Origin of the sequence: Hymenobacter sp. BT730 (genome assembly GCF_030542105.1) — a bacterium.
Taxonomy (GTDB): Bacteria; Bacteroidota; Bacteroidia; order Cytophagales; family Hymenobacteraceae; genus Hymenobacter.
In genome coordinates this window covers 1-115,343 of sequence record NZ_JAUOFB010000001.1, presented here as the reverse complement: position 1 = coordinate 115,343, position 115,343 = coordinate 1, and the positions used below count along the sequence as shown (strand labels likewise).

At 55.7% G+C, this 115,343-nt stretch carries 92 protein-coding genes; 56 read left to right on the top strand and 36 right to left on the bottom strand.

The window, feature by feature from the left end:
- Nucleotides 1-138: 138 nt before the first annotated feature.
- Entirely contained in the window at nt 139-2,244 is a 2,106-nt protein-coding gene (locus Q4G72_RS00460) for a sigma-54-dependent Fis family transcriptional regulator (RefSeq protein WP_303309471.1), read from the bottom strand.
- Between the two features lie 218 nt (nt 2,245-2,462).
- Between Q4G72_RS00460 and Q4G72_RS00455 the strand changes: the two genes are divergently transcribed.
- The 4 genes from Q4G72_RS00455 to Q4G72_RS00440 all read left to right on the top strand — a co-directional run bounded on the left by Q4G72_RS00455 (nt 2,463) and on the right by Q4G72_RS00440 (nt 7,121).
- A complete protein-coding gene (locus Q4G72_RS00455; protein ID WP_303309470.1) occupies nt 2,463-3,788 on the top strand; it encodes a TolC family protein in 1,326 nt (441 codons plus the stop codon).
- Between the two features lie 26 nt (nt 3,789-3,814).
- Complete coding sequence (locus Q4G72_RS00450) at nt 3,815-4,249, top strand: universal stress protein (protein ID WP_303309469.1); 435 nt, start codon at nt 3,815-3,817, stop codon at nt 4,247-4,249.
- 84 nt (nt 4,250-4,333) lie between these two features.
- Nucleotides 4,334-5,452, top strand: a complete 1,119-nt coding sequence (locus Q4G72_RS00445; RefSeq protein WP_303309468.1) for an HlyD family secretion protein — start codon at nt 4,334-4,336, stop codon at nt 5,450-5,452.
- 97 nt (nt 5,453-5,549) lie between these two features.
- On the top strand, nt 5,550-7,121 hold the full coding sequence (locus Q4G72_RS00440; RefSeq protein ID WP_303309467.1) for a DHA2 family efflux MFS transporter permease subunit: 1,572 nt from the start codon (nt 5,550-5,552) through the stop codon (nt 7,119-7,121).
- 89 nt (nt 7,122-7,210) lie between these two features.
- Here Q4G72_RS00440 and Q4G72_RS00435 read toward each other — a convergent pair whose 3' ends face one another.
- The 3 genes from Q4G72_RS00435 to Q4G72_RS00425 all read right to left on the bottom strand — a co-directional run bounded on the left by Q4G72_RS00435 (nt 7,211) and on the right by Q4G72_RS00425 (nt 10,271).
- Nucleotides 7,211-8,248, bottom strand: a complete 1,038-nt coding sequence (locus Q4G72_RS00435; RefSeq protein WP_303309466.1) for a hypothetical protein — start codon at nt 8,246-8,248, stop codon at nt 7,211-7,213.
- Nucleotides 8,249-8,473: 225 nt separating this feature from the next.
- On the bottom strand, nt 8,474-9,850 hold the full coding sequence (locus Q4G72_RS00430) for a TonB family protein (RefSeq protein WP_303309465.1): 1,377 nt from the start codon (nt 9,848-9,850) through the stop codon (nt 8,474-8,476).
- A complete protein-coding gene (locus Q4G72_RS00425; RefSeq protein ID WP_303309464.1) occupies nt 9,834-10,271 on the bottom strand; it encodes a BlaI/MecI/CopY family transcriptional regulator in 438 nt (145 codons plus the stop codon). Before Q4G72_RS00425 ends, Q4G72_RS00430 begins: the two co-directional genes overlap by 17 nt.
- A 192-nt stretch (nt 10,272-10,463) precedes the next feature.
- Between Q4G72_RS00425 and Q4G72_RS00420 the strand changes: the two genes are divergently transcribed.
- On the top strand, nt 10,464-11,687 hold the full coding sequence (locus Q4G72_RS00420; protein WP_303309463.1) for an alpha/beta hydrolase family protein: 1,224 nt from the start codon (nt 10,464-10,466) through the stop codon (nt 11,685-11,687).
- Between the two features lie 21 nt (nt 11,688-11,708).
- Here the strand turns inward: Q4G72_RS00420 and Q4G72_RS00415 are convergent, their stop codons facing one another.
- The 4 genes from Q4G72_RS00415 to Q4G72_RS00400 form a co-directional block, all read right to left on the bottom strand.
- Nucleotides 11,709-12,104: a hypothetical protein gene (locus tag Q4G72_RS00415; protein ID WP_303309462.1), complete on the bottom strand. Its 396-nt coding sequence runs from the start codon at nt 12,102-12,104 to the stop codon at nt 11,709-11,711.
- Nucleotides 12,105-12,114: 10 nt separating this feature from the next.
- Nucleotides 12,115-14,553 (bottom strand): penicillin acylase family protein, encoded by a 2,439-nt coding sequence (locus tag Q4G72_RS00410; RefSeq protein ID WP_303309461.1) that lies wholly within the window; start codon nt 14,551-14,553, stop codon nt 12,115-12,117.
- Nucleotides 14,554-14,687: 134 nt separating this feature from the next.
- A complete protein-coding gene (locus Q4G72_RS00405; protein WP_303309460.1) occupies nt 14,688-15,323 on the bottom strand; it encodes a hypothetical protein in 636 nt (211 codons plus the stop codon).
- 143 nt (nt 15,324-15,466) lie between these two features.
- Complete coding sequence (locus tag Q4G72_RS00400; RefSeq protein ID WP_303309459.1) at nt 15,467-16,279, bottom strand: septal ring lytic transglycosylase RlpA family protein; 813 nt, start codon at nt 16,277-16,279, stop codon at nt 15,467-15,469.
- Between the two features lie 352 nt (nt 16,280-16,631).
- On the opposite strand from Q4G72_RS00400, the gene Q4G72_RS00395 reads away from it, so the two are divergent.
- Both Q4G72_RS00395 and Q4G72_RS00390 read left to right on the top strand, forming a co-directional pair.
- The gene (locus Q4G72_RS00395) at nt 16,632-17,543 is read left to right on the top strand and encodes a DUF72 domain-containing protein (protein ID WP_303309458.1); all 912 of its coding nucleotides are present in this window, start codon (nt 16,632-16,634) and stop codon (nt 17,541-17,543) included.
- Nucleotides 17,544-17,630: 87 nt separating this feature from the next.
- Entirely contained in the window at nt 17,631-19,727 is a 2,097-nt protein-coding gene (locus Q4G72_RS00390) for a matrixin family metalloprotease (protein WP_303309457.1), read from the top strand.
- 8 nt (nt 19,728-19,735) lie between these two features.
- Here Q4G72_RS00390 and Q4G72_RS00385 read toward each other — a convergent pair whose 3' ends face one another.
- A complete protein-coding gene (locus tag Q4G72_RS00385) occupies nt 19,736-20,683 on the bottom strand; it encodes a 3-oxoacyl-ACP synthase III family protein (protein ID WP_303309456.1) in 948 nt (315 codons plus the stop codon).
- Nucleotides 20,684-20,847: 164 nt separating this feature from the next.
- Here Q4G72_RS00385 and Q4G72_RS00380 point away from each other — a divergent pair, with 164 nt between their 5' ends.
- A complete protein-coding gene (locus tag Q4G72_RS00380; RefSeq protein ID WP_303309455.1) occupies nt 20,848-21,426 on the top strand; it encodes a hypothetical protein in 579 nt (192 codons plus the stop codon).
- A gap of 8 nt (nt 21,427-21,434) precedes the next feature.
- Here Q4G72_RS00380 and Q4G72_RS00375 read toward each other — a convergent pair whose 3' ends face one another.
- The gene (locus Q4G72_RS00375; protein WP_303309454.1) at nt 21,435-22,466 is read right to left on the bottom strand and encodes a DUF3667 domain-containing protein; all 1,032 of its coding nucleotides are present in this window, start codon (nt 22,464-22,466) and stop codon (nt 21,435-21,437) included.
- Nucleotides 22,467-22,837: 371 nt separating this feature from the next.
- Between Q4G72_RS00375 and Q4G72_RS00370 the strand changes: the two genes are divergently transcribed.
- The gene (locus tag Q4G72_RS00370; RefSeq protein WP_303309453.1) at nt 22,838-25,711 is read left to right on the top strand and encodes a PA14 domain-containing protein; all 2,874 of its coding nucleotides are present in this window, start codon (nt 22,838-22,840) and stop codon (nt 25,709-25,711) included.
- 86 nt (nt 25,712-25,797) lie between these two features.
- On the opposite strand, the gene Q4G72_RS00365 is transcribed toward Q4G72_RS00370, so the two are convergent.
- A complete protein-coding gene (locus Q4G72_RS00365) occupies nt 25,798-26,544 on the bottom strand; it encodes a head GIN domain-containing protein (RefSeq protein WP_303309452.1) in 747 nt (248 codons plus the stop codon).
- 184 nt (nt 26,545-26,728) lie between these two features.
- Between Q4G72_RS00365 and Q4G72_RS00360 the strand changes: the two genes are divergently transcribed.
- A complete protein-coding gene (locus tag Q4G72_RS00360; RefSeq protein WP_303309451.1) occupies nt 26,729-27,199 on the top strand; it encodes a nuclear transport factor 2 family protein in 471 nt (156 codons plus the stop codon).
- A gap of 73 nt (nt 27,200-27,272) precedes the next feature.
- Here the strand turns inward: Q4G72_RS00360 and Q4G72_RS00355 are convergent, their stop codons facing one another.
- Nucleotides 27,273-29,333: a M13 family metallopeptidase gene (locus tag Q4G72_RS00355; protein WP_303309450.1), complete on the bottom strand. Its 2,061-nt coding sequence runs from the start codon at nt 29,331-29,333 to the stop codon at nt 27,273-27,275.
- 247 nt (nt 29,334-29,580) lie between these two features.
- On the opposite strand from Q4G72_RS00355, the gene arfB reads away from it, so the two are divergent.
- Complete coding sequence (gene arfB, locus Q4G72_RS00350) at nt 29,581-29,994, top strand: alternative ribosome rescue aminoacyl-tRNA hydrolase ArfB (protein WP_303309449.1); 414 nt, start codon at nt 29,581-29,583, stop codon at nt 29,992-29,994.
- Between the two features lie 15 nt (nt 29,995-30,009).
- On the opposite strand, the gene mgtE is transcribed toward arfB, so the two are convergent.
- On the bottom strand, nt 30,010-31,395 hold the full coding sequence (mgtE, locus tag Q4G72_RS00345; RefSeq protein WP_303309448.1) for a magnesium transporter: 1,386 nt from the start codon (nt 31,393-31,395) through the stop codon (nt 30,010-30,012).
- Between the two features lie 254 nt (nt 31,396-31,649).
- Between mgtE and Q4G72_RS00340 the strand changes: the two genes are divergently transcribed.
- The 4 genes from Q4G72_RS00340 (at nt 31,650) to Q4G72_RS00325 (ending at nt 35,917) form a co-directional block, all read left to right on the top strand.
- Nucleotides 31,650-32,468: a cyanophycinase gene (locus Q4G72_RS00340; RefSeq protein ID WP_303309447.1), complete on the top strand. Its 819-nt coding sequence runs from the start codon at nt 31,650-31,652 to the stop codon at nt 32,466-32,468.
- A 155-nt stretch (nt 32,469-32,623) separates the two neighbouring features.
- Complete coding sequence (locus Q4G72_RS00335) at nt 32,624-33,883, top strand: OmpP1/FadL family transporter (protein WP_303309446.1); 1,260 nt, start codon at nt 32,624-32,626, stop codon at nt 33,881-33,883.
- A 21-nt stretch (nt 33,884-33,904) separates the two neighbouring features.
- A complete protein-coding gene (locus Q4G72_RS00330; RefSeq protein ID WP_303309445.1) occupies nt 33,905-35,269 on the top strand; it encodes an SGNH/GDSL hydrolase family protein in 1,365 nt (454 codons plus the stop codon).
- A 159-nt stretch (nt 35,270-35,428) separates the two neighbouring features.
- Nucleotides 35,429-35,917 (top strand): hypothetical protein, encoded by a 489-nt coding sequence (locus Q4G72_RS00325; protein WP_303309444.1) that lies wholly within the window; start codon nt 35,429-35,431, stop codon nt 35,915-35,917.
- Nucleotides 35,918-35,998: 81 nt separating this feature from the next.
- Here the strand turns inward: Q4G72_RS00325 and Q4G72_RS00320 are convergent, their stop codons facing one another.
- The 6 genes from Q4G72_RS00320 to Q4G72_RS00295 all read right to left on the bottom strand — a co-directional run bounded on the left by Q4G72_RS00320 (nt 35,999) and on the right by Q4G72_RS00295 (nt 47,497).
- Nucleotides 35,999-36,985 carry a YpdA family putative bacillithiol disulfide reductase gene (locus tag Q4G72_RS00320; RefSeq protein WP_303309443.1) on the bottom strand — a complete coding sequence of 329 codons (987 nt, stop codon included), beginning with the start codon at nt 36,983-36,985 and terminating at the stop codon, nt 35,999-36,001.
- Between the two features lie 179 nt (nt 36,986-37,164).
- On the bottom strand, nt 37,165-40,035 hold the full coding sequence (gene polA / locus Q4G72_RS00315) for a DNA polymerase I (protein WP_303309442.1): 2,871 nt from the start codon (nt 40,033-40,035) through the stop codon (nt 37,165-37,167).
- A gap of 222 nt (nt 40,036-40,257) precedes the next feature.
- Nucleotides 40,258-42,675, bottom strand: a complete 2,418-nt coding sequence (locus tag Q4G72_RS00310; protein ID WP_303309441.1) for a hypothetical protein — start codon at nt 42,673-42,675, stop codon at nt 40,258-40,260.
- 45 nt (nt 42,676-42,720) lie between these two features.
- Nucleotides 42,721-43,878: a DUF4249 domain-containing protein gene (locus tag Q4G72_RS00305; RefSeq protein ID WP_303309440.1), complete on the bottom strand. Its 1,158-nt coding sequence runs from the start codon at nt 43,876-43,878 to the stop codon at nt 42,721-42,723.
- A 12-nt stretch (nt 43,879-43,890) separates the two neighbouring features.
- Nucleotides 43,891-46,674: a TonB-dependent receptor gene (locus tag Q4G72_RS00300; RefSeq protein WP_303309439.1), complete on the bottom strand. Its 2,784-nt coding sequence runs from the start codon at nt 46,672-46,674 to the stop codon at nt 43,891-43,893.
- Nucleotides 46,675-46,711: 37 nt separating this feature from the next.
- Entirely contained in the window at nt 46,712-47,497 is a 786-nt protein-coding gene (locus Q4G72_RS00295; protein ID WP_303309438.1) for a hypothetical protein, read from the bottom strand.
- A 182-nt stretch (nt 47,498-47,679) separates the two neighbouring features.
- Here Q4G72_RS00295 and Q4G72_RS00290 point away from each other — a divergent pair, with 182 nt between their 5' ends.
- Nucleotides 47,680-48,318, top strand: coding sequence for a DUF1684 domain-containing protein (locus tag Q4G72_RS00290; RefSeq protein WP_303309437.1), 639 nt, complete (start codon nt 47,680-47,682; stop codon nt 48,316-48,318).
- A gap of 86 nt (nt 48,319-48,404) precedes the next feature.
- Here the strand turns inward: Q4G72_RS00290 and Q4G72_RS00285 are convergent, their stop codons facing one another.
- From Q4G72_RS00285 to Q4G72_RS00275, 3 genes are all read right to left on the bottom strand, one after another.
- Nucleotides 48,405-49,223: a TPM domain-containing protein gene (locus Q4G72_RS00285; protein ID WP_303309436.1), complete on the bottom strand. Its 819-nt coding sequence runs from the start codon at nt 49,221-49,223 to the stop codon at nt 48,405-48,407.
- Nucleotides 49,220-49,675: a TPM domain-containing protein gene (locus Q4G72_RS00280; RefSeq protein ID WP_303309435.1), complete on the bottom strand. Its 456-nt coding sequence runs from the start codon at nt 49,673-49,675 to the stop codon at nt 49,220-49,222. Before Q4G72_RS00280 ends, Q4G72_RS00285 begins: the two co-directional genes overlap by 4 nt.
- A 98-nt stretch (nt 49,676-49,773) precedes the next feature.
- Nucleotides 49,774-50,352, bottom strand: coding sequence for a LemA family protein (locus Q4G72_RS00275; RefSeq protein WP_303309434.1), 579 nt, complete (start codon nt 50,350-50,352; stop codon nt 49,774-49,776).
- 224 nt (nt 50,353-50,576) lie between these two features.
- Between Q4G72_RS00275 and Q4G72_RS00270 the strand changes: the two genes are divergently transcribed.
- From Q4G72_RS00270 to Q4G72_RS00220, 11 genes are all read left to right on the top strand, one after another.
- Entirely contained in the window at nt 50,577-51,575 is a 999-nt protein-coding gene (locus tag Q4G72_RS00270) for a sugar phosphate nucleotidyltransferase (protein ID WP_121236527.1), read from the top strand.
- Nucleotides 51,576-51,809: 234 nt separating this feature from the next.
- On the top strand, nt 51,810-53,189 hold the full coding sequence (locus Q4G72_RS00265) for a hypothetical protein (protein WP_303309433.1): 1,380 nt from the start codon (nt 51,810-51,812) through the stop codon (nt 53,187-53,189).
- Nucleotides 53,190-53,280: 91 nt separating this feature from the next.
- Nucleotides 53,281-53,673: a hypothetical protein gene (locus tag Q4G72_RS00260; RefSeq protein ID WP_303309432.1), complete on the top strand. Its 393-nt coding sequence runs from the start codon at nt 53,281-53,283 to the stop codon at nt 53,671-53,673.
- Nucleotides 53,674-53,762: 89 nt separating this feature from the next.
- Nucleotides 53,763-55,211: a hypothetical protein gene (locus Q4G72_RS00255; RefSeq protein ID WP_303309431.1), complete on the top strand. Its 1,449-nt coding sequence runs from the start codon at nt 53,763-53,765 to the stop codon at nt 55,209-55,211.
- A 194-nt stretch (nt 55,212-55,405) separates the two neighbouring features.
- Nucleotides 55,406-58,882 (top strand): hypothetical protein, encoded by a 3,477-nt coding sequence (locus tag Q4G72_RS00250; RefSeq protein WP_303309430.1) that lies wholly within the window; start codon nt 55,406-55,408, stop codon nt 58,880-58,882.
- Between the two features lie 93 nt (nt 58,883-58,975).
- On the top strand, nt 58,976-60,469 hold the full coding sequence (locus Q4G72_RS00245; RefSeq protein ID WP_303309429.1) for a hypothetical protein: 1,494 nt from the start codon (nt 58,976-58,978) through the stop codon (nt 60,467-60,469).
- A 136-nt stretch (nt 60,470-60,605) separates the two neighbouring features.
- The gene (locus Q4G72_RS00240) at nt 60,606-62,066 is read left to right on the top strand and encodes a MotA/TolQ/ExbB proton channel family protein (protein ID WP_303309428.1); all 1,461 of its coding nucleotides are present in this window, start codon (nt 60,606-60,608) and stop codon (nt 62,064-62,066) included.
- 22 nt (nt 62,067-62,088) lie between these two features.
- Nucleotides 62,089-62,778, top strand: a complete 690-nt coding sequence (locus tag Q4G72_RS00235; protein WP_303309427.1) for a hypothetical protein — start codon at nt 62,089-62,091, stop codon at nt 62,776-62,778.
- A 101-nt stretch (nt 62,779-62,879) separates the two neighbouring features.
- The gene (locus Q4G72_RS00230; protein WP_303309426.1) at nt 62,880-65,105 is read left to right on the top strand and encodes a prolyl oligopeptidase family serine peptidase; all 2,226 of its coding nucleotides are present in this window, start codon (nt 62,880-62,882) and stop codon (nt 65,103-65,105) included.
- Between the two features lie 96 nt (nt 65,106-65,201).
- Nucleotides 65,202-65,438, top strand: coding sequence for a hypothetical protein (locus Q4G72_RS00225; RefSeq protein ID WP_303309425.1), 237 nt, complete (start codon nt 65,202-65,204; stop codon nt 65,436-65,438).
- A gap of 107 nt (nt 65,439-65,545) precedes the next feature.
- Complete coding sequence (locus Q4G72_RS00220; RefSeq protein WP_303309424.1) at nt 65,546-66,049, top strand: GNAT family N-acetyltransferase; 504 nt, start codon at nt 65,546-65,548, stop codon at nt 66,047-66,049.
- An 83-nt stretch (nt 66,050-66,132) separates the two neighbouring features.
- Here the strand turns inward: Q4G72_RS00220 and Q4G72_RS00215 are convergent, their stop codons facing one another.
- The 6 genes from Q4G72_RS00215 to Q4G72_RS00190 all read right to left on the bottom strand — a co-directional run bounded on the left by Q4G72_RS00215 (nt 66,133) and on the right by Q4G72_RS00190 (nt 72,369).
- Nucleotides 66,133-66,435, bottom strand: coding sequence for a DUF4286 family protein (locus Q4G72_RS00215; protein ID WP_303309423.1), 303 nt, complete (start codon nt 66,433-66,435; stop codon nt 66,133-66,135).
- A 62-nt stretch (nt 66,436-66,497) separates the two neighbouring features.
- On the bottom strand, nt 66,498-66,947 hold the full coding sequence (locus Q4G72_RS00210) for a DUF6526 family protein (RefSeq protein WP_303309422.1): 450 nt from the start codon (nt 66,945-66,947) through the stop codon (nt 66,498-66,500).
- 100 nt (nt 66,948-67,047) lie between these two features.
- Nucleotides 67,048-68,292, bottom strand: coding sequence for an MFS transporter (locus tag Q4G72_RS00205; RefSeq protein WP_303309421.1), 1,245 nt, complete (start codon nt 68,290-68,292; stop codon nt 67,048-67,050).
- A 146-nt stretch (nt 68,293-68,438) separates the two neighbouring features.
- Nucleotides 68,439-69,380, bottom strand: coding sequence for a cation diffusion facilitator family transporter (locus Q4G72_RS00200; protein WP_303309420.1), 942 nt, complete (start codon nt 69,378-69,380; stop codon nt 68,439-68,441).
- A 99-nt stretch (nt 69,381-69,479) separates the two neighbouring features.
- Nucleotides 69,480-71,903 carry a TonB-dependent receptor gene (locus Q4G72_RS00195; protein ID WP_303309419.1) on the bottom strand — a complete coding sequence of 808 codons (2,424 nt, stop codon included), beginning with the start codon at nt 71,901-71,903 and terminating at the stop codon, nt 69,480-69,482.
- 151 nt (nt 71,904-72,054) lie between these two features.
- Nucleotides 72,055-72,369 (bottom strand): hypothetical protein, encoded by a 315-nt coding sequence (locus tag Q4G72_RS00190; protein ID WP_303309418.1) that lies wholly within the window; start codon nt 72,367-72,369, stop codon nt 72,055-72,057.
- 472 nt (nt 72,370-72,841) lie between these two features.
- Here Q4G72_RS00190 and Q4G72_RS00185 point away from each other — a divergent pair, with 472 nt between their 5' ends.
- Nucleotides 72,842-73,303: a hypothetical protein gene (locus Q4G72_RS00185; RefSeq protein WP_303309417.1), complete on the top strand. Its 462-nt coding sequence runs from the start codon at nt 72,842-72,844 to the stop codon at nt 73,301-73,303.
- Nucleotides 73,304-73,465: 162 nt separating this feature from the next.
- On the opposite strand, the gene Q4G72_RS00180 is transcribed toward Q4G72_RS00185, so the two are convergent.
- Nucleotides 73,466-73,753 carry a YidH family protein gene (locus Q4G72_RS00180; protein WP_303309416.1) on the bottom strand — a complete coding sequence of 96 codons (288 nt, stop codon included), beginning with the start codon at nt 73,751-73,753 and terminating at the stop codon, nt 73,466-73,468.
- Between the two features lie 199 nt (nt 73,754-73,952).
- Here Q4G72_RS00180 and htpG point away from each other — a divergent pair, with 199 nt between their 5' ends.
- On the top strand, nt 73,953-75,785 hold the full coding sequence (htpG, locus tag Q4G72_RS00175) for a molecular chaperone HtpG (RefSeq protein WP_303309415.1): 1,833 nt from the start codon (nt 73,953-73,955) through the stop codon (nt 75,783-75,785).
- A gap of 132 nt (nt 75,786-75,917) precedes the next feature.
- Nucleotides 75,918-76,859, top strand: a complete 942-nt coding sequence (locus tag Q4G72_RS00170; protein WP_303309414.1) for a toxin-antitoxin system YwqK family antitoxin — start codon at nt 75,918-75,920, stop codon at nt 76,857-76,859.
- A gap of 3 nt (nt 76,860-76,862) precedes the next feature.
- On the opposite strand, the gene Q4G72_RS00165 is transcribed toward Q4G72_RS00170, so the two are convergent.
- Nucleotides 76,863-77,222 (bottom strand): YraN family protein, encoded by a 360-nt coding sequence (locus Q4G72_RS00165; protein ID WP_303309413.1) that lies wholly within the window; start codon nt 77,220-77,222, stop codon nt 76,863-76,865.
- A gap of 130 nt (nt 77,223-77,352) precedes the next feature.
- Here Q4G72_RS00165 and Q4G72_RS00160 point away from each other — a divergent pair, with 130 nt between their 5' ends.
- The 11 genes from Q4G72_RS00160 (at nt 77,353) to porN (ending at nt 88,709) form a co-directional block, all read left to right on the top strand.
- Nucleotides 77,353-78,354 carry a bifunctional phosphoglucose/phosphomannose isomerase gene (locus tag Q4G72_RS00160; protein ID WP_303309412.1) on the top strand — a complete coding sequence of 334 codons (1,002 nt, stop codon included), beginning with the start codon at nt 77,353-77,355 and terminating at the stop codon, nt 78,352-78,354.
- A gap of 53 nt (nt 78,355-78,407) precedes the next feature.
- Complete coding sequence (lipB, locus tag Q4G72_RS00155; protein WP_303309411.1) at nt 78,408-79,205, top strand: lipoyl(octanoyl) transferase LipB; 798 nt, start codon at nt 78,408-78,410, stop codon at nt 79,203-79,205.
- 7 nt (nt 79,206-79,212) lie between these two features.
- Entirely contained in the window at nt 79,213-79,629 is a 417-nt protein-coding gene (locus Q4G72_RS00150; RefSeq protein WP_303309410.1) for a hypothetical protein, read from the top strand.
- 69 nt (nt 79,630-79,698) lie between these two features.
- Nucleotides 79,699-80,754 (top strand): MraY family glycosyltransferase, encoded by a 1,056-nt coding sequence (locus tag Q4G72_RS00145; RefSeq protein ID WP_303309409.1) that lies wholly within the window; start codon nt 79,699-79,701, stop codon nt 80,752-80,754.
- Between the two features lie 12 nt (nt 80,755-80,766).
- A complete protein-coding gene (locus Q4G72_RS00140; RefSeq protein ID WP_303309408.1) occupies nt 80,767-81,936 on the top strand; it encodes a DUF4271 domain-containing protein in 1,170 nt (389 codons plus the stop codon).
- A 93-nt stretch (nt 81,937-82,029) separates the two neighbouring features.
- Complete coding sequence (locus tag Q4G72_RS00135; protein ID WP_303309407.1) at nt 82,030-82,863, top strand: uroporphyrinogen-III synthase; 834 nt, start codon at nt 82,030-82,032, stop codon at nt 82,861-82,863.
- A 124-nt stretch (nt 82,864-82,987) separates the two neighbouring features.
- The gene (locus Q4G72_RS00130) at nt 82,988-83,977 is read left to right on the top strand and encodes a PorP/SprF family type IX secretion system membrane protein (protein ID WP_303309406.1); all 990 of its coding nucleotides are present in this window, start codon (nt 82,988-82,990) and stop codon (nt 83,975-83,977) included.
- Nucleotides 83,978-84,217: 240 nt separating this feature from the next.
- A complete protein-coding gene (gene porK / locus Q4G72_RS00125; protein ID WP_303309405.1) occupies nt 84,218-85,237 on the top strand; it encodes a T9SS ring complex lipoprotein PorK/GldK in 1,020 nt (339 codons plus the stop codon).
- Between the two features lie 108 nt (nt 85,238-85,345).
- The gene (gene porL / locus Q4G72_RS00120; protein ID WP_303309404.1) at nt 85,346-86,110 is read left to right on the top strand and encodes a type IX secretion system motor protein PorL/GldL; all 765 of its coding nucleotides are present in this window, start codon (nt 85,346-85,348) and stop codon (nt 86,108-86,110) included.
- A gap of 66 nt (nt 86,111-86,176) precedes the next feature.
- Nucleotides 86,177-87,757, top strand: coding sequence for a type IX secretion system motor protein PorM/GldM (porM, locus tag Q4G72_RS00115; protein ID WP_303309403.1), 1,581 nt, complete (start codon nt 86,177-86,179; stop codon nt 87,755-87,757).
- 46 nt (nt 87,758-87,803) lie between these two features.
- Nucleotides 87,804-88,709, top strand: coding sequence for a type IX secretion system ring subunit PorN/GldN (gene porN / locus Q4G72_RS00110; protein WP_303309402.1), 906 nt, complete (start codon nt 87,804-87,806; stop codon nt 88,707-88,709).
- A gap of 75 nt (nt 88,710-88,784) precedes the next feature.
- Here the strand turns inward: porN and uvrC are convergent, their stop codons facing one another.
- The 3 genes from uvrC to porW form a co-directional block, all read right to left on the bottom strand.
- Nucleotides 88,785-90,602: an excinuclease ABC subunit UvrC gene (gene uvrC, locus Q4G72_RS00105; RefSeq protein WP_303309401.1), complete on the bottom strand. Its 1,818-nt coding sequence runs from the start codon at nt 90,600-90,602 to the stop codon at nt 88,785-88,787.
- Between the two features lie 145 nt (nt 90,603-90,747).
- On the bottom strand, nt 90,748-93,084 hold the full coding sequence (locus tag Q4G72_RS00100) for a penicillin-binding protein 1A (protein WP_303309400.1): 2,337 nt from the start codon (nt 93,082-93,084) through the stop codon (nt 90,748-90,750).
- 67 nt (nt 93,085-93,151) lie between these two features.
- Nucleotides 93,152-96,103 carry a type IX secretion system periplasmic lipoprotein PorW/SprE gene (gene porW, locus Q4G72_RS00095; protein WP_303309399.1) on the bottom strand — a complete coding sequence of 984 codons (2,952 nt, stop codon included), beginning with the start codon at nt 96,101-96,103 and terminating at the stop codon, nt 93,152-93,154.
- Nucleotides 96,104-96,323: 220 nt separating this feature from the next.
- Between porW and Q4G72_RS00090 the strand changes: the two genes are divergently transcribed.
- The 9 genes from Q4G72_RS00090 (at nt 96,324) to atpG (ending at nt 103,662) form a co-directional block, all read left to right on the top strand.
- Nucleotides 96,324-96,557, top strand: coding sequence for an AtpZ/AtpI family protein (locus Q4G72_RS00090; protein WP_303309398.1), 234 nt, complete (start codon nt 96,324-96,326; stop codon nt 96,555-96,557).
- 88 nt (nt 96,558-96,645) lie between these two features.
- Nucleotides 96,646-97,053: a hypothetical protein gene (locus Q4G72_RS00085; RefSeq protein WP_303309397.1), complete on the top strand. Its 408-nt coding sequence runs from the start codon at nt 96,646-96,648 to the stop codon at nt 97,051-97,053.
- 33 nt (nt 97,054-97,086) lie between these two features.
- The gene (gene atpB, locus Q4G72_RS00080; RefSeq protein WP_121236560.1) at nt 97,087-98,160 is read left to right on the top strand and encodes a F0F1 ATP synthase subunit A; all 1,074 of its coding nucleotides are present in this window, start codon (nt 97,087-97,089) and stop codon (nt 98,158-98,160) included.
- A 62-nt stretch (nt 98,161-98,222) separates the two neighbouring features.
- A complete protein-coding gene (atpE, locus tag Q4G72_RS00075; RefSeq protein ID WP_044511419.1) occupies nt 98,223-98,483 on the top strand; it encodes an ATP synthase F0 subunit C in 261 nt (86 codons plus the stop codon).
- A 153-nt stretch (nt 98,484-98,636) separates the two neighbouring features.
- On the top strand, nt 98,637-99,128 hold the full coding sequence (locus tag Q4G72_RS00070) for a F0F1 ATP synthase subunit B (protein WP_121236561.1): 492 nt from the start codon (nt 98,637-98,639) through the stop codon (nt 99,126-99,128).
- Between the two features lie 91 nt (nt 99,129-99,219).
- A complete protein-coding gene (gene atpH, locus Q4G72_RS00065) occupies nt 99,220-99,780 on the top strand; it encodes an ATP synthase F1 subunit delta (RefSeq protein WP_303309396.1) in 561 nt (186 codons plus the stop codon).
- 6 nt (nt 99,781-99,786) lie between these two features.
- The gene (atpA, locus tag Q4G72_RS00060; RefSeq protein WP_303309395.1) at nt 99,787-101,370 is read left to right on the top strand and encodes a F0F1 ATP synthase subunit alpha; all 1,584 of its coding nucleotides are present in this window, start codon (nt 99,787-99,789) and stop codon (nt 101,368-101,370) included.
- A gap of 157 nt (nt 101,371-101,527) precedes the next feature.
- Nucleotides 101,528-102,715 carry a glycosyltransferase gene (locus Q4G72_RS00055; RefSeq protein WP_303309394.1) on the top strand — a complete coding sequence of 396 codons (1,188 nt, stop codon included), beginning with the start codon at nt 101,528-101,530 and terminating at the stop codon, nt 102,713-102,715.
- Between the two features lie 56 nt (nt 102,716-102,771).
- Nucleotides 102,772-103,662: an ATP synthase F1 subunit gamma gene (gene atpG / locus Q4G72_RS00050; protein ID WP_303309393.1), complete on the top strand. Its 891-nt coding sequence runs from the start codon at nt 102,772-102,774 to the stop codon at nt 103,660-103,662.
- A gap of 81 nt (nt 103,663-103,743) precedes the next feature.
- On the opposite strand, the gene Q4G72_RS00045 is transcribed toward atpG, so the two are convergent.
- Nucleotides 103,744-104,469, bottom strand: coding sequence for an HAD family hydrolase (locus tag Q4G72_RS00045; RefSeq protein WP_303309392.1), 726 nt, complete (start codon nt 104,467-104,469; stop codon nt 103,744-103,746).
- A gap of 159 nt (nt 104,470-104,628) precedes the next feature.
- Here Q4G72_RS00045 and pafA point away from each other — a divergent pair, with 159 nt between their 5' ends.
- The 4 genes from pafA to Q4G72_RS00025 all read left to right on the top strand — a co-directional run bounded on the left by pafA (nt 104,629) and on the right by Q4G72_RS00025 (nt 108,826).
- Nucleotides 104,629-106,347, top strand: a complete 1,719-nt coding sequence (gene pafA, locus Q4G72_RS00040) for an alkaline phosphatase PafA (protein ID WP_303309391.1) — start codon at nt 104,629-104,631, stop codon at nt 106,345-106,347.
- Between the two features lie 117 nt (nt 106,348-106,464).
- Complete coding sequence (locus Q4G72_RS00035) at nt 106,465-107,037, top strand: inorganic diphosphatase (protein WP_303309390.1); 573 nt, start codon at nt 106,465-106,467, stop codon at nt 107,035-107,037.
- Nucleotides 107,038-107,166: 129 nt separating this feature from the next.
- A complete protein-coding gene (locus Q4G72_RS00030) occupies nt 107,167-107,850 on the top strand; it encodes a DUF6766 family protein (protein WP_303309389.1) in 684 nt (227 codons plus the stop codon).
- A gap of 76 nt (nt 107,851-107,926) precedes the next feature.
- Complete coding sequence (locus tag Q4G72_RS00025) at nt 107,927-108,826, top strand: UbiA prenyltransferase family protein (RefSeq protein ID WP_303309388.1); 900 nt, start codon at nt 107,927-107,929, stop codon at nt 108,824-108,826.
- Nucleotides 108,827-108,829: 3 nt separating this feature from the next.
- On the opposite strand, the gene Q4G72_RS00020 is transcribed toward Q4G72_RS00025, so the two are convergent.
- Nucleotides 108,830-110,347, bottom strand: coding sequence for an NAD(P)H-hydrate dehydratase (locus Q4G72_RS00020; protein ID WP_303309387.1), 1,518 nt, complete (start codon nt 110,345-110,347; stop codon nt 108,830-108,832).
- A 111-nt stretch (nt 110,348-110,458) separates the two neighbouring features.
- On the opposite strand from Q4G72_RS00020, the gene msrB reads away from it, so the two are divergent.
- Together msrB and sdaAA are read left to right on the top strand one after the other, a co-directional pair.
- A complete protein-coding gene (gene msrB, locus Q4G72_RS00015) occupies nt 110,459-110,920 on the top strand; it encodes a peptide-methionine (R)-S-oxide reductase MsrB (RefSeq protein WP_303309386.1) in 462 nt (153 codons plus the stop codon).
- A gap of 154 nt (nt 110,921-111,074) precedes the next feature.
- Nucleotides 111,075-111,980, top strand: a complete 906-nt coding sequence (gene sdaAA, locus Q4G72_RS00010; RefSeq protein WP_303309385.1) for an L-serine ammonia-lyase, iron-sulfur-dependent, subunit alpha — start codon at nt 111,075-111,077, stop codon at nt 111,978-111,980.
- Nucleotides 111,981-112,043: 63 nt separating this feature from the next.
- Here sdaAA and Q4G72_RS00005 read toward each other — a convergent pair.
- Nucleotides 112,044-115,343: T9SS type A sorting domain-containing protein (locus Q4G72_RS00005; protein WP_303309384.1), on the bottom strand; the 3,300-nt coding region annotated here is incomplete at its 5' end.

Below are 115,343 nucleotides of genomic sequence, written 5' to 3'. Positions count from 1 at the left end.
ACCAATCGTCGAACAAGAAACTAGTTCTAATCATTTAGCTCTAGTCTTTCAACCAACCCGGCGGCAATAAACTGCCGCGTCCCCTCCTTAGCTGAGGAGGGGAACTAGCTTTCTGACTTCTGGTCGCATATGTATATTTCATTCTGCCGCCACCACCGTGCGCCGGATACCCAGCTTTTTCATGCGGGCTTCTAGGGTTTTGGGGTTGATATCGAGCAGCACAGCAGCCCCGTTGGGGCCACTGACGCGGCCACCGGTAAGCTGCAGCGCCGCCAGAATGTGCTGCCGCTCTTGTTCCTTCAAAGTAAGCAGAGGAGAAGAAAAATCGGGTAGGGCGGGGCTGGCCTGGGCGGCGGTGGCAGAGAAGCCGGCAAACTCCAGAAATGGCCCTTGGCTCACAATCACAGCCTGCTCCAGTACGTGTTCCAGTTCCCGGATATTGCCGGGCCAGGAGTACGCCCGCAGGGCCTGCAAATCCCGTTCGCGCAGGCCGCGTACCGGGCGGCCCATCTGCTTGGTGAAGCGCTCCAGAAAGTAGCGGGCAAGGGGCTCAATGTCCTCGGGTCGCTCACGCAGAGCGGGCAGGCGCACCGGAAACACGTTCAGGCGGTAGTACAAATCGGCGCGGAAGCGGCCGGCGGCTACCTCGTCTTCCAGCACGCGGTTGGTGGCGGCAATAACGCGGGCATTGCTACGTATCACGCGCTGCCCGCCAATGCGCTCAAACTCCTTTTCCTGCAGCACCCGCAGCAGCTTGGCCTGCAAATCAAGGGGTAACTCGCCTACCTCATCCAGGAAAATAGTGCCGCCATCAGCCAGTTCAAACTTGCCCATGCGCCGGTCGGTAGCACCGGTAAAGGAGCCTTTTTCGTGCCCGAAAAGCTCACTCTCAATAAGCTGGGCCGGTAGGGCGGCGCAGTTCAGCTTAATCAGGGCCCGCTCGTGGCGGGGGGAAAGGTGGTGCAGCGCCCGCGCAATGAGCTCTTTGCCGGTGCCCGTCTCGCCGGTGATGAGTACAGTAGTATCGGTGGGGGCTACCTGGGCAACGCGCTTGAGCACGGCCTGCATCACCGGGCTGTTGCCGATAACTTCCTCAAAGTTGGTGGTAGTGTTGATTTCGTCAATCAGGTAGGTGCGCTCCTGCTCCACCTGGGCGCGCAGGGCCTCTATCTGCTCAAAGGCAAACAGATTTTCCAGAGCCAGCGCAATCTGAGGCACGAGGCTCAGCACCACGTCCAGGTCCTCCTGCCGAAAGGCATCGGGGCGGGTGTCGGCCAGGGTGAGCACGGCCGCGCCGTCGGGGCGGTTCCAGATGGGGGCTATCAGCAGGGCGCGGGTGTTGTGCTGTTCCCGTACCTGCCGCATCAGCGGATAGCGGCGGGCCAGCACATCAAACTCCTGATGGGTATAAATGGCAGGGTGCAGCAGTAAGTGAGCTACCTGCTGGTGCATTCGCTCCCGCTCCTCCGGGTCGGGGCCCCGGTCCGGATCCAGCGCGCGAAATGGCTCAAATTCCGTCGGACGGGAAAACTCGGCAAAGGCTTTCAGGGGCTCGCCGTTGCGCTGCACCCGGATACCAAAATATCGGAAGGGCACTACCTGACTCAGCTCCTGCACGACGGCTTTAAACAACGGTTCCCGCTCCTTGATGCTGAGCAGCACGTTATTCACGGCCAGCTGCAGGGACTTTTCCCGCTCGCGCTGAGCTACTTCTTCAAACGCCAGCGTATTGGAAATAGCGCTGGCCACCAGGCTGCCAATTTTCTCCATCAGGTCCCGGTCAGCGGGCGGCAAATCCGGGTGGCGGCGAGCCGCCAGGGCCATAAAGCCTATTAGCGTGCCCGCGGTGCGCAGGGGTACCACCGTAAGGTAGTGCATGCCATTGGTGAGCATGCGCTGAAAAGCAGTGGAGTCAGGATAGGTTGCGCTGGCCTTGGCTATATCCATTATCTGCACCACGGGGTTTTGGAGCATGAGCTCTACCGGCGAGCCCGCTACGGGGGTGCGCTGGGGCCGCTCGCGGGGCAGCAGGTCAGTTCTGTTCTCGGATGATTCGTTGAAATACTGCCGCAGGAAAATCCGCTTGTGCTGCAGGCCCGGATCCAGCGTGACCACGGCAATCATATCGAAAGGGAAAATAAGGCGCAGCTTCTCGGTTACAATCTGAAAAAGCGAGTCCTTATCCCGGGTGGTAGCAATGGCTTCGTTGAGATAAAGCAGCAGTGATTCGTCTTCGGCAATCATGAGCTTGGGTGTTCAATCCTTAAATATCAGGAGCATTATTTTGGGAAATCCTGATATATGAGAAAAACGCATATAAGGTAATTATGTTCCGAGTTAGCTGTATAAAAAATAAAAGACCATTTCCAGGCTGTTGACCCTATTTTTAGAGCTAAAAATCAGTTTGAGTCACCTCTGGCACATAGTTAGGTAAGAGGGCTGCACACACAAGCTGATTAACCATGCTTTCCCGACCTTCACTCACTGTTCCGCTATTAGCTCTTGGGCTGATGCTGGCCGGCAGTGCGCAAGCCCAACAAGGATCTGTTCTGTCCGATTCTTTAACTCTGGACGGTACCATTCGGTCCGTGCTGGATGCTAACCCCGCTATTACCTCGCTGGAGGAAGAAGTAAACGCCGCTACCAGCCGCGTGCAGCAAACCCGCGGCGGCTTCCTGCCCCAAGTAACCGGTACGGCCACGTACACCCGCATCGACCCGGTAGTAAAGCTGCAACTGGCGCCCGATGCCCCGGCCTTTCAGCTGGCACCCAATAATAACTACGATGCCCACATCACCCTGCAATACGGGCTGCTGGACTTCGGAAAAAAGGAAGCCTCCTATAATCTGGCCGAAAGCCGCCGGCTAACTGCCCAGGACCAGATTGCCGTGACACGCCGCGACCTGGCCTATGCTGCGGCTCAGGCCTACTATAATATTCTGTTCGTGCGCGAAAGTATTAAGGTGCAGGATCAGCAAATTGCCTCCCTGCGCCAGCATGAGCGCGAGATGGAAAAGCGCGTGGAGGGTGGCGTCAGCACCAAGTTTGATGTGACCACCACCCAGGTGCGCATCACGCAGGCCGAAAACGTGAAGATTGACCTCCAGAACCAGCTGCGCAACCAGCAGGTACAGCTGGCCCGCCTGCTGCACAAGCCGGAGTACTTGGAGGTGCCCGTGCGCGGCACGCTGGCCTACCAGCCGCAGGCCGTAGACGTGGAAGCAGCCCTGGCCAGAGCCACTGAGACCCGTCCCGAAATTAAAATGGCCCGCGACGCCGAAAACACCGCGGCCATGAACCTAAAGTTTATTGAGCGCAGCAATAAGCCCGTGCTGGGCGTGGGCGCGCAGCTGGGCGGTAAAAACGGCTACCTGCCCAACCTCGAGCAGTTCCGCCCTAACTCTGTGGGCGTAGTGCAACTCTCGGTGCCCATTTATGATGGCAACAAAAACAAAAACCAGCGGGTAGAGGCACAGGCCAACATTCGGGGCGCCCAGGCCCGCACGCAGGATGCCCAGGAGCAGGTGCGCGCCGATGTACGTCAGGCGGCCAACAACCTACAGTCCAGCACTGCGCGCTACAACAATGCCGTGGTGCAGATTAACCAAGCCAGTGATGCCCTGACCCGCGCCAAAGCCCGCTACCGCTACGATGTAGGTACCAACCTGGACGTGCTGGACGCGGAAACCTCGCTGGCGCAGGCCCGCCTGGCCCGCCTGCAGGCTATTTACAACTACACCCAAGGCCAGTACCAACTGAAGCGCGCTACTGGCGAGCAAATCTGGTAACTCCACCCCGGCTACACCCCACGCTCATGAACCTGTCGCTGATTCTTTGCCCGCTTGATTTCTCGGCTGTGTCTACCTCGCTGGTCGCTTATGCGGCAGCGCTGGCGGCCGGTACCGGGGCGGAGCTGTACCTGCTGCATGTGCTGGAGTCCCAGCCTACGCTCACGGTGCCGGCCACCGGCACCGACGAAGCGAACGGGCAACTGGCCCTCTACCGCACCCAGGCCGAAGAGGCCGGCGCGCGGGTGAGCATCGGCCTGCTGCAGGGCGAGGCGGCCGTAGAAATTGTGGCCGAAGCTCAAACCCGCCACGCCGACCTGATTGTTATCGGAACGCACGGGCAGACCGGGCTTACCCGATTTCTGGTGGGTAGCACGGCCGAGGCTGTGGTCCGTAAGGCCACCTGTGCCACCTTGCTGGTGAAGGCCTGCCCCGCCAAGGAATACCGCCAGTCGGCGTAGCTTTTTGAGGAAAGCGTAGGGGATTAAGTCCCGCGCTTCTCGAATCTTCTTTTTGTCAACACAACCTCTCCAATATTTTTTGCCATGGCAACCCCCGTTCATCAAGAGCCAGCTGTAGCAGCCGCTTCGCAACCCGTTGGCGCGCCGCCGTATGATGCTGCCGTAGAAGAGCAGCCGGCCGGCCGCTCCAAGCGTCCTTTTATTATGGCCATTATGGCCCTGGTGCTGCTGGTTGGCGCCTATTATGGCTGGCAGCGCTACCAGTTTGGTCAGCATCATGAAGATACTGACGATGCCCAGGTAGAAGGCGACGTGTACCCCATTCTGCCCCGCGTGGGTGGCCCCGTGCTGGAAGTGAAAGTGCAGGATAACCAAGTGGTAAAAGCCGGCGACGTGCTCATCACCCTGGACCCCGCCGATTATCAGCAGCGCGTAAACTCTGCCCAGGCAGCTTTGGCAGCAGCGCAGGCAAACGTAACGGCTGCCCGGGCCGCCGTAGGTACGGCGCAGGCCAATGTCAGCTCCGCGCAGTCGGCTATTGGCGTGAGTGATGCCACCCGCGCCAAGCTACAAAAAGACCTCAAGCGCAGCCAGTTCCTTCGGAAGGAAGACATCATTCCGCAGAGCGAGCTGGATGCCGTGCAGGCCAACCTGAAATCAAGCAGCGCCCAGCGGGCCACTGCCACCAACCAGGTGAGTGTAGCGCGTCAGCAGGTAGAAGCCGCCCAGCAGCAGGTAGCCGTGGCCCAGGCCATTGTAAAGCAGCGTCAGGCCGACCTCGACAATGCTTTGTTGCAGCTGAGCTACACTGCTATTAAGGCGCCCGGCAATGGCATTGTAAGCAAAAAAAGCGTGCAGCCCGGCCAGGTGGTACAGCCCGGTCAGCAGCTGATGGGCTTGGTTGCCAGCGAGAAAACCTGGGTAGTCGCCAACTTCAAAGAGACCCAACTGACCCACATGAAAGTAGGCCAGCCCGTGGAAGTAGAAGTAGATGCTTATCCCGATCAGGAGTTCAAAGGCCACATCGAGTCGCTGTCGGCCGCTACCGGGGCGCGTTTTGCCCTGCTGCCTCCCGATAACGCTTCCGGCAACTTTGTGAAAGTAACCCAGCGCGTGCCCGTGAAAATCGTGCTGGATAAAGCAGACCCCGAGCACCCGCTGCGCGCCGGCATGAGCGTGACGGCTACGGTGGAGGTCAAATAGCCCATCAGCGGCCTGGCGCCGGTACCCTGGGGTTGGTTCTTGGCAGAACCGGCTTTTTGCGGGTCATAGGCGCCAGGCCGCTGGCAATTGAAATTACATGGAAACTGGATTTACCAAGTGGATCATCGTTATTACGGTGGTCATGTGCTGCTTGCTGGAGTTGATTGATACCAGCATTGTGAACGTGGCGCTTACCCAGATGATGGGTAACCTCTCGGCCACGCAGCAGGAGGTAAGCTGGGTGGTGGCCTCCTACGCCATTGCCAACGTTATTGTAATTCCAATGACGGGCTTTCTGGCTGAGCAGTTCGGCCGCAAGAATTACTATCTGTTCTCGGTGATACTCTTCACCCTGGCCTCAATAGCGTGCGGGCAAAGCACCAACATCTGGGAGCTGGTGGCTTTCCGCTTTGTGCAGGGTATTGGCGGCGGCGCCCTTATGGCTACCTCGCAGGCTATTCTGATTGATACTTTCCCGCCTAATCAGCTGGCGCTGGGGCAGGCGCTGTTTGGCATGGGCGTCATCATTGGTCCCACCATCGGCCCCACGCTGGGCGGCTGGATTGTGGATAACTACGACTGGCCCTGGATTTTCTACGTGAACGTGCCGGTCGGCATTATGGCCTCCATTTTCACCATTCTATTCATCCGGGACCCGGAACGCATCAGGAATGCCATACCCAGGCCCCTGCGCGAAATTGACTGGGCGGGGGTTTTCCTGCTGATCATGGGCGTAGGCTCGTTGCAGTACGTGCTGGAACAGGGCGAGAGCAAAGACTGGTTCGAGGATTCCTACATCGTAATCTTCACCCTGCTCACGGTTATTGGGATGGTAGGGTTTATCTGGCGCGAGCTCACAGCCCGGCAGCCTATTGTGGACCTGCGGGTGCTGGGCAAAAGCCGAAACCTGGCCGTAGGCGCTTTTCTGTCCTTTATTCTGGGCTTTGGGCTGTTTGCTTCGGTGTTCGTATTTCCCATCTTCTGCCAGCGCATCCTGGGTTTTACGGCGGCGCAAACGGGGGAACTGCTGCTGCCGGGGGCCTTGCTCACAGGTTTCATGATGCCAATTATTGGGAAGTCGATTCAGCGGGGAGTATCGCAGAAATTCCTCCTGCCGGTGGGCTTTGTGGTGTTCTTTATCTTCTCTTACTGGATGAGCACGCAGATTTCGCCCACCGCCGGCGAGCATGACTTCTTCTGGCCCCTCATGCTGCGGGGCTTCGGTTTGGCGCTGCTCTTCCTGCCTATCACTACCATGTCGTTGGCCGGCCTCAGCGGCAAGGATGCCGGCCAGGCTGCCGGCCTGACGGGCATGATCCGGCAGCTAGGCGGATCTTTTGGCGTAGCGCTGGTAGGAACCTATCTGGAGCGCACCACCATGCAGAACCGCGTGGGCCTGCTGCCGAACATCTCGCTTTACGACCCCGAAACCCAGCAGCGCCTACAAGGCCTTGTAGCCAGCTTTATGGCCAAAGGTGCCAGCCTGATGCAGGCCCAGCAACAAGCCTACGCAGCTCTGGAGGGTATGCTGATGAAGCAAACGGCCCTCATTACCTACTCGCAAGCCTTCCTGATGATTGGGACTTTCTTCTTGATCTGTATCCCGCTCATCTTCTTGGTGAAGCGCCCTAAGCCTGGGCAGAAGGTAGACCTGAACGCGGCGCACTAAGGCTCGCATTAGGCCCCAGATAAAACAACAAAAAAGGCTTCCCGGTACCGGGAAGCCTTTTTTGTTGAACAGGTTATTCGCTTATCTGCTTACTGATACTGAATGTACAGTGGCTTCGGCGTCAGTTCAGACAGCACTTCTTTGGGCGTCATGATGTGGTGAGGTTTAGGCCGGGCATCATACTCGTAGAAGAGTTTGAAGCCTGTATACTGCACCGGCTCGGTCTGAATGTAGTCGTGGTAAGAGTCCTTCTTCAGCGTCGGCTCACCGTGGCCATCCATGTGCATCACAATCTGCACCCGTGGGTCGAGCTTGATGTTTTTGTAGTTGGTAATCATCTTCCGGGTGAAGCGGTGCACGGTCAGCACCTTAGGCGGCAGGTGGTTTTCACTCACGATACGGGCCAGGAAGTTCACCGTGAAGTTCACATCCTTGGCGTCGAGGGTCCCTATTTTCTGGTTAGGGCGCACGCCGGGCATGGTGGAAAGCGAAAACTCGGGGTCGATGCCGAGGTGCACAATTGGGTCCTTCAGGTATTCCTCCAGCTTGGGCAGCTCGGCCTGCAGCGTGCTGTGGCCCGGCTGCACATCCAGAAACAGAATGCAGTTGTGCTCCTTGGCCCACTTCAATACTTCCGCAATGGTGGCTTTGGAGTTCATCAGGCGCCATTTGCCGTCCTTGCCGGGCGTGCCCTGGGCCGTGATGGTTACGTTGTGCAGCGCCGCCTGTACCGGAATGGAAGGGTCAGCAGCCTGCCACTCAGCCAGTACTTTCTCAAACTTGCGGAACATCTGGTCCTTCGGCTCGCGACCCAAAATGCCCATGCCCTTCGAGCGGATGTTGCCATAGAAGGCAATGATACGCTTGCCCGGCAGAATGGCGCCCGGCAGCTGGCCGTTGGCCTTTACAATAGAATCCGCCTTCACGGAGTCGCGGAGCATAGCTTGCTTTTTCAGGGCCAGCGTATCAACCACCACCGGCTTGGCAGCCTCCAGCGTTGCTTTGGTATCTGGGGTTTCACCATCGGTGCGGGTGCCGCAGCCAGAAAGCGAAGAGAGGGTAAAAGTCAGGCCCAGCAAGGGCAGCAACGAGGCCTTGAAGCGGCCGCCAGCACGAAATTGAAACACTGAAGAAGAGTAAGCGGAGTAAAACGTAATTGCTCTCGCAAGTTACGGCTTTACACTCAACTACCAGAAACCCAGCGAAAGGGAATTCTTATAATTCCGGGTAAAAATCAAATAGCTTGCTATTGTTCAACTTCATACCCCACCCCCCAGCTTAAAAAGACTACGCCAGCGGCTGCAAACCGCTGGCGTAGAAAATTAGGGCATTTAGCTCCAGAGAGTTGAATGCTAGAGGGCAAAGGAGATGGGAACCGCAAACTGCACCGCTACCCGCTTGCCTTTGTTAAGGCCCGGCGTCCATTTGCCCGGCAGCTCGCGCACCACCCGCAAAGCTTCTTCATTCAGGGCGGTGGCTGCTGCCTGCTGCCCCGCTGCGGCCGTTACGCCTCGTTCCAGTTTCACGGCGCTGATACTGCCATCGGTATCTACAATAAAACTTACCAGGGCCTTGCCTTGTAGCTTTTGTTGCAGCGCTACGGCTGGGTACCGCGTATTTTTTAGAAGTGTAGAGAAAAGCGCCGTTTGCCCACCGGGGTATTCCGGCATCACCTCAACATTTAGAAGAGCTGGGGGTGGAGGCGGTGGGGGAGTATCAGCGGCATTAGTGGTGTAGGGTGGCGGTGGCGGCGGTGGGGGTGTTCCGTATTGAGAATCTTTACTGGTAGCCGTGGTGGCCGGCTTATCCAGGTCTGGGGCGTTTTCGCAGGCAACAGCCACAAATAAGAATGCACCAATGGGGAGCAGCAACCACTGCTTCCAGCGCCGCGCGGGCGTTTGGGAAGTAAGCATACGAATACGGGTTAAGGTGAAGGATTGGGTAAAGGAATGGGTAAGCGGTAAGTCGGGGTGGAGCTGGCGCAGCGCCAGGCGGGCCAACAGGGCCGTGTAGGATTCAGGCACGGGAGCAGCCTGGGAAGGAGCCGTAGCGCGCAGAGCATCTTTATCGGCCAGAAACTCATGCACCAGCGCCAAAGCCGGTGGATAGAAATGAATAAAAGGGCAGAACCATAGCAGGGCCTGGGCTACCGCCAGACTCAGCCGCTCCCAGGAGTGCCCCTGCTGCACGTGGACCAACTCATGGGCCAGCACCACCCGGGCCTCATCAGAAGAAAGAGCAGTAGAATCATCCCAGAAAACCCAGCGGCCAAAGGAACTGATGGGGCGCCGCCCACCGGTGTGCACCAGCACATAACCGGGCCGGGCCTCCTGGGGAAAGCGGCGTGCGGCCAGCCACAGATGCAGAAGGTGCATGCCTAGCCGCCCAAGCAGAACAAGTACCCCGGCTAGATAAAGAAGCAGCAGCGAGGAGGGCAGCCACCCCGGCAGCTGAGTTGAAAGGTTGGCTCCCGCCGCGCCTGATGATATAGTCAGTTCGGGCAGCAGACCGCCATTTAACAGTCCGGTGGCGGGATTCTGAATAGCCGGGAGCCACGGCTTTACCAGCGCCAGTAAGCCCGGTAGCCCCAGGGCCAGCCAGGGGGTAAAGAGCAGGAAGCGGCGGTTATAAGTGAAAAAGCGTTCCTGCCGCAGCACATAGCGGTATAGCAGCCAGCCGGCTCCCAGCAACAGGGTGCTTTGCAGCGTCCAGCTAAGCAGAGGGAGCATTGTCGTCGGCGCGAGGGGCAGAACCTGGTTCATCGGCGGGCGGGGTTGTAGGTGGAGAAGACTGGGCATGGCGCAGCAGCTCGTCCAGCTGGGCGGCATCGAGGTTTTCTTCCTGGGCGAAAAAGGAAACCAGCCGGGAGAAGGAGCCCCCGAAGTAGCCGCCCAGCAGCTTGCCCAGGGAAAACCGCCGATAGGCATCCTGCGCCACAATAGGGAAGTAGCGGTGCGTGCGGCCAAAGGCTTCGTGGTCGACAAAGCCTTTCTGCTCTAGGATGCGGATAATGGTGGACACCGTGTTATAGGCCGGAGTAGGAGCAGGTAGTTCAGGCACCACATCCTTCACGTAGGAAGGGCCACGGCGCCAGAGTACCTGCATCACCTGCTCCTCGGCACGGGTCAGCTCAGGAAAGGAAGGTTGCATAGCAGAGGTTGATGAGAAGTTATATGAATTTATAACTAATATCTTAGTTATACAACTAAGTTTTTAATTAAAGTTTTCGTACTCACATTTATTCAGTCTCTGAAAGCAGGAGGAAGGGGATGAGTAGCCGGTGAATTATTTGCCCCTGCCGGTGTTATAGCCAAAGTATATTCATCTTCGACGCTTTCCGCCGTGACAGTTTTCAACCCGCGCCACCGTTCTATGCGCCCCTTTGCCACCGGGCTGCTTTGGCTTTCTCTGTTGTTCTCGGTTGGGGCCGGCTGCAAGAGTGAGGCGGCACAGCCCGCGCCCGTTGCCACGCCTGCCACTCCGGTGGCTACTCACCTCATCAGCAGCACGCTCATTGGAGAATACAGCCCGGCGGTGTTGGCCCAGCGGGTAAGTAGCGTACCGCTGGCGGGTGCGCTGGCCCAATACCCTATCCGGGTGTATAAGCTCACTTACTCTACCCAAACTCCTGCCGGGCAAACCATTACGGCCTCCGGCGCTTTGCTGGTACCTATAGTAAGTCAGCCGCTTTCTTTGCTGAGCTACCAGCACGGCACTATTCAGCCCGATGAGGAGCGGCGTGCGCCTTCGTATTACAGCTCCAGCAGTGAGGTATGGTCGGCGGTATCGTTGCTGGCCTCCACGGGCTATGTGGTGTCGGCCCCTGATTATATTGGCTACGGCGCTTCCAAAGCGCAGCCGCACCCTTATGAGCATGGCCCTTCGCTGGCTTCGGCTTCTTTGGATATGATGCGCGCGGCCCGGGAGTTTTGTAAGCGGGAAAAGCTGCCCCTCAACCAGAAAAACTTCTTGCTGGGCTACTCCGAAGGCGGCTATGCCACCATGTCGCTGCACAAGCTGATGGAGGAAAAGTATGCCCAGGAGTTTACGGTAACGGCCAGCGCCCCGGGTGCCGGCGCTTACCACAAAACGGCCTTTGCCAATTATATTCTAAGCTCCAATAAGCCGCTGAATTTTCTGAGCTCCTACGTCTGGGTGCTGGATACTTATAATAAGGTGTATGGCATCAACCGGCCGTTCCCTTATTATTTCAATCAGCCTTGGGCCAGCCAGCTTCAGCTGAACCCCTTCAGTGATGTGCCTTCCCAAGCCGACGAGCTGTTTACTGCTACCTTCCGCCAAGGTATCCTCAATAATACCGACCAGCCCATGACCACCGCCTTCCACGATAACGACGTTTACGACTGGAAGCCCACGGCCCCACTGGGGCTATTCCACGGCACGGCTGATGACTATGTGCCCTACTTTAACTCCGAAGATGCTTATAAGGCTATGCGCAGTCGTGGCGCCACACAGGTAGAGCTGCATCCTATTGAAGGGGGGAACCATTTCACCTCGGCGGCCCGGTATACCCTGGAAGCCTTTGCTTTTATTTCCCGCTATTAGCGCTTGCCTGGACTGTACCTGCTAAAGGGTCAGTTTTCTGGCAGCAGGCTCTTGTTCTTCTATAGATTCTTTGCGCTGGCTTACAACTGCCTGCCGGACCCATGCGCCCGCCAGCGCGGCAAAGCCGCCTACCAGCCCGCCTAACACGGCCGTTACCAGCACCAGGAGCCAGCCGTTACCGCCCAGCGGCAGCAGCTGTGCTACCCGGTGACTTAGAATGCCTTCGGTGCGTACGTGCAGCCAGCCGGCTACTAACACCCATCCAAGACCTATGCCGCCAAACCCGGCCAGCCATGCCCGCCCGCCGGTGTGGCCGCGCCAGGCAGCCAGCACAAAACAGAGGGGTGTAATAATCCACCACGGCAGGAAAAGCTGCGCAAGGGCCGCCAGCACCAGAATCAAGAGAAAAAGCACCATGGCAGGAAGGTTATTTGGAAGTAAGTGACCAAGCCGCAGACACCCGTGGATTAGCTTCGGTGGCGGAGCGCAGGAAAATCAGCTCATTCAGCTGGCCCAGGCGCCAGGTTTCAATCAGGTCGTCGTAGTGGGCAGAGCCGGGGTTACCGCTCTGTCCCCCTGGAAATACGCCGAAGGCGTGTACCTGCGGCCCCAAGGCTACTACCATGCGCCAGGATGGCCCGTTGCGTTCCGAAGTAGCGTTGACAATACCGGCCCCACCGCCACACACAATATCCATCCGGCCAAAGCCCGGCAGTTGCGCCAGGTGCAGAATATCGGTGCTCTTTTGATGGGTCCATGCCCACTTCGGGCTCATTGGCCCGAACTTGCGGGTAAGCGAATCAGCAGCAAAGCGGAGCGACTCTAAGGCCAACTGGGGTAGCGTTTCTACCGCTGGAGTGCGGCGGTCATCAATCCAGGGGCTATGGTCTTCTTGTAAAAGCAAGGTATTGGTTCGGTCGCGGGAGGGGTAGCGCATTTCCGCGCCGACCTGGGCACCAAAATCATCATCCCAGAGTTGCTTGACCATCGTTTTATACCATAGCTCAAACACTGTAGGTCCCACGGCATCGGCATTGTAGAAGTAGTTCCAGCGGCTAAGCGCCTGTACTATCTGCTGCTGGGCGGGGCTAAGTGGCTGGCCGCGCAGAAGCGCCAGCATGCGGGGTAGCACCAGCTGCGCATTAATGCCCAGGTTATCGTTCTGTAACAGCCGCAGGCTGTCTACGGTGGCATTGGTCATGCGAGCCAAGCGCTGGTTGATGCGGTGGCCCCGGTCCCAGGATCCAAATTCCCAACCCAGGTAATAAGGGTAGTCGGGCCCGGCGGAAAACTGGTTGGCGGAGGATACGAAGCCGCGCGCCGGGTTTTTCACGTGCGGGTTCTGTTGCTGCGGAATCCAGCCCTGCCAGTCGTGGGCGGGGTTGGTGCCATCCAGAATAAACTTGCCCTGGTCGCGCCATTTCAGTGGAAAGCGGCCGTTGGGCCAGATGGCAATATCATTCCCGGCATCGGCAAAAATGAAGTTCTGGGCCGGGGAGCCGTAGGTACTCAGCGCGGCCGTATAGTCGGGGTAGCTATGGGCGCGGTTGAGGCGGTAGAAGGCCAGCACCTCGTTGGCGCCGTCGTGGGCCGTCCAGCGCATGGCGTGCCGGATGGGCGTTTGCGAGAGGAAAGGCTTTTCGTCGTGGTCGTACACAATGGGGCCGTGGTGGGTGTACAGCACCGTATCGAGGCGGTCGGCCTGGCCGCGCACTTTAATGCGCTCTACCACGCGCCGGATAGGTTTCCAACGGCCATCGTGCCAGTACTCGCGTTGCGTGGCATCCTTAAATTTCAGCTGATACCAGTCCAGCACATCGGCCCCCACGTTGGTCACGCCCCAGGCTACATCGGTATTAAAGCCAATGATAACGGTGGGCGCGCCCGGAATGGTCACGCCATACACATTCACGCCCGGAGCCGAAAGCTGAATCTGGTACCAGATGCTAGGCAGGTTCAGCTGCAAGTGCGGGTCGTTGGCCAGCAGGGGAAAGCCCGTGGCCGACTTGCTGCCGCTGACGGCAAAGTTGTTGGAGCCCAGCTCCGCATCCGGTTCGTTGCGCTGGGTGTTATTCGATAACTCAGCCGAAAACTCTTTCGGCGTGGGTGGCACCGGCAGGGGTTTAAAATCCAGCGGCGCGCCTACGGGCACAATGGGGTCTTCGCGTAGTGGGTAGTCCGGAAACAGGTCTTTCACCACGCCCGGGCCATATTTGTTCAGGATGTTGGAGAGGCGCAGATCATCGGTGCGGCCGCTCAGGTCCCAGGCCATAAACTTCAGCAGTAGGGCGCATTTCAGCGGTTGCCAGGGCTCGGGAGCGTAATTCAGCAGCTTGTACTCAAAGGGCAGCGTGGCCGGCGTCAGGGAATGGATGTAGGCATTCACGCCCGATGAGTACGATTCCAGCACGGTCCGGGTGGTGGGGTTGGCCATCATCACGGCCAGGGAGCGTTGGGCGCCGTAGGGCAGGCCCATGCGCCGGAAAAACCGGTCGGTTTCCAGCCGTTTCTCGCCTACTATTTCTGAGAGGCGCCCGGCGGCTACGTGGGTCTGGAATTCCATCTGCCAGAGCCGGTCGCGGGCAGTGAGGTAGCCCTGGGCGAAGTACAGGTCGTGGTCGTTCTGGGCAAACACGTGGGGCACGCGCTTATCATCAAAGCGCACCTGTACAGGCTGCTGCAGACCCGGTAGCGTGAGGGTTTGCTGCGCAGCAAAGTCCTGTTCCCGCTCCGCGTTCTGCCAGAATCCGCGGAAGGGGCTCAGAAACTTGCCCATGGGCGGCACGTCGCCCTGCTTGGCGTTGAGCACCCACGTCAGCAGCAGGCTGATGAGCACGGCGGTAAAGGCTTTCATCCACTGAAACATAGCGGGCAGTTGGTTGGGGCGCTTAAGGTAGAAGCCTTGCCGCAAAATGCAACGGCTGAACAGCAGAAAACGACACGCATGAAAAAAGGACAGCCGCACGCGGCTGTCCTTTTAGAAAGGAGTTATAACAATGGTTATGGCTGCGGTGCTGGCTGGCGCTTTTGCAGGAAGATGCTGAGGCCAAGCTGGCCACGCAGATTGCCGCCGGAATAAGCCTGTCCCAAATTCGTGCGATGGTACCCAACAGATGCCTCCAAGGCTAGATTCGGCGCGAAAAAATAATTGTAACCTACTGATCCATGAAAGCCCAGGCTATTTTCTTTGTTGTTATTTCGAGCCTCGTTCGGGTCCTGTTGCGAGTCGCGGATTACTTGTCGGCTTCGGGAGTGCATAAGATCTGCCCCTAGCTCAGCAAAGAAACGGTGTTTACTCGTGCTGGGAAGATAGTAGCGGCCAAATGCGCCGAGGCCATAATTAAAACTCGTCGTCTTGTTGCTTCGAAAGTAAGGAGAGTAGGATGTCTCTTGGGAGTACCTATTATAGCCCAAATTCAAACGGCTGCCCAAAAGGAAATTATCGGCCAGAAATATTCCCGCAGTTGGATACAGAGATACTGACCAGTTTGTATACTTTGAATGCGTGTCATTATCATGGGCATAGAATAAGTTGCCACCCGAAAGGCCCAGCATAACGGTGCCTTTTTCCGTTTGCGCCGAGGCAAAGAAGGTGAGCAGCATGGCGCTACCCAGCAGCATAATCAGCTTTTTCATAAGATGAAGTAGGGGAGAAGGGATAGGGAAACAGAATGATTACCCCTCCATGAGCCCAGACACCCCGGCGGCGTTGCACCGCACACAAAAAAGCCCGCCAGACGCTGGAGTCTGACGGGCTTTCGTCTAACAGTGCTATTACGCTAGATATTCTCTTTCTGCCGTACCAAACCACTAATGCCCCATTCCTGGAGCTTGCGGCGGGTAGCTTCGGCATCAGCCGGTGAGGCAAACTGGCCGACAATCACGCGGTTCAGGGAGCGGCCATCTACGGTGGTAGCGGCAATGCTCACGGGCAGGGTTTTATCGAGGGCCTGAATCTTGGCCTGCACGGCCTGGGCGTTGCGCGCATCGCCATACGTGCCGGCCTGAATCACAAAGGTGGGGGCCGCCTCGGGTACTACTACCGCGTCTGCGGCTTCGGTAGCGCCGGGCTCAATAACGGTGGCCAGCGTGGTAGAAGCGGTATCAGTAGTCAGTTCGGCCAAGTTGGCGGGGGCATCTGTGGGGCCGAGGGGGGTATCAGCAGGGACTATTTCAGCTACAACGGATACGGCACCCATACGCACGATGTCCAGCGGGCGGGCCGCAATTTCAGACAGGTCCAGAATGCGCTGGTGACGGAAGGGGCCACGGTCGGATACGCGCACTACAACCGACTTACCGTTTTTGGGGTTGGTGACGCGCAACCGAGTGCCAAAAGGCAGGGTTTTGTGGGCGCAGGTGTATTTAAACCGGTCAAACCGCTCGCCATTACTGGTGTGGTGGCCCTGGTGTTCACGACCGTACCAGGAAGCACGGCCCCGGAGTACGGTTTTCTTAGCGGCTGTTTTGCCGGCCGGAGTTTCTTCTATAGTTTCTGTGCGGGCCCAGGCAGCGCTGAGCGGGGCAGATAGCAACAAGCAAAGTAGTGCCATCATCAAGCCCGATACATCCATGCGGTAGAGTAACTTCATAGTGTTCGTTGCGTTGGTGAAGGGTGGCAAAACTATTAGCACAATCCTAAATCGGTGGGGAACTTCCAAAGGAGGTCTTCGTGCGCAAGCTTTGTTATTGTCTTTTTCCGATAAAACTTGTACAAAATATATGCAATAAAATTTCATAAAAAATTGCGCTGACTCTTGGTTGATGCACTTTTTTGAATTATTACAGGACGATTGACTGGAATCCAAGAAAATTAGATAATAAGGGAGATAAAAAATTTTGGCCATTAGCTCGTCGAGTAGTCAAAACCCTGGTTGCATAGGTGCCGAATTTTTCTTATGAACATAGACGTCCGCCGGGGTATACTGCCTCGTATCTTGCCATATGGATTTTGGTCGCCTTTCTGATCTACGCTACGTTGATTTTCGTCTGCCCCCAGACCACTCCGCTACGGCGGCCGTGCTGGCCCGGAAGGCAGTACCTGCTACTCCCCCACAAATACATGTGGGCTGCCCCATCTGGACCAATAAGGCCTGGCTGGGGTCTTACTTTCCGGCCGGTGCCAAAGAGGCTGATTTTCTGAGTTATTATGCGCGGCAATTCAACAGCATAGAGCTAAACACTACCCACTACCGCATTCCGGATGCGCCCACCGTGCGCAAATGGCGGGCAGCCGTACCCGAGGGCTTCCGCTTTTGCCCCAAGATTCCGCAAAGCATCAGCCACGAGCGGGAGCTATATAATGCCGATGACCTGACCCTTACCTTCTGCCGGGCCATTCAGGAATTGGGCCCAGCGCTGGGCATGGCCTTTCTACAGCTGCCGCCGCACTTCGGCCCCGAGCGGCTACCGCGCCTGGAGCGCTACCTGCTCGATTTTCCGACCGAGGTACCCTTGGCGGTAGAGATGCGCCACCCGGCCTGGTTTGCCGACAATGGCCTGCGCGAATCAGTGTTTGAGATGCTGGAAGCGCTGGGAAAAACCCTGGTGATTACCGATGTGGCCGGCCGCCGCGACGTGCTGCACCAACGTCTCACCACCACCACTGCCTTTGTGCGCTTCAATGGGCACGGCCTGGTACCCTCTGACTACCAGCGTGCCGATGCCTGGGCTGAGCGGCTGGCGGCCTGGTTGGCTGCCGGGCTGCAAACCGTTTACTTCTTCATTCATCAGAAAGACATCATGCATGCCCCCGTGTGGACGCAGCATTTTCTGCAGCGCCTGCATACCTTAACGGGCCTGGAGGTAGCGCCGCCCCGCATCATTCCCCAACCCGTGCAGGGCAGCCTGTTTTAAGCGGGTAACGCTAAAGGCCATTTCTGCTAAGCCCCAAACTGCCTAAAACCCGTACTTCTGCAAAACGACTTCACGCTCGGCTGTTTCATGAAACTATTTACTCTTTTGCGGCAGCTGTTGCTGGTCGGAATATTTTTAGCGGGTATTCAGGGCACGTGGGCCCAGAGCCCGGAACAGGCCACGCGCTGTTTGCTGCAGATGATGCCGGAGACCGAGCGAGTGCAACATGCTTCGCTCATTGTAGAAGGCGAAGTCTTGACCTCGAAGAGCTTTTGGGACGCCGGCCACCAGCGCATTTATACCGCGCACCGTCTACGTATATATAAGGTATTTCAGGGGCAGCCAGCCGGCAATGAGTTAATGCTGCTAACTGAAGGCGGCACCGTGGGCCTGCACCAGCAGCGCCTCACGAATACCCTCACTTTAACTACCGGCGAGCAGGGAATTTTCTATCTGGCTCCCGCCACGTTTGCCGGCACGGGCCCGGCTGCTGGCTGGATGGCTTATGGCAGCCAGCAGGGTTTTATTCGTTATGATCTGGCTACGGGCACTGCCGCCGAGCCTTTCCGGCAGTACGTATCCATTGAGCAGGCACTTTATACCCGCCTGGCAACAACTACCGGCCGCGCTTTGCGCCAGGTGCAGCCCAACCCGCAGCTGCAGGAAGCGGCTGCCCGGCGCCAGATGACAGCCAGTCGGCCCTTAGCTGTGCTTATCAGCTCCCTCAGCCCCCTACGCATCACGGCTGGTACCGGCGCTGTCCTTACCATTCGCGGTACCGGCTTTGGCGCCACGCGGGGCAATGGATTTGTGGAGTTTCGCAACGCCGATGATGGCGGGGAAACGTTGGTGAAGCCACAGGCCACAGACTATATCAGCTGGACAAATTCCGAGATTAAAGTGCAGGTGCCTACGTTTGGTGAGAATGGGAAAGCGGCCGGCAGCGGTACCGTGCGCGTCACTACAAACAGCCAGGATGCCGGGACCAGTGTAGCTGTGCTCACAGTAGTATTTGCCGTCAGCAATGTGCAGGAAGAAAATAGCAAGGATATTGTGCGCCCCAACCACGCTAACCGCAATGGCCGCGGTGGCTACACCATTCAGCCCAACCCCGGCTTTGTAAGCCGCGGCGCCCTGCCGGCTTATACGCGCGCCCTTTCCACCTGGCGCTGCAACACGGGCGTCAATTGGGAGATAGGCGACACGCGCACCGGCACCGTGGATACCGAGGACAACATCAATGGTTTGGGCTTTGATGAAAGTGGCAGTCAGCTGCCTGCGCGCGTCTTGGGTCGCACCACCAGCTACTACAGCGGCTGTCGCCGGTCTGATGGCCAGATTGTATTTTCCGTGAAGGAGTTTGATATGGTGTTTGATGATGCCCAAACCTGGCAGTTTGGCCCGGGTCTGCCATCCGCCACCCAATATGATTTTGAATCCGTAGCCCTGCACGAGCTGGGGCATGCTCAGCAACTTTCCCACCTGATTTTGCCCGGCGCCGTGATGCACTATGCCTATGGCCGACAGCAATCAAGCCGGGAGTTGAACCCGGAGAGCGACATTGCCGGGGGGCGCTTTGTGCTCACCACGCGCAGCTTCCGCACCCTGGGCTGCGGGCCGGCAGCCATGCTGCCGGCACCACTGGTGCGCGTAGATCCACAAACCGTACTGGCTGGCCAGAACCAGGTCTTCTGGACTACTGCTGCTGAGTGCTTTGTCACAGAATTTGTGGTAGAACGTAGCCTGGACACCCTCACCTGGGAGTCCATTGGCCGGGTAGCTGCCTCCAATGCCGGTTCTTATAGCGTTACCGATAACTCGCCACCGGCCGGGCGGCCCTATTACCGCGTAGGCGTAGTGCGGCCTGGGGGCATAATAGATTATGCTGCCCCCAGCCGGGTGCGGGACAGCGCCCTGGAGGCCAATAAGCTGGAGCTTTATCCTAACCCGGTTCTGGATGAGACGCCCAGTATTCAGTATCTGGTGGATACGGAAGGCCAGCTGTTGCTGCGGGTATATGATGCCGTGGGCCGCCTGCTGCAAACCCAGGTGGTTACGCTGCAGCCCGGCCTGAATATTCTGCCGCTGCGGCTGCCTCCACTACGTGCCGGCTGGCACATACTGCGCTGGTCCGACTACAAAGGCCACGAAGGGCAGATTCCGTTTATCCGCGGCATGAACTAGCTCGTCGCCTAGCGCTCCAGCAGCATGGCGCCATAGGAGTAGCCACCGCCAAACACGGTGAGCACGACGCGGTGGCCGGGCTGCAGCTTACCCATCGTATCGGCCAGGCCGATGGCGGCCCCGGCGCAGCCCGTGTTACCTAAGTACTCAATGTTGGACACTGCGCGCTCCTCCGGCAGGGCCAGCGTTTGCAGCACGTTGTTGGTAATGCGCCGGTTGGCCTGGTGCGGAATCAGGTAGGTAATATCGTTTAAATGCAGGCCGTTGCGCTCCATTATCTGGCTGGTCACGCGGGCCATATACTGGCAGGCCCATATAAACACGTCCTTGCCGTGAGGCATGATGATACCGCGCTCCACGGGTTTCAGGGTTACACTGATGGTAGCTTTGCCCACGGTGGCGGCACCGCCGGTCATCAGGTCTACCATGCGCAGGTCAGTAGGAGCCAGGCGCTCCTTAGTTACCAGCAGGGTAGCAGCGCCGTCGCCCCAGAGGTGGCCGGCTACGGTATCATCCTCGTTATAATATGCCGTGTTATGTTCTGAAACCACCACCAAAGCACGGGAGGCCTTGTTCATTGCAAAGTAGCCTTCTACCACTTCCAGTGCATTCAACAGGGAAGAGCAGGCGGAGGAAACGCTGACCACCGGAATATCGGGCACGTTGATGGCGTGCTGCACTACGTGGGCCAGCGTTACAATGGTATCGTGTGGGGTATAAGTGGCGCCTACAATAAGGTCTACCTTTTCTGCTTCGAAAGCCGGAGCAGCAGCTAGAGCCCGCTGCGTCGCCTCAATTGCCATGGTATTGGTATTCTCCCCTGGCCCGGCTTTGCGCCGCTCCTGAATGCCAGTGCGCTCAATAATCCATTTGCTAGAGAGGCCGTTCAGACGGGAGAAATGTTCATTCGTGACTACCTGCTCAGGCAGATAGTAGGCAACATGGTGAATATACACTGGCAAAAACCGAAAATGCGGGTAGAAATCAGGCGGCAAGGTACGGGACGCGGGCCAAAACTGGCAAACCTGTGAAAGCGGCGCGTACTTTGCACCGCCGTTGTGCGTTCAACGGACATTGCCCGTGGTCGGGTTCATTTTCTAATATTCGTTTCTCTTTATTTATGGGGTTTGCGTGTTTTTCCAGCAAGGTGTTTCTGGTGTTGCTGATGGTCGGCTTGTCGTTTTCCGGCGCGCAGGCGCAGAAATACCGGACTGCGGCCGGCTTCCGGTATAGCCAAAGCGGCTATGGCTTAACGGTGCAGCAAAAAGTGTGGGAGAAGACTACGCTGGAGGGCCTGGCACTGGCCGATACCCGGGAGATTAGCGGAACGGTGCTGGCCGAGCGGCACTTTCCCATTCTGGGGCCTAGCCTTAACTATTATTTTGGTGCCGGCGGCCACCTGGGCAATAACAAGGATACCGGCACCTTTGGCGGCTTCGATGCCATTGCCGGCATTGAGTATAAAATTGCCTTTACGCCCCTGGTTATTTCCGCTGATTTTAAGCCCTCCGTGGAATTCAACTCAGCCGACTGGGCCCGCTTCCCTACGGGCTTATCAATGCGCTATATTATTGTGAAGGAGAAGAAGCGCGGACTGTTTGAAGGAATTTTGGGCGGAGGAGATAACGACAAGAAGAAGTCGAAACCGAAAAAAGAACAGAACAAAGGCTTCCTGAAGGGCATTTTTGACCAGCAGTAAAGCGCCACTTACACCATCATCAGGCTGGCTACCAGCGCCCCCATCAGCACCAGTGCAATAACCAGCCCGTAGCTAATCATCATCAGCAGCACCTTGGCCAGCGTTTTGCGCCTTGACTGCTGGTAGATATACCGTAGCCCCTTGTAGAGGTACCAGGCTGGCAGTAGCAGCATCACCAGCACTACCCAGTCGCTGTTGTATACATAACCTAGCAATAGCTTGGCGGTAAACAGCAGAAAGACAAAGCAGTGAAAGTGGATGGAAAGAATCAGATGGCTTAAATAGTAGCGGTGATGCCGTATGTAGAGTGCCTTCAAAAGCAAGGCAAACAGCGGCATGAGCAGAAACATAGCAATGGAAATGCTCTTCTGCAGCTTGTAGCCGATTTCAGCTTTGGTGGCATTCTGAATGCGTGGGAACCGGTTGAGCAGGAGCCGGCGGTACCAGGTGGGCTCCTTCCCGTTGGCCCGAATCATGGAATCGGTGCGGGCGGCGGTGGCATGTTCGGAGAACCACTGCAGGTCTCGCCGGCTGATTTTCAGATCAAAGATATTGGTGCTGTCGGTCGGTTGAGTGAATGCCAGGGTCGCCTTAAAGGGCTTATCCTCAACCATACCCTGCACCAGCGAATCGGCACTGGCTAGTTCCCGTTTTTCCGCGTCCGTAGCTGCCGATACATCGACATCGAATAAGATATTTTCCTTCTTTCCTGAATCATTGCGCTGCAGCGAGAGCAGCAGGAAGAAGACAAAGCTGATGAACACATACAGCCGGATGGGCGGCACAAAGTCTACCCGGTGCCCGTCGTTAAACAGCTGGGTGAGGCGGCCGGGCTTAAACAACAGCAGCCGCAGGGTGCGGAAAACTTTGGAGTCGAAGTGAAATACGCCTTCCAAAGTTTCCTCTAGTACGTGGCCAAAAGAGAGGTTTATCTCATGGTTCTGCTGTCCGCACCGCGGGCAGAACTCATTGGGCTGCTCTTCCGGAAAGGGGTAGGCACAGTTGGCGCAGGCGGGCAGCTTAACTCGGGCGTGAGACATGAAAGGGAAGAAAGACCGCGCTAATCAATGCGGCGGGGCTGCAAATAAGCAATTCGGTAGCAGGTTAGAAAATAGGCGCCGCTTAGTTGTTCTGATAGTCGTATCAAGCTGGCTTTTTAATTAAGAAACTATACAACGTATAAAATTTGGGGATTTCGCCTGAACATAGTTATTGATGGATATTCCGTTTCTGCTAATTAGTACAGAATTTTAGCTTGGTTAAGTCCTATAAAGAGGTGAAATGCTTATAATATTCATATAATAATTCTAATAAAGTATTTTTTTATTCCATGAATAAAAGATATTTTTAATGTACTGCCAAGGTGGTTCAATTAAAAATATAAGTCATGAAGCATCTTTTTTCACAGGTTTTGAGGCGTTGGATCTATCTGTTTAGTATAGGTGCCGTTTGCCTGCCGGGCCTGGCAGTTCAGGCGCAGGGCCCCGCTATAGCCTGCACCGGGCAGGATGCCAGTGGACAGCCCGCCACCAATGGCTTGTACGGGGAGTACTATGCCGACTATTTTAATGACAATCAGGGCTTCTTTGCCGCCAATACGCCGGCGCTGACCCGGACAGATGCGCAATTGAATTTTTTAAACACCGCTAGCTGGGGTAGTATTTCGCCACCCGCTACCGGTACCAATGGAGCGAAGGATAACTTCAGCGTGCGGTTGCGGGGCAGTTTAATGGTACAGAAAGCGGGTACCTATACTATTTATCTTACTTCTGACGACGCTTCCTATCTGTGGCTGGATAATGCCGCTCTAGCCACTCCTGCCAGCGCAACAGCTACAATTCAGAACGGCGGTGGCCATAGCGCCACTGAAAAAACGGCCACCGTATACTTCACCAAAGGCCTGCACAACATTCTGGTGCATTATGGTGAGGCAGCTGCTACCAACGTGCTAAAGCTGGAATGGGCCAGCACCGATGCCGGTATCAGTCGGGAGGTGATTCCTGCAGCGTCTCTCTGCACCAGCATCCAACCGATGCGTTCCTACCCGCAAAGCCTGGTATACACCCCTAACTACACCGCCACAGCCACTGGGACCAAAGTCACTTCCCTGGCACCTGTGGTCACCAGCGACACCCGCATAAACGAATACGTCCTGATTAATGCGGCAAGTCTACCAGCCGGCATTACCATTAATCAGTCTACCGGAGTACTCACGGCGGATAAGAACGTGCCGGCCGGCACCTACGTGGCCGATGTAGCCGCCGCCAATACCGATGGTTCCACTACTTTCTCGCAGGTCTTTACCTTCATTATCACGCCGCCGCCCCCTGCCGGCGTAACCGGCACCGACCCTGGCGGCCACCCGGCGGCACAGGGGGTATACATTGAGTACTACGCCGGCAACTTCAACGCCACCACCGATTTTAATGCGTTTTTTGCGCAGACGCCGAGCCGTTCCTGGGTTCTTCCTCAGGTAGATCTGGTCAGCAACTGGGGCAACATCAACCCGCCTGCCACCGGCTCCATTAGAAACCCCAATAACTTCAGCGCCCGCATCCGGGGCACCCTCAGCATTCCGGTTACCGGCAACTATGTCTTTTACCTGACGTCAGATGACGGGGCTATTCTCTGGCTGGATAATGATGCCCTCAGCTCCCCGCTGCTGCTGAGCAAAGCCGCTATTAATGACGGCGGCAGCCACGCAGCAGTAACAAAACAAGTGCGGCGCTTTTTAACGGCGGGCCTCCACAACGTGCTGCTATTGTATGGCGAAGGCGAGGCCGCCAACGTGCTGCAGCTGGAGTGGTCCAGCGTAGCCGCCGGTATTCCGCGTCAGATAATTCCCAGCACAGCTTTTGGTACACCGCTGCAACGGTTTTGGCAGGTTCCCCAGGCGCTGGCTTATTCACCCGTGTCTACGGCGGTGGGAGTGAGCAGCAGCGGCTCGTCTCCGCTGCCAGCGGTAACCAGCCCGAGCCCGGTTTCCGGTTTTGCCCTGACCAATGCCGAAGACTTGCCCGCCGGAATTACCATTGAAGCCTCCACGGGCCGCCTGCTTGCCAACGGCACGGTGCCGGAAGGCCGCTATCAGGCCGATGTAGCCGCTATAAACGCCGAGGGCTCTACCACCTTTGCGCGCTCCTTTGCCTTTGTCATCACGCCGCCCCCACCAGCCGGCTGCACCGGCACCGACCCTGGCAATAAGCCCGTTACGGCCGGCCTCTATGGCGAGTACTATGTCGGCTACTTTGATGATTTAGACGATAATCAAAGCTTCTTCACAGCCCAGACACCCAGTATGCTCCGCACAGAGCTGGGGCTGAATTTTGATCAGGATGACTGGGGTACGTTGGTGGGGCCTGAGCCCGACTCCAAAGGCTTGCCCAATATGTTCAGCGCCCGTTTTCGGGGCCGGCTGTCCGTGCCCGTAACCGGCGAGTATACGTTTGCGCTAACCTCCGACGATGCCTCGTATCTGTGGATTGATGGCGCTGCGCTGGCCACGCCGCCTACTACAGAAAGCGCCCTGATTAACAATGGCACGGGGCACCCACCGCGCACTATCACCGGCACGGTCACGCTCACGGCCGGGCTGCATCCCATTCTGGTGCATTATGGGGAATTCACGGCCAACAACCGGCTTATATTAAGCTGGATGAGTGCGGCCGCAGGTATCCCGGATATGGTGCCTATTCCAGCTACGTTCCTTTGCACGGGCATAGGGGCCACCCCACTACCGGTAGAGCTGGTTCGTTTCCAGGCCCGGGCAGCCAGCGGCGGCACCGTGCAGCTGGATTGGGAAACAGCTCAGGAAAAAAATAGCGCCTACTTTGCAGTAGAGCGCTCCACCAATGGGAAGCAATTCACGGAAATCGGGCGCCAGGCCGGAGCCGGCAACAGCTCCCACCAGCAGCGTTATCAGTTTGTGGATCGTCGCCCTGCGGCCGGCCTCAACTACTACCGCCTACGCCAGACGGATTTAGATGGGGCAGTGCAGTACTCGCCTATTCAAACCGTACAGCTCACCAGCCGGCAAGGCCTGTTGCTGAACATCTTCCCTAATCCTTCTTCCGGCAAGTTTGTAGTGCGCGTCACGCAGCCGGAAGCCGCGGCGGGTACCCTGGAAATTCTGGACCTGCAGGGCCGGCGGCTCCACACCCAGTCGCTGCCCGCGCAAAGCACCGGTGAGTATCGGATTACAGCGCCGGGCCTTTCCCGGGGTGCCTATCTGGTGCGGCTTATCACGCAGAGTGGCAGCACCACTCAAAAGCTGCTGATTGAATAAAGGCTTATGTCAAAAACGAGAATGCCCCGCGCTAACTACAGCACGGGGCATTCTCGTTTACCAGCTAGAGGATGGCGCAATGCTGCTTAGGCTTTCCGGACCGCCCCTGAGCCCATAATGTGGGAGGTAACCTGCGGGCTGCCCTGGTACTGCACATTGCCGGAGCCGGAAATGGAGGCATTCAGCGTCTGGCTGGCATGTACCTGGCAGTTTCCGGAGCCACTGATGCTGATTTGCGTGGTGTTGGTGCGCAGGTTAGGTGCTACCAAGTTGCCCGAGCCACTGATGGAAAGCTTATGAGTACCAGTGCTGCCAGACAGGCCAATGCGGCCCGAGCCAGCCAGAGACGTCGAAAGCTGTTCAGTAACCAGATTCAGCTGTAGCCGGCCAGAGCCAGACATGCTTACTTTCAAAGCTGCCGCTTTTATGGGCGTTTCGCTGCTCATAGCGCCCGAGCCACTCACTCCCAGCATTTTAATGGCAGGCATGGTAACATAAATCTTGATGGGCTGCTTGAAGCTGTTGCCTTTAAACCAATCAGCCTTCCGGTCTTTTTCGGGCAGCCGAATCCGCAGCCGGCTGTCTTTTACTACGGTTTCAATTCTGCTTAAATCTTCTGCGTCGCCCACTATCTCCACCCGCTGCGGGCTACCCTGGCGCAGAATCACCTCGGCGGAGAGGTTCAGCGAAAGCTCATCAAAAGCGGCCACCTCCCGCACCTCGCGGTGCTCCTCAGCCGGAGCCATAGTGGCCGAATGAAAAGAGGCCGGGCGGAAAGCCGAGAGCGAGCTTATGGCCAGCAAAGGAAGCAGGAGAAGAGTAGTAGATTTCATAGAAAAGAAGATGGAAGTGAGGTGCTTGGTGGAAAGATGGCTGCGGCGCTTCAACCGTTGCCTGAGAAGGTAAGATTCCTGTTGTGCGCGGGCATGTGCCTGAAATAGAAAGTACTAAATCCGAAAGCCGGCAACAAGAAAATAACAACTTTCTCTACCTTGTCCGGGCCTCTATTCTCCTGCCATGCACCCACACGAAGAACTGCTCCACCGCTTCTATCAAGCCTTCCAGCGCCGCGACTGGCATGCCATGACTATGTGCTACCATCCTCAGGCCTTTTTTCAGGATGCCGCCTTTTCCCTGGAAGGGTCGGCCGAAATAGGCGCTATGTGGCGGATGCTCTGTGAGCGGGGCCACGATTTAGAGCTTACCTACTCCAATGTGCACGCCGACGACCACTACGGGCAGGCAGAATGGGAGGCTCGCTACACATTTTCCCAGACGAAGCGCCCGGTGCACAACCGCATCAGCGCCAGCTTCACCTTCGAGGAGGGCCTCATTCGCACCCACCACGATGAATTCAGCTTCTGGCGCTGGTCGCGGCAGGCTCTGGGACCTATTGGATGGCTGCTGGGTTGGTCATCGTTTCTCCAACGAAAAGTGCAGACGCAGGCCGCCAAAAACCTGCAGCTGTTCAGAGCGCGGCATATCTGATGGTTAAAGCGGTAAGCATAAAAAAGCCTCTCCATTAGGTATGGAGAGGCTTTTTTATGACAGGCTATCTAAATTACCAGATAGTTACCCGGGTGCTGTCGGGGCGCCAGAGCTTATGACCTTCTTTTACATTGAAGGCTTCATAAAAGGCTGGTACGTCGGCGAAGGGACCATTGACGCGGTACTGCGCGGGGGAGTGCACATCGGTGAGGATGCGCTGGGCCAGCACTTCGTCGCGCTGGTGGTGCTGCCAGCCCAGGGCATAGCCCAGGAAGTAGCGCTGCGTGGGCGTAAGGCCACCAATCTTCTCACCTTTCTTGAATTGTTCAGTTTTCTTGAAGGCATCGAAGGCAATAACAATACCGCCCAGATCAGCAATGTTCTCGCCGGCCGTTGCCTTACCATTGATGTGCAGGGAATCGAGGACGGTATAGCCGTTGAACTGGCGCACAATGCTGTTCACGCGTTGCTGGAAGGCGGCGCGGTCCTTTTTGCTCCACCAGTTGCGAAGGTTTCCTTTCTCGTCATACTGGCTGCCTTCATCATCGAAGCCGTGCGTCAGCTCGTGCCCGATGGTAGAAGCACCGGCGTAGCCGTAGATAATGGCATCATCGGCATCGGCATCCTTCAGCCCGGGAACGGCGAAAATAGCGGCGGGCAGTACAATTTCGTTGTTGCTAGGGTTATAGTAGGCATTGTACGTCTGGGGTGTCATGTCCCACTCGGTACGGTCTACGGGTTTGCCCAGCTTGTTAATCTGGTAGCGGTACTTCCATTCGTTGGCCCGCATCACGTTGCCCAGGTATGAATCCCGGCTGATTTTCAGAGACGAGTAGTCCCGCCACTTATCGGGGTAGCCCACTTTGGGAGTGATTTTGGCCAGCTTTACCAGGGCTTTCTGCTTGGTGGAGTCGCTCATCCAGTCCAGCGCCTGAATATGGTCCCGGAAGGCATCTACTACATTTTCGGTCAGCTTGGCGTAACGGGCTTTGGTTTCAGGGGAGAAGTACTCTTTTACGAATAGCTGGCCCAGGATTTCGCCCATGCCATCTTCCTCCTCATCCAGCACCCGCTTCCAGCGGGCGCGCTGCTCTTTCTGGCCCTGCAGAATGGTGCCATAGAAGCGGAAATGCTCGTTATCCACGGGGCGGCTGAGCTGGCTGGCGTAGGAGTTTACCAGATGCCACTGCAGATAAGCCTGCCATTGCTCCAGCGGAGTGGTTTTCAGCAGTTGGCCGGCGCGCTGATAAAACTCGGGTTGGCCTACAATAACGGTATCTACCTTGCCCAACTCCATCTGCGCCAGCCACGGTTTCCAGTCGATGCCGGGCGTGAGCTGGCTCAGGGCCGTTACGGCGCGCTTGTTATAGTTGGCATAAGGGTCGCGCAGGGCTTCCAGCTTGCGCGAGGAGCCAGCCAGCGCCGTTTCCAGCTGCATAATCTGCTGGCTGTGCCGCTGTGCCGTTACGGAGTCCTGCCCCAGCAGCTGCAGCATACGCGCCACGTGCCGCACGTACTCTTTGCGGATGTTGCTGGTGCGGGCGTCTTTGTTGAAATAATAGTCGCGGTTAGGCAGGCCCAGCCCGGCCTGGTAGAGGTGCAGGGCCATTTTGTCGCTGTTTTTGGCGTCCTGTGCTACATACAGGCCAATCAGCGAATTTACCCCCAGCACTTGGTGGCGGGCAATAACGGCCTGCACATCGGCCAGAGATTTAATAGCCGCAATGCGGTCCAGCTCTGGCTTCAGGGGCGTGATACCCTGCTTATCAATGGCCACAGAATCCAGACCAGCCGCCCAGAAGTCACCGATTTTTTGCTGGTTGGTGCCCACCTTGGCGTTGGCTTTAGCCGCTTCCTGATTGAGGGCGCGCAGACGAGCATACACTTCGTCCTGCACTTCTTTACCAATACCCCAGGAGCTTTCAGAGGCAGGAATGGGGTGCTTTTTCAGCCAGCCGCCATTGGCGTAGGTGAAAAAGTCGTCGCCGGGGCGAATGGTAGTGTCCAGGTTAGCCTGGAGCAAATCAGGCTGGCCGGCAGTGTCCTTGGTGCCGGAGGAGTGGCAGCCCGCCAGCAGCAAAGCCAGGGCAGGGCCAAGCACCAGGCAGCGCCGGGTAGCAAAAGAAAGTTTCATGGAATAGATTAGGGGAAGTTGAGGAAGACGAAGATAGCGCCTGCGCCATTATATAAGACAACTACCTCAGGCGCAGGTTGCAATAAACCGCCAGCTTGCTACTGCAGCCCAATGGATACCACCGGTGGCCCAGTTGCCCTCTAACCCGGCAGTAAGCAGGAAATAAGCCAACCCAAACCCGATAGCGCCGGTATGAGCAATTTGAGGCTACTTGCCGCTGCTATTTCCCGCTCTACTCTGCTTATCCATGCTGCCGTCTGCTGAAGCTTTCCTGTCCGAAGTTCAATTTCAAACCAGCCGCAGCAGTGGACCAGGCGGGCAGAATGTAAATAAGGTAGAGTCCAGGGTAGAATTGCGCTTCCACGTAGCCGATTCGCAGCTGCTCAGTGAGGCGCAGAAAGAGCTCCTGCTCACCAAGCTGACCAAACAGCTAACGGCCGAAGGGTTTTTGCTGGTAGTAGCACAGGAAGACCGCAGCCAACTGCGCAACAAGGAAATTGCGCTGCAGAAGTTTCATCAGCTTCTGCTGAAAGCCCTGCACAAACCCAAAGCCCGCAAAGCCACCAAGCCCAGCAAAGGTGCTGTGCGGCAGCGCCTGGAGTCTAAGAAAAAGCACAGTGCCAAAAAGGCCAGCCGCGGAAAAGGAAGTATGGACTTTTAGTGCCTGGCCCGGATTTTACAGCAGCGTGCCGCGCAGTACCATGGTCGCTACCGAGAAGTAGATAATAAGCCCCGTTACGTCTACCAGTGTGGCCACAAAGGGAGCAGAGGAAGTTGCGGGGTCCAGACCAAGGCGCTTGAGCAGCATGGGCAGCATAGCCCCCGACAAGGCCCCCCACAGGACAATACCCAGCAGCGAGAAGCCTACCGTTACGGCAATCAGTAGCCAGTACGGCCCGAAGTAGCCGGGGTCTATATAGTTAGCCCACAGGATAATGCGCAGCGAGCCCACCACACCCAGAATACCGCCCAGCAACATCCCCGAAATCAATTCGCGCCGCATTACCAGCCACCAATCGGAGAGGGTAAATTCGCCCAAGCTCATAGCCCGGATAATGAGGGAAGTAGCCTGAGAGCCGGCATTACCGCCGGCGGAAATAATGAGCGGAATAAACAGGCCCAGCACGGCAGCCTTCTGCAAATCATCTTCAAAATGGTGCATGGCGGAAGTCGTTAGCATTTCCCCAATCAGCAGAATCACCAGCCAGCCGGCCCGCTTTTTCACCATGCTCCAGATAGAAGTAGCCAGATACGGCTCATCCAGGGCTTCGGAGCCCCCCAGCTTCTGGATATCCTCGGTATCTTCTTCCTCCCGGATATCCAGAATGTCATCGATGGTGACGATGCCAAATAGTACGCCTTCGTCATTGACGACGGGCAGGGCCACCCGGTCGTTTTTGCGGAACACATCAATCGCCGCCTCCTGGTCCTGCATGGCGTTGAGGCTCACATAGCGGCGGTCCATCAGGTCACTCACACGCCGCTCAGGGTCGGCCAGCAGAAACTCCCGGATGCGGATGTCATCAATGAGTATGCCCCGAGGATCGGTGACATACAGCATGCTTAGCGTCTCCGACTGTCCGCCATGGCGGCGAATGTAGTCGAGCACCTGCTGCACGGTCCAGTTTTCCCGTATGGCAATGTAGTCGGGCGTCATCAGGCGTCCCACGCTGTACTCGGGGTAGCCCAGCAGCTCCAGCGTAACCTTGCGCTCCGCCTCCGAAAGCGTCTGAATCAGCTCCTTTACGAAGTCATCGGGCAGAAACTCCAGCAGGGCCGTCCGGTCATCCGGCGACATCTCATTGAGGATGTCGGCAATTTTCTCCTGCGAGAGGTTGGCCAGAAAATGTTTTTGAATATCCAGGTCAAGGTATTCAAATACCTCGGTGGCCAGCTTCAGGGGTAGCAGCCGAAAAATAATCAGCTGCTCGCGCTCCTCCTCATTCTCTAGCAGCTCAACAAGCTCGGCCGGTTCAAACTGTTTAAGAACCTCCTTCAGCTTAAAAAACTCGCCCTCCTGAATCAGGGACGTGATGGTTTCCGCGGTGGGGTGCTGAATCATCGGACTGAAGGCGCTTATGCTTCGCTAGGCAAGCAGGTTGAGGTGAAAATCGGCCTGCAAAATTAGGATAAACTGGCGGCTAACCCGCATTGCCGCCCGAAATTTCGGCTAAGAAAATGGGGTATTTCCCGTAAGCGTGATGTGGCGGTGGGAGGTAGGTTGGCTTCTGATGGAGGTTTTGCGTACAGGCCTACTACTTTCGGGGCAGCAGCCGGGCAACGGAGACCCGCGGTTGCTGTTGCTCCCTGTGATTTATGAATCAGTTACCCGTTTCTGCGCTTGGTACGCTCATCGCCCTTGGCGGGGGCGATGATGATGTGCTGCTGTCTCTGCTTTGCGACCTGCTGCCCTCGCGCGAGGCGCCTATTGAGATTATTACCACGGCTTCCAGCGAGCCGCACGATACCGCCAAGGCCTACGAGCAGGCCCTGCGCGACCTGGGCTGCGCCACCTCGCACCACTTGCATATTGATGCGCACCACCCGGCCGATGCGCCTGCCACGCTCCGGCGACTGGCGCGCACCAAGGTGGTGTTCTTTACCGGCGGCGACCAGGAACGAATTGTAGAGTTTTTGCGGGGCACCGAGTTTCTGCGCCAACTGCAGCACCGCTTCCGGACAGAGCCAGACTTTTTGATAGCCGGCACCAGTGCCGGTGCCGCCGTGCTCTCCGATTTTATGCTGGTGGACGGCTATGGCTGGCGGGCCCTGCGCAAAGGCGGGATTAAGACCACCGCCGGGCTGGAACTGCTGCCCAAGCTGCTCATTGACCAGCATTTTGTGGAACGGGGCCGCTTTGGACGGCTGGCGCATGCCGTACTGGCTCACCCTATGTGCCTGGGCCTGGGCCTTTCGGAGGAAACCGGCCTGATTATCCGTGGTGGAACGGAGGCAGAAGTATTTGGCGACGGTGTGGTGATGGTGGTAGACGGCTCCCGGCAGCGCGGCAATAATCTGGGCCGCATTGGGCGGGGCGAGCCGGTAAGCGGACTGGACCTGCGCGTGCACCTGCTGGTAGCCGGGCAGCGCCTGCACCTGCCTAGCCGCCAGGTGCGGGAAACCCAGCCGGAATAACGCCGATTTGCGGATAGACCACATTTTTTTGCATACTAGCAGCCAAATTGGCGGCCAGCTATGCTATAGGGCTTAAAATGGTCGGCACGCCGAGTATTTGAACGTTTTTTCTGCCTACATTTAGTCCGAATAACCCCAACCCACATTTTTCTTGTATGAATGTAAAATCTCTACTTCTCGTAGGTAGTGCACTGCTGGCAGCAACTGCTGCAACGGCAGGCGGCTTTCAGGTGTCGCTGGCCGGCATCAAAAACAACGGTATGGGCGGCGTTGGTGCCGGCCTTGCTTTGGATCAGGCTTCTATGTTCTACAACCCTGGTGCCTTAGCCATGGTACGGGAGCGGGGCGTGCAAATGGGGGCCAACGCCACTTTCGCCCGGCAGGCATTCCGCGCCGAGTTTGGGGGCGATGAGCGCAACCTGCGCAACTCTGTAGTGAATCCTTTTAGCTTATTCGCAGGGTTTGGCCCGGCAGAAGGCAAGTGGAAGGCCGGTATTGCCGTGTATACGCCCTTTGGCAGCAATCTGCGGTATGCCGATGGCTGGGAAGGTCGTTTCTCCCTGACGGATATTGACCTGAAGTCTGTATTTGTACAGCCCACCGTAAGCTTTGCCGTTACGGATCAGCTGAGCGTAGGCCTTGGAGTAGCAGTACTGGCTTATGGGTCGGTAAACCTGCAGCGCGATATTCCGGTAACCAACTCCCAGGGCCAGTATGGTCACGTAGAGTTGGATGGCCAGGCCGAACACAAAGTAGGCCTCAACGCCGGTGTTTTCTTTAAGCCCTCCGAGAAGTTGAGCGTTGGGGTTTCCTACCGTTCTAAGATTGACGCCACTGTGGAAGGGGGCGACGTTACATTCTCTAACCTGCCGGCATCTGCCAAGGCTAGCTTCCAGGGAACGGAGTTTGGTGTCACCATTCCGCTGCCCGCTACTACTACTATCGGCATTGGCGTAATGCCTACTGAAAAGCTGACGGTGGCTCTGGACGTGAACCACGTGCAGTGGAGCAAATACCGCAGCCTCGATTTTACTTTCAATGGCCCCGTGGGCGGCGCTACCAGCAGCACGTCTAAGCGCTTCTATCAGGATGCACTTACCCTCCGTTTGGGTGGCCAGTACAAGCTCACGGATGCCTTCACGGTGCGGGCGGGCGGCTCTTATGATATGTCGCCGGTGAAAGATGGCTATGTGTCGCCGGAAACTCCCGATGCTGACCGGATTGGTGTAACTGCCGGTGCTTCCTATAAAGCAGGCGAGCATTTCTCAGTAGATATTTCTACGCAGTTTATCAGCCTGCAGAAGCGCACCCAAACCCAGCAGGATCTGCTGAATAATAAGACGACTGACCGGGTTGCAGGAACTTACAAAACGCAGATTGTGATTCCCGGTATTGGCCTCAACTACACTTTCTAAGCGTCTACTTCTCCGACTTCGATGATTACTTTGTTTAAGAAAACGATGCCCGGCCTGGCTCTGCTAGGTCTGGTGCTGGGCGGTTGCCAGCCAGAGCTGGACGCTCCCAAAGCCGACAAAGGCTCCGCTGATTTCAGCAAATATGTATCAGTAGGCAACTCACTCACAGCCGGCTACTCCAATGGCGGTGTTTCAAATGCCTCACAAGCGCAGTCCTATCCGGCCATTCTGGCGCAGCAGTTCAAAAAAGTAGGCGGCGGCGAGTTTGTGCAGCCTGTTTTTGCAGCGGGCCAGGAAAACGGCAGCGGCTTCCTCCGCTTCACGGGCTTCAATGCCAATGGTTCGCCTAAACTGGAAACGGTAACGGACAAAACGGCTTATACCGGTGCTACGCTCCCTAGTGGACAAGCGCAACTGGCGGCTTATACCGGCCCGCAGCCCAACAACCTGGCTGTACCCGGTATTTCGGTTATTTCCAGCGTTTCGGCGCTGACGGGTGGTCTGGCTCCTTATGGCGTTATCAACCCTTATTTTAACCGCCTGTTACCGGCTGCTGAAGCTCCTACTAAGGATTATCTGACGTATATCGGCCAAGCCAGCCCTACCTTTTTCACCATGTGGCTGGGCAATAACGATGTGCTGACGTATGCTACCAATGGTGGTGTGGCCAGTGCTTCCAACCCATTCAGTGGCTTGTCGGATACTACCCGCTTCGGCATAGGTTATCGGGCGCTGCTGGCTACCATTTCCAAGAATGGAACGGTTAAAGGTGCAGTAGCTAACATTCCCGGCGTTTCGGCACTGCCTTACTTTACGACGGTTCGTGTGAATGCTATTAACGCATCCATCAAAGCCAACCCCAACATCCCGAACGCCTCTACAGCCAGCCTGTTTATTACCACGGGTAAAGGTGAAGTACGGGCTGCTCTTCCTACCGATTTGCTGGTGCTGACTTCCAGCGCCGTAATTGGTACGCCTTCTACAAACCCGGCCAATCCATTCCCAGTTGGGGTAGGTTACACGGCTACGCAAAGCAATCCGCTGCCCAGCCAGTACGTACTGGATGCGGATGAGCTAAGCGCCATTACTTCCCGCACGGCCCAGCTGAACTCCATTATTGCGAAGTCGGCCCGTCAGTACAAGCAGCCGGTGGTAGATATGAACTCCTTCTTCTCCACCATCGTGAACAATGGCTTTGCTATCAACGCCGTAAACAACACTACGGCCTACATTTCCGGCAACCTGTTCTCGCTGGATGGCGTGCACCCCACGTCCCGCGGCTATGCAGTAGTGGCCAATGAGTTTATTCGCGTAATCAACCAGACCTATGGTGCTTCAGTACCCATGGTAAATCCGAATGACTACAGTGGCGTAACGTTCCCGTAAGCATTTCTGCGTACGCTTTCATAAAAAAGACTCCCTGCCAACAGGGAGTCTTTTTTTATGACTTTCAGGCCAGAAGATACCGGGAAGCGCTATACTTGTAAAATCCTTTGAGCCAATTGTACGGACTGACTTCTTAGGCGGCTATTTACTCTTCAATTTATGATTCAAATGAAACACACGCTGCGCCTGTTTATTGCCCTGCTATTGGTGGGCTCCTTCTCCGCTTGTAAGAAGGATAATGATGACGACAAGCCTAAGTCGAAAACCGAGCTGCTGACGGCCAAAAACTGGCGTATGTCGGCAGAAACATATTCCTATGTAGATGGTGGTCGTACCGTTACGGAGGACGCTTATGTAGATTATGAGCCTTGCGCAAAGGACGATTTTGAGAAGTATAATACCGATAAAACACTGGTCTATGATCAGGGCCCAACCAAGTGCGACGATACTGCTTCCGATCCACAAACGCAGCAGGTCAATTGGGATTTTAACTCTGATCAATCCAAATTGATATTGTCGGATCCAGGCAGCGCCCTTTCCCTGTCGTTTGATATCGTAGAACTGACCGCCAGTACTCTTAAGCTGCAGTTCAAAGGCAGTAGCAATGGTATTAATTTCACATATGCTGCTACTTACAACGCCTTTTAGAAAGCGGTAAGCTTCTTACACATAACAGCAACGCCCACTCTTCCTGAAAGAGTGGGCGTTGCTGTTATGTGTAAGGATTATCTAACCCGCAGTGCATAACGGATTAATATGTGCCGCAATAATAGCCGCGTGGTGCCGACCATTTTCAATAAACCAGCGGCTGGTATTTAACCCGCCACACACGGTACCCGCCAGATATACGCCCGGTCGATTGGTTTCAAAGGTGTCGGGGTTGTACCAGGGGGTGCAGGCGTCATCGTCGCGGGTGGTGATGCCTAGCGCGGCAAGCAGTGGGTAGTTGGGGCGGTAGCCGGTGAGGGCATACACATGGCTGGCTGGCAGCGTGAGCGGGCCTTCAGGCGTCAGCATTTCTATGGCTTCGGGTGTAATACGCTGCACGCTGGTGCTGAAATATGCCTTAATACGCCCTTCGGCAATGCGGTTCACCAGATCAGGCCGTATCCAGTACTTCACGGATTCGCTTACCTCGGCTCCGCGTACCACCATGGTCACATCGGTTCCGGCGCGCAGCAACTGCAGCGCGGCTTTGGCTGAGGAATTTTTGGCCCCGATGACCACTACCGACTGTCCCACGTGGGCGTAGGGCTCTTTGTAATAATGGCTCACGTGCGGCAACTCTTCGCCGGGCACATTCAGGTAGTTAGGTATATCATAAAAGCCGGTGGCAATGACCACGGCAGCGCAGGCAATGCGGCCTTTTTCCGTCACCACCTCATAGCGGCCGGGCTCACCTTCGAGCCCCATCACTTTTTCATAGAGGCGCAGAGGTAGTTTTTCGGCCACCGCCACGCGGTGGTAATAGTCCAGCGCATCTTCGCGCAGGGGTTTGTAGTGAGAGGTAGGGAAGGGGTATCCGCCAATTTCCAGCAGCTCCGGCGTGGAGAAAAACTCCATGTTGGTGGGGTAGCCCACCAGAGAATTTACCAACGCGCCCTTATCCACCACGCACACTGTAAAGCCGCGCCGCTTGGCCTCAATAGCGCAGGCCAGCCCCACGGGCCCGGCCCCGATGATAACCACGTCAAAAGAATCAGCAATAGAAAGCATGGGTGTAATACCGGCCAGAGGTAAGAAGGGTTTAAAATGTGCCAAGGCAACTGAAAACATGTTATCCTGACGCAGGAAGGATCTTCTCCCGCCAGTAAAAGTCGTTGTGACGACAAATATTCTGGCGGGAGAAGATCCTTCCTGCGTCAGGATGACAGCCTTTGTGTGATTCCGGTTCCTTAATGGGCCTGCAACCAATTGCTGCCGGTGCCTACTTCTACCTCCATGGGCACGCCGTGGGGCAACAGCAGCGCCGTAGTCATGAGCTCCTTGATTTTGGGGGTGATGTATTCCACTTCCTCTTTCACAGCATCGAACACCAATTCGTCGTGTACCTGCAGGATCATCTTGGTGCCCAGCTTTTCTTCCAGCAGCCAGTGATGAATGTTAATCATAGCCTTCTTAATGATGTCGGCCGCGGTGCCCTGGATGGGGGCGTTAATGGCGTTGCGTTCCGTGTAGCCGCGTAGAGTGGCGTTGCGGGAGTTGATGTCGCGCAGGTAGCGGCGGCGGCCCAGTAGGGTTTCGGCATACTCCAGCTCCCGGGCGCGGTTGATGCTGTCATCCATGAACTGCTTCACGGAGGAAAACTCCGTGAAATAGGCTTCAATAATATCAGTGGCTTCCTTGCGGGAAATGCCTAGGCGCTGCGCCAGCCCGAAAGCCGAAATACCGTAGATAATGCCAAAATTGACCATCTTGGCCCGGCGGCGCATCTCGCCATCTACCTGGTCCAGCGGCACTTTAAACACCTTGCTGGCCGTGCTGGCATGAATATCTAGTCCTTGGCGGAACGACTCAATCATGGTTTTGTCGCCCGAAAAATCGGCCATGATGCGCAGCTCAATCTGGGAGTAGTCGGCGGCCAGCAGCACGTGGTTTTCGTCGCGTGGCACAAAGGCTTTGCGGATTTCGCGGCCCTTTTCCGTGCGAATGGGAATGTTCTGCAGGTTGGGGTTGGTGCTGCTCAGGCGGCCGGTGGCGGTTACAGCCTGATTGAAGGACGTATGCACGCGGCCATCCAGCTCACACACCAGCTGGGGTAGGGCTTCTACGTACGTGCTGCGCAGCTTGGTAAGCTGGCGGTGCTCCAGAATTAGGGCGGCAATGGGCGCATCGGCGGCCAGCACGCTCAGAATTTCCTCGCCGGTGGCGTACTGCCCGGTTTTGGTTTTCTTGATTTTGCCGCCACCCAGGCCCATTTTATCAAACAGCACCTCGCCCAGTTGCTTGGGCGAGCCAATGTTAAACGACTGGCCGGCTTCGGCAAAAATCTGCCCTTCCAGCTCGGTAATGTAGCCCTGCAGCTGCGCCGAGTACTCGCCCATGGCGGCGCTGTCAATCTTTACGCCTTCGTACTCAATGGCGGCCAGCACGGGCACCAGCGGATTTTCTACCTCATTCAGTAGCTTCAGCAAGCCCACTGCCTCCAATTTGGGCTGTAGATAGTGCTTGAGCTGCAGGGTCACGTCGGCGTCTTCGCAGGCGTAGTCCTTCACCTCGGCCGGCGGAATATCGGCCATGGTTTTCTGATTCTTGCCTTTAGAGCCGATGAGGGCCGTAATGGGGACGGGTGTGTAGTGCAGGTAGGTTTCGGCCAGCACGTCCATGCTATGGCGCATGTCGGGCTCCAGCAGGTAGTGGGCCAGCATGGTATCAAATAACTGGCCTTTCATCTCCACCCCGTAATGCTTCAGAATGGTAAGGTCGTACTTGATGTTCTGGCCGATTTTCACAATCTGCTCAGCATCAAAGAAGGGGCGGAACTCGTCCACCAGCTTTTGCGCTGCGGCGTGGTCGTCGTGCGGAACGGGCACATAATACGCCTCGCCGGGCAGCCAGCAGAAAGAAAGGCCTACCAGGCGCGCAGTCATGGTGTCCAGCCCGGTGGTTTCGGTATCGAAGCTGACTTCCTTTTGCAGCAGCAGGAACTTGAGCAGCTCGCGGCGCAGCTCGGGGGTATCGATGAGGTGGTACTGATGGGGCACATCGGCCAGCTGGCGGCGCGGACCGGCGGGGGCACCCAGGCTGCCGGTTTCGCCTTCTTCCGCTGCCACGGCCACCGCCGCGTCAAACAAGGAGCCTTGCCCGGCGGGTACGCTGGGGCGACGGGCACCGCGTGGGGGCGGCGTGCTGGTAGCCGGGCCATTGCCTCCACCCAGCACGCGGGCGGCCAGCTGCCGGAATTCCAGCTCATCAAACAGTTTGCTCAGCTCCTCCGCGTTGGGCTGTTCCAGGCGAAGGTTTTCCTCGTGGAACTCAATGGGCACATCCAGGTGAATGGTGGCCAGTTCCTTGCTCATAAGGCCCTGCTCGGCGAAGTTGCGCACGTTTTCCTGCAGCTTGCCCTTGAGCTTATCCACATTAGCAATCAGGTTTTCCACCGAACCGAACTCCTGAATCAGCTTTTTGGCGGTTTTGTCGCCGATGCCGGGAATGCCGGGGATGTTGTCGGAGGCGTCACCCTGCAGGCCCAGAATGTCAATAACCTGCTCCACACGTTCAATCTCGAAGCGCTGCAACACGTGCTGCACGTCCAGGACCTCAGCGGAGTTGCCCATAAAGGCCGGACGGTAAATCTTCACGCAGTCGGTCACCAGCTGGCAATAGTCCTTGTCGGGCGTCATCATGAACACCTCGCCAAAGCCCTGCTGCTCGGCGCGCAGGGCAAGCGTGCCTATCACATCATCAGCTTCAAACCCATCCACCATCAGAATGGGAATGTTGAAGGCCTTGATGATTTTTTTGATGTATGGAATAGCCAGCCCAATGTCCTCTGGCATGGCCTGGCGCTGGGCTTTATACTCGGCAAACTGTTCGTGGCGGAAAGTCTTTTTCTGGGCATCGAAAGCCACCCCAATGTGCGTGGGTTTCTCCTTTTGCAGTACCTCCACCAGAGTATTGGTGAAGCCCAGAATGGCCCCGGTATTCAGGCCCTTGGAGTTCACGCGCGGGTTTTTGCTGAAGGCAAAGTGGGCGCGGTAAATCAGGGCAAAAGCGTCGAGCAGGAAAAGCTTATGGTGCTGAGGGGTGGCAGAGGCGTCGGACATAGGGCAGCGAAGGTACGGAAGTGAGCGGGCCGGAAAAACGGAAGCTAACCGGCCAGCCAGATAGACGAAGATAGAGGGGCCCGCGCAGTTCTGGTCTTGCGGCGGTCGGTAGATTTGACAAGATATGCTGCTCCTATTACGTGCAGATTGGGGCACTGGCTAGCCAAGCATCACTCTTGGTATAACCGGTTTTCGGGCAGAGAGGTTGGGGAGAAAGGCCGTTTATAAGGCCGGATTCACCTCAAAGGTACAGCTGCCCGTGCCCGCCATTCCGGCTTCCGTGAGCCCCTGCACTACCACCAGGTAGCGTCCGCGCTGGTCTGAGGTGTAGAAGGAAAGCGTCTCGCCCTGCAAATTGGTCGTGTTGACGTTAGGGTTCCAGTACAGCAGGTTGCGCAAATCGGGCAGGCGGCTTTGCTTTTCCTGGGGCGTATCGTAGCGTGGGGCGTAGAATTCGCGGGGTTGCTGCAGGGCTTCGTACTCCTGCACCAGGGCCTGCGGGTCCAGCTGAAAGCCTTCCAGGTTGCCTTTGTAGGTGGTGAAGCTTACAATTCCATTGTACATCAGCCTGCCCTGCATGTAGCGGCTGTCTACTACTTCCAGCTTCTGAATGCGGAGCGGGTCCATGGCCATCAGCCTGTTGGTGTTGAAGACGGGCACCCCATCCAGCAGCACCAGTGGTGGACCGGTGAAAATGGTGCGGTTCACCTTGTCGGAAACGGTGAAATGGAAGCCGTCTTTCCGAATACGGACTTTCACACCCACCACGTACTCCCGCAGAACCTCTTCCAGCACCTTGAAGCGTGTGAAATCGTCCAGGCGGTAGCGCTCATCGGGCTGGCCATAGAATGCCAGGGTATCGGTAGGCGTGAGCAGGCGGTATTGGTTGGGGTGGTGGCGGGAGTAAGCGTTCTGAAGCTGCACCTGCTGATGCCGCCGGGCTATATCGGCCCGAAAATAGGAGCTGAAAATGGGTAACCGGCCAGATGGGGGCGTCATAAAACGCTGCGAAAACGGATTCAGAATCTCGCAGCGGTACATGCTGTCCTGCTGCGTATTGGCTTGCAGTACCAGGTCACGGAGGCCATACAGACCATTTACCTCAAACTGAATCCGACCATCAGCCCCACTCACGGAGTTAAACACCCGGGTAGTGCGGCTGGGCGAAGCCAGATAAGTGGTGAGACCAGACACAGGCTGCCCGGTGCCGCTGTGCTGCACCCGGGCTTGCACCAGGTGGCCGCGCAGCTCCGGCGGAAACTCAAACCGCAGCGGGGTCGAGGCCAGTACCTTGTCCCAGCTAAACCGGCTCCAGCCGTGCGTCAGCATCAGATTATCGGCGGCGGCAGCCACTTCCGGGCCGGTAGCAGTAAGGTAATAGGCCGGCTGCTCAACGGCACCTTTTAAATCGGAAGTTAGCCACAGGTAGCTGTTAAAGCTGGGTACGGCGGCCGCAGAAAGCGAATCGAGGCGGTATACGGCCACCGAGAGATTTGCCGGGACTGCCTGCCCGGTGGAGAGCACCGTTTTTAGCTGTAAGGCTACTTTCTCCCGGCTGGCATACTGCGGCTTATCCGTTTGGGCGCTGATAACCAATTGTTGCTGGGGCTGGCGGAAATACAGCCGCTCACACAAGGGTTGGTGGCGCGTATTAAAAACGGTGAAATGGGAGATGCCTTCTGCCAACTTTTCCCGGTTTACTGTGAATACCGCCCGCCCTGCAACCAGCGGGGCCTGCGCTGTAAGCAGCAATTGATGCCGGGCCTGGCCCAGTAGCAGAATAGTTTCTGGCCCAACTGCTGAAGAAGCCTGCACGGTGAGGGTCAGTTGCTGGCTGCTGGTTTCTTCCAGGTGCAGCACATAGCCCGCTTCCTGCACGGCTGGCAGGCGGCGGGTCAGGCGCTGACCATTGCTGAGGGTCAGTACTGCCGTATAAGCCTGGCCAGAACCGGTGGGCGTGAAGGAAAAGCTGCCCATTCCAAACCGGAGGGTTTGGAAGGCGGCCACCGCCTTGTCCTGCGCATCCAACACGGAGCCCGTGGCCGCGAGGCTGCGGCCGCTTTTGTCCAGCACCTTAAAAGCTACTTTGCCGGGTAGATTTTTCACCAAATGGCCACCTTCGGGAAAGAACTGCACATCGTATCCCGCCGTGTCGGAGGCCGCTACTGTACCCGATGGCCGCAAGGTGTTGAGGATGGCAACCGGCTGCTGGAAGTAAAACTCCGGCCCGAAATTTTTCATCCAGCTGGTGTAGGCCCGCACCGTATACTGCCCCGAAAGCAGCGTGGCCGGCAGCAGAAAAGAGCCCTGCCCGGTGGCTTTTTGCAGCGGTACTTTTCCCTGTAAAACCGGCTGCTGGGCCTTATCCAGTACTTCTACATAGGCCACGCTGCTCAGCGGCAGTGGCCGGGCGTAGGTTCCATCCACCACATACACCTTAAACCACATCATCTCCCCACTCAGATAAGTTGGCCGGTCAAGGTGCAGAAACAACTTCTCCTGCACTGCCTGCTGCTGGTAGCGCATAAACTGCTGGCGCAAGGTATCCGCCGGCGACTGTGCCCGCACCAGCCCTACGGCACTCAGGCAGAGCCCGATGACCCCAAAGCATACGGTGCGAATAAAAGCTTGAACAGACATAGGGTTTACCAAAGGGTAAAGCAGCAACAAGGCTACTCTTACTGATTAGGGCCAGAAGCTGGGTTTGCTGTTGGTGCCGCGCAAACGGCAATCCACACAGGCGGTGGTTTGATAGGTGTAGCCCAGCAGGTTGCCTGCTCTGTCGGTGACCGGCCCTACCGGAAGCCGTAGATTCGGATCAGAGAAAAATAAAGCAAGGTTGAAGGAGGCATCTTTTTTGAAAATGGTATCCAAAAGCATGCACCCTTCATAGCCCTCGTTGCGGAGAGACCAGGTAGGGGGCAGGCTGTTGTTATCAATGAAAATCCGCTTCTCCGCCACCGTGCCGGCTCCTACGTAGCCCAGCACCGGCTCCGTAGTATTGGTTTCGCTGTGCACATTGCCGGTCAGCTGGCTGGGTAAGGGGTCGAAGAGCCCGCCAATATTCTGAGAGTTCTTTTTGAGGGCTTCCCAGTACTGAAACTCGGCTTCGGTAAGAGCAAACTGCCGCACCAATAGGCTGTACTTAAACCGCAGCCGGCTGGAGGTAGGCGGAATCAGCAGCAGCCTATAATCCAGCACGGCATCCCGGCTCAGCGGAACGGTGGTGGCTGTGTACACGGCGGTAGAGTTTTCTGTGCGCCAGCAATGGTAAATATCATCGGTGCGCGGGAGTAGCGTATCCCCAATCTGTTTTTCCAGTCGGCTCCAGGCGCCGGAAGTAAACTCCCAGGTTTCGGCGTACTCCCAGCGGTAGTACTGCGTGCGGCCGACATCGTCGTGGGCGCTCAGGTAGAACTGCAGCCCATCGGCCTCTATGCGCCCGGACAACGAATCGATGGGTGGTGCGGGCTTGAGGGGCACAAACTCAGAAGCGTAGCGCCGGCCACTCTGCGTCTGAATGCGGAGGTGGTATTGCTGGCCCGCTGGCAGCTGCAGGCTTTCCGACACATAGGTGCCCGGAGCGCCTTCTTGCAGCGGCCAGCGCGTGCCCGCGTCATCCTCAATAGCCAGCGAGGCCTGGGTTTCGGGCTGGTAGGGCTCCTGCACGGCCAGGTTGCGCGTGCGGGACAGCGTGATAGTGGTAACGCCGCCGCTGTTGATATAGCCGTTCACCACCAGAATCGTGACGGGCTCATTCAGTACCTCCGGCTCAAATGGCGTAACGCAACTGGCCAGTAGCGGCAGCAGTACCCAACAGAAAAGCTTCTTCCAAACACACATATCAGCTAGCTGCTAAAACCGGAAGTTGTAAGTGATAGACGGAATCGGGTGGGCGAAAACGGCCAGCTTATAGCCTTTAATCTGTCCGTTTACGGTTTTGAAATACACCGAAAACGGGTTGTCGCGCCCGGTCAGGTTATACACGCCCAGCGTCCAGGAGCTATGGGCCAGCTTGCGCACTTTATGGTTGCCTTCCAGGTTCAGGGCAAAGTCGGCGCGGTAGTAGTCGGGCACGCGGTAGGCGTTGCGCTCGGAGTAGTACACCCGCTCGGCCCCGCCGGAATAGTACGTGGCCAGGGGCAGCGTAATGGGCCGCCCGGTGCTGTACGTGAGGTTGAGCGAGGTGCTCACGCGCCTACTGAAGCGGTAGTTGCCAATCAGGGTCAGGTCGTGGGGCTTGTCGAAGTTGCTGGGGTAGTAGCTGCCCCCATTCACCCGGTCGGCCACGGGGCCTTCATCTACCTTCACCAGGGCGCGGGAATAGGTATAGCTCACCCACCCATTCAGCTTGCCCGTGAGCTTACGCACCAGCACTTCCACCCCATACGCTTTGCCCACGGCATTTACCACATCGGTTTCCAGATGGCGGTTGAGCAGGAGCGTGGCGCCGCCCTTGTAATCCACAAAGTCGCGGGTGGCTTTGTAATACACCTCTACTGAGGTTTCAATGGTGTTGGCTTTGAGGTTATGATAGTACCCTGCCGATACCTGGTTGCCCACCTGCGGGCGGATGTGGTAGTCGCTCAGCTTCCAGATATCCGTCGGCGACACTGATACCGTGTTCGACAGCAGATGAATATACTGGCGGGTGCGGTTGTAGCTGAGTTTTACGGAAGAGTGGTCGGTGAGCGTGTAGCGGGTAGAAAACCGGTATTCCGGCCCATGATAGGTGGCCAGCACCTGGCCCGACGTGTACCGCACGGTGTCGGTAATGGTGGTAGTAGATTTGGAGCTACCCGGCCGGTAGTGGTACACGTCGTGCGGGCCCAGCGCATTGTACAGGGAGTAGCGCAAACCCATTGAAACCGACAGGCGCGGCGTGATATCAAACCGGTCAGAAGCGTAGATGGCACTTTCCAGGGCCTGTTCCTGCGGCAGCACATTGGGCTTCACCAATGACTCCGCCCCAAAGGGTTTAAGGCTGCCCGGCGCAATGTTATAAAGCAGGGAGCTGATGCCGAAATCCACCGTGTGCTGCGCGTTGGGGAAGTAGCTGAAATCGGCCAGCACATTGTACTGTCCAATATCATAGGTCAGCCGGGAAGCAGTGGCCGGGTCCCGCTCGCTGGTAATGTTGTAGGCGTATTGCGAAAGGGTGCCGGTAAATACGCCGTAGAGCTTGTTGCTGAAAGAATGCCGCCACTTCAGGCTGGCGCTTTGGTTGTGGTAGCGGTAGGCAGTATCACTGGCCAGCTGAAACTTATCGGCACTGCGGTAGCCGGTTACGTAGAGCGTGTTTTTGTCGGAAAACGAGTGGCTGATGTGCGCGGCCAGATCATAAAACGAAGCTGAGCTTTCCTGGAAAGTTTTACCAGGCAGCAGGTGCAGCAACCAGTCGGAATAGCTGCTGCGCCCGCTCAGGATAAACGCGCTTTTGTCTTTCACCAGCGGGCCTTCCAGGGTCAGGCGACTGGTAAGCGGGCCAATACCACCCGACCCCGCGAACTTCTTCTTGTTGCCGTCCCGGGTGGTAATATCCAGCACCGACGACAAACGCCCGCCATATTTGGCCGGAATAGCGCTTTTATACAGCTCCACGCCCTGCAGAATATCCGGATTAAAGGCCGAAAAGAAGCCAAACAGGTGGGAAGGATTGTAGATAACCGCGTCGTTGAACAGAATCAGGTTCTGGTCGGCCGTGCCGCCGCGCACGTTCAGCCCCGTGTTGCCTTCGCCTACCGATTTCACCCCCGGCAGCGTGAGCACCACCCGCAGAATATCGGTTTCCCCGAAAGCCGTGGGCACCTGCCGCATGGTCTTGATATCGAGCTTCTCCAGGCCCATCTGCATGCCCGACACGTTTTTGTCCTTCTCGGCCTCAATCACCACTTCCTTCAGCGGAATAATATCTTCCTCGGTTTCAATATCCAGCTTGCCGTTTCCCCGCAAAACCAGCTGGCGGCGGGTGTTTTTGATGCCGATGCCGCGCACCCGCAGCTCATGGCGGCCTACGGGCAGGGTGAGGGAGTAGTAGCCATACTGGTCGGTGCTGGTGCCTGTGTTCAGGGCTTCCACGTACACCGTGGCGCCAATGACCGGCTCGCCGGAAGCTTGCTCCCGTACGTGGCCGGCCACCGTGGCCTTGCCGCTGGCCAGCGCGCCCCCTGCTGGTCCTATTTCGTAGAGTTTAAGCTCTGAGGTACTCACGCTGGCAACCCGACCGGTGCTTCTTTCGGCCGGATTGGCCGTGGGTTCCTTGGCGGTTTGTTCGGCCGTGGGGGGCTGGAAAAAGCTGTCGGGCAGGGTAGCCAGCACGGCGGGGCTGCCCACAATAAATACGCGCTTTTCTGCCGCATCCAGCACAAACTGCAGATGGGTGCCTTGTAGGGCCTGCTCCAACGCCTGTGCCAGGGGCTGCGCGGGCAGGGTGGCCGTTATCGTCAGGCTGTCTGTCTCGGCGGGGTCATAGTAGAAATGGTAGCTCGTCTGGGTTTCCAGCTGCCGGATAAACTCCGCAAACGGCACGCGCGTGTAGGTGCCGCTCACCACGCCTCCCGTTGGCTGCTGCCCGTAGCAGGGCCACAACAACCCGCTGCAGAAAATGAACAGGATTACTATCCGATAGAACTGGGGCATGGAAAGCGCATTCGGGGAATAAGGCGAGTAGTCGTCACTAAGGGGATGTGGGAGATGCTGCCGCCGGAATCAGACTGTTGTAGTAGCCAATCAACTGCACCAGATGGGCCTCGCGGGTAGCTTTTTTAAAACCAAGCTTATGACTGCGGCTGAACTTCTGCAGCTCTTTCCGCTGCGCCGGCAGGGCGTTGAAAACGGAGGATAGCTTGTTTACCGGGTAATAAGCGTTGCCGACCTGCAGAAAAAGCTGGTCGATGGAGCGGAAGACGGGGTAATAAATTTTCTGGTCCGACAGCTCCTTCATTTCTTTTTGGCGCTTGGCCAGCACCCGCACCGGCCCATCCAGCAGCAGCTCGTAGAACCCCGTGCTGATGGGGTGGGGCGAAGCAGGTTGATTTTCCAGCCGCAGAAACCGATGCGCGCCCAGCATAAAGGCGGCCACATTTTCCTCCACCAGATGCAGATAAAAGGAAGTAGCCGGCTGCTGGAGGATCACCTGATCCAGCCGGATATCATAGAGCAGCGGAATGTTCGGGTAGGTGTGGCCCTGGTACTGCACGCTGCCCGGCTGCAGCTTGTTCGATTCAAAAAACTGGTGCCCTTCGGCCTTGCGGTAGTAGCGAGTGTAGTCTACGTACTCCTTCCCATTGTAAAGCTGCGACTGATCCTGCACCAGTGCCTCATACCGCTGGTTTAGCTGCCGGGCAGTAGTGGCCAGAAAAGCTGAATCCGGGGGCTGAGTTTGGCCCCAGGCCGGCGGGGAAACCCCCCAGGCCAGCAGAGCCAGAAATAGGAAGCATTTAGCGAATACAGCGTAACGCATCAACAGCTATAAAAGGAAAAAATAGATAGGGAGGCGCTTGCAGCACCGTTCATTGTCCAGGCCAACCCTTTTGCACCTTCTCGAAAGTTAACAATTGGCAAACTACATGGAAATAACTTTCTGATGCGCCGATATTGCTTTTACCTATCCAAGGAAATAGGCAGGAGACGTATCTTGCGGTGATGAGAACATGGTTCCTTTTTCTGTGGCTGTTGAATGGCCTGACTACCTGGGCGCAGACCCCGCCTCCCTATGGCAGCCACCGGCCAACAGCTACCGAGCATTCCAAAGCCGTGACCACTTTCCAGCAGGAGCTGAATGCGGAATACCGCAACCCCGAGGAGTCACCGCTGACGCCGGAAGACCGGGCGGCCTTCACGGGCTTGCCCTTTTTCCCGGTTAACTATGCTGTTTGTGTAGAAGGCCGGTTTGTGCGGGATTCCCTATCAGCACCATTTGCCATGCAAACCAGCACCAGCCGGCGCCCTATGTACCGGCGCTATGGCGAAGTATACTTCACACTGAATGGCAAGGCGCTCAAGCTCAATGTTTACCAAAACCAGGAGCTGATGAAGAAGCCAGGCTTCGAGGACTATCTGTTCGTGCCCTTCACTGACCTCACCAATGGCAACGCCAGCTATGGGGGCGGGCGCTACATGGATGTGCGCATCGGTCAGATTCAGGAAGGACGCCTGGTGTTGGATTTCAACCGGGCTTACAATCCCTTCTGCGCCTATAGTGGCCGCTACTCCTGCCCCGTACCACCGGCCGAAAATCGTCTGCCCGTGGCAATTGAGGCCGGTGTGATGAGCCCGCATTAAGCCCCTAGGCGGTCAGATAACTACACAAAGAAAGAGCGGGAAGCATGCTTCCCGCTCTTTCTTTGTGTAGTGGTAGCTAGTAGGGCTTACCAGCTACCACTGGCGCCGCCACCGCCGGAGCTGCCGCCGCCAAAGCCGCCGAAGCCACCTCCGCCGCCACCGCCAAAGCCGCCCCCGCCACCAAAGCCACCGCCGCCGAAGCCGCCGCTACCAAAGATGATGGGCGGAATCATGCCGCCGCCAAAGCCGCGGTTGCGCCGCCCGCCTCCTTTGCCCCCGCCCATCCGGGAGATAAACAGAAAAATAAGCAGGGCCAGTACTACCCAGAACAGCCACCCGGAGCCGCCACCATTGTCGTAGTCGCCCGTAGGGCGGGGTTCGGCCTGGTATTCGCCAGCGGCCAGCGCAAACAGGCGGTCCGTGGCGGCATCTAGGCCTTTGTAGTATTGGTCGGCGCGGAAATTGGGCACCAGCACATTGGTGATGATGCGCTTGGCCAAGGCATCGGGAATGGCGCCTTCCAAGCCGTAGCCGGTATGGATGTTGATTTTGTGCTCTTCCTTGGAAACCAGAATCAGCAGGCCATTATTCTTGCCTTTGCGGCCAATGCCCCATTTTTCAAACAGTTGCTGGGCATAGTCGGCTACCTCGGCACCCTGCAGGTTGGGTACCGTGACAATGGCCATCTGCGAGGAGGTGGAATCGTCATAGGCCACCAGCTTGCGCTCCAGCGCTTCTACTTCCTCAGGGCGCATCAGCCCAGCCAGGTCATTCACCAGGCGGGGAGGGGTAGGGCGTTCCGGAAGGGTCTGGGCGGAAAGCTGCGGAGCCAGTAGTAGCAGAAACAGCCACAGCAGATAGATGGGCCGCAATGCGGCACCGGGCCGGAAGAGAGGTAGAATCATATACGCGGCGGCGTAGCGTCGCCAAACGAAATGGAGTCGTCGAGTTCGTTCTGGTCGGTATGCGCGTTGTAGGGGAAATACCGTTGTAGCTGCTCGCCTACCATCTGAATACCCCGCTCCAGGCCCAGCACAAATTTGTGGGTTCGGAAATTTTCAAGCACTATTTCCTTCGTGGTTTCCCAGAAATCATCGGGCACGGCGGAGTTGATGCCGGCATCTCCAATGATGGCGAACTGACGGGTTTCCCAGGCTACATAAAATAAGACGCCATTGCGCTCAGCTGTGGCCTGCATATTTAGCTGGGCAAAGATCTGCGCCGCCCGGTCCAGGGGTTCCGGAGTGGGGCAGGTGTCTTCAAAGTGCACCCGGATTTCGCCGGAGGTTGTTACTTCAGCCTGCCGGATGGCTGCTATCAGAGCAGCCTCCTGCTGGGGCGTAAGGGGGTTAATCATAGGTCTGGTGGCAGTTGCCAGTTATGCAATGGGAGTTGCCAGCAAAAAAGCAGACGAGTGCCTGCCCGCTAGCGGGCAACTCCCAACGCACAACTCAATTAAAACTGTACAGTGGGCGCTTTCTGCGCGCTGGCATCGGCCTCAAAGTAGGGCTTTTCAGCGAAGCCAAACATGCCCGCGAAGATGTTATTCGGGAAAGACTTAATGTAGCCGTTATAGTCGTTGGTTACGGTGTTAAATTTTTGCCGCTCTACGTTAATGCGGTTTTCGGTGCCCTCAATCTGAGCTTGCAGCTCCTGAAAGTTGGCGTTGGCTTTTAGGTCCGGATAGTTTTCCGATACGGCCAGCAAACGACCCAGGCCGGCACTCACCTGGCTTTGGGCTTCCTGGAATTTCTTCAGGTTTTCGGGCGTGAGCTGGTCGGCGGACAGCTGCACGCTGGTGGCCTTGGCCCGTGCATTAATCACGTCGGTTAAGGTCGATTTCTCGAAGTTAGCGGCGCCTTTAACGGTGTTTACCAGGTTCGGAATCAGGTCGGAGCGGCGCTGGTAGCTGTTCTGCACGTTGGCCCACTGGGCTTTCACGGCCTGGTCCTTAGACACCATAGAGTTGTACCCGCATGAGGACTGACTCAGCATAATAACCAAACCGGCCAGATAAAGAAGGAAACGTTTCATGAGGTAAGATTGGGAAAGAAAGTGAGGGAGAGAAAATCAGGAAAAGGGGAAGGCCGACGCGGAGAAGCCGTTGCTGACGAGCTTCCTGGCCCGGTAATACTATGCATGAAATACTATATACACGTGCTGCCAGTACGAAATCAGCGCGCAGCGGTTGTATAAGCTGCTGCTAACCGCGCCGAATCCTTATTTTGCGAGTCTATCTGACCACCATTGCACAGCACATGAAAGCAGTCATTCCCGTTGCGGGCATTGGGTCGCGCCTGCGGCCACACACTCATACCCAGCCTAAGTCGCTGGTACCCGTGGCCGGCAATACCATTCTGGGGCACATCATCGACCGTTTGCGCGATGCCGGCTTCGAGGAGTTTGTGTTCATTATTGGCTACCTGGGCGAGAAAATTGAGCGCTACGTGCGCCGCGAATACCCCGATCTGAAAGCCACCTTTGTAGTGCAGGAGCCGCGCGAGGGAATAGGCCACGCCCTGTGGCTGGCCCGCGACACCTTCCGTCACGACCCCGACGGCGTACTGATTCTGCTGGGCGACACCATTGTGGATGTAGACCTGCCCAAACTGCTGGCTATGCCCGGCACCGTGCTGGCCGTGAAAGAGGTGAAAACCCCCGGCATGTTTGGCCTGGTAGAAACCAGCAGCAGCGGCCGCGTGACTAAAGTGGTAGAAAAGCCCAAAATCCCCAAGTCGAACTACGCCATGGTGGGCCTCTACAAGATTGCCAACCCCGAACGGCTGGCCGAAGCCCTGGAATACATCATAAACGAGGACCAGCGCACCCACGGCGAGTTTCAGCTGACCGACGCGCTAATGCGCCTGATTCAGCAGGGCGAGGAAATAACCACTACGCCGGTAGACAATTGGTTTGACTGCGGCCGCAAGGAAACCCTGCTGGAAGCCAACGCCCGCCTGCTCAACCGCCCCGAGTTCCTGGCCCGCCTCTACCCCGAGTTTCCCGATACCATTATTATTCCGCCGGTCAGCATTGGCAAGGACTGCCAGATTTCGCACTCCATCATCGGCCCCAACGTGGCCATCGGCGACCGGACCATCGTCAAAAACACCATCTTGAGCGACTCCATTATCGGTTCCTACTCCGAGTTGCGCTCCGCCGTCATGCACGACTGTATAGTAGGCTCTGATGCGCTGTTCCGCGGCCTAAACCACAGCATTAATATTGGTGATAACACGGAAATCGATTACAGCTAAGTCAGTTTCGTTCAGTTGTCATCCTGAGCCCAGCGAAGGACCTTATCACGCTAGAACGAGTCGTTGTTTTGATAGACGTTCTAAGGTGAAAAGGTCCTTCGCTGGGCTCAGGATGACAGTGAGGCTAACCGAAAACAAAATTTTCTGCGCAGCATTGCGTTTCGGCACAACCCGCGGGCCGGCTTGGCAGTACGCGGGGTTGCGGCTTCGGCCGTGAAACGTTACTTTGGCTCGATGCGAAACCCTGTTTTTTCTCGCCTGCTGCCGGCTATGGCAGCTGCCCTGCTGCTGGCGGGCTGTTATTCGCGGGAGGATATGAAGTCCGAAGACACCGCTACGGTATCTAAAACCACCCCGTCGGCGGAAGAAAAGCCCGCGGCCCCGGCGCCAGCGGCTTCGGAACCTACGGTGCCCGAAGGGGAACAACCCGAAGCGCCGCTGGCCCGCGCCGCTATTTTTCTGGAAGTATCCGGCTCCATGGAAGGCTTTATGCCAAAACCCGGTGCCAGTGCCGAAAATACCCGCTTTCAGCAGCACGTAGCCCAGTTTCTTTCCGATGTGAATCGGAGCACGGCGGTGCAGCAAAAGCAGTTCTTCCGCATCAAGGAAAAGCCTTACCGCGACTCCTACCAGCAGCTTTCCAGCACCGTGCGCGGGGGCATCCGGGAGCCCGCCAAAAGCACCGATATTCCCTCCGTGCTGGATACGCTGGCGAGCCATTATTATGAGCCTAACACCGTCAGCGTGCTGATTTCGGACTTTATCTACTCGCCGAAAAACGCTGGCGCTATTCCCTATATCAAAACCGATATTACGGATGCTCTGAACCGCGCCGGCCGGTCTGATCTGGCCGTATCGGTGTACGGTTATACCTCTGACTTTCACGGTACCTACTACCCGGCGCTGAAATCCGGCGGGGCCAAGCGCGCCAACTGCTGTGATACCGATATTCCGTACTATTTCTGGGTAATCGGCCCGGCCGATGCCGTGCGCCGCTTTGATGCTGCGCTGCTCAGTAAGCAACCTGCCCAGCAGGCTCATTTCGGCGTGAAATACCCCAAGCCCGCTTCCTCGCTGCTCAGCAAATTCCAGAACCAGGGTAGCTGGTACTACGGCGACGCCGGCGCCAGCAAACGGGCCGCAGGTGCTTCCTACCACACGGTGGCCGTGAGTGAAGTATCCGCCCAGCAGCCGGTTGAGTTTGTGTTGGGCTTGAACCTGGCCCCCTTGCCCGCACTGTATAATGACCTGGCGTATCTTAAAGCCAACCTACAGTTGGTAGGCGTGGATACTGACGCGAAAATCACCCAGGTATTTGCCGCCAACGACCAGACCCGCGCCAGCAGCGGCCCTGAGTCCGGCTTCACGCACTTTGTGAAAGTGCGCCTTACCCGCATGGCCAAGGCCGAGCGCCCGCTTCAGCTAGTGCTCAATAATAAGCGCCCTGCCTGGATAAATGAGTGGACCACCAAAAACGACAGCAACATCAATCAGGCGGGTGCCAAAACCTTCGCCTTCAGTAGTTTGCTGGATGGGGTGGAAGCCGTAACCACCAGTGAGCAGGACTCCCAGCCCGTTTTCAACATCCCGCTGATCCTGCAACCGGCCCGGTAATTGCCCGGCGCAACCTCCCTACGTACTAATAACTGTTCGTTTACCGTTCCTTTACCCACGCGCCATCCCGGCGCGCCTCTCTCCCCGTTCCATGAAAGCATTCTTCCGGTTCCTCTACGAAATCATTGGTTCCCCTCAACCGCCTGCGGATACTCCCGTGTACCGCGACGTTATTTTCCCCAACATTGGCCTGCTGAACCTCGGTCTTTCCCTGGCGCTGGTGGTGGTGTTCTACTATGTAATTAACCGCGCCATGGGCGTGGCTACGTTCAACAAAGGCCGCCACTGGGGTATTTTCTTCTTCCTGAATGCCGTGCTGGCCTTCATCATTGCCATTTGGCAGGCCAATGCCCAGCAGGCTACCGAGCACAGCTATATCTACTGGCTGGCCACCTGGAACGCCGTTTTGGGTATGCTGTGGTTTTTCCTTTTTTCCCTGTTACTGCGCCGCGGTTCTACCAACGCCAGTACCACCCCTTTTTAGGAGTTGGGTTTTGTTGGGTATGGATTCTTTGATAATCCGCCCCCAGCACCCCTGCTTCTAATTCCTAAGTTCTTAAGCCCTTTACTGCAATGGCTAAACTGTTTTTATTCGGCATCGGCGGCACGGGCTCGCGCGTCATTCGCTCGCTCACTATGCTGCTGGCCTCGGGCGTAGAGTTGCCCAACTGCGACCGGGTAGTGCCCATCATCATCGACCCCGATGCCCACAACGGCGACATGAACCGCACGGTGGCCTTGCTGCAAAGCTACCAGCAGGTACACCGCCGTCTGGGCCAGCAGGAAGAAGGCTTCTTTAAAACCGACATCAGCACGCTGAGCAATATCTCAGCCGATGCCAATGGCGGCGTGAAGGATACCTTCATCTTCGATTTCGGCGGCATCAACCAGAGCTTCCGCCAATACCTGCACTACGACCAGCTTTCCGTGGATTCCAAGGCCATGGTGGAGCTGCTGTTCACCCAGGACAACCTGGAAAGCCCGCTCACCATTGGTTTCCGCGGCTCGCCGAACGTGGGCTCTGTAGTGCTGAATAAGGTGGTAGAGAGTCCGGAAATGCGGTTTTTCGCCGATAACTTCCAGGAAGGTGACCGGGTATTCTTTGTGTCCAGCATTTTTGGGGGTACCGGCGCAGCTGGTTTCCCGCTGCTGCTCAAAAATCTGAAAGACCCCAACACCCGCCTCAGCAACGCCCGTTACCTGCGCGACGCGCTGACCGGCGCCGTAACCGTGATGCCGTATTTCGCGCTGCAGAGCGAGGAAAACCAAGTTATCGATTCCAACAACTTCCTGACCAAGACCAAGGCGGCGCTCAGCTACTACGAGCACAACCTACAGGGCCTGGACGCGCTGTACTACCTGGCCGACACGCCCGACACGCCCTACGACAACCAGCCCGGCGGCACCCAGCAGAAAAACAAAGCCCACCTCATTGAGCTGCTGGCCGCCCTGAGCATCGTGGACTTCATGCAGTACTCCGATGCCGAGCTGCGCAGCGGTGCGCCCCACTTCCACGAGTATGGCTTAGGTTCTGATTCGATGGAGGTGCAGTTTGGCCACCTGCCCGACGAAACCCGCGAGCTGATTGCCAAGCACCTTACCCAGTTGCTGTACTTCTCGCGCTACCACAAGCAGCACCTGCCCGATGATAAGGCGCCCTACCACGACAACCTGAAGCTGGACTACGCCCTGCGTAACGAGCCCATCTTCCGGGAGCTGAACAACCTGTTGCACAGCCCCGAATTTGGGGTAGACCAGTGGCTGAATGAACTCTCCCAGAACCGCCGCGCCTTCCGTCCCTTCGACCTGACTACCGAGGATTTCAACGCCATGATTGCCGGCAAGCCCGTGGAAAAGAAGTGGAACGACTTCTTCAACAAAGGCCTCAGTCACAACTATATCCTCGATAACCTCAACAAAGCCGATAAGTCCATCAACGAGCCCGATAACTTCAAAAAGCTGCTTGCTCTGTTCTACGATGTGACCGACAAGGCTTTTGAGGAAAAGGTAAAAGTGGTGTAATAGAACAAAAGCTCCCCTCCTCAGATGAGGAGGGGATGTGGCAGTTTACTGCCGCTGGGGTGGTTGACCTCGTTGCTGATGTTGTTTGGTTGAGCCAGCAGCACCAGAAGAAAAAACGCCTGAACCATCCCGCCCTTCGGGCACCCCTTCTTAAAAAAAGAAGGGGACTCTGTTCAAATCAAAGCAAACTTAGAATGGCTAAAGTCCTTCGCCTGCATAATAACGGGTCCCAGCAAGTTCAAGGCTGGCAGAAAACTGCCCCCGTCACCAGTACCGAAATCAATACCGTAACGGACCCCACGGGCGGCAAAGCCCGCAACCTGGCCATCAGCATCCCAACGCCGTTTGCGCGGATGCACCTGTTTGAAACAGCGTTTGATTTTCTGGCCCGCGAAGGGCAGCGCAACCCCAACTCGGTGTACCATGAGCTGGTAACGCACTATTGGGACTTGCTGGAGCTGCTTTACAACTTCCACCTCTACTCCCAGGCCGGGCGCAAACTCACGCTGCGCCGCTGGAACACGGAGGCCGAAATCCGGAAGATGCGCAGCGAAGAAGGCACCCGCCTGCTGGGCGAAACCCTGCAGCTGTTCTTCCAGGACCAGCGCTTCCAGGGCTTCTCCGACATGTACCTCATTTTCTATGAGTCGCCGGAGCTGGCGGGCGGTCCGCGCCTGCTGGGGGGCACCTCGCCACTCACGCTCCTGTTCACCGGTCCGGCCGTGAAGCCCCTGGATCTGGAGCGCCCGCAGGCCCGGGGTCATTATTTCGATGGCCAGACGGTATTGCTGGAGCAGCGCGACCCGCAGTTTCAGGAGTTTGTATACGAGCTGTTCCTGGCTTATCCGCAGCTGCGCAGCCGCGAGTTTGCCGGTAGCGTGTACGCCGCCCTCGACCGCACCCGCATCAACCAGATGCAGATGCAGGGCGACCGGACAGCCCAGCAGTTCCAGAGCCGTTTCCCGGCCCTGCCCGATGCCCAGGGCAACCTGGTATCGGTTAAAGGGGTGCCGCTGCCCGGCCGCGCCGACCAATCGGCCGTGACCAGCTCTGACCTATTTATTCAACCTACACGCGAAGCTGGTACCGGCCGTCCGCGCCCACTGGTGCTGCGTCCCAACCTCACCATGGCTGGGGCCAACTACCTCAACGGCCAGCCCTGGGACGACCGCACGCCCGTGCCTTACCACGACGAGCTGGCACTGGAAAGCCGTGTGCTGCCCGGCAAAGGCTTCAAATACCCGTATCTCACGGTTGGTGACTTCCTGGAAGACTCCCTGGTGGAGCTACCCTACGAGCTGAACACCCAGCGCTACCACACCGGCAAAGTGACGTTCCAGTACGGCGCTGATGGCCAGGGACGCGCCCGCTTCCCGTATCTGTTGCCGCTGCGTCAGGCCTTCTTCGAATATTTCACGGAGCACGAGCTGGCCGAGCTGCTCACTTTTACCATCGACCTGAACCACGTGCGCGTGCAGTTGCGGGTACCGGTGCAGGGTGGCCGCTTCATCACCTTCGAGCGCAGCTACTACACCAATCCGCAGAACCCGAAAGACGCGCAGGGTCGCGAGATTCTGGAAAAAGGCCGTATTGTGCGGGCCAACGTGGGCGTGGGCATCTTCCCCTTTTACGTGTTCCGCCAGCAGCCCGAGTACAACGACTTGTACAAGGTAATGCTGGTGGATGCCGATAACTCGCCCACCATGCTGCAACGCCGCTACGAGCTGGCCTTCTTTGCCGGCGGGGAGCGGATAACCGACCAGGGCGCCGCCCGCCGCGCCACCCGCCAGGAGCGCACGACCAAAAGCGTGGCCAGCGCTGGCAGTACCTACTACGAAATTACCGGTACACACTTCGATATTGCCGAGCTAACCTGCCCACCCGCCGTGCTGGGCGCTGCACCGGCCCGGGGCTTAGTGGTACCCCGCTGGCGTGAGCTGGAGCGCGGAACCCGCCGCTTCACTTTTGCCGTCGATTTTGGTACTACTAACACCCACATTGCCTACGCCGACAGCCCACGGGCGCATCCCCGTCCCTTCACTATTGGAGAGGCGGATGTGCAGGTGGAGTGGCTGCACGCCCCGCTGCCTGATGCCGGGCAATCGGCTACGCAGCGGTTCCGCTTTGGCGCGGGCCAGTTGCAGAACGACGTAGCCACGTTGCAAAACCGTGAGTTTGTGCCCTCCTTCGTGGGGGAAGGCGGCTCAGTGTATGAGTTTCCGATTCGGACGGCGGTGTGCGAAACCACCAGCTTCGCCAATGAGCCGGCCAAGGTGCTCAGCAACATCAACGTGGGCTTTAGCATCAACACCGAAACCCTCTCGGAACTGCCCCAGAACCGCTTTGTGACAAATCTGAAATGGTCGGCCGAGCTGGACCCGCAGGGTGTATCGCGCATTGAGGCGTTCTTCAAGGAAATGCTGCTGCTGATGCGCCACAAGGCGGCTCTGCATGGCGGTATTCTGGAAGATACCCGCGTGGTGTGGTTTGCCCCGCTGAGCTTTGATGGCTTCCTGCGCAACCAGTTCCAGCAGGTTTGGGACGAGAAGTTCCAGGAGGTATTCAAAGTGCGCCGCTCCACGGTGTGCCTCACCGAATCGGTGGCGCCGTACTACTACCTCACGGCCACCAACCAGGTGGTACCCAACCGCGACGAAAACGTCATCAACATCGACATTGGCGGTGGTACCACTGACTTGCTGGTGTTTGCTGAGCAGCATCCGGCCTTCAGCACCTCGTTCCGCTTTGCCGGCGACGACCTGTGGGGTGACGGCTACGCCCGCGTGCAGGGCGCGCCCAAGCAAAACGGCCTGCTGCGCCTGGGTGTAGCGCACGCCGAAAGCCTGCCCGACTCGGAGCAAAACCAGGAGTACAAAGGCTACCTCAACGCCGCCCTGCGCAACGCTGACTTTGGCTCCGCGGATGTTACCTCGCTGCTGTTTAAGTACGATGATGCGCTGCGCTTCTCGCAGGCGCTGGGTCTGGGCAAAGGCCGCCAGCTGCGGGTGTTGTTCTACCTGCACTACACAGCCATTATCTACCACACCGCCCAGCTGGTGCAGCACCTCGGCCTGAAAACGCCGCGCTACCTGTGCTTCTCCGGTAAAGGAAGTTTGTACCTGCGCCTGTTGGCCGGTGGGAGCAACCTGGTGGCTATTGAGAAGATTACAAAAGCCATTTTCCAGGCCGTAACCGGCACTGAAGCGCCGCATAACTTCCGCGTAATTCTGGCCGACAACCCCAAGGAGGCCACCACCAACGGCGGCGTGCTCTACGAGGACGGCGCTTCCACCGCCGACTACGACCGGATTAAACCCGTGAAGTTCACTGGCGCTCCGGATTCGGGGGAAATTGGTCAGCGCCGCCTCAAGCTGGCGCAGGTAGATGCCGACCTGAAAGCTCAGGTGCTCGAAAACGTGCGCAACTTCCTCACCCTAGTACTGGAAGGCGACGAAGTAGCGCCCTATATGCGCGAAGTAGGCGTAGACGTGGACCGGCAGCGGGTCAAGGACATTCTGCTCCGCGAAATCGAGGACAGCCTGAGCCTGGGTCTTCACCAGTTTCAGCGCCTGCTCTCCGCCGACGAAACCCTGCCGGAAACGCTGTTCTTCCTCCCGCTGAAACAGGCTTTGTATAACCTAAGCCGGGATTTGCAGAACCCAATGAACTAATGGCTGCTGCTGACTTCGCTTCTTCTGGAAGAAGCGAAGTCAGCAGTTCGCTTTTGTGCTGTATCCTCCCGAAAGACCTTTTTGCCAAACCTCATGCTTCTTTCCCACCGCGCTGCTTCTCTGCTCTTTGGCCTGTTGCTACTAACAACAGCCATCCACGCCCAAACGCCCCTCGGTCAGCCTACGCTTGATGAGCAAAAGGTGCAGATCTGGTGTGCCACGGTGAAGTTTGTGTACGAGGACACTGGCCGGCCCAACCTCAAGAATAGTCTGCAGTGCGGCAGCTCGATGAAAGCCTTCGAAAACAGCATCAAAGCCGATAGTCAGCGGGTGTACAGTGCCTTGTACCAGCCACTGGAAGGGCGCGGGGCAATGTATAAAGGCTTGAGCTCGGATAAGTCGCGCATTCAGAAGCTGGCTACTGAAATTATTAACCGGCTGAAAGCCTCGCCGGCCCGGCGCAAAGACCCGGCTCGGATGCAGGCCCTGGATGCGCTGGCTGCCAACTTGAACAGCTACGTAGAGAACGGTACCCCGCCCGGTGAGGTAGCCGCTGCCGAAGCCGCCCCCGACACAACCTCGCTTACGGACGAAACCAACACGGCTTCGCTGGATGAAGTGGGCGTGAATGAAGGAGAAACCAGTGTTCCGGCGACGCGTGCAGGCAGTGAGAATTTGATGAGTAAGTTCTTTGCTCCTCTGGCGCTGATAGTGTCCCTACTCAGCTTGTTCCTGTATGTGCTGATGCGCCGGAGCCTGAATGATTTTCAGAAGGAGCTAAGTGCCCGCATTGATAAACGCCGTGAGGAAATTATGGCTTTGCAGGTGGCCCCAGGCGGTGGCGGCGCCGCGCCGTTAATCCGCTTAACGCCGGAGATGCAGCGCCAGGTAGAACAGCTGGTGCAGCAACGGGTAGCTGATGAGCTAAGCAAGCGTCCGGCGGTTGGCGCTTCCATTACTCCGACTGGAAACGACGGCCAACAAAGACAAAATCGGAACCAGAACCAAAACCGTACCTCGGTAGAAAAGCAACGGCCTGCGCCAGCACCGGCCGCGCCAGTGAAAGAAGCAGCAACTCCTGCCCCTACACCTTTTGCTAACATCAGCCAGGCGCCCTCTGCCTACGAACCACCCATTGCTATGACCGAGACGCCCGCGCCGCCCGTAGTAACGCCGGCTGGTCCGCCGGCAGCGGCTTCGCGGGATGAGTTTGATAGCCTGGTGCCGCCCGTGACGTTGCCAGAGCCGCCGCGCCCGGTTACCCCCGGCCCGGAGCTGCGCTACGTGAAGGTGCCCGTGAATGGCGGTTTCAGTGAGTACGACCTCTCTGACCAGCCCCAGCACGATAGCATCTACCAGATTACGCTCAGCCCCCAAAACCCGGATATGGCCACGTTCCGCGTGAATCCCAACCCGGCGGTGCACGCGTATGCCATCCAAAGTGCCCAATACTCTCTGCGGGAGGCATGCCGCTACCAGCAGCCGACGGGCCCGGTGTCGCGCATTGTAACAGAGGAAGATGGCACGCTACGCCGCGTGGCGGGAGCCTGGCAGATTGACCATAAGGCCGCCATTCGCTTCGAGTAATTTTTTTCAGTGTCATCCTGACGAAGGAAGGACCTTATCCCGTAAGAGCGAGTCGTGCGTACGATTGTCGTTCCGGCGTGATAAGGTCCTTCCTTCGTCAGGATGACAGGACAGGAATACCGTTATTTACAGCACTATGCTTGAAATCATTCTCGAACTAGTTGTTGTACTGGTTGTCGTGGGCCTGCAGATACGCGAGTTTTTGCTTACCCGGTCCCGCGCGCGGCGGCTGGAGCTGCTGTATCCGGAGCGCATTGCCCTGCGTGTAGAGCGCCGCTTAGTAACGCCCGATGGGCGGGACATGCCGGACTATGCCGCTGATGCGCCAGCCGATTCCTATGTAGCCGACCTCATTAAAGCCGACCCGGCCACAGAGGACTTCCGCGACATTCTGCTGGATACCAACGAGTACCTGCGGCACAACAAAGGCGCCGCAGCTGACTTCGATATTCTCAAGGATATATCGGAGCGGCGCAGCGAGGTACTGACCAATGAAGTGCAGTCGGGAGTAGCTACGCCTCTGTATCTGGGTTTGCTGGGTACGTTTCTGGGCGTGATTTTGGGTCTGGTGGGCATTGCCCGCAATGGGGTATCAGATGAAAATGCACTGACGCCCTTTCTGACCGGGGTACTCATTGCTATGGCCGGCTCCTTTGTGGGGCTGCTGCTCACGCTACTGGGCAATGGTCTGGTGCGCCGGGCCCGCAAGGTGGTAGACGAGCGCCAGAACCAGTATTACACCTTCCTGCAGGTGAAGCTGCTGCCTATTCTGCACTCGGATATGGCCGGCTCGCTCACTAACCTGAAAGCGGTGCTCGATGCCTTCAATCAGGATTTCGTGGGCAAAGTCACGCTCTTCGAGCCCATTCTTAACACTATTACCGAGAACATCCGGGTGCAGCGCGACTTCCTGGTGAAACTGGAGGAAATAGGCTACGACCGGATGGCGCAGGCCAACCTGGAAGTGTTTGATAAAGTGCGGGAGTCGGCGGAAATGTTTGGGCAGTTTACCGGCTACCAGCAGAAGCTGAACCAGATGCTGGCCGAGGGCACCAACACCGCGCACAGCGTAGCCGGTATTCTGGACCGCCTACGCGGCTTTGAGCGCGGCATCAACGACCTGGGCCAGTACATCGGCCAAAACGATAACCTTATCCAGCACCAGCTCGACTTCTTCCAGCGACACCAGAAGGAAATGGACGCCCTGCGCAGTCGCACCGAGCAGTACTTCGACCAGGCTTCTATGTCGCTGACGGACCTGATGCAGAAGCGCCTGCAGTACCATGAGCGGGACGCCCAGCAGGCCTACGAAAAGTGGGGTGAGTACTTCCAGCGCATTAATCAGGACAATGTATTTGAGCGCATCATGCGCCAGCTGGATCCGCTGAAAAATGTAGATGCCAGTCAGCAGGCCCTCAGCCGCGACGTTACGGCCACCCAGCGGGAGCTGCTCCGCAAAGTGGAGCTGGATTCCCAGATTCAGGCCAAGCTGCTCGCGGAGTTATCCAACCTGAATACCGTGCTAGTAAAGGCTACCGCGAAGAATCGTTTTCAGCGGTTTATGGATAAGCTGTTTGGCGGGGTGCAGCCGCAGTAAGTTCTAGCAGCCATATCGTCCTATGCCGACCTCTTCTACTAAAAGCCGCGAATCCAACGACTTCTTCTGGCCCAGCTACGTGGACCTGATGACGTCGCTGTTCGTGGTGATGCTGGTGCTTTTTGTGTACAGCTTCAAGCTCTTCAAAGACCGGGAGCGGGAGTTGAAAGAAGCCAACGGCGAACTGAAAGCCAAGGCCATTGAGCTGGAGCAGATTACCCGCATCCGGGAGTCGCTGCGCCGGCTGGAAGGCCAGTACTTCCGCTACGACCCGCAGAATGAGCGTTACGAACTGAAGCTGGACGTGCAGTTTAAAGCCGGCCGCGACGAAATTCAGGAGCGCGACAAGCCGGCGCTGCTGCGGGCCGGGCGCCTGCTGCAGGACCGCCTGCGCAGCCTGAGCGCCAGCTCCCGGGGCCAGAACGTGCGCTACCTCGTGATTGTGGAAGGCATGGCTGCCCGCTACCTCTACGATGAGGCCCGCACCAAGCGCGACGAGCAATTTGCCTACCAGCTCAGCTACCGCCGCGCCCTGAACCTGCTGAACCTATGGTCGCAAAACGGCCTGAATTTCAACCGGGACCAAAGCATTGAGCTGATCATTGGCGGCAGCGGGTTTTATGGCACCGGGCGCTACCCGGCCAGCCGCGAAGGCCAGAACAAACGCTTCCTGATTCAGGTAATTCCGAAGGTGGGGAGGATGCGTGCTTAACTGGGCTTTTAGTTCTCCTAATAAAATGCGCACCAGCTACTACCTTAGTGGCCTCCCATCTTCCGGGTATCTCCCCATTGCCCTAACTCTTAGTTCCCGCTATGAAAGTTTGTACGCTTTGCCTGCTTACGTTAACCACCCTAGCTGCCTGTAGCCCGTCTCGGCCGCTCAGCCAGGGTACTACTGGCACTGCCAACACTACTTCTTCCACAACTGCCGTGTCTACCACTACCAGCTCTCCGGTTTCGCGCCAGAAACTTGTTTATCCTACTCCTCGCAAAAGCAATCAGACCGATGACTACCACGGCACGTCCATTACGGATGCGTACCGGTGGCTGGAAGATCCGGATTCCCCGGAAACCAAGGAGTGGGTAACGGCGGAAAACAAGCTCACCTTCGGGTATCTGAACAAGATTCCGTTCCGGGATAAAATCCGGGAGCGGCTCACCCAGATCTGGAACTACGAGCGGTACGGTATTCCGCAACAGGAAGGGGAATACCTGTATTTTCAGAAAAACGACGGCCTGCAAAACCAGGCCGTACTGTATGTGCAGAAGGTAGGGGAGGACAAGGAAGAAGTCCTGCTCGACCCCAACAAATTCTCCGCGGATGGTACTACGGCGCTGGCCGGAACCTACTTCTCCAACGACCACCGCTATATGGCCTACGCCACTTCCGGCGGTGGCTCCGACTGGCAGCAGCTGAAGGTGATGGACCTGAAAACCCGCCAGCCGCTGAAAGACGAGCTGCAGTGGGTAAAAGTATCCGGCGCGGCCTGGGACAAAAACGGTTTTTACTACAGCCGCTACGATGCCCCCAAACCGGGGGAAAACAAGCTTTCCGGCAAAAACGAATTCCACAAAGTATACTACCACCGCCTGGGCACTGACCAAAGCGCCGACAAGCTGGTGTACGAGGACAAAACCATGCCCCTGGGCTTCCGCTACGCCGGTACCACCGATGATGAGCGGTTCCTGGTAGTTTACCTGACCGATGGCAAAGCTGACGGCAACCGTCTGCTGGTGCGCGACCTGAAAGCTGCGAAACAGGCCAGCAAATTCACGGCTGTGGGCAGCACCTACGAGTATAACAACTCCGTGGTAGGCAATATTGACGGCAAGCTGCTGGTGCTCACCAACTACAAAGCGCCCCGCTTCCGGCTGGTTCTCATAGACCCCGAAAAGCCCCAGGAAGCCAACTGGAAAGACGTGCTGCCGCAAACCGCTGATAAGCTGGAGGAAGTAGCCCAGGTAGGTGGCCAGCTGATTGCCTCTTACCTGCACGATGCCAGCAGTCTGGTGAAAGCCTACTCGGAAAAAGGCGAGTTTCAGCGGGATATTACCCTGCCGGCCATTGGTACCGCCAGCGGCTTTCATGGCCGCCGGCAGGATAAGGAGGTGTATTACGCCTTCACCTCGTATGCCTACCCCACTACCATTTACCGCTATAATGTAGCCAGCGGCCAGAGCACCGTCTTCCGCCAGCCCAAGGTAGATGTGAATCCCGATGACTATGTGGTGCAGCAGGTGTTCTACGCCAGCAAAGACAAAACAAAGATTCCGATGTTCATTGTGCACCGGAAAGGGCTGAAGCTGGATGGGCAGAACCCCACGTACCTCTACGCCTATGGCGGTTTTAACGTGTCGCTCACGCCGGGTTTTAGCGTAACTCGGATGCTGTGGCTGGAGAATGGCGGCGTGCTGGCCATTCCTAACCTGCGCGGGGGCGGCGAGTACGGCGAGGCCTGGCACCAGGCCGGCATGACGCCCAACAAGCAGAATGTATTCGATGACTTTATTGCGGCCGCCGAGTACCTCACCATTCAAAACTACACCAACCCGGAGAAGTTGGCCATTGCCGGTGGTTCTAATGGTGGACTGCTGGTAGGAGCCATTATGACGCAGCGCCCAGAGGTAGCGCACGTGGCCTTCCCGGCCGTAGGTGTGATGGACATGCTGCGCTACCAGAAGTTCACTATCGGCTGGAACTGGGTGCCGGAGTATGGCTCTTCTGATAACTACGCACAGTTCCAGAACCTGTACAAGTTCTCCCCCCTGCACAATCTAAAATCGGGCGTAAACTACCCCGCCACGCTCATTACCACTGCCGACCACGACGACCGGGTAGTGCCCGCGCACTCCTTTAAGTTTGCCGCTACGCTGCAGGAAGTGAATTCAGGGCCCAATCCCCAGCTGATCCGGATTGATGTAAATGCCGGCCACGGCGCGGGCAAGAGCACCAAGCTGCTGATTGACGAGTGGACCGATGTCTGGTCGTTTGCGTACTACAACATGGGTCTTAACCCGTATGGCCGCGCGCTAAAGTAACGCCGGCTTGCTTTCTTACTATTTATGGGCTTTCCGGACGGGCTTCGTATCTTGCGGCCCCAAACTCGAATCTGCCTTGATTTTCTGGCTTATCCAATGAAAAAAACGCTCTTGCTCGGTCTGCTGGCCGGCGCTTCCCTGACGCTCACGGTGTCGTCGTGCAGCAACCCTGACTTCCAGAAGAACGATGAGGTTGTTGATTCCCCACTGCCCCCGCTGCCCGCCGCTGCCACTGGGCAGGACTCAGCTGCTACTGCTGAAGCCGCTGCGAAAGAGGAAATCAACGCCGTGAATGCCACGAATGCCATCAAAAAGATGCAACCCCAGATGTGATTTTCCAGGGTACTGAATACAAAGCAATGAGCAATGGCCCCCAGGAGCTGTTGCTCATTGCTTTTCGGCCCAACTCGTAATTTGCGTGCCTCTTTATATTTCTTACTATGACTACCATTCGCCGCGGCACCGAAGCCGACCTGCCCCGCGTGCGGGAGCTGATTCTGGAACTGGCCGAATATGAACGCGCCCCTCACGAAGTAACCACTACGCTGGAGGATATGCGTCGCGACGGATTCGGCCCCCAGCCTATTTTCGGGTTTTTCGTGGCCGAAACGCCGGAGGCCGGTATTCTGGGTATTGCGCTCTACTACACGGCGTACTCTACCTGGAAAGGCCGCATGCTGTACTTGGAGGACCTGGTGGTAACCGAAGCTGCCCGCGGTACCGGACTGGGCAAGCTGCTGTTTGATGCCGTGGTAGCGGAGGCCCGCACCACCGGCGCCCACCGCCTGAAGTGGCAGGTGCTGGAGTGGAATGAGCCGGCTATTGGTTTCTATAAGCGCATCGGGGCCAATCTGGATCCGGAATGGCACAACGGCAATATGTCGGCGGCAGAGCTACAGGCGTATGTTTGCAACCCGGCCGTAGAGGCTGCGGTGCGTGGATAAGCCTAAAATGTCAACTTAAAACGCAAAGGCCCCTTCTGAGTAGGAAGGGGCCTTTGCGTTAGTTAGCTCAATCGAAAAGATGCTTAATCCAGCACTTCCAGCATAGTGCGGAAGGAGGCGTAACGGCCCCCAAAGTGCTTTTCCATATCGGCGCGCAGGGCCGGGGCCGCTACTTGCTGGTACTCTTCCAGCTGCTCTAAGCTCACGCAGTAGTACTGGGCGGCATAGGTTATGCCATTGTCTTCCTCATTAAGCAGACGACAGAGCTGGCTTTTTAGAAAGAAACCGGTTTCCATTACCTCTGGCATATGGGTATCGCGCATGTATGCTACCCAGAGTTCTTCAATTTCCGGGTCGAGGCTGCTGGTGACGTTGTAAAGAATCATGGGAAAGCAAATGAAATAGGTTGGCCGGGGCCGGCGCGGCCAACGGGCCGCAAATATATTTCTCAGACCCGCATATTGTCGGGCTGCAGCAGGTTGATGCGCTCATTAATAGCGGCCGGTGGAAGCTTCTCGCGGATGGCAGCCTGCACCAGCCCGGGCAACTCGGCATCGTTGGCGTAGCGCAACGCAGCTATCTGCTTAAAAGTAAGCTGCTGCTCCAGGGGCTGAAAACTGTCACGAGTGATTTCAAAATAGCGCTGCCGCATTTCCAGGCGAATGATACGGTCTTGCAGCTTAAGGGCATAATGCTGGCGCATCATCCAAAGCATCCCCAGTACCAGGAAAGCCAGCATGGCAATGGAAAACCATAGCCGCGAATCGTTGCTGTCAGTGCCGGCCACGGCGGTGTAGCGCCGGCCGGTATAGAAGGCCATAACCAGCGCCGCCGGCAATAGTATAAAGTGATGGGGGACGTACCAGCGAACCGTGCGCCGGGGAGGAGAGGGGGCCATGACTAAGGTGGAAAAGAGACGAAGCTGACTCCAGGTCGGGGCCGAAAATGAGATACTGGTTTCTGGGTCGGAAAGTTTACCTACTGGCTATTCTCCCCGCTTATTCATAATAATCCAGCTCTTTACCATAGCTCTCGGGCAGCGTAGCCACGGCCCATACTGCTACCAGCAGCACCAGGGCTGCCAGCGCCGCGGCGGCACCTACCAGCGTAAATGGTCCCTTCAGCGCCTGAAAAGCCAGGGTCATGGGTACTACCGAACCCCGTACAAAATTGGGAACTGTAGTAGCCACGGTAGCGCGCACATTGGTGCCAAACTGCTCGGCAGCTATGGTTACAAATACCGCCCAGTAGCCGGAGGCCAGCCCCAGCGCAAAGCATATGATATAGGCCGTGCTGAGAGAAGCTCCCCGCAGCGCAAACAGATACACGGCAATTAATACTGCACTCAGGCCCAGAAACAGCAGCATGACCCGGTTGCGGCTACGCCAGCGCTGGGAAAGCCAGCCGGTCAGAAAGTCGCCGAATACCAGCCCAAAATAGCACCAGAATATCCCTTTCCCCGCTGAAACCTCGCCGCTGATGCCCAGCTCCCGGCCGAACTCCGGCGCAAAGGTGATAAGGATGCCTACCACAAACCACAGTGGAATACCCATTAGAATGCACTTCAGATATTTGCGCAACTGCTCAGGTTTCATCAGCAAACCCAGAAAGTCGCCCCGACGGATGTGAGCCGCTGCTGCTGCCCGCTCAAACATACCCGACTCAAATACACTCACGCGCAGTACCAGCAAAGCCAGCCCCAGCCCGCCACCAATAAAATAAGCCGTGCGCCAGCCAAACTGCTCACCCACCCAATAGGCCAGCATAGCCCCGGATACGCCTACCGTGGCCACAATCATGGTGCCGTAGCCGCGCTTCTCTTTAGGTAGCACCTCACTTACCAGCGTAATGCCCGCGCCTAGCTCCCCGGCCAGACCAATACCCGCTATCAGTCGTAGGGCAGCATATTGCCACAGCTCCTGTACAAATCCGTTGGCAATGTTGGCCAGGGAATACAGTAAAATGGAGCCGAACAGCACCGTTAGGCGGCCGCGCTTATCGCCCAGAATACCCCATAGAATACCGCCCGCCAGCATGCCGGCCATTTGCATGTTCAGTAACAGCACTCCTTGGTCCAGAATAGCGGCGTCAGCAATACCTAGCGCTTTCAGACTGGGCACCCGCACAATACTGAACAGCACCAGGTCATAGATATCTACAAAGTAGCCCAGGGCCGCTACTACCACGGCTGCACTTAGCAAAGAGGCATGCTGGGTGGGCTTTTCAGACGAAGTCAGTTGCACAAAAAAGAAGGTGGGATGAGGAGGAAGGAGAGGAAAGTACGGTTTGACATATCGAGATAAGCAGATTTTTCCAAATCGGCCCGCCATCTACCAAAAAAGCCGCTCCAGCAAGGAAGCGGCTTTTTGTAAAAGGTCCGAAAGATTGGTTAAGAGGTACCTGTCCGCACGTCGCACACATCAGAAGCGCACGCGGCGGGGGAGGCTTCTTCAATCTGAATAGTAGCGTGGCCGATGTTGAAATGTTGCTGTAAATCGGCCTGCAACTGGTGCAGAAAAGCATTGTGGTGCGGGTAGTCTGGCCGCACCAGGTGTACCGTGAGGGCAGTTTCCTGAGTGCTGATGGGCCACACATGCAGATGATGCACCTGCTGCACGCCCGGCTGAGCCAGCAGAAAATGCTGCAGTGCATCCAGGTCGATGCTCACCGGAACGGCCTGCAGGCTGAGCTGCAGGGTTTCGCGCATTAGTCCCCACGAGCCAAAAGCCACCACGCTCAGAATGACAAAGCTGATGGCCGGGTCGAGCCAGAGCCAGCCCGTCCAATACACTAGCGCACCGCCCACTACTACGCCCACCGATACCAATGCATCCGTCAGCATATGCAGGTAAGCACCGCGCACGTTCACGTCGCCGTGCTGCCCGCGGCTGAAGAGCCAGGCTGTGAAGCCATTCACTATAATGCCCAGGCCCGCCAGCAACATCACCAGTTGGCCATTCACGGGTGCCGGGTGCCGCAGGTGCTCTATAGTATCCCAGAGAATAATACCTAGCGCCACATATAGTAAAGCGGCATTTACCAGTGCCGCCTGAATGGTAGCTCCTTTGAAGCCATAAGTGAAGCGGGCTGAGGAAGGTCGCCGGGCCAGCCACGCGGCGCCCCAGGCCAGGGCCAGGCTAAGCACATCACTCAGGTTGTGGCCGGCATCAGAAAGCAGGGCGGATGAGTTGGCCCATATGCCACCCGCGGCTTCAGCCGCCACAAAGGTCAGATTTAGGGCAATGCCCCAGCCAAACGCCCGCCCGTGCTGTATGGAAGCCGCCAGCCCTTGCTGATGACCGTGACTGTGGCCGTGATGATCATGCACCATATATCCAGGGAATACGGAGATGGAAAAGGAACGGAATCAACCAGTAAACGAAGCTACGCGCCATCTGGCTGTATGCCTCCCTTTTCCGGAGTTGAGTACTCACTGCTTCGTAGCCATGGACCACGCCAGCGGTACTATCAGCTTCATGCTTAGGTTTCGTCCCAGGTTGAATACGCCGGTGCGCCCATTCGCCTCATTGTATGCCGCATATTTCAGGCGGCTGAGGTGGCTCTGGTAGCCTACATCCAACAGGTTATTGCCGGTCAGATACAAGGAGAAAAGCGTTTTTCCCTTGGCATTCAGGACATCAGAGCCGAGGCCCGCGTTTAAAAGCGTATAACCAGGGGTGCGGGTTTCGGTATCGTAGGCGGAGAAAAAGCGGTTTTGGGCGAAGGTGTATTCTATCCCCAGGCGGGCATAGAGGTTGGCCAGCCGGGAGGTGCCCACCTTGCGGAAGTTCACGCGCAGCTCCGATTGCAGCCTGTCGGCAGGAATCATGGGCAGAAAGCGCAGGCTATCCGGCTGATTAAGCTGCACGGCCCGTACCATGGAAAAACTGTTCTCAAAGTGCAGCCAGTCCAGCGGGTGAGGGTGCAGGTCCAGGGTAATTTCGCCGCCGGCCAGGCGGGCATCTCCCTGGTTGTAGCGAAACACCGGGTCGCCGGTTACGGCCACAGAATCTGCCAGACGGGTGGGGAAAACATAGTTTTGGATGCGGTTGCGAAAGGCATCCACCGTTAGTCCTATGTGGTCAGATACAAAGCTAATCCCGCCATCCAGCTGCAGGCTGGTTTCGGCTTTCAGAGTTGGGTCCCCAATTTCGTAGCGGATAGTGCCTTCATGTATGCCATTGGAACCCAGCTCGGCAATGTTGGGCGCCCGGAATCCACGGGAGGCATTGGCTTTCAATACCAGTTTCTCCGTGATACTGTAAGCTCCACCCACACTGCCCGATAGGTTGCGGAAGTTGGAAGTGAAGGCAGCAAATTTTTGCTCTCCTTCCGGGGCAGGCACTGGCTCTTCATTCGCGCCCAGGTATAAAGCGTCCGCGGTAATGTGGCGCAAGTCATAGCGCAACCCGCCGCTCAGGTCCAGTTTCCCAAACGACTTCTTGGTCACGGCAAACACGCCGCCATCCAGCAGCCGGTAGGCTGGTATCAGGAATTCGATACCCTTATTCATGTTTTCCTGGCGCATACCACTCAGCCCTACCGTGGTGTTCCAGCCGTTTTTCTCCGGCAGGAAGTAGCGCAAAGCATAGTCTACGGTGCGAAGCTGGAAGTATAGGCCTGGGTCGTTGGGTGTTTCAAGCTCACCATATTCCCGGCGCAGGTTCTGCTGCCAGCCCACATTAAGCGTCAGCCGGTGCTGCCCAAAAATCAGGTTGTTTTCGCTTCCCAAGCGCAAGTGGTTAATGCGTTGATAAGGTACTGTTATGGCGTAGCCGCGTAACTCATCATCGGGCACCGTCACATAAGGCTCATCCGCTGGTCCTGAGCCGGGACGCACAAAACGGCCCGTTGTAGGGTCACGGTCGCCTTCTACCAGTCCAATCCTTTGATTAAAGGAGCTAAACGTGAGGTGGGAATATCCCCAGCTTTTGTTGAGCCCCACGTAGCCGTTGCCATTCAACTCCCGAAACCCGGAGTTGAAGACGCGCCCATCATAACGATTCTGATAGTTGCCAGCCACTTTGCGGCTACCACGCACCAGCCAGTTAAAGCCGTGGCGGTTGCCGGCATTCATTAAAGAATAACCCTGTTGATGGTTATTAGTCTGGTAGCCAGCAGCGGCCTCCAGCAGCACCTTGCCGTCATCTACGGGGTCGGGAGCCAGAAAATTCACTACGCCGGCCATGCCATCGGAGCCATAAAGCAGGCTACCGGGGCCTTTAATCACCTCGGCCCGGTCAATACTATATTCATCTATTTCAATGCCGTGCTCATCCCCCCACTGCTGGCCTTCCTGCTTGGAGCCGTTGTTGAGAGTAATGACCCGGTTGCCGCCCAACCCGCGAATAACAGGCTTGCTGATGGCCGCGCCAGTGGTAATCTGTGACAGGCCTGGCGTATGGGCAATGGCGTCCACGGCATTGCTGGCAGCCGACTGATTCAGGCGCGTATGATCAATAACGGACGTGGGGACCGGGGAACGGCGCATTTCCGTGCTGACCGATACTCCCGTAACCACTACCTGCCCAATTTCAGTATCCGTCGGCACAAGGGCAATTTCCAAGGGCGCGCCACTTCCGGTTTCTACCGAGCGTACCACCGTACTGTAGCCGATAAAGCGTACCTGGATCAGAAAACGCCCTCGGGGCAGTTCGTTGAAGCGAAAAGTGCCATCTGCCGCCGTGCTGGTACCCCGTTTAAGATCTGGGAAAAGCACGGTGGCGCCGGGCAGGGGCTCCTGGGTGCGCTGGTCAATTACCCGGCCCGTCATGGGGGGCATAGTGGGCTTTACCTGGGCCGTGACTGCGCTGCTCCAAATAAAGCAGCACAGTAAAAGAAGAATTCGGGCCATATAGAATGGACGAAAAAATAAAATCAGGAAAAGAAAAAGAGGGAAGCCTGGGAGCACAGGCTTTTAGGAAAACGCCTGCCGTATCCGCACAGGCCAGCAGAAGGGTAGTACCGCTTTTACGGCACCTGCTTGTGGCCCGCTGAGCGGGTTCTTAGGAAAGAAGACAGGAGGCCATAGTAGGCGGGCCCCGCAGTTGTACACTAATAATGCGGCTAACAGGCCGCTGCAGCACCCATATTGCCAGCTGGCTGGTGCCATAGGCTACCACCGGCTGCGGTAATTTCAGGGGAGAGGCCGGCTGAAATGCCGCTGAATAGAATTGATCAATAGGGCAGTGCTGATGTTTGGTGGTCAGCACGGCTTTAGAGCGGGAGCCTGGTTTTTGGGCCGCAAAGGATACTTCTTTCTGGGTATGTTGGTGGGTATGCAGCGCCAGAAGCCAGCTATCAGGCAGTAATACGCGCAAAAAGCAGAGCAAAAGCCAAAGGGCCAGCCAGGAACGAGAGGAGCGTACGTCTATCAGAAACCTCACAACAAATCAAACATACTGACTTTCCGACAGTACGGAGAAAGTGAAGGACGAATTTGAAGCAAGGGAGTTGCCTTATATCAATTACCAAATCATAACACCCTCATCATCTGCTGGTAATACTGGGTATGTAGTTTTGTGTTGTCTCCTAATCTATACCCCAGAGTCCATGAAACGAATTACCCGCCTTCTGCTTCGCCAGCTTATACTTCGGCTACGACCTACTGCTCTAACAGCTGAAGTCCAGGATGCACTTTTTGTGTAAACAGTTGTGCTATCCATGTTTTTAAATAGTAGAATAATTCTATTGATTTATACTTAATATATTTTCGACGAATTCATGTTCTAGTCCTAATAGCGAAACGTACTTTTGCCCTATCAGTGTGGTGAGAAGTAACGTGTTGTTAGGATGATATTTACCCGAAAGTCGCTGTATTTGCAGTACCATGAGCCGCTAAAGTTACTGCGTTGGCAGTGGCAGGGGGCACTTAGTCTGTCCCGTTTTCAGGAGGCTTTCCAGGAGTTATTGTTTATCACGCTGCACTATGATGTGCAGCGCTGGATGGCGGATACGCGTGGTCTGCCTCCCTTAGGGCCGCAGGAGCAGGCATGGCTCAGCGAAGAGTGGCTACCGGAGTTCGGCCTGAACACGGCCGTGCATCACCTGGCTCTTATTCTGCCAGATAGCCTGCATAACCAACTGGTGCTGGAAAGCGCCCTGCATGAAGCTCATCAGTATGATTGTGGCCTGATACAGTTTTTTAGCTGTGCACCGGCTGCTCTGGACTGGCTCGCGCATAGTCCCGGCGAAGCCGAAATGCTGGAGCACCAGTGGCAGGTAAGCATCGGCGCCCGCAAACAGGTAGCCTAGCTGCTTCTTTTTCCTTAGGAATTTTACCCGGCCCAGCCGCATATGTGGTTGGGCTGCTGTTTTAGCGGGTAATAGTACTAAACGAAAGGCAGATAAATTGTCTGACTTTTCGGTATATTCTATATAAAAAGTTATAGTATTTACTGTTAATATCTTGCCTGATTACTCCGGAGAATCGGCTTCGGCGTCCTGGCTCATATGCGCGGTTTTTTGCCGGTAGCGCAGCCAACCAGCTACCACCACGCCCACCCCAATAGGCACCAGCGTTACCCCCACCCAAACAAAGAAGTTGTCCCGGAAAAACTGAATCAGGGAAAACCCGGCTACCACCAGCGTCATGGCGGTGCGTACGTAGGCCAGCATAGTGCGCTCATTAGCCATGTGTGTGCGTTCCAGGGCCATTAGCTCACGAAAATCACGACGGGAAACGGTAGTACGAAAGGGTGCCATACGAAAAGAGGCAGTACGGTGGATAGAGCGGAGAGGCAGGATTACATACGCAAAGAGGCCCGGTCGAGGTTTAAGAATGCCAATCTGACAGCGTCCGGGGGCGTGGAACGAGGTTTGAAGCGCGGTGCCCGACAGCTTCAGCTCCTTTGGGAACTGGCGTTTCGTCCGGTTTTTAGTTTTCACCCTTTGCCAAAGCGTTATGCAAGAGAAAGGTAGCATCTCGATTCACACCGAGAATATCTTCCCCATCATCAAGAAATTCCTGTACTCCGACCACGAAATCTTCCTGCGGGAGCTGACGTCCAATGCCGTGGATGCCTCCCAGAAGCTGAAGAGTCTGGCGCAGCTCGGCGAGTTCAAAGGCGAGCTGGGCGACCTGACCGTGAAGGTGAGCCTGGATAAGGAAAAACGCACCATCACCATCTCCGACCGGGGCCTGGGCATGACGGGCGAGGAAATCAAGAAGTATATCAACCAGATTGCCTTCTCCGGCGCCACCGAGTTTGTGGAGAAGTATAAGGAGAAAGACGCCTCGGCCAAAGACCAGATTATTGGTCAGTTCGGTCTGGGCTTCTACTCCGCCTTCATGGTAGCCAAGGAGGTGGAAATCTTCTCCAAGAGCTACAAGGAAGGCACCGAAGCCGCCCACTGGGTGTGCGACGGCAGCACTGAGTTCAGCCTGGAAACCACCGACAAGGCCGACCGGGGCACCGATGTGGTGCTGCACATAGCCGAAGACTCCGACGAGTTCCTGGAGCCGGCCCGCCTGCGCACCATCCTCACCAAGTACTGCAAGTTCCTGCCGATTCCGATTGAGTTCGAGGGCCAGATTATCAACCAGACTGCCCCTATCTGGACCAAGCAGCCCTCGGAGCTGACCGACGAGGACTACACCAAGTTCTACCAGGAGCTGTATCCTTTCTCGGAAGCGCCGCTGTTCTGGATTCACCTGAACGTGGACTATCCCTTCAACCTGACGGGTATTCTGTATTTCCCCAAGGTGAAGGACGAGCTGCAGTTCCAGCGCAACAAAATCCAGCTCTACTCGCGGCAGGTGTTCATTACCGATGAGGTGAAGGACGTGGTGCCCGAGTTCCTGATGCTGCTGCACGGGGTGATTGACTCACCGGACATCCCGCTGAACGTGTCCCGCTCTTTCCTGCAGGCCGACGCGGCGGTGCGCAAAATCAACACCTACATCACCAAGAAGGTAGCCGACAAGCTGGCCGAGCTGTTCCGCAAGGACCGCGCAGGCTTTGAGGAGAAGTGGTCGGATATTGGGCTGTTCGTGAAGTACGGCATGCTCTCGGATGAGAAGTTCTACGAGAAGGCCAAGGACTTTGCGCTGGTACAGAACGTAGCCGGCAAGTTCTTTACTCTGCCCGAGTACCAGGAGTTCATCCAGGCCAACCAGAAAGACAAGAACGAGCAGACGGTGGTGCTCTACACCACTGATGCCGAGGCCCAGCACAGCTTTGTGGAAGCTGCCCAGGACCGCGGCTACGACGTGCTGGAACTCAATGGGCCCCTCGACTCGCACTTCATCGGTCAGCTGGAGCAGAAGCTGGAGAAAACCACTTTCAAGCGCGTGGACGCCGATACCATCGGCAAGCTGATTGAGAAGGCCGAAACCACGGAAAGTGTCCTTAGCGACGACGAGAAAACCAAGCTACAGGAGGTGTTTGCCAAGGCCATCAACAACGAGCACATGCACGTGCAGGTAGAAGCTCTGTCGCCGCAGGATGCCCCCGTTATCATTACGCTGCCTGAATTCATGCGCCGCATGAAGGACATGCAGCGCACCGGCGGCGGCGGCGGTATGCAAATGTTCGGCTCCCTGCCCGACTCCTACACCGTAAGTGTAAACGCCAATAATGCCGTGGCTCAGCGCGTGCTGAAGTCATCGGAGGAGGATGCCAGCCGTCTGGCCCGCCAGGCCTTCGATCTGGCATTGCTGGCCCAAGGCATGCTGAAAGGCGAAGCCCTGACGGCTTTTGTAAAGCGTAGCGCCGAGCTGCTGGCGGCTGAATAAGCCCAACTGCTTAGGCAAAATACGTAACCCTGACTGGCTCTATGGCGCTGGTCAGGGTTTTTTGCTTTCTGGCAAGGGCACCAAATCCGGCTATATTTACGTTCGATGCTCCGTATCCTGTCTGTTCTTCTGATGCGTCCGTTCCGTTCGTGGGTAGGGGTGGTACTGCTGCTGGTAGCGGCCTGCTCACCTAAAACCGTTTCCTTCTCCAGCAAACCCGAGCAGCCTGCAATGGCCGCCGGCCTCGATACGCTCACAACTTCCAGCGACACTACCAAAGCACCGTCGTTGCTGGCCCGGGCGGCCCTCACCAAGGAGCAGGAAAAAAAAGCTAAGGAGCAGGAGAAAGCCAGCCAGCGCAAGCCCAAAAAGAAAAAGAACGTCTTTCTGGGTGAACCTATTAAGAAGGGCTACACGAAATCAGGCCCTAAAGGCAAAAACCAGGTAATCGAGATTTTCTACTACCTGAAAAACTTTCAGCAGCCCAACGCCTACGCTCCGGCGCGCTACTACTTTAATCAGCGCAAAGGCAAAATATTTAAAGCCTCCGGCGAGCTGGACCCCGCTAACGACAAAGTATTGCATGGTCCCTACAAAAAACTGCAGGGTGGCAAAGTAGTAGAAACCGGCTTTTACGCGGTGGGCACACGCCACCTACGCTGGGAAAAGTATAACAAAGAGAATATTCTGCTTAGCAAAACCCACTACGAAATGGGTTTCCCGCGTGATGCGGTTATCACTTATTATGATGGGGAGCAGAAGCACGTCAAGGAAGTAGTACCCTATGAAAACGGCAAACTGGAAGGGGACTATGTGCGCTTCCTGGAAAACGGCCAGCGCGACTGGGATGGTCAGTTTGAGAACGGCAAGAAGGTAGGAGAGTGGAGTAAGTACTGGGGCTTCCGCAACCGCCGCCGCTATGTCTACCAGTACGGCGAAACGGGCTACGACCCTGAAATAACACAGCCGGAACTTTTAAGAGAGTACAACCGCAACGCAGTGCTGATTTATGAGAAGGATAAACTGGATAAGCGCGGCCAGCCTGACTTATCAAGGCCCGGAGCCAAAAACTAGGGCTCAATAGAAGGCATCCTCAAAATGCTCAATGCGGAAGCCGGTAGTGCTGGGCATCACGGCCAGAATATCAAAGCGAATGTCGCCGGTCCAGTTTAGCTCCTCCTGCAGCTGCTCGGCGGCCAGGCGGAAGAGCTGCTGCTTACGGGCCGTAACAAAGGTTTCGGGGTAGCCAAACTGGCTGGAAGACCGCGCTTTTACCTCCACAAAAACTAGCAGTGTGGTGCCTTGGCGCACTACCAGGTCTACTTCAGCACGACGGTATCGGTAACTACGCTGAACCAGCTCATAGCCCAGGGAATTTAAATAAGCCGCCGCAGCATCTTCTCCGGCTTGGCCGAGTGTATGAGCGGCTGTAGCCATAGCAGAGGGAGGGTAACTTTCCAGCAGGAGGCTGTTAAATTGGATAAAAGCAGGTAGTACTAGTTCTTTGAATTGGCGTTGGGTCTAAATCTAGTAACTTTGCGTGTTTTCCGCGAAATTCCAGATACTTATGAAGACACTAGTCGAGCAGTTTAACGAGCAAATGAAGGACGCCATCCGCATCGGACAGGCTAGCCAAATTACGATAGAGAAAAAGGCATACCGCAATGTGGTCATTGCCGGTATGGGCGGATCAGGCATTGGCGGCAGCGTAGTGCAGTCTATTTTGCTGGATAAGCTGCCGGTTCCCGTGTCGGTAGTAAAGACGTATAACATCCCTGGCTTCGTAAACCAGGATACCCTGTTCATTGCCTGCTCTTTCTCCGGCAACACCGAGGAAACCCTGGCGGGCATGGAAGAGGCCCAGCAGAAAGGCGCTGTTATTGTGTGTGTAACCACTGGCGGCCAGATGCTGAAGCTGGCCCAGGAGCACAACTATCCAACCATCGTTTTCCCAGGCGAGACTAAAATGCCCCGGGCCAACATCGGCTACTCGGCGTTTCAGCTGTTCTTTGTACTGGAAGCAGCTGGTCTGATTGATAACTCCTATCTGGCCGATCTACACGAAGCCGTTGCTCTGGTAGAAGAAACCGAAACGGCCGTACGCGAAGAGGCTCACACAATTACGGAAGCCTTGTACGAGCGGCTGCCAGTAGTATATGGTGATGCGCTGTTGGAATCTACCGCTGTGCGCTTTCAGCAGCAGGTAAACGAAAACTCCAAGCAGCTGTGCCACGTGAACAGCTTCCCGGAGATGAACCATAATGAAATTGTGGGCTGGGAGTTCCCCACCAAGATTCTGCGCGAAACCACGGTTCTGTTCCTGCACTCCGCCTTCGACCACAAGCGCGTGGCCCAGCGTATGGAGCTGTGCCGCCCCGTATTTGAAGCCCAGGGTGCCAAAGTGCTGGACGTAACCGCCAAAGGCAAGTCCCTCACCGCGCAGATTTTTTACCTGATTCACCTGTTGGACTGGGTTAGTATTTACCTGGCGGAGAAAAACGGTACCGATCCGGCGCCCGTGAAGGTGATTGACAAGCTGAAAAACCAGCTGTCGGCTCAGCCTGCCTAAGCTGGCTTTAATAGAGCGGCTCAGGCCTCGGGTTTGCGTTAGATTTTTCCGGCATGGATTCTCTGTATAGTTCCTGCGCTATTACCAGCCCCGCTCCGGCCCCAGTGGTCGGAGCGGTGGCTGCAGTGCCGGGCCAAAACCGGCAGATTCGGGTTGAGCGCCTGGGTCTGGTAGACTATGAGTCTACCTGGGCCTATCAGGAACAGTTGCTGGCAGCGGCCTTGGCGGTTAAAACCCGCAACCGCTTGGCCGCTGAATCCGGTACGCCGTTGGAGCTTACGCCCAACCACCTGCTGTTGTGCCAGCACCCCCACGTATACACACTGGGCAAAAGCGGCAAGCCCGAGCATCTGCTGCTTGATGAGGCGGCTTTAGCCCAGCACGGCGTCACGTTTCACCGCATTAACCGCGGCGGCGACATCACCTACCACGGCCCCGGCCAACTGGTAGGCTACCCCATCCTCGACCTCGACAACTTCTTCACCGATATTCACCGCTATCTGCGGGTGTTGGAAGAAGCCGTTATCCTGACTTTGGCCGAATTTGGCTTGCAGGCCGGCCGCATTGCGGGCCTCACAGGGGTATGGCTGGGTTTTGAGGAAGGCGCAGCCAATCCGCGTAAAATCTGCGCCATGGGCGTGAAGTGCAGCCGCTGGGTAACCATGCATGGCTTTGCCCTCAATGTGAATCCCGATTTGTCCTACTTCGGCCATATCGTGCCTTGCGGCATTACCGATAAGGCCGTGACCTCGCTGCAGCAGGAACTAGGCCGCGCAGTCTCGATAACGGAAGTAGAAAACCGTCTTTTGCCGCATTTGGCCAACTTATTGCAGGCCGATCTGATCAGCTAAGTCCTTTATGAAAGACGATATTATCTTCGATCCGGTAGAAGGCGTTTCGGTGGCAGTAGTGCCCGATGAGGCGGCCGCCACGGAAGAAGGCAAACAGGGCTGGCAAGTATATCTGCTGAATCATAACGATTTTCCTTTGCGCAATGTCATCGTGAGCTCTAACGGCTACGGGGTGCAGCCCAACGGCGAATCGGTGCGCACTTCCACACTGCGCCACGTGATTCTGGAAGTAGAGCCCCACACCGCCGTCCCCATTGAGCCCATCGACCCGGATCTGTTTCATCTTAACAATCAGTACTGGGTAAGCTATTACCGGGGCTCGCAGATTTTTGATAAGAAGTTCATCTTTGTTCCTGACTCTATTGTGCCTGAAAACCTTATCCGGATTGCCCTGCTCGACCGGGAAGGGATTCTGCACAGTTAAGCTTCGGGATTCATTCGCAAACCACCCACCGGGCTTCAAGCGTAATTGCTTAACTTCGGGCCCTGCCATATGACTGCATTAGGTATTTCGCTGAGTCTCTCGTTCCTGTGGGCATTTTTGGTGGCGCTGTTTGCAGTGCCCTCCATTATTTACATTGCCCATCTCAAGAATATGCTTGATGCGCCCAACCTGCGCACCGTGCATGAGTCGCTGACGCCCCGCCTGGGTGGGGTGGCCGTTTTTGCTGGCTTTATGTCGGCGCTTACCATTTTCGGAAACCTTGCAAATGGCGTTCAGCAGTTGCTGGCGGGCTGTATTGTGCTGTTTTTTGTGGGGCTAAAAGATGACCTGGTCAGTATTTCCGTCTCCAAAAAGTTTGTAGGTCAGCTACTGGCTACCGGTGTGGTTATGATTATGGCCGACATCCGGATTACCAGCTTTCAAGGCATCCTGGGTATTCAGGAGCTTCCTATTGGCATCAGCTACGCTATTACGTTCGTTGCTATTGTGGGTATTACCAATGCTATTAACCTCATTGATGGGCTGGATGGCTTGGCGGGTACCATTGTGCTGATTATCGTGAGCACCCTTGGCTATTTCTTCTTCCGTTATGGCGGCGACCGGTACGGTAACTATGTGTATGTCTCCGTATGCGTAATAGGGGGGCTGATAGGCTTCCTGCGCTACAACTTTCACCGCGCCACCATCTTTATGGGCGATACCGGCTCGCTGGTCTGTGGGTTTATCGTTTCCGTGTTGACTATTCAGTTTATTGAGATGCGGCAGCCTTTTCCGGAATCAGCCCCTTCCGTTGCAGCGGGTATTCTTTTTGTGCCGCTGTTTGATACCCTTCGCATTTTCATTGTGCGCATGATGGCCGGCCGTTCCCCCTTCTCGCCCGATAAAAACCATGTGCATCACCGGATTCTGGCTATGGGCTTTCAGCAGATCAGCACCGTAATGTTACTGGCCCTGCTGAATATTCTGGTGATTTTGTTTGTCATCAACTTCGCTTACCTGGGCAATACTTTGCTAATCGTGTATCTGGTAGCCTTCTCGGTAGCTTTGAGTGTGTTTTTGGGCGTGTATCAGAGCCGTAGCGCCCGGCAGCGGGTGGCTTCTTAACCAGGTAATCCAGTGCCAACGGGGCGTTATCAGTGGTTGTGGGGAGTAGTGCTAAGCATACTGCTGCTGGGGCATGCGGCACTAGGTGCTGAGTACCGACCATTACCGCCCGCCCCCCAAAAAGGCCTTACCAATGACTGGCTCATTTATAATCCGGCACAGAACCGACTAACACTTTACCTGCCAGATTACCATCAGCCCGCCCACGCCTACTATCAATGGGTTAGTTTGAAGTGGGGCCAGCCAGTGCCTATTACCTTCACAGCTCGTCAGAATCTGAGCTTGTTTCTGGATAACCGACTCGTTTTCACGGCACCGGAGGCAGGAGTGTTTTCCCTGGACTTGGCTAAGCTGATTCCTGCTGATTCCCCCTCCGCTCGCCATTTATTGTGCGTATGGCACCCTGATGAGTCGCCCGCCTACAACTCCTTTGTCAATACGGTACCGCAGCCAGCTCCTCAGCTTGGTAAGACTGCCAGCACCTTGTTGCCTCAGGAGCGGGTACCCGGACCACAGAACGTGTACATCGTTTTTTTACTGGTAATAGGGCTGGGCTATGGCAGCATTCGGGCTACCTATCGTCCGGGCTTTGCGCGGATTTATCAGCTCAGCAGCTTTTGGAGCAAATCTTCCACTGATCAGGACTTCTTAGTAAAGCCCACTATTACGTGGCTCAATGTAGTACTGGTCTTTGTGTTTTCGTTATCGTTTGCACTGCTATTAGTAGCTATTCATACCAGTGTGCAAAATGTGCCCATTATCCGGCGTATGTTCAACGTACCCGAGTCGGCGCTGGTAGTACGGGTGCTGCTCTATACCGGGCTGATTGCGGCCTTTGTATTGCTAAAATACCTGTACCTGCAGATAATGGGATATATCTTCGATGTATCGGGGCTAGTTATGGTACAATACCGGGAGTTTATCCGCACTATCCTGCTGATGGGCTTGGTATTGCCTTTTGTGATGCTTCTTTATCTAGCCCTGAATTCCTCAGCCCCGTCTATGGTGCTGTGGGTTTCTAATGGGGTGGTTACCTTACTATTACTTGTAACTGTCTTACGAATTGGCCGAACATTGAATCAGCGAATGTCACTCTTAAATCTGCATTTGTTTTCGTACCTTTGCGCCACAGAAGTTCTGCCTTTTATTGTACTGCTTAAAATCATCGTTTTTCCTTATTAATCAAGGAGTTATTGGTGGTACTAGGTTGTGAATATCAGTTTAAGCACCTCACCGTTCCTCCTTATAGCCCTAGATTTACTCTCTTTTTTAACTATGGCCGAAAGCAAAGATATTCCGGGGACTGGCCGTCACGCCAAGCGCATCTCCAGCATCCTTGTCACCCAGCCTAAGCCCACCGGCGACGTTTCCCCTTACTTCTCCATTGCCGAGAAATACGGTATCAAGGTTGATTTCCGGGAGTTTATTCAGGTGGACCCTGTGTCTTATAAGGACTTCCGTAAGGAGAAAGTCAATATTCTGGAGCATACGGCAATCATCTTTACCAGCCGTAATGCGGTAGATCATTTCTTTCGCATTTGTCAGGAGGCAAAGATTGAAATGCCTGCTGAAATGAAGTACTTCTGTATTTCAGAACAAACGGCTAATTACCTGCAGAAATACATCGTGCTGCGTAAGCGTAAGCTGTTCGTGGGTAGCCGCACCGCTGCTGACCTTTTTGACGTTATCAAAAAGCACAAAGGCGAGAAGTTTTTGTACCCCTGCTCCGATATCCGTAAAGATGACATTCCGGAGTTTATGCGGGCCAATAACTTCAAGTTCACAGAGGCAGTTATCTACCGTACAGTAGCCAGCGACTTATCGGACCTCTCGGATGTAAAATACGATTGTATTGCGTTTTTTAGCCCATCCGGTATTAGCTCGCTATTCATCAACTTTCCTGATTTCGTGCAGGACGGTACCCGCATAGCAGCTTTTGGTCCCACCACCGCTAAGGCAGTGCTGGATGCTGGGTTGGAGTTGGATATCCAGGCTCCACATCCAAATGCCCCTTCTATGACGGGCGCTATTGAGCAGTATATCCTGTATCATTCCGGCGCTGCCGAACATAACAACGCGAAAAGTAAAGTAGGTAAACCGAGCAACTAGTTTGCTCGTTGAGGAAGGGAAATCGGTGAATAGGCTTCTTCTCTTTGGGGTGACGTTTTTTTGTTACATTTGAAAGAGAAGAAATCCTGCACAAATTATCTCTTACCTCTATCCGGTTGCACCTATGAAGGGTTTAGTACTCTCTGTTATTCTGCTATTTATAGCAGCCGGTACGGTATTGGGGCAGCAGCAGCCCCAGTTCACTCAATACGGATTTAATGGCATGTACCTTAATCCAGGGTACGCTGGAGTGAAAGGTTTCGGTGAGATAACTACCATCGGCCGCTATCAATATGTAGGATATAATGCCTCGGTAGATGCTGGTGGCTCCCCCCAAACCTATCTGCTTTCGGCCTCCTTACCCATTAAGTTGTTGCGGGGGGGATTAGGTATCAATATCTATAAAGATAAAATTGCACAAACGGATGTTACCTCCGCTAACTTATCCTACGCATATCATATAGCTATAGGAGAGGGTGTTCTGGGTGTGGGCGTACAAGGAATCTTTTCCAATATTCATCAGGGGAATTTTCGTCCTGCCGAGCCTAACGACCCGGCCGTACCGGAAGAAAGCTCCGACCGTAAGTTAGATGCCGGACTAGGGGCATGGTATGAGACCGAAACTCTGTATGCTGGCCTAAGCGTTAATAACTTATTGAGGGCAAAGTATAAATTCCAAAATGCTCGCGGAGCAGATTCGGCAAGTGTTGTTGGGGAAAACCACGTCTATCTAACCGGTGGCTATAATATTCAGGCCTCCTCCTCCGTTGTGGTAACACCTACCGTCTTGGTAAAAATGGTATTGCCTGGTAAAGTGGGTGATGCTGGTAAATTCTCCCAAGATAAAAGCTCCTTTGAACTAGGCGCTAGAGCTACCTTTAATGATAAATATTGGGGTGGCGTTGGGTACCGTTTTCAGGAATCCTTTAATGCAATACTCGGCATAAGTTTTGCAAAAGATAACGCTTTTAAAGTGGGCTATGGATTTGATTTTATAGCATTTAACCAAGATGCTCGTGCATTGAGCTCTCATGAAATAATGCTTTCTTATCGACTCCCTAAGCCTAGTAATATTCTGCGCCCCGCCATCCGTACCCCTCGTTATAGCTTTTAGGCCTTCTTCGTATATTAAGCGTATAGCTGGGGTAGGATAAAGTAAATCGAATGTATTCCCCTGCTACAGCTGCAAGGAGTTGAACTACTTCGATTTATCCCGTGTAAATAGGGTTTCAAAGGCAAGTTGGTAATGTTAAACGAATAACTTGTTTGCGTTTGTTTAAAGTACTAAATTTGCCAGCTGTAAAAATTGTAATCTTTGGTTATCGCCTCCTAGTAAGTCTTTCGGTTCCTGACTATGAACAAGCTTTTCGTATTGCCTCTCGTCGCCATGTCGGCACTGCTCCTGGGAGGGTGTGGTTTTGGTAAAGGGCCTCAGGGCGACCTATACGGTTCTGAGGATCGGCCTGAGTTCAACCCTCAGGAAGTGCCTTATGGCATGGTACCTTGCCCCGGTGGAACCTTTCACATGGGCCAGACCGACCAGGATATCTCTGCCTCTATGGTGAACATGAACAAGCAGGTAACTATTGCCGGCTTCTACATGGATGAGACCGAAATTACTAACAATGAATACCGCCAGTTCATGGATGCTATCCGGCAGGATTCCATTGACGTGCTAGGCGAAGAGTATGTGATGACTGAACTCTACCCCGACACTACGGTTTGGGTACGGGACTTCACCTACCACATGGGTGACCCCCTGATGGAGTATTACTATACCCACCCTGCCTTCGACGACTACCCGGTGGTAGGTGTAGACTGGTTTGCAGCTAAGTATTTCTGCAACTGGCGTACCAAGCACAAGAATGCAGCTAACGAAGAAGTTGGTCTGGCTCCTACGCCAAACTTCCGTCTTCCCTCCGAGGCTGAATGGGAATATGCCGCTCGTGGTGGTCGCGACTTAGCTACCTACCCTTGGGGTGGTCCCTACCTGCGCAACTCCAAAGGCTGTATGCTGGCTAACTTTAAGCCCGGACGTGGTGACTATGCTTCCGATGGGTATGCTTATACCTCACCAGTAGGTGCGTTCTTCCCGAACGACTTTGGCCTGTACGATATGTCAGGCAACGTATCAGAGTGGTGCGATGATGCTTATATGGAAGCTTCCGTACCGGTAGTATGGGATTTGAACCCAACCAACCCGGATGATAACGAACCCCGCAAAGTAGTGCGTGGTGGTTCCTGGAAAGACATTGCTTACTTCCTGGAAACGGGTGCCCGTAACTTTGAGTATCAGGATTCTGCCCGCTCTTATATTGGTTTCCGCACAGCCATGATTCAAATTGGCATGGGTACCAACAACGCCCTGAACTAAGCCCTCTTTCGTTCCAACTTATTTAGTGTTTTAACAACCTTCACCTTTCTTTTCAACAACACAAGTACAATGGCACAAAAAGGCGGCAGTTTTCTATATGACGTATTAATGCCGAAAATTTACGGCATTGGGGCAGCAGTAGTAATCGTGGGAGCACTGTTCAAAATTGAACACTGGGCCGGCGCTGACTTAATGCTGATTGTGGGCTTGAGCACGGAAGCTGTCATCTTCTTCCTGAGCGCATTCCAACCCCAGCACAAAGAGCACGACTGGTCACTGGTGTATCCTGAGCTGAGCGAAGGCTATGACCCTTCCACTAATAGCAATAGCTTCTCCACGGATAACGGCAAAGGCCTGACCCGCAAGCTGGACGATATGCTGAAAGACGCTAACGTAACGCCCGAGGCTATTTCTTCCCTGGGCCAAGGTCTGAATCGTCTGAGCGCCACTACGCAGCAATTGTCCTCACTGGGCGAAGCTACTAACGTAACCGACGAGTACACCGCTAAGGTGCGCACCGCTGCTAACTCACTGGAGCGTATCAACGAAGCTTATTCTAACACGGTAGAGGCCATCACGGCCATGTCAAGCGCTACCTCGGATGCTAAGGAATACCACCTGCAAGTGCAGAATGTAACCAAGAACTTGGGCGCCCTGAACGCAGTGTACGAAATGGAGCTGCAGGATGCCAACACGCACCTGAAGTCGATGAACAAGTTTTATGGCACCCTGAGCCAGGCCATGGAGAACCTGACCGAGGCTGGCAAAGAGACCGAGCAGTTCAAGCAGGAAGTAACCAGCCTGACCACGAACCTCAACTCCCTCAACCGCGTGTACGGCAACATGCTGAACGCTATGCGTGCTACCAGCTAAGCTAGCTGCTGAGTAGTAAGTGCATTAAACGTTTCAGTTCCACTAGTTTTAGAATAGGAAGATACAATGGCGGGAGGTAAGGAAACTCCACGGCAGAAGATGATAGGCATGATGTACCTGGTACTGACTGCGCTTCTGGCCCTACAAGTAAACTCCGCGATTCTGCTCAAGTTCAAATTTTTGGACGACAGCTTGCTCGGAGTAAATGGAAAAACGGCGACAGCTAACGAGGGTGCCGTAAAAGGCATTCAAGCAACGGTTGCTAAAAACCGGAACCAGGCTCGTGACCTTGCCATCTTAAAGCAAAGCGAGGATGTGCGGGCCAAGACCACTGATATGGTCAGCTACCTGCGCGATATTCGGGAGAAGCTATTGGTTGCCACTGAGAACCAGGGCAAGAATGCTTTCAAGAATATGAGCATGGAAGATAAAGTTGCCATCACTATGATTGGTGGCAAAAAGAATGGTCTTGCCTATCCCCTGAAAGATAAGCTCAACGGTTACGCTACTTATATCAAGCAATTTGTACCAGAGGCCGGGCCACTGGCACTTGATGCTAACGAGGACCCGAACGTTTTGGAGCCCAGTCAGAAAAGCAAAAACTTTGCTGAGCTGAATTTCGAGAATACGCCTATTGTAGCTGCTCTGGCTACTCTTTCGCAGAAAGAAACGGAAGTACTGAAATACGAGTCAGATGCTTTGAATAAGCTGGCTTCGCAGGTAGGTGCTTCTACCATTGTATTTGACAAGGTAAGTGCCTTTGCCAGTGCTGAATCGAATACGGTTGCAGCTGGTACCAAGTACAAGGCGGAACTGTTCCTGACGGCCTCTGCCAGCAACCTGCGTCCTTCCATGACCCTTAACGGCTCGCCGCTGCAAGTTGGTCCGGATGGTAAAGGCAAGGTAGAATTCACGGCCCGCCCTGGTAGCTTTGATGCCTCCGGCAACGCTAAAGCTTCTTGGACTGGTACGATTCGCTTCAACCAGAACGGCCGCGATACAACCTTCAAAGTAACTGTGCCTTATACGGTTACCAAGCCGGTTATGCAGATTCAGTCGGCTTCGGTGCAGGCACTGTACTTCCGGTGCGGCAACAAGCTGAGTGTACAGGTTCCCGCACTGGGCCCGCAGTACGATCCTAGCTTCTCGGCTTCGGGTGCTGCTGCTATCAAAGGTTCTGCAAAAGGTGAGGTAACGCTGGTGCCAAACTCACGTGAGGTAACTTTAAGCGTTAGCAGTGGTGGTAACCCCATCGGTTCGCAAACCTTCCAGGTTCGCCCAATTCCTAAGCCGGAAATCAAATGCGTAGTAGGTGGCCGCGAAGCCAACGAAAAGCAAGGTACGCCCATCACGGCTGTTCGGAACATGAGCCTGAAGGCTATTCCAGATGCTGGCTTTGCTACCTTCCTGCCTGATGATGCCCGTTTCCGGGTAACGCGCTACGAGCTTACGCTGGTACGTGGTAAGCGCCCTGTTGCAGGAACACGCACCATCAACGGCCCCGATGCTAACCTGAGCGACATCGTAAATACTGCCCGCGAAGGTGACCGTCTCTACATTGAGGTAAAAGAAGTGCAGCGTATGAATTTCCAGGGTAACACCGAGGAAGTAAAAGTGTCGAAGCAATTCAATATTCCGCTGATCTAAGCGTTCCTCTTCTGAACTTAGTGTTGCGCTTTTTTGATTATCTGGTATGAACAAATTCCTCTCCTTCGCCGCCCTGGCGGCCGGCCTGACGCTGTCGGTGGCAGCTTCGGCTCAGGAACAAGCCACCACCGCGAGCAGCAACGGCTCGTATCGCCCGATTCCGAATTCGGACATCATGTTCCGGAAGACTATCTGGCGTGCCATTGACCTGCGCGAAAAGCAGAACAAGCCAATGTTCGCTGAAGGCAAGGAAATCACCCGGGTGATTATGGAAGCCGTAAAGCGCGGCGAGCTGCAGGCTTATCGTAACGATTCGCTGACTACCACCTTCACGCCTCAGGAAGCTTCCAGCAACATGTCATACGCTGAAGCCAGCGCTGGCTTGAGCGAGGAAGAAAAAGCAGCCGGCTTTACCGATGCTGACGCTGGTTTTGGTGCCTCTGATGATGGTTGGGGAGCCCCGGCCGCTAAGAAAGGTGCTAAGGGCAAAAAGGCAGTAGCGAAAGCGGCTCCTGTTGCTCCTGCCAGCTACGAGTACCGCCCCAAAGACATCTATCAGATGGAATTGAAGGAGGATATGATCTTTGACAAGAAACGGTCACGGATGTATCACGACATCAAAACTATTACGCTGCTGGTGCCTTCCACGCTTTCTTCGAACACCTCTGGCATTGAAAAGCCGATTGCTACGTTCAAGTACAGTGACCTGGTGCGTGTATTCCGCAACAACCCGGATAAGGCCATCTGGTTTAACCCCCAGAACGACGCCCAGCATAAGAACCTGGCCGATGCTTTTGAGCTGTGGCTGTTCAACTCGTATATCGTAAAGGTATCTAACCCGAACGATTCCCGTCTGGACGACATCTACGGTGGTGCTCAGCAAGGCATTCTGGCTTCTCAGCAAGCTGCGTCTGACCTCATTGAATACGAGTATAACCTGTGGAGCTTCTAAGCTTCTGCGTATGTGCTAAAACAAAAAGCCCCGGCCAACTGGTCGGGGCTTTTTTTATGATGTTTACCGTCTTAATCAGCTTTCAGAAGGTGTATCTGGTTGGGCGAAATAATCCAGTAACACGCGGGCTTTGGCTTTGCCTACCTCGGCAACGAGCTCAGCCTCCGTTAGCTCCTTTATCTTCTTTACTGATTTAAACTTGGTAAGGAGCTTATCAGCCGTAACGGGGCCCAGTCCTTTTACATCCGTCAACTCGGTCTTCAGAGTAGCGGCGTCGCGACGGGAACGGTGGAAGGTAATGCCAAAGCGGTGGGCTTCGTCGCGCATGCGCTGAATAAGGCGCAAGGTTTCGCTCTTTTTGTCAATGTACAGGGGCAAGGGGTCGTTAGGTACATAAATTTCCTCCAGGCGTTTGGCAATGCCGATGATAGGAATCTGGCCCCACAGGCCCAAATCCTTCAGTGCTTTTACACCCATCCCGAGCTGGCCTTTGCCGCCATCCACAATAACGAGCTGCGGTAGGCTGGCGCCTTCATCCAGCAAACGACGGTAGCGACGGGTCACGATTTCGTACATCGAATCGAAGTCGTTGGGCCCAACGACGGTTTTGATGTGAAAGTGTCGGTAGTCCTTCTTGCTGGGCTTGGTATTGCGGAAACAGACCATGGCCGCCACCGGGTTGTCGCCCTGAAAGTTAGAGTTATCAAAGCACTCGATATGCTTGGGCAAGTCTTTCAGCCGCAGGTCCTTCTTCATGGTTTCCATGATGCGGACTTCGTTTACATCCTTGCTGCGGTCATTCATGCTCTCCTTTTCCTTACGGAGGTACATGACGTTCTTGATGCTTAACTCCAGTAGCTTGCGCTTATCCCCAATTTGGGGCTGCGCAATCGTTACGCCGGGCAAAGGCAGTTCCGGCAGTGCCACGTTGGCTAGAATCTCCTTCGACTGGCTCTCGAACTCTGCCCGCATCTGCATCACCATGGAAGCTAAAATCTCGTCATCGGGCTCATCCAGCTTCTTCTGCACTTCTAAAGACTGTGTGAGAATGATACTGCCGTTCATCACCTTCAGATAGTTGATAAAAGCCAGCTTCTCATTTGAGGCAATGCTGAACACATCAATATTGGAAAGCGAAGCATTCACAATTGTGCTTTTCGCCTGGAAATCATCCAGCCTATCAAGCTTCTGCTTGAACTGATGCGCCAGCTCGTACTGCTGTTCCTGTGCTGCCTGGGTCATTTTCTCCCGGAAGTACTGCTTGGGAATGGTCAGGTTGCCGTTCAGGATGTTGCGAATTTGCTGAATATACAGGTTGTAGGTTTCCTCATCCTGCAGCCCTTCGCAGGGGCCCTTGCAGTTACCCAAGTGATACTCCAGACAAACTTTGAATTTGCCCGCCTCTATATTCTGCGGAGCGAGGTTATAGGTACAGGTACGAAGCGGATAGAGCGCCCGAATCAGCTCCAACAGGACGTTCATGGACGTTAAGTTGGCATAAGGGCCATAATAGCGGCCGTCGCCGGGGCGTTTGTTGCGGGTCGGAATCAGGCGCGGGAATCGTTCGCTGGTGAGCAGCAGGTAGGGGTAAGTCTTGCCATCCTTTAGGAGGATGTTGTACTTAGGCTGATGCTGCTTGATGAGGTTGTTTTCCAGCAAAAACGCATCCGACTCCGAGTCGACAATAGTAAACTCAATGCGACGGATGTTCTTGACCAGCTGAATGGTTTTCTTGTTGTGGTCCTGCTTGGTGAAGTAGCTGCTTACCCGTTTGCGCAGGTCAATAGCCTTGCCCACATATATAATACTGTCCTCCTCATCAAAGTACTTATAGATACCAGGACGGTGCGGCAACTGGCGGATTTGCTCTTGTAATTGGGCGTTGGCGGCCATAAAATGCTAGAAGATGACTATTGCGGAATACTCCAAATCCGGCTTTTTGTTTGGGTGGGGCCGTGTGGCTGGGCCCATTCTAAGAAAGCAAAAGTGGCAGATGTAGAACACCTGCCACTTCTGTTCTGCACCCTGGGGGCTGAAATTAAATGTCCTGATCGTTCAAATCCTGCAAGTCCGTCTGGTTCAGCTTCTGATCTGAAGGAATGGTATCCCGCTGCCCGCCATAGTAGCGCGAGCAGTCGATTTCCACGCTAAGCGGCTGCGCGGGCACTGGGAAATCGGCGGTGCTGATGCCGATTTCCTTGTTGTGCGCATACACCTGCTTCATGAACAGCCCATAAATAGGTAGGGCCAGGCGGGAGCCCTGCCCATAGGCACCCGTGCGGAAGTGAATGCTGCGGTCTTCGCCGCCCACCCACATGCCGCACACCAGGTCAGGGGTCATGCCCATAAACCAGGCATCAGAGTAGTTGGAAGTGGTACCGGTTTTGGCCGCAATCTGGTTCGGGAACTGGAACCCGCCACGCAGAATAATAGACGTACCGCCTTTTTCTTCTACCGCGCCGCGCATCATATAGGTCATGAGGTAGGCAGTTTCCTCGCTCAGTGCTTCTTTGGTCTGGGGCACAAATTCGCGCAGCACGTTACCATTCTTGTCCTCAATGCGGGTAACCATCATAGGAGCCGTCCATACCCCTTTGTTAACGAAGGTGCTGTAAGCTCCGCTTAGCTCGTAAATGCTGACGTCGCTGGAGCCAAAGCCCACAGCGGGCACTGCTTCAATGGGAGAGGTAATGCCAAGGCGCTTGGCGTAGGCCACTACGGTTTCCGGGCCCAGCTTCTGGACTAGCCAGGCCGTAATGGAGTTCATGGAGCGGGCCAGGGCCTGCCGCAATGTAAACGTACGGCCCGAGAATTCTCCCTCAAAGTTCTGGGGAGTATAAGCTGCCCGACCGGCTACAGCGGGAAAGGTCGTAGCCACGTCGGGGCGTTGGTAGCAGGGCGAGTAGCCCTGGTCGATGGCGGCTACATACACGAAGGGCTTAAACGTGGAGCCGGGCTGGCGCTTGCCCTGCTTCACGTGGTCGTACTTAAAGTACTTGTAATTGGTGCCGCCCACCCAGGCTTTTATCTGGCCATTCAGCGGGTTCATCGCCATAAAGCCGGCATGCAGATAGCGCTTGTAGTAGGCCAGGGAGTCCATCGGCGACATCAGCACCTCTTTCTCACCCTTCCAGGTAAATACCTTCATCTTGTACTTCTTATTGAGATAGTACTTGATGGAATCAGGCTGGCCTTCGTAGCGGGCGGCCAGCGCACGATACCGCTCGGTGCGTTTTATAGCCGTATTGAGAAAGTTGGGAATGAGCTTGCCGTTCTCATCGCGCCAGGGTTGCTGGCCTTTCCAATGAGCATCAAACCACTTTTGCTGCAGCTTCATGTGGTCGGCAATGGCCGTTTCCGCATACTTCTGCATGCGGGAGTCGATGGTGGTATAAATCTTTAGGCCATCAGCGTACAGGTCGTGGTCGGTTTCCTTGGCCCATTCGCGTAGCATTTTGCTCACCTCCATGCGGAAATAAGGCGCAATACCCTCGTTCTGATTTTCCACCTTGTAATCCAGCTTGAGGGGCTTGGCCACTGCTGCAGAGTAGGCAGGGGGCGTGATGTAGCCGTACTTCTGCATCTGACTCAGCACCCAGTTGCGCCGCTTTACGGACCGCTCCGGGTTGCGCACCGGGTTAAACCACGACGGACCGTTGACCAAACCCACCAGCAGCGCCGATTCTTCCAGCTTCAGATCCTGAGGGCGCTTATTAAAGAAGGTTTTAGCCGCTGTATGCACGCCAAACGCATTCGAGCCATACTCCGCCGTGTTCAGGTACATGCGCAGAATCTCGCGCTTGGTGTAGTTGCGCTCCAACCGTACCGACAGAATCCACTCTTTGGTTTTGGTGATAAGCATGCCGATGCCCGGTGTGTCATTCAGGCGGCCATCGTTTAAATCTTCGCGGGTACGGAACAGCATTTTAGCCAGCTGCTGCGTGAGCGTACTGGAACCCCGTCGGATGCGGCCCGTGGCTACATAATATGGAATGGCTGCCATGCCTTTCAGGTCGATGCCCGAATGGTTTTCGAAGCGTACGTCCTCGGTGGCAATCAAGGCATCAACCAGGTTCTGAGGTAAGTCGTCGTAGTCAACCGGGGTACGGTTTTCGCGAAAGTATTTGCCCATCAGGGCACCATCAGCCGAGTATACCTGAGAGGCCAGCTCACTTTTGGGATTTTCCAGCGTGCGCAGGTTAGGCATGCTGCCAAACAGGTTTAGCAGGTTAACGCTAACAGCCCACACGTACACAACGGTGCCTATTACTCCCAGCGCGAGCAACGTCCATAAGGTGCGGGTGAAAGCGGCAAAGCGGCCGGAGCGAACCGGCTTTCGGGGAGCAACTTTAGGCTTGGCAGTAGAATAAGCCATTGGAGACATTTAAAAAGCAAAATCAAGTGCCAGCATTATCATCAGATAGCAGCACACTGCCGCAAATTTACGGACGATATACTTGCTGGTAAAAACGGAGGTATTCTTCCACGTCCTTACGTTGAAGCAGGATAGGTACATTCTCAATTCCTACAATCAGGGTTTGGTAACCCACGCCCCGTAAGCGGCCCAGGGGCCCCTGCGGGCCTCGCAGCTTTAGCGCATAGCTTTGGGCCACCTTGGCACTGGCTAAGGGCTGTACCACAATCAGCGACAACGAATCCGTAAGCGTCTGTTGCCGGACCTGTAGGTTGCCGGCGCGGTAGAAGCGGTTATTGTAGGTGCCAAGCTGGCCGGGCAAGTCCTTTAGCAAAGGCGAGTTTTGAGTTACTACCAGGACCACCGCATGCGCCCCGCTGGTACCGGCAGCATAAGGGGACGCCGGTGCTGCCGGGGGTGTTGGGTCTGCAGCGGGCGGTATAGCAGCGGCGGGAGTGTTTGTAGACGTAGTAGGGCTTGTGGCAGGCACACCTGCCCGGGTTGTCCGGGTAGAATCAGGAGTAGGAGCAGACTTTGCCGGAACGGTACCAGCTGCTGCAGGTACCTTGGTATTAGGTGCCGCCGAAGTAGCAGGAACCGCAGTTGTAGCAGAACTGGGTGTTAAAGTCGTACCGGGCGCAGGCTCATTATAGAAAATCCGTAATCGGTTATCTACCTCACCGGGCCGGAAATAGGAAACCGTAGGTTTTTGGGCCGAGGCCAGTGCCCCAGGCAACTGGCCTTGCTCGTAGCGAGTAAAGGTGGCTAGCAGGGTCTTCGCATCGGTGGCCAGGGGGCTGTTGGGGTAGTCTTTCAGGAAGCGCTCTACTTGCGGCTTAGTGGTGGCGGGGGCCTGCGTGCGCAGCGCCAGCAACAAATCCATATAAGCCAGTCGGTCACTGTAGTCACTCTCCGGATATTTCTTGCGCGTGCGGGTCAGCACGGCACTGGCCTTTTTAAACTCTTGCTTTTTATAGAAGGTGAAAGCAGAATCCAGCTGTATACTCACCCCAGCATTAGCAACCGACATGCGGCGCAGATACTCCGGGTCGGCTACCAGCCGGGCGTAGGAAGTAGTAGGGTATTCCTGACGCAGGCGTTGGGCGTAAGTTTCCGCCTTGGGGTCCTGTTTGTCGCGGTAGAGGAGGTAGAGGCTATAATATACCTCGGGCATGTGCGCGCTGCGGGGAAAGCGGCTAATCAGGGTTTCATAAGTGGTAATAGCGCGGTCGGGCTCCTTTAGCTGTTGGGAGTAAATGGCGCCTAAAGCGAATAAAGCTTCTTCTATCTGTTTGTTGGAGGCGGCTAGCTGCCCCGGATCGACGGGAATATTCTTCTGGTACTGCGCTACCAAGGCGGTGAGCTGCGCCGCCGGATCCACGGGGGCCATATTGACTTGTGTGGCATCATTGCCCGCCACTGCTACAGGTACATTGCCGTTCTGTCGGGTAACAGGTGAGTTGCTGGCTTGACTACTGATGCGCCAATTATCCTGCAGCTGCCGGTCGCCCCAGCGCCGAACAAACTCCGAGCGGGCTGTGCTCATGGCGGTGGGGTTATCGAAATACCACTGGGCGCCGGTATTGCTGGCTGTAAAGGCCAACGGATCAATGTCGGGGTTACCACTGCGCACATCACTGACGCCGGTGGCCGTTTGGCGCTGTGCTGCGCGGGCTTGCTGCGCGGCTACCCGTTCCTCGGTCTGCCGGCGCGTGGTTAGCTCAGCCTGGGCATAAGCAGTCAGGCGAGTGAGCAGCGTGGCAGGATCTAGTCGGGCAAGTATTTGCAGGCTGTCCTGGGTAGTCACAATGTTGAGCTGGTTGGCAAATTCCTTTAATATGCTGGCGCGCTCTGCCAGGGCCGCATAGTCCTGGGCTTCGCGGGGCAGCATCTGCATGGTGCTGTCATAATAAGCCGCTGCCAGGGGGTAGCGCTGCAGGTTGTCATAATAAATGCGGCCGGCCAGCAGGTAGGTATAGCCCTTCTGCGCCCGGTTAGGGCCGGCGGCTCTGGCCGATTTCTCCAGCAAGGCTATAGCCTCCGGATAACGCTGCTGGCGGTATTGCAGCCGCGCCATTTCGTAATAAATCTTGTCGCGGTACTCCGTGTTCTTGCCATCCTTCAGCAGCTTGGCAAAGTACTTATCCAGTCGGGCCTTATCAGTGGTGTTCAGGTCGGATACCTGGCCCAGCATCAGCTTGGAGAAGAAGTCCAGCTCATAGGGCGGGTTGCGCTTCAGAATTTGGTTAAGCTGGGCGTAGGCTTGCTTATCATTGCCGGTAGCCTGGTAGAGCTGTGCCAGAATGTAGCGCGTGCGCGACCGTTCATCCTTCGGCTCTATATAAGGTATAGCCTTCTCCAGATTCTCAATGGCCAGGGGCTGATTATCGGTCAGCAGATAATACTGTGCCCGGGTCAGGAACAACTCCCGGGCGTTTACCTCGGTGCCTTTTTCTTTATCCAGAATATCCGATACGGCTGCCGCACTTTCGTATTCCTTGGTAGCCAGGAACGTGCGCATCAACCAAATCAGAGCTTCGTGGCGGGCGTTGGGGTCTTTGCTGGTGGTGTTAACGTATTTAAACGTCTTCACCGCTTCCTCAAACTCCCGCTTGTAGTAGCGGGCCTTGCCAATGAGGATGTAGCTGTCGTCGGTCCAGTCGCTGGCAGCGTGGTGCTGAATGGGGATGGAAGCTTTCTTGATGATGTCCTCCATATCGGCCGCCAGCCGGACTGCCGTAACGGAGTCCACTACGGGGAGCAGCGGTAGGATGCGGTTATAGTCGTTGTTGCGCGTCTTGTAGAGGCTGGCCTCGGTAGCGCGGATCTTTTCCCGGCCTAAGAAGTAGCCATTGTCACGGGCCGCAATATTCTGATAGGTGCGCCCTACCACCGAGGTTCGCTCGCCGGAGGAGCATGCCTGCAGGCAGGCCAGCAGCAAAGCCAGCACCAGTGGGGCAGAGAAAAGACGTAGAGGCAAATAATTTGTCAAAACGGCGGGATAGGCAGTAGGCAAAAGAAAAACGCGTTCCGGCAGCCGATTCGTTCGGCAGCGCGCGGGAGGTATCTTGCACAACGCAGCACTTCGGGTAAAATTACGGGAAATTCCCGGCCACGGCTGTTTGTTCTGCTACGTATAAGATAGGAGCGCAACCGGCAGGAGGCAAAAACTATTTTCTCACCTACTACTCCCGCATCTAATGGCCGATCAACTCCCCTCAGAACCCCCCAAGCCGGCATCGGATAAGATGCGCACCATTGGCAGGTATTCCGGTATGGGCATTCAAATGCTGGCCACTATTGGCCTGAGCACCTGGCTGGGCATATGGCTGGACGGCCGTTTCGGGAGCGGGCCCTGGGGAACAGTGGTGCTCACCCTGCTGGGAGTGTTTCTGGCCATGTATCAGGTTATCCGATCCGTGTCGGAGAAATAGGGGAGAAGTGGACTTGTTATAGGTGGGAGGTACCAGACTGTGGCGCCAGGTGCTACCTTTGCGCCTCACTTGTGAACACCACCCCGCTTTGCTTCGATTTTTCCGCAACCTTCTGCTGCTAATTCTGCTGCTTTACGGCACGGCTTATTTGCTGAATGCCCGCTACGGCACGCAGGTTATTCACCCGCTGGCTGGCTACATTCTGGGCTACTTTGCGGTGCTCACGGCTATTATCTATTGGGTAACGGCCCGCCTGGTAAAAGCCAGCCCCGATAATTTTATGTCCGCCTATTTTGGCTCCATGGTGCTGCGTATGCTGCTTTCCATGGGCATTGTGTTGGTATACCTATATAAAGGAGGCGCACACGAGGGTATGGGTACGTATACGTTCCTGGGCGCCTTCTTTATTGGGTATTTTCTCTTTACGGGGTTTGAAGTCTGGAGCGTTCTGACTAACTTGCGCCCGTTTTCAAAACCGGGGGAGCCCACCGTTTAAGTACCTCCCGAATCCCACCCTAAGGTCTTCTGAATGAAGCGCTTACTGATAGCCCTCTTCTGCATTCTTACGCTTCCTGTTTTTGCCCAAGAGCAAACGGCTTCCGTCCACGAGGCTACCAAAGAAGAAGGCTTCAATGCCGGCGAGATGATTCTTCATCACGTAGGCGACTCGCACGAGTGGCATTTCTTTGGTGAAGCAAACGAAGGTCCGCACTTCACGCTGCCTTTGCCCATCATTGCTTATCGCGCGGGCCACGGCCTGTCGGTTTTCTCCTCGCATCACCTGTACCCCGAAGGTACCGTGCATGATGGCCTGAAGCTGGAGCACGAGCACCTGGAGTCGGTAGACGGAACCGAGGTGCATGACTTCTCTATTACCAAGAACGTGGCTTCTATGCTGCTGAGCGTGGCCCTGCTGCTGTTCGTGTTCTTCTCTGTAGCTGCTGGCTACCGCAAGAACCATGGCCAGGCCCCCCGTGGTATTCAGTCCTTCTTCGAGCCCGTTATTGTATTTGTACGTGACGAGGTAGCCAAGAAAGCCATTGGCCCGAAGTACGAGAAGTATCTGCCCTACCTGCTGACTATCTTCTTCTTCATCTGGTTCAACAACCTGATGGGCCTGCTGCCGGGTGCAGCCAACCTTACCGGCAACCTGGCCGTTACCTTCCTGTTCGCCTTTATCACGCTGCTCATCACCACGTTCAGCTCTAATAAATACTACTGGTCGCACATTTTCTGGACGCCCGGTGTTCCGCTCTGGCTGCGCCCGATCATGATTCCGGTGGAATTGATTGGCGTTATCTCGAAGCCCTTCTCCCTGATGGTTCGACTGTTTGCCAACATCACGGCCGGTCACATTATCATCCTGAGCTTCATTTCCCTGATTTTTATCTTCAATACTATTGGCATTGCGCCGCTATCCATTGCCTTCGGCCTGTTTATTAACGTGCTGGAGCTGCTGGTAGCCATTCTGCAGGCCTACATCTTCACCCTGCTAACGGCCATGTACATCGGTGGCGCCGTGGAAGAACACCACGACCACGATTACGGCATTGGCGGTGATGATGCCGATGCGCCGGCGGTAGTTGGCGGCCACGGTCACTAAGCACCAAATTCCCCCTTATTTTTCTTTGTTTTTTCTCACACATTCCTCAAAATCTTTGTCTTATGCTGCTCTCTCTGTTGCTGCAGGTTGTTAATGCTGTTGGTCTGGCTGTAATGGGTGCCGGTATCGGTGCCGGTCTGGCTATTCTGGGTGCTGGTCTGGGTATCGGCCGCATCGGTGGCTCGGCCATGGAAGCCATCGGCCGTCAGCCGGAAGCCTCCGGCAAAATCCAGACTGCTATGCTGATCGTAGCTGCTCTGGTAGAAGGTGCTGCTCTGTTCGCAGTAGTAGTTTGCCTGCTGATTGCCCTGAAGCTTCAGTAGAGAACCTGCAAAACCCGATACACCGGCCGGGCTAGTTTCTAGTCCGGCCGGTTCGTCGGGTTTGCGTTTTCTTTGGGTTGTGGCGGCCGGATTCTCCGGTAATTCAACCCCTGGAGTTCACGGCCGATTATTCACCGATTTAGCTGAGCATCCATGCTTACCAACCCTAGTATTGGCCTGCTGTTTTGGCAGCTGGTCATCTTCCTGATCCTTCTCTTCCTGCTCACCAAATTCGCCTGGAAGCCTATCCTCAGCTCGCTGAAGGAGCGGGAAAACTCCATCGAAGGTGCTCTGCGCATGGCCGACCAGGCCAAGCTGGAAATGCAGCTGCTGAAAGCCGGCAACGAAAAGCTGCTAGCCGAAGCGCGCCTGGAGCGCGACAACATTCTGAAGGAGGCATCAGCCATTGCTACCCAGCAAATTGAAGATGCCAAAACCAAAGCTTCGGAAGAAGGCCAGCGCCTGATTTCGCAAGCCCGCGAAGCCATCCAGAATGAGAAGAATGCTGCTCTGGCCGAAGTGAAAAACACGGCTGCGCAACTCTCCATTGATATTGCGGAGCGCATTCTGCGCCGCGAGCTGACGGATGCCTCGGCACAAACCCAGCTGGTGGACTCGTACCTGAAGGAAGTAAAACTGAACTAAGAAGTCAGGAGCTAGCAGATAGGCGCTAACAACTGGTCACCCGACCAATAGCTCCCACCTCCTAACTCCCAGCTCCTAACTCCTAATTAGTATGTCTGAACAACGAGTTGCCTCCCGTTACGCTAAGTCGCTGCTAGATCTGGCGGAGGAGCGGGGGACGCTGCCCCAGGTGAAAGAGGACATGGATCTGTTCAGCAAAACGCTGGAAGAGAACCGTGACCTGCGCCTGTTGCTGCGTAACCCCATCGTCAAGCACGACAAGAAGCTCGCTATTCTGCGGGCCATATTTGGGGGCAAGGTGTCGGAACTGACTGAGAAGTTCCTCACCATCGTTACCCAGAAAAACCGCGAAAGCGCACTGGAATTTATTGGCTCCGAGTTTCGCAGCCAATACAATCTGCTGCGTGGTGTGCAGGTAGCCGAGGTTATTACGGCCACCCCGCTCACGCCCGCGCTGCGCGCTGAAGTGGAACAGCTGGTTCGCCAGCAAGCCGGCCTCCAGCAGGTCGAACTCACCGAGAAAATCGATGCTTCCCTCATTGGCGGCTTTGTGCTGCGCGTGGGCGACCGGCAGATCGACGACTCGGTTCGTCACCGCCTGCGCAAGCTGCGCAGCGAATTCTCTAAGAACCCCTACCAACCCCAACTATAACCCACCATGGCAGAAGTACGTCCGGATGAAGTATCCGCCATTCTGCGGGAGCAGCTGTCCAACTTCAAAACCGAAGCCGAACTCGAAGAGGTTGGTACGGTACTGCAGGTTGGCGACGGTGTAGCCCGCATCTACGGCCTGGGCAAAGCCCAGTCGGGGGAATTGCTCGAGTTTGAAAACGGCCTGCAGGCCTTGGTTCTCAACCTGGAAGAAGACAACGTAGGTGCCGTAATGCTCGGCGACTACAGCGAAATCCGGGAAGGAGCCACTGTGCGCCGCACCAATAAAATTGCCTCTATTCAGGTAGGCGAAGGTATCGTAGGCCGCGTGGTAAACACGCTGGGCCTGCCTATCGACGGCCGCGGCCCCATCCAGGGCCAGACGTACGATATGCCACTGGAGCGTAAAGCCCCCGGTGTTATCTTCCGTCAGCCGGTAAATGAGCCCATGCAGACGGGTATCAAGGCTATTGACGCCATGATTCCGATTGGCCGTGGCCAGCGCGAGCTGATCATCGGTGACCGTCAGACGGGTAAGTCGACGGTAGCTCTGGATACCATCCTGAACCAGCGTGAGTTCTACGACCGCGGCGAGCCGGTATTCTGCATCTACGTTGCCGTAGGTCAGAAAGCCTCTACGGTAGCCCAGATCGTAAACTCGCTGCAGCGCGGCGGCGCCATGGATTACACCGTGGTTGTTTCGGCTTCGGCTGCTGATCCGGCTCCTATGCAGTTCTTTGCGCCCTTCACGGGTGCCGCCATCGGCGAGTACTTCCGCGACACGGGTCGTCCGGCTCTGGTGGTATACGATGACTTGTCGAAGCAGGCAGTTGCTTACCGCGAGGTGTCGCTGCTGCTGCGTCGTCCTCCCGGACGCGAAGCTTACCCCGGTGACGTATTCTATCTGCACAGCCGCCTGTTGGAGCGCGCCGCGAAGATCAACTCTTCGGACGAAATTGCTCGCAGCATGAACGACCTGCCCGACAGCATCAAGCCGCTGGTGAAAGGTGGTGGTTCGCTGACGGCTCTGCCCATCATCGAGACCCAAGCAGGTGACGTATCGGCGTATATCCCCACGAACGTAATTTCGATTACGGACGGTCAGATCTTCCTCGAAACCAACCTGTTCAACGCCGGTATCCGCCCTGCTATCAACGTAGGTATCTCGGTATCCCGCGTAGGTGGTAACGCGCAGATCAAGTCGATGAAGAAGGTGGCTGGTACGCTGAAGCTGGACCAGGCGCAGTTCCGTGAACTGGAAGCCTTCGCCAAGTTTGGCTCCGACCTCGATGCCTCGACCAAGCTCACCATTGAGCGTGGCCGTCGTAACCTCGAAATCCTGAAGCAGCCCCAGTTTTCGCCCCAGCGGGTAGAAGATCAGGTGGCCGTTATCTACGCCGCTACCAACGGCCTGCTCGACTTAGTACCGGTAAACAAGGTGCGCGAGTTTGAGAAGGAGTTTGTGCAGGTGATGACCTCACGCCACCCGGAAGCTCTGCAAGGACTGAAGGCTGGTAAGCTGGACGATTCCATCACCGGTGCTATCCGTCAGGTTGCCAAAGACCTGTCAGCGGTATACGCCAATAAGTAATTAGATGATTGCTTCTTTAAGATTCAGTAGGGCGTTAGTTAAATATTAACACCCTGCTGAATCTTAAATATTTTAGCACTGTCCTTAAAAAGCTTCTTTGCCTTTATCTAACCTTTTATATATTCATTATACATGTTTCATCAAAACAGTAGCCATAATGAAAATATTATTGGTGGCCTCATGGTATCCGCATAAGAAGAACCCTTTCTTGGGGAATTTTTTTCGTGAAAGAGCTCAAATATTAAAAGAAAATGGTTTCGATTATCTAGTTGTAAAGCCGGATTATTTATATGTAAATATTTTTAATCTGGTCTTTCGTTGGATTAAATTTTTACTTAATCCATCAACAATAATTGATAATAAGACCTTAGTGCAAGATCCGCTTGCATTAACCATCAACTTCCCAGTTTATGGGCGTATTCCCGCTTTCATAACAAATAAAATGATTGGGTTTGCTTTGAAAAAAGTTAAGCCAGTGATTTTTAAAGAGTGGAAGCCCGACCTGATTCATGGGTTGTCATTTCCCAATGGCGCTATATACGCGGAATTATTTTCCAATGTATTAGGCATTCCATACGTTATTGTTGAGCATAATACATTCTTGCCCCATAGAATTGATCATGCTGAAGGCAAAAGAGTGCTCCAAGCATATAAGAACGCTAAATCAATTGGAGTAGTAAGTGAGCATCAAAAGAGAATGGTGCTTATGCATGTACCTAGTTGCGAGCCAATTACTTTGTGGAATGCTGTAAATGAGCAGGTTTACAATATAAATACTCATAAACCGGAAATATTTACAGTAGCAACAGTCACTTACCCGGATCCAATAAAAGATTATAGAACTTTTCTGAAATCAATGCTCGAATTGAGCAAAATGACTAAGGATTTTCGATATATTATGATTGGCAATGATTCTTTTAGTGATATATCAAAAGCTAATACTAGTAAATTTGAAAATTATGCTAAGGAATTAGGTGTTTGGCATTTAGGTACTTTCTTGCCGAAAGTAGATAAGGAAATGATGCCCGAATTCTATAATAACATTTCTGTTTTTGCCTCTACTAGTATAGCCGAAACATATGGCAATGCGGCAAGAGAAGCAATGATGTCAGGAGTACCCGTTGTAACTACGGCATGTGGCGGAATTGAAGATTCAATTACTGCTGATACGGGAGTTGTTGTTCCTTTAAGAAATCCCCATCAGATGGCTTTGGCTATTTTTGATATAATGAATCAAAAATATTGTTACGAGCCGGAAAAAATACGAGAATACGCAATAAATAATTTTGGATGTGAGGTATATGTAAAAAGAATGAAAAAGTTTTATACGGACGCTGTTTTATAAACTTATTATATTAAACCTTCGTTGAAAAGTCTCTCACATTTTGACATTGTAGCTTAATGGCTAGCTTAAAAGAAGTCCGTAATCGAATTCAGTCGGTGAGCAGCACGCAGCAAATCACCAAAGCCATGAAAATGGTGGCAGCGGCTAAGTTGCGTCGCGCCCAGGACAACATCCTGCGCATGCGCCCTTACGCCCAGCGGCTGAACAGCATTCTGAGCAACCTCACGGGGCTGGCCGGTGGCGAAATTGTAAGCGAGTATGCAGTGCAGCGCGAAGTGCGCCGCGTGCTGATCATTGCGGTTACCTCAGACCGCGGGTTGGCTGGTGCTTTCAACAGCAACATCTTCAAAGGGGTGAATGCACTGGTGCAGGAGCGTTACGCGGCACAAGCTGCTGCTGGAAACATCAACGTTCTGGCTATCGGCAAGAAGGCCCACGACTACTTCGGGAAGCGTGGTCCTCTGCTGGGCGACTATAACCACGTGTTCACCAAGCTGTCTTTTGACACGGTGCGCGTGGCAGCTGAGCAGGCTATGGAAGGTTTCCGCACGGGTCAGTTCGACGAAGTGGTGATGGTCTATAATGAGTTCAAGAACGTCGCTACGCAAATCGTACGCACGCAGCAACTGTTACCGCTGGTGCCCGCCGAGCTGCCCCAGGGTGCTACGGAAACGATGAACGTAGATTACATCTTCGAGCCTTCGAAAGAAGAGATTATCCAGACGCTGATTCCTCAGTCATTGAAAGTACAGCTGTACAAGGCTGTACTGGAAAGCAACGCCTCGGAGCACGGCGCCCGTATGACGGCCATGGACAAAGCCACCGACAACGCCGGTGAACTGCTGAAACAGCTGAAGCTAACGTACAACCGTACGCGTCAGGCGGCCATCACGACCGAGATTCTCGAAATCGTAGGTGGTGCCGAAGCCCTGGCTGCCAGCCGGTAAGGTCTCTGCTTATTACGAATTGAAAAGGTCCGTTTCCAGCTGGAAACGGACCTTTTATTTTTCAAAGCCTAGCCTATTGCGCTACAGCTTCATGTATTGTCTCTTGGCCAGCTGCGCATCAGGTTTGGGGGCATTAGGTTGCTTTTTCAGGAGCTGTAGCACCTGCGCGGGACTGATTTCGGTGAAGTCCTTGATAACCGTGAGTGGGGCTTGAAATTCAGTCGGCTTCAGTGTGGTGGCTACGCCGATACAGCGCATACCGGCTTTATAGGCCGCCTGCTCACCCAGAATAGCATCTTCAAACACAATGCAGCGCTCCGGCGGCACGCCTAGCTTGCGGGCCGTTACGGTGTAGGTATCGGCGTGAGGCTTGCCATTTTCCACATCATCTTTCCCGATGATGACATCAAAATAGCGGCGCAAGTCGAGGTGGTCGATGATGTAATGGATGGTTTCCGTAGCGGAACCGGTGCCCAGTCCGATTTTGAAGCCAGCGGCGCGGACCTTTTCGAGAAAGGAAACGAGGCCAGGCAGCGGTTTGCGTTTGTTCCAGTACAAGGTGCGGTACAGGAACTCACGCTGCGAGGCGTATTCTTCCAGCTGCTTTTTGGGGACCGGGGTATTGAAGACAGTTTCGAGAATTTTACTGGCGGGCATGCCGTTCAGGCGCCGTAGCAGGCGGCGGGCGTTTGTAGTCAGACCCAGGTCACGGAAGAGCAGCTGAAAGGCGCGGGCCTGCGTGGGGGTGTTATCAATGAGTACCCCATCCATATCGAAGATGAGAGCATAGGTAGCGGAATCAGACATGAAGAAATCAATTGAGGTAATAAAGAAATAACCGGTAGTGCCTACGCAAGCCGGCCCGATTTAGCTGCCAGCAGCGGAACTCCACGGAGGAGCGGTTATCTTTGCAGCCGCTTTAGGAAGTTTCCTGAAAGCAGATGCGGTGCTTAATAGTCTTTCCATTTGAAAAAGAGCCTGTTGTGGCTGGTAGCTGCCCTAGTGTGGCTGCCCGCAGTTGCCCAGAAGAAAAGTAAGACGCCAACGCTGGAGCGGCCAAAGCTGGTAGTGGGCATTGTGGTAGACCAGATGCGCTACGATTACCTATACCGCTACTGGAACAAGTATGGTAGCGGCGGCTTTAAGCGCCTGTTGAGCCAGGGCTTCAGCTACGAAAACACGCATTATAACTACGTGCCCACCTACACCGGGCCCGGCCACGCCAGCATTTATACCGGTACTACGCCCTCAGTGCACGGCATTGTGGGCAACAACTGGTATGTGCGGGAAGAAGGCCGGGGCACGTATGTGACGGAAGATAAATCGGTGAAGCCGGTGGGCGGCACAGCCTTAGCCGGGCAACAGTCGCCGCACTACATGCTTACCAGCACCATTACCGATGAGCTGCGCCTGGCTACCAATTTCCAGAGCAAAGTCATCGGCGTGTGCATAAAGGACCGGGGCTCCATCTTGCCGGCCGGCCACGCCGCCAACGCCGCCTACTGGTACGATGGCAGCAATGGCGCTTTTATCAGTAGCTCTTACTATCAGAATACGCTACCGGGCTGGGTGGCCACCTTCAACAGTCAGCAGAAAGCCGCTCAATACCTGAGCAAGCCCTGGGAAACCCTGCTACCTATCACGGAATACACCGAAAGCACCGCGGATGACGTGCCGTGGGAATCGGCTTATAAAGGGGAGGAAAAGCCCGTATTTCCGCATAACCTGCCGCTGCTAAGTGCCGGGGCGCCGGCCGCCGTGAAGGATGCGCTGAAAGCCGAAGGGGAGAAGGCACCAGTTGCCACCTCTCAGAACCTGGACTTGATTCGTTCCACCCCTTTTGGCAACTCGCTCACGCTGGATTTTGCCTTGGAAGCCATCCGTAACGAGCAGCTGGGCCAGCGCGACGTCACTGATTTTCTGGCGCTGAGCTTTTCCAGCACCGATTACCTGGGGCATCAGTTTGGGCCCAATGCCATTGAAGTAGAAGATACCTACCTGCGCCTGGATCAGGACTTGGAGCGCCTATTACGCTACCTCGATGAGAACGTGGGAAAAGGCCAGGTACTGGTGTTTCTTTCAGCCGACCACGGCGCCGCGCATGCGCCCGACTTCTTAAAGGATAAAGGCATTCCAGCCGGGAACGTAGGCTCCGCCCTCATGCGCGACTCCGTGCAGCGGGAGATGGTGCGCCGGCATGGAGCCGGCAAATGGGTCCTCAGCTTCGAGAACCAGCAGATATACCTCAACCGGCCCCTGCTGGAGCAAAAGAAGCTAGACTTAAATCAGATGCAGCACGAAGTGGCCGAGGTGATGCTAGGCATGACGGGCGTAGCCCGCACCTACACGGCGCCCGATATTCAGCAGTCGCACTGGGAAACCGGCCTGCCGATGTACCTGGAAAACGGCTTTTTCCCCAAGCGAAGCGGGGATGTATTGGTAGTTTTGGCGCCGGGCTGGCTGGAGTCGTATACTTATCCCGTTAATAAAGGCACCACGCACGGCTCCTCGGGTACATATGATACGCACGTGCCGTTACTTTTCTGGGGCTGGCACGTAAAGCACGGGGAATCAAACTCCACAGCGCATATCACGGACATTGCCCCCACCGTGGCGCGCTGGCTGCATATTCAGGAGCCCAACGGCTGCACCGGCCAACCGCTGCAGGAAGTACTGGGCCGCTAAAACCGGGAGGAGCTACCAGCAGTTACTGGTCAGTCTACTGCCAAATACTTGTAAAAACACAGTTTCTCTTTCATACGGCTACCCCGCTTTGCGCTGCTAGCTAACTGCTACTTAAAAATGACTCATTTTAACCCTTGGCACGACGTAGCCCTTGGCGACAATGCCCCGCAGGTTGTGAACGGCATTATTGAAATTCCCAAAGGCTCAAAAGGTAAATACGAGCTGGATAAAGACAGCGGCCTGCTCAAGCTGGACCGGGTGCTGTTCTCGGCCGTGCACTACCCAGCAGCCTATGGCTTTATTCCCCGCACTTATTGCGACGATAAAGACCCGCTGGATATTCTGGTGCTTTGCTCGGTAGACATTGTACCCATGTGCTTGGTAGAAGCCAAAGTAATTGGGGTGATGCAGATGATTGATGGCGACGAGGAAGACGACAAAATCATTGCCGTAGCTGCCCACGATGTATCGGTAAACCACTACAACGATATTGCCGATCTGCCCCCACACACCCTGCTGGAGATGCAGCGCTTCTTTGAGGACTATAAAGCCCTGGAGCATAAGCACGTGAGCGTAGAGCGTTTTATGGGCCGCGAAGATGCCTACCACATTGTGGAGAAGAGCATTCAGCTCTACAACGAAACGTTCGGTCAGAAGCATGCCGAGCAGTCGGCCAGCCTGCAGTCGTAAGGCAGGTTCCCGCTGCTTAGCATTTGTTTACCCAAACACCTGGTTGCTTCCCTGGCGGAAGTAGTCAGGTGTTTTTTGTTGACGCCGTGAATTAAAGTGACTTTTTGAGCGAATTTACGTAGGGCGTTTATGCGCAAAAATCCCCCATCGTCACCGCTACGGCGGTTTCTCTATGAAAACGGCCTGTTGCTGGTAGGCGGGCTATTGGTTGTTCTCACCTTAATTGGTCAGAGTATTACCGGATGGTACGAGTATAATGATGAGCTGCAGGAGCTAGGCCGCTCCTCCCTTTCCTTTGCCCAATATCTTACCTCCGGCCATTTTGTGGAGGCCACCTTCGAGAACTGGGAAAGCGAGTTTCTGCAAATGGCTCTTTATGTGCTGCTCACCATAGGCCTGCGCCAGAAAGGCTCCTCTGAGTCTAAAAAGCTCTACGAGGAAGAGGAAGTAGACCGAAAACCTAATCCCAGCCGCAAAGGAGCCCCCGCCCCCGTTCGTTGGGGCGGCTTATGGCTGACACTTTATAAAAACTCGCTTAGTATTGCCTTCACCTTGCTGTTCCTGGCCTCCCTTTGGCTGCACGCCAAAGGTGGGGCTGAGGTATATAATATGGAGCAGATGCATAAGCAGGAACCCCTGGTTACCGTGTGGGGCTACATGGCCACTTCCCGCTTCTGGTTTGAGTCTTTCCAGAACTGGCAGAGTGAGTTCCTGTCTATTGTCTCTATTGTGGGACTTTCTATTTATCTGCGGCAGCAGGGCTCACCGGAGTCTAAGCCCGTAGATGCTCCCAACGACGAAACTGGCGAATAAGGGTCAGAAAGCAGCCGGCCAACGTATCTTTACGGCGCATCTCTGAAGTGCTGTACAACCTCTGCTTTCTCTCGCCATGTGCCCTTCTCCCCATACTGCCTCGGCAGGCGTAGCGGCGCAACTGGCAGAAGGGCTTCTGGGGGTATTGAATGCCATTCTCTACAGCAGCCTGCTAGTGGCCGCGGCCGCGGCGGGGCTCACTGCCGCTACGTTTCTGTTCTGGCAGCAACCTATGCCCCTGCGGCTGGCTTTGCTGATATTTACGGCCACCCTGTTTTTATATAACCTGGACAGTGTGTTGCCTTATAAATATACGCAGCCGGAGTTGCTCTCGGCCCGCAAGCGCTGGATGCTCCAGCATCGGCGGGCGCTGCTGGGCGTAGCCATTGTCAGCCTGGGCATAGCCGGGTGGGTTTTTCTCTTTGATGGCTGGCTGCACCTCACGCCTTTTCTGGGGCACCTTGCCCTTATTTCGGTACTATACTCACTACCGGTGCTGCGTCATCAGGGCCAGCAACGCAGCCTGCGCGACGTGCCCCTGCTCAAAGGCTTTCTCATTGCGTACGTCTGGTCGGCCATTACGGTGTGGCTACCAGCACTACAGCTACACCAGCCGCTGTTTTCTCCCGTGGTGCTGGTGTTGTTTGCCCGGCGGTTCTTCTTTATCCTGTCGTTGACCTTTGTTTTCGATATTCGGGATTATACTAAAGACCGGCTCAGCGGTACCCGTACTTTCCCGGGGCTTTTTGGCGTGCGCGCTGCTAAACTGTTGGCTTTAGGTGCGCTAGGTATTTCGGCAGTGCTGGTACCACCGGGCGCCACCAATCAGCATGTATGGGTGCTCACGCTGCCCTTGCTCCTGACGGCTGGTGTTATCTGGCAGGCCAATGAATCCCGCTCTGACTATTACTTTGCTTTGCTGGCCGATGGGGTGATGCTGCTCCAGTTTCTGGCCGTGTACTGGGCAGCCTACTAGAGGCTATAAGGCATGGGGTGGCGTCAACTCCCGCAGGGCCGGGCCGAGCTGGGTGGCCAGCTCTCCGGCCGTAAGGCCCATTTCCCCGGTTTGCAGTGCCGCCAGGTCGCCAGCGCGTCCGTGGGCATATACGCCGGCCAGGCAGGCATCCAGCGGTGCCAGACCCTGCGCGCGTAAGGCGGTGAGCACCCCGGTCAGCACGTCGCCGCTACCGCCAGTGGCCATACCGGGGTTGCCGGTACTGTTAAAGTATAGCTGGCCGGCGGGGGTGCCCGTGCAGGTATAAGCTCCTTTCAGCACGGTATAGCAACGGTACTGCCGGCAAAAGTCGCGAAGTAATTCCAGGCGGTGGTAGTCGTCGCGGGCCGGTTCTGTCAGGCGCTCAAACTCCTTGGGGTGTGGCGTCAGGATAGAGTCAGGTGGTAGTAAATCCAGTAGTGGGCGGTTGGCACCCATCAAATTCAGGGCATCGGCATCCAGCACTAAAGAGGCTTTGCTGGTGCACAGCAATTCTTCCAGCAAGGCGCGGGTGTCATCGTGCTGCCCCAGGCCCGGACCAATGCCGATGGCAGAGTAGGACTTCAGGTCAGGAAGGTTACAGAGGTGATGCGGCTGCGAATCGGGCAGGGCCATGGCTTCCGGCACAGCAGTTTGCAGGATGGAGTACCCTGCTTCCGGGATACTAACCGTAAGCAGGCCCACGCCACTTTGCAGACAAGCCCGGGCGGCCAGTACTCCCGCTCCTATCTTTCCATAGCTACCCACCAGGAGCAGCGCATGGCCATAAGTGCCCTTGTGCGCGAACTTTTGTCGGCGGGGTAGCCGGTTCATCAACATTAAAGCGTCTACAAAGTAGTTATCCACAGGTAAATTGTGGATAACCCTGGCATCAAGCCCAATGGGCAGCACGTGCCATTCGCCCACATACAGGGCATTATGGGGCAGCAGAAACGCCAGTTTCGGTAGCTCAAAGCTGACAGTATGCGTAGCTTTTACTATCGGACTTTCGGCAGGCTGCGGTGCATCAACCAACAACCCGGAAGGAATATCAATGGCAATAACCGTAGTAGCTGCCTGGTTGAGGTGATGCACTACCGTGGCGGCCATGCTTTCCAGCGGCCGGCTCAGTCCCGTGCCGAATAGGGCGTCTATGGCCACGGCGGTGGCGGGCAGGCTGGGAAGTGCAGATGGTTGAAGCTCCTGACAAGAAACATCAGCCGGTAAGCGCTGCCGGTTCAGGATGAAATCAGGGGAGTGCTGGTCGGCAGGCAATAGCCATACCTGCATGGGGTAGCCCGCCTGGTGCAGCAGGCGGGCGGCGGCCAGCCCGTCGCCGCCATTGTTGCCGGGGCCGCAGAACACATGGATTTCCCGGGCCGGAGCTCGTAGCGGCAGCCGTGGCATCAGCCACTGCGCAAAGCCGGTAGCAGCCCGCTCCATCAGATCTTCGGAGCGAATTCCTTCGGCCTGAATAGTAGCCTTATCAGCCTGGCGAATCTGGTGAGCGGAGAGAAGTTTCATAGCTAAACTCTACGTATGGCGGGCAATTAGGGAGGGCTGAAAACATCGGGTGGGCTTTGGGCGTTTGCCTGGTATCTGTTATTTGTATTCTAAAATTCTGAAGTGCCCGCTATGCAAACCTGGAACGACGTCATCCGGCTGGCCAACCACGGCAGCCCGGCCCCCGATAAGCGCGTAGAGAAAACGGATGCTGAGTGGAAAGCCCAGCTAACACCCGAGCAATACTACATTACGCGCCAGCATGGTACCGAGCGTGCCTTTGCCGGCGAGTACTGCGAAGCCCACGAGGCAGGCCTCTATGCCTGCGTATGTTGCGGCACCCCCCTGTACGACTCCCGTACCAAGTTTGAGTCGGGCACTGGCTGGCCCAGCTTTACACAGCCTGTGAAGGAAAATGCCCTGAAATATAAAAAGGACACCAGCTATGGCATGACGCGGGTAGAAGTGCTCTGCAATACCTGTGATGCCCACCAGGGCCATGTTTTCCCTGATGGCCCCCCACCCAGCGGCCTGCGCCTGTGTATCAACTCGGCCGCTATTAAGCTGGTCAGTGAAGGCGCCCCTGCGCTATAATACTGCTCCCTTGCACCTGCATAAAGCCCCTATATGTCGTACAGGCGTATAGGGGCTTTGTGCGTGTGGGTTGCCGGAAATTATGACGATTTTCGCACCTCCACCCGGGCGCCTCTGTTTACTGGATGGCCCTTCCACCTTTACTATCCCACCCATGTCTTTATTATTCACTGATTTTGCTTCCTGGCAGGCCCACTGCGTTAAAACCGGTGAGCCCCTGTATCAGCCTGTGCTCACCTACGAAATAGAGCAGAAAGGGCGTACCGAGGAGGAAATATGGAACGGATTACAGCGCGCCTATGATGTGATGCGCGACGCCGTGCATACCGGCCTGACCGGAGACATGACCTCCCGCTCAGGTATGATCAACAATGGTGCAAAGAAGATAGCTGCTTCACCTGTTACGGTACTCTCGCCGGAGTTTAAGCAGCTGGTAGTGCGGGCATTGGGCGCTAAAGAAGTGAATTCCTGTATGGGCCGCGTGGTAGCCGCGCCCACAGCCGGGGCCTCGGGCATTCTGCCTGGTGTGCTGGTTACCCTGCAGGATCTACACAAACTCGAGGACAGAAAGATTCTGGAAGGCTTGTTGGTGGCAGCCGGTATTGCCCTCATCATTGAGCAAAACGCTTCTTTGGCCGGAGCGGTGGGGGGCTGCCAGGCCGAAACCGGCTCGGCGGCAGCTATGGGCAGCGGAGCCATTGTATACTGTTTAGGGGGCTCAATTGATTACACCTTTGCGGCAGTGGCTGTCACCATTCAGTGTATGCTGGGCCTGGTCTGCGACCCGGTAGCCGGGCTGGTTGAAGTGCCCTGTGTGGTGCGCAACGCCTCCGCTGCGGCTATTGCCTTCTCCTCGGCCCAAATAGCCATTGCGGGCGTAGACCCCGTTATTCCGGTAGACCAGTGCGTGGCTGCATTAGGTGAGGTAGGCCAAAGTATGGAAACCCGCTATAAGGAAACTGCCCTGGGCGGCCTGGCTAATACTACCCGGGGGCGGGAAATTGAAAAGATGGTGCTGGTGCAGGATGTCAATATCCTGCCCGACGAGGATACGGAGTAAGCTAAACAACAAAAAAAGCCTCCTGCATAACGCAGGAGGCTTTTTAATGCACTTATGAGTGGGCTACTGCTGTACTACCCGAATATGCTGAGTTGGGCCATTGCCAATACTGATATTTAGCATATACATGCCCTGCGCCTTGCTATCCGGCGTAACCTGCAGGGTATGCATCCCCGTCGGCAAGGTTCTGGTTGTGGTACGGTACACTTCCCGGCCCAAGGCATCGTGCATGATAATGGTAACCGGTGATGCGGCCACCAGGCTCACATCAACAGACAGCGTACCATGGAAGGGGTTGGGGTACGCGGCCATTTGGGTTCCTCCTGGCTGTACCACCACTGTTTGTACGGGGCTATAGCCGGCTTTACCATCCAGATCCACCTGTTGCAGACGGTAGTATTGTACGCCGGCTGGCCGGTTGGCGCGGTCAACAAAGGAATAGGTCTGCACCGTTTGTGAGTTACTAGCCAGAGACTTCACAAAGCCGATGGGCTGGAAGCTGACCCCGTTGTGCGAGGTTTCCACCGAGAAGCCTTCATTGTTTTTCTCACTGGCTGTGCTCCAGGTCAGCAGCGTGGTCTGCTGCTGGCGCTTGGCCGCAAAAGACATCAGCGAAACAGGCAGCGGCAGGCCCCGGTCACCCAGGGTGAGGCGGCCCAGGCTCGTTAGCCGGGCACCGGAGAAGTTATTGGCCGATTCGGAGATAATGCCCCGCACCTGACCCCAACTCGCTCCATTGTTGGTAGACCGGAAAAGCGCCAGGTTGCTTTCCGTAATGCCATTCAGCTCCATTTCCCGATAGCCAAACGTAGCGGTCAGGTCCAGTGGCGGTGAGGTTAAGTTTACCCCGGCAGCAGAAACGTCAAAGTAGCGCAGAATGCTGGTGCTGCCCGGCAATCCGGTTTGAGCGGTATTGGGCCCGGTTACCCGCATCACGGTAGTAATCCCCGTAGACTGGCCGGAATTAACTGCCAGCGACAAACCAATGCCGCCGAATGGCTGCACACCCGAAAGCGGAACGGTGCGAATGGCTCTTACCCGCCCAAGCACATAGCTGGCATCGGATTCGCTGATGCCCCCTGAGGTACCCAGGTCTACCATGTAGCCCATGGAGGTTTCCATAATACCAGCCTGCATGTTCAGTAGGTTCGTTACACTCACATTGCCGGTGAGGGACTTTATTCCCGTTGTACCCGAGGTGAGGTTATAGAATGTGGCTCCAGCAATAGCCTGGTTTATACCCTTAAGGGTGAAAGTACCGGCATCCTGCTTAAAGGTGCCGCCTCCACTGGTATCAAAATCACCATATAGGTCCAGGTTGCCGCTGGGCAGCGTCCATTTACCGCTTACCGTAAGCGTAAGAACTTCACCGGTAGCCCCGCTGATAACAGGGTAGGGACGTGAGCCGCTGGGAACCGGAACAATACCGTTAATGGTAGGATCAGGCACGCAGGCCGTCCAGTTATTGGCATCAAACCAGTTGTTGGATACAGCGCCCGTCCAGGTAGTGGTGTTGGTTACGGTGAGGGGCTGGGAGGCAGTTCCGCAGCCGGTAGTATAGGTGATGATATATGGCCCGGGACCAATCAGCAGAGCTGCTGCCGCGCTGAAGGTAGAACCCGTAACCCCCGGCCCTGACCAGGTGCCGCCTGCCGGTGCTCCTCCCGTGAGGGCCAGCGTACCATTAGTGCAGACGGGCTTTGCAAATGGAGCCAACGTAGGCGTGGCAATAACAGTAACGGGGCGAGAAGCCACTCCGCAGGAGGTAGTATAGGAAATGGTATGAGTTCCTGCTCCAGCGGCTGATGGAGTAAAGCGGTAAACGCCACCGGAGAACGAAACCCCGGGTCCGGAGTACACACCATTAATACCATCAGCTCCCACTGCAGGGGCACCACCGGTAAGCGTGATAGCCGCCGCCGTCTGGCACATATCATTGAAGGCAGTCAGCGTAGGAGTAGCCACTACCGTGATAGACTGCGAAACAGAGCAGCCATTAGGTGCCTGGTAGGTGATTTGGTAAGTTCCGGCCCCCAGCGTTTTAGCCGCATTAAACACATAGGTTCCTGCCGATGGCTGCGTTACCGCCCCGGCCGTGGGGCTGCTATAGATACCGCCGGTAGGAGCGCCACCGGAAAGGATACGGGAAGTGCCCTGGCAAATGGGAGAAAAAGCCGTCAGTGTGGGCACTGGTTTTACCGTAATGCTCTGTGAGATGGAACAGCCATTCACGCTATAAGTAATGAGATAGGTACCAGAACCCACGGAAGGAGTGAAGCGGTACTTACCACTGCCCCCCACCAAAGAAACCCCGGTTCCTGAGTATACCCCACCGGCCGGAGCCCCACCCGATAGATCAAAGGCAGCATCATTGGCGCAAACATCACCGAATGCCGTGAGAGAAATAGCTTTAACATTGACGTTCTGTGTGGCAGAGCAGCCATTGACGGTGTAGGTAATGGTGCGGCTACCAGTTCCTCCCACTGCTGGGTTGAGCTGATACTTACCATCCACCAAAGAGACTCCGGGCCCCGAGTATACCCCACCCGTTGGTGCTCCACCCGTCAGCACAAACGCTGAGGCACTGGCGCACACATCACTAAACGCAGCTAAGGAAATTTCTTTTACGTTGATGCTGCGAGAAGCCGAACACCCATTCACCGTATAGGTGATGGTATAGGTGCCGAAACCAGCTGCAGCCGGGTTAAATTGATAGGTTGTGCCACTGACCAGCGTCACACCGGGGCCGGAATAGACGCCACCCGTAGGGGCTCCACCTGTTAGAACAAAGGCATTAGCATTAGCACATACGTCGCTAAATGCTGTCAGTGTGGGCAGGGCTTTTACCGTCAGGGTTTGCGAAGCGGAGCAGCCATTGACGGTGTAGGTAATGGTCTTGTTCCCCGTCCCAGCGGTGGCTGGATTAAACTGGTAAGTCGTGCCACTGACCAGCGTTACGCCGGGACCGGAATAGACGCCGCCCGTAGGAAGGCCACCGCTCAGGTTGAAAGCGGCTGCATCCACACAAACGGCTGTAAAGGCAGCCAGCGTGGGCAGCGCTTTTACTGTAATAGCTTGCGAAGCGGAACAGCCATTCGCCGTGTAGGTAATAGTGTGCGAGCCGGCACCGGCCGTAGCGGGATTAAATTGATAGTTCGCCGTGCCATTCTGGGCTGGGGTAGTCACGCCCGGACCAGAATAAACTCCACCAACGGGTGCCCCACCCGTGAGGGCAAAAGGTCCTGCATCCACACAAACGGCCGTAAAGGCAGCCAGCGTGGGTAGGGCTTTTACTGTAATAGCTTGCGAAGCGGAACAGCCATTCGCCGTGTAGGTAATAGTGTGCGAGCCGGCACCGGCCGT

Excerpts from the sequence above, each read along its gene's own strand:
- Q4G72_RS00460 (WP_303309471.1), bottom strand. The coding sequence starts at position 2,244 with ATGATTGCCGAAGACGAATCACTGCTGCTTTATCTCAACGAAGCCATT.
- Q4G72_RS00455 (WP_303309470.1), top strand. The coding sequence starts at position 2,463 with ATGCTTTCCCGACCTTCACTCACTGTTCCGCTATTAGCTCTTGGGCTG.
- Q4G72_RS00450 (WP_303309469.1), top strand. The coding sequence starts at position 3,815 with ATGAACCTGTCGCTGATTCTTTGCCCGCTTGATTTCTCGGCTGTGTCT.
- Q4G72_RS00445 (WP_303309468.1), top strand. The coding sequence starts at position 4,334 with ATGGCAACCCCCGTTCATCAAGAGCCAGCTGTAGCAGCCGCTTCGCAA.
- Q4G72_RS00440 (WP_303309467.1), top strand. The coding sequence starts at position 5,550 with ATGGAAACTGGATTTACCAAGTGGATCATCGTTATTACGGTGGTCATG.
- Q4G72_RS00430 (WP_303309465.1), bottom strand. The coding sequence starts at position 9,850 with ATGCTCCCTCTGCTTAGCTGGACGCTGCAAAGCACCCTGTTGCTGGGA.
- Q4G72_RS00425 (WP_303309464.1), bottom strand. The coding sequence starts at position 10,271 with ATGCAACCTTCCTTTCCTGAGCTGACCCGTGCCGAGGAGCAGGTGATG.
- Q4G72_RS00415 (WP_303309462.1), bottom strand. The coding sequence starts at position 12,104 with ATGGTGCTTTTTCTCTTGATTCTGGTGCTGGCGGCCCTTGCGCAGCTT.
- Q4G72_RS00410 (WP_303309461.1), bottom strand. The coding sequence starts at position 14,553 with ATGTTTCAGTGGATGAAAGCCTTTACCGCCGTGCTCATCAGCCTGCTG.
- Q4G72_RS00405 (WP_303309460.1), bottom strand. The coding sequence starts at position 15,323 with ATGAAAAAGCTGATTATGCTGCTGGGTAGCGCCATGCTGCTCACCTTC.
- Q4G72_RS00400 (WP_303309459.1), bottom strand. The coding sequence starts at position 16,279 with ATGAAGTTACTCTACCGCATGGATGTATCGGGCTTGATGATGGCACTA.
- Q4G72_RS00395 (WP_303309458.1), top strand. The coding sequence starts at position 16,632 with ATGGATTTTGGTCGCCTTTCTGATCTACGCTACGTTGATTTTCGTCTG.
- Q4G72_RS00390 (WP_303309457.1), top strand. The coding sequence starts at position 17,631 with ATGAAACTATTTACTCTTTTGCGGCAGCTGTTGCTGGTCGGAATATTT.
- Q4G72_RS00380 (WP_303309455.1), top strand. The coding sequence starts at position 20,848 with ATGGGGTTTGCGTGTTTTTCCAGCAAGGTGTTTCTGGTGTTGCTGATG.
- Q4G72_RS00375 (WP_303309454.1), bottom strand. The coding sequence starts at position 22,466 with ATGTCTCACGCCCGAGTTAAGCTGCCCGCCTGCGCCAACTGTGCCTAC.
- Q4G72_RS00365 (WP_303309452.1), bottom strand. The coding sequence starts at position 26,544 with ATGAAATCTACTACTCTTCTCCTGCTTCCTTTGCTGGCCATAAGCTCG.
- Q4G72_RS00360 (WP_303309451.1), top strand. The coding sequence starts at position 26,729 with ATGCACCCACACGAAGAACTGCTCCACCGCTTCTATCAAGCCTTCCAG.
- Q4G72_RS00355 (WP_303309450.1), bottom strand. The coding sequence starts at position 29,333 with ATGAAACTTTCTTTTGCTACCCGGCGCTGCCTGGTGCTTGGCCCTGCC.
- arfB (WP_303309449.1), top strand. The coding sequence starts at position 29,581 with ATGCTGCCGTCTGCTGAAGCTTTCCTGTCCGAAGTTCAATTTCAAACC.
- mgtE (WP_303309448.1), bottom strand. The coding sequence starts at position 31,395 with ATGATTCAGCACCCCACCGCGGAAACCATCACGTCCCTGATTCAGGAG.
- Q4G72_RS00340 (WP_303309447.1), top strand. The coding sequence starts at position 31,650 with ATGAATCAGTTACCCGTTTCTGCGCTTGGTACGCTCATCGCCCTTGGC.
- Q4G72_RS00335 (WP_303309446.1), top strand. The coding sequence starts at position 32,624 with ATGAATGTAAAATCTCTACTTCTCGTAGGTAGTGCACTGCTGGCAGCA.
- Q4G72_RS00330 (WP_303309445.1), top strand. The coding sequence starts at position 33,905 with ATGATTACTTTGTTTAAGAAAACGATGCCCGGCCTGGCTCTGCTAGGT.
- Q4G72_RS00325 (WP_303309444.1), top strand. The coding sequence starts at position 35,429 with ATGATTCAAATGAAACACACGCTGCGCCTGTTTATTGCCCTGCTATTG.
- Q4G72_RS00320 (WP_303309443.1), bottom strand. The coding sequence starts at position 36,985 with ATGCTTTCTATTGCTGATTCTTTTGACGTGGTTATCATCGGGGCCGGG.
- polA (WP_303309442.1), bottom strand. The coding sequence starts at position 40,035 with ATGTCCGACGCCTCTGCCACCCCTCAGCACCATAAGCTTTTCCTGCTC.
- Q4G72_RS00310 (WP_303309441.1), bottom strand. The coding sequence starts at position 42,675 with ATGTCTGTTCAAGCTTTTATTCGCACCGTATGCTTTGGGGTCATCGGG.
- Q4G72_RS00305 (WP_303309440.1), bottom strand. The coding sequence starts at position 43,878 with ATGTGTGTTTGGAAGAAGCTTTTCTGTTGGGTACTGCTGCCGCTACTG.
- Q4G72_RS00300 (WP_303309439.1), bottom strand. The coding sequence starts at position 46,674 with ATGCCCCAGTTCTATCGGATAGTAATCCTGTTCATTTTCTGCAGCGGG.
- Q4G72_RS00295 (WP_303309438.1), bottom strand. The coding sequence starts at position 47,497 with ATGCGTTACGCTGTATTCGCTAAATGCTTCCTATTTCTGGCTCTGCTG.
- Q4G72_RS00290 (WP_303309437.1), top strand. The coding sequence starts at position 47,680 with ATGAGAACATGGTTCCTTTTTCTGTGGCTGTTGAATGGCCTGACTACC.
- Q4G72_RS00285 (WP_303309436.1), bottom strand. The coding sequence starts at position 49,223 with ATGATTCTACCTCTCTTCCGGCCCGGTGCCGCATTGCGGCCCATCTAT.
- Q4G72_RS00280 (WP_303309435.1), bottom strand. The coding sequence starts at position 49,675 with ATGATTAACCCCCTTACGCCCCAGCAGGAGGCTGCTCTGATAGCAGCC.
- Q4G72_RS00275 (WP_303309434.1), bottom strand. The coding sequence starts at position 50,352 with ATGAAACGTTTCCTTCTTTATCTGGCCGGTTTGGTTATTATGCTGAGT.
- Q4G72_RS00270 (WP_121236527.1), top strand. The coding sequence starts at position 50,577 with ATGAAAGCAGTCATTCCCGTTGCGGGCATTGGGTCGCGCCTGCGGCCA.
- Q4G72_RS00265 (WP_303309433.1), top strand. The coding sequence starts at position 51,810 with ATGCGAAACCCTGTTTTTTCTCGCCTGCTGCCGGCTATGGCAGCTGCC.
- Q4G72_RS00260 (WP_303309432.1), top strand. The coding sequence starts at position 53,281 with ATGAAAGCATTCTTCCGGTTCCTCTACGAAATCATTGGTTCCCCTCAA.
- Q4G72_RS00255 (WP_303309431.1), top strand. The coding sequence starts at position 53,763 with ATGGCTAAACTGTTTTTATTCGGCATCGGCGGCACGGGCTCGCGCGTC.
- Q4G72_RS00250 (WP_303309430.1), top strand. The coding sequence starts at position 55,406 with ATGGCTAAAGTCCTTCGCCTGCATAATAACGGGTCCCAGCAAGTTCAA.
- Q4G72_RS00245 (WP_303309429.1), top strand. The coding sequence starts at position 58,976 with ATGCTTCTTTCCCACCGCGCTGCTTCTCTGCTCTTTGGCCTGTTGCTA.
- Q4G72_RS00240 (WP_303309428.1), top strand. The coding sequence starts at position 60,606 with ATGCTTGAAATCATTCTCGAACTAGTTGTTGTACTGGTTGTCGTGGGC.
- Q4G72_RS00235 (WP_303309427.1), top strand. The coding sequence starts at position 62,089 with ATGCCGACCTCTTCTACTAAAAGCCGCGAATCCAACGACTTCTTCTGG.
- Q4G72_RS00230 (WP_303309426.1), top strand. The coding sequence starts at position 62,880 with ATGAAAGTTTGTACGCTTTGCCTGCTTACGTTAACCACCCTAGCTGCC.
- Q4G72_RS00225 (WP_303309425.1), top strand. The coding sequence starts at position 65,202 with ATGAAAAAAACGCTCTTGCTCGGTCTGCTGGCCGGCGCTTCCCTGACG.
- Q4G72_RS00220 (WP_303309424.1), top strand. The coding sequence starts at position 65,546 with ATGACTACCATTCGCCGCGGCACCGAAGCCGACCTGCCCCGCGTGCGG.
- Q4G72_RS00215 (WP_303309423.1), bottom strand. The coding sequence starts at position 66,435 with ATGATTCTTTACAACGTCACCAGCAGCCTCGACCCGGAAATTGAAGAA.
- Q4G72_RS00210 (WP_303309422.1), bottom strand. The coding sequence starts at position 66,947 with ATGGCCCCCTCTCCTCCCCGGCGCACGGTTCGCTGGTACGTCCCCCAT.
- Q4G72_RS00200 (WP_303309420.1), bottom strand. The coding sequence starts at position 69,380 with ATGGTGCATGATCATCACGGCCACAGTCACGGTCATCAGCAAGGGCTG.
- Q4G72_RS00195 (WP_303309419.1), bottom strand. The coding sequence starts at position 71,903 with ATGGCCCGAATTCTTCTTTTACTGTGCTGCTTTATTTGGAGCAGCGCA.
- Q4G72_RS00185 (WP_303309417.1), top strand. The coding sequence starts at position 72,842 with ATGATATTTACCCGAAAGTCGCTGTATTTGCAGTACCATGAGCCGCTA.
- Q4G72_RS00180 (WP_303309416.1), bottom strand. The coding sequence starts at position 73,753 with ATGGCACCCTTTCGTACTACCGTTTCCCGTCGTGATTTTCGTGAGCTA.
- htpG (WP_303309415.1), top strand. The coding sequence starts at position 73,953 with ATGCAAGAGAAAGGTAGCATCTCGATTCACACCGAGAATATCTTCCCC.
- Q4G72_RS00170 (WP_303309414.1), top strand. The coding sequence starts at position 75,918 with ATGCGTCCGTTCCGTTCGTGGGTAGGGGTGGTACTGCTGCTGGTAGCG.
- Q4G72_RS00165 (WP_303309413.1), bottom strand. The coding sequence starts at position 77,222 with ATGGCTACAGCCGCTCATACACTCGGCCAAGCCGGAGAAGATGCTGCG.
- Q4G72_RS00160 (WP_303309412.1), top strand. The coding sequence starts at position 77,353 with ATGAAGACACTAGTCGAGCAGTTTAACGAGCAAATGAAGGACGCCATC.
- lipB (WP_303309411.1), top strand. The coding sequence starts at position 78,408 with ATGGATTCTCTGTATAGTTCCTGCGCTATTACCAGCCCCGCTCCGGCC.
- Q4G72_RS00150 (WP_303309410.1), top strand. The coding sequence starts at position 79,213 with ATGAAAGACGATATTATCTTCGATCCGGTAGAAGGCGTTTCGGTGGCA.
- Q4G72_RS00145 (WP_303309409.1), top strand. The coding sequence starts at position 79,699 with ATGACTGCATTAGGTATTTCGCTGAGTCTCTCGTTCCTGTGGGCATTT.
- Q4G72_RS00135 (WP_303309407.1), top strand. The coding sequence starts at position 82,030 with ATGGCCGAAAGCAAAGATATTCCGGGGACTGGCCGTCACGCCAAGCGC.
- Q4G72_RS00130 (WP_303309406.1), top strand. The coding sequence starts at position 82,988 with ATGAAGGGTTTAGTACTCTCTGTTATTCTGCTATTTATAGCAGCCGGT.
- porK (WP_303309405.1), top strand. The coding sequence starts at position 84,218 with ATGAACAAGCTTTTCGTATTGCCTCTCGTCGCCATGTCGGCACTGCTC.
- porL (WP_303309404.1), top strand. The coding sequence starts at position 85,346 with ATGCCGAAAATTTACGGCATTGGGGCAGCAGTAGTAATCGTGGGAGCA.
- porM (WP_303309403.1), top strand. The coding sequence starts at position 86,177 with ATGGCGGGAGGTAAGGAAACTCCACGGCAGAAGATGATAGGCATGATG.
- porN (WP_303309402.1), top strand. The coding sequence starts at position 87,804 with ATGAACAAATTCCTCTCCTTCGCCGCCCTGGCGGCCGGCCTGACGCTG.
- uvrC (WP_303309401.1), bottom strand. The coding sequence starts at position 90,602 with ATGGCCGCCAACGCCCAATTACAAGAGCAAATCCGCCAGTTGCCGCAC.
- Q4G72_RS00100 (WP_303309400.1), bottom strand. The coding sequence starts at position 93,084 with ATGGCTTATTCTACTGCCAAGCCTAAAGTTGCTCCCCGAAAGCCGGTT.
- Q4G72_RS00090 (WP_303309398.1), top strand. The coding sequence starts at position 96,324 with ATGGCCGATCAACTCCCCTCAGAACCCCCCAAGCCGGCATCGGATAAG.
- atpB (WP_121236560.1), top strand. The coding sequence starts at position 97,087 with ATGAAGCGCTTACTGATAGCCCTCTTCTGCATTCTTACGCTTCCTGTT.
- atpE (WP_044511419.1), top strand. The coding sequence starts at position 98,223 with ATGCTGCTCTCTCTGTTGCTGCAGGTTGTTAATGCTGTTGGTCTGGCT.
- Q4G72_RS00070 (WP_121236561.1), top strand. The coding sequence starts at position 98,637 with ATGCTTACCAACCCTAGTATTGGCCTGCTGTTTTGGCAGCTGGTCATC.
- atpH (WP_303309396.1), top strand. The coding sequence starts at position 99,220 with ATGTCTGAACAACGAGTTGCCTCCCGTTACGCTAAGTCGCTGCTAGAT.
- atpA (WP_303309395.1), top strand. The coding sequence starts at position 99,787 with ATGGCAGAAGTACGTCCGGATGAAGTATCCGCCATTCTGCGGGAGCAG.
- Q4G72_RS00055 (WP_303309394.1), top strand. The coding sequence starts at position 101,528 with ATGAAAATATTATTGGTGGCCTCATGGTATCCGCATAAGAAGAACCCT.
- atpG (WP_303309393.1), top strand. The coding sequence starts at position 102,772 with ATGGCTAGCTTAAAAGAAGTCCGTAATCGAATTCAGTCGGTGAGCAGC.
- Q4G72_RS00045 (WP_303309392.1), bottom strand. The coding sequence starts at position 104,469 with ATGTCTGATTCCGCTACCTATGCTCTCATCTTCGATATGGATGGGGTA.
- Q4G72_RS00035 (WP_303309390.1), top strand. The coding sequence starts at position 106,465 with ATGACTCATTTTAACCCTTGGCACGACGTAGCCCTTGGCGACAATGCC.
- Q4G72_RS00030 (WP_303309389.1), top strand. The coding sequence starts at position 107,167 with ATGCGCAAAAATCCCCCATCGTCACCGCTACGGCGGTTTCTCTATGAA.
- Q4G72_RS00025 (WP_303309388.1), top strand. The coding sequence starts at position 107,927 with ATGTGCCCTTCTCCCCATACTGCCTCGGCAGGCGTAGCGGCGCAACTG.
- Q4G72_RS00020 (WP_303309387.1), bottom strand. The coding sequence starts at position 110,347 with ATGAAACTTCTCTCCGCTCACCAGATTCGCCAGGCTGATAAGGCTACT.
- msrB (WP_303309386.1), top strand. The coding sequence starts at position 110,459 with ATGCAAACCTGGAACGACGTCATCCGGCTGGCCAACCACGGCAGCCCG.
- sdaAA (WP_303309385.1), top strand. The coding sequence starts at position 111,075 with ATGTCTTTATTATTCACTGATTTTGCTTCCTGGCAGGCCCACTGCGTT.